The 111966-nt window shown below is 65.1% G+C and carries 107 protein-coding genes and 1 tRNA gene (2 of these 108 cut by a window edge); 43 read left to right on the top strand and 65 right to left on the bottom strand.

Going from position 1 to position 111966, the window contains the following annotated elements:
* From VA599_RS05560 to minC, 7 genes are all read right to left on the bottom strand, one after another.
* Window positions 1–1711, bottom strand: the 5' portion of a protein-coding gene (locus VA599_RS05560; RefSeq protein WP_346787893.1) for a M3 family metallopeptidase. 305 nt of this gene lie to the left of the window's left edge; 1711 of the gene's 2016 nt are visible here — the first part of the coding sequence; the start codon lies at window positions 1709–1711; the stop codon falls past the left edge of the window.
* Window positions 1712–1847: 136 nt separating this feature from the next.
* Complete coding sequence (locus VA599_RS05555) at window positions 1848–3872, bottom strand: M3 family metallopeptidase (protein WP_346787892.1); 2025 nt, start codon at window positions 3870–3872, stop codon at window positions 1848–1850.
* Between the two features lie 86 nt (window positions 3873–3958).
* Entirely contained in the window at window positions 3959–4324 is a 366-nt protein-coding gene (locus VA599_RS05550; RefSeq protein WP_346787891.1) for a VOC family protein, read from the bottom strand.
* A 75-nt stretch (window positions 4325–4399) separates the two neighbouring features.
* Window positions 4400–5338, bottom strand: coding sequence for a LysR substrate-binding domain-containing protein (locus tag VA599_RS05545; RefSeq protein WP_021478630.1), 939 nt, complete (start codon window positions 5336–5338; stop codon window positions 4400–4402).
* A 3-nt stretch (window positions 5339–5341) separates the two neighbouring features.
* Window positions 5342–5599 carry a cell division topological specificity factor MinE gene (gene minE, locus VA599_RS05540; protein WP_011136924.1) on the bottom strand — a complete coding sequence of 86 codons (258 nt, stop codon included), beginning with the start codon at window positions 5597–5599 and terminating at the stop codon, window positions 5342–5344.
* Window positions 5600–5601: 2 nt separating this feature from the next.
* Window positions 5602–6414, bottom strand: a complete 813-nt coding sequence (gene minD, locus VA599_RS05535; protein WP_104947792.1) for a septum site-determining protein MinD — start codon at window positions 6412–6414, stop codon at window positions 5602–5604.
* Between the two features lie 20 nt (window positions 6415–6434).
* Entirely contained in the window at window positions 6435–7157 is a 723-nt protein-coding gene (gene minC, locus VA599_RS05530) for a septum site-determining protein MinC (RefSeq protein ID WP_346787890.1), read from the bottom strand.
* Between the two features lie 410 nt (window positions 7158–7567).
* Between minC and VA599_RS05525 the strand changes: the two genes are divergently transcribed.
* Window positions 7568–8137, top strand: coding sequence for a phasin family protein (locus VA599_RS05525; protein ID WP_021478633.1), 570 nt, complete (start codon window positions 7568–7570; stop codon window positions 8135–8137).
* A 52-nt stretch (window positions 8138–8189) separates the two neighbouring features.
* On the opposite strand, the gene VA599_RS05520 is transcribed toward VA599_RS05525, so the two are convergent.
* Window positions 8190–8912, bottom strand: coding sequence for a hypothetical protein (locus tag VA599_RS05520; RefSeq protein ID WP_021478634.1), 723 nt, complete (start codon window positions 8910–8912; stop codon window positions 8190–8192).
* A gap of 165 nt (window positions 8913–9077) precedes the next feature.
* Window positions 9078–9605, bottom strand: a complete 528-nt coding sequence (gene ppa, locus VA599_RS05515; RefSeq protein ID WP_021478635.1) for an inorganic diphosphatase — start codon at window positions 9603–9605, stop codon at window positions 9078–9080.
* A 130-nt stretch (window positions 9606–9735) separates the two neighbouring features.
* Here ppa and coq7 point away from each other — a divergent pair, with 130 nt between their 5' ends.
* From coq7 to VA599_RS05475, 8 genes are all read left to right on the top strand, one after another.
* Window positions 9736–10356 carry a 2-polyprenyl-3-methyl-6-methoxy-1,4-benzoquinone monooxygenase gene (gene coq7 / locus VA599_RS05510; protein ID WP_021478636.1) on the top strand — a complete coding sequence of 207 codons (621 nt, stop codon included), beginning with the start codon at window positions 9736–9738 and terminating at the stop codon, window positions 10354–10356.
* Window positions 10357–10744: 388 nt separating this feature from the next.
* Window positions 10745–12073: an anaerobic C4-dicarboxylate transporter gene (locus tag VA599_RS05505; protein ID WP_021478637.1), complete on the top strand. Its 1329-nt coding sequence runs from the start codon at window positions 10745–10747 to the stop codon at window positions 12071–12073.
* A gap of 13 nt (window positions 12074–12086) precedes the next feature.
* Window positions 12087–13862, top strand: coding sequence for a fumarate reductase (quinol) flavoprotein subunit (gene frdA, locus VA599_RS05500; protein WP_104947787.1), 1776 nt, complete (start codon window positions 12087–12089; stop codon window positions 13860–13862).
* On the top strand, window positions 13859–14605 hold the full coding sequence (locus VA599_RS05495) for a succinate dehydrogenase/fumarate reductase iron-sulfur subunit (protein WP_021476403.1): 747 nt from the start codon (window positions 13859–13861) through the stop codon (window positions 14603–14605). Before frdA ends, VA599_RS05495 begins: the two co-directional genes overlap by 4 nt.
* A complete protein-coding gene (locus tag VA599_RS05490; protein WP_021476402.1) occupies window positions 14602–15000 on the top strand; it encodes a fumarate reductase subunit C in 399 nt (132 codons plus the stop codon). The genes VA599_RS05495 and VA599_RS05490 overlap by 4 nt, the downstream gene beginning before the upstream one ends.
* Window positions 14997–15359 carry a fumarate reductase subunit FrdD gene (gene frdD, locus VA599_RS05485; protein WP_346787889.1) on the top strand — a complete coding sequence of 121 codons (363 nt, stop codon included), beginning with the start codon at window positions 14997–14999 and terminating at the stop codon, window positions 15357–15359. Before VA599_RS05490 ends, frdD begins: the two co-directional genes overlap by 4 nt.
* 193 nt (window positions 15360–15552) lie before the next feature.
* Window positions 15553–16173, top strand: coding sequence for a hypothetical protein (locus VA599_RS05480; RefSeq protein WP_346787888.1), 621 nt, complete (start codon window positions 15553–15555; stop codon window positions 16171–16173).
* Between the two features lie 183 nt (window positions 16174–16356).
* Entirely contained in the window at window positions 16357–17040 is a 684-nt protein-coding gene (locus VA599_RS05475; protein ID WP_221663537.1) for a hypothetical protein, read from the top strand.
* 84 nt (window positions 17041–17124) lie between these two features.
* On the opposite strand, the gene VA599_RS05470 is transcribed toward VA599_RS05475, so the two are convergent.
* The 3 genes from VA599_RS05470 to VA599_RS05460 all read right to left on the bottom strand — a co-directional run bounded on the left by VA599_RS05470 (window position 17125) and on the right by VA599_RS05460 (window position 20263).
* Window positions 17125–18153, bottom strand: a complete 1029-nt coding sequence (locus VA599_RS05470) for a DUF475 domain-containing protein (RefSeq protein ID WP_346787887.1) — start codon at window positions 18151–18153, stop codon at window positions 17125–17127.
* Between the two features lie 110 nt (window positions 18154–18263).
* Window positions 18264–19472, bottom strand: a complete 1209-nt coding sequence (locus VA599_RS05465; RefSeq protein WP_346787886.1) for a DUF1615 domain-containing protein — start codon at window positions 19470–19472, stop codon at window positions 18264–18266.
* Between the two features lie 101 nt (window positions 19473–19573).
* Window positions 19574–20263, bottom strand: a complete 690-nt coding sequence (locus VA599_RS05460) for a LysM peptidoglycan-binding domain-containing M23 family metallopeptidase (RefSeq protein WP_031295324.1) — start codon at window positions 20261–20263, stop codon at window positions 19574–19576.
* A gap of 147 nt (window positions 20264–20410) precedes the next feature.
* Between VA599_RS05460 and VA599_RS05455 the strand changes: the two genes are divergently transcribed.
* Complete coding sequence (locus VA599_RS05455) at window positions 20411–21055, top strand: substrate-binding periplasmic protein (RefSeq protein ID WP_346787991.1); 645 nt, start codon at window positions 20411–20413, stop codon at window positions 21053–21055.
* 48 nt (window positions 21056–21103) lie between these two features.
* Here the strand turns inward: VA599_RS05455 and ettA are convergent, their stop codons facing one another.
* From ettA to gpmI, 9 genes are all read right to left on the bottom strand, one after another.
* Window positions 21104–22771 (bottom strand): energy-dependent translational throttle protein EttA, encoded by a 1668-nt coding sequence (ettA, locus tag VA599_RS05450; protein WP_346787885.1) that lies wholly within the window; start codon window positions 22769–22771, stop codon window positions 21104–21106.
* A 91-nt stretch (window positions 22772–22862) separates the two neighbouring features.
* Window positions 22863–23288, bottom strand: a complete 426-nt coding sequence (locus VA599_RS05445) for a BLUF domain-containing protein (RefSeq protein ID WP_021475086.1) — start codon at window positions 23286–23288, stop codon at window positions 22863–22865.
* A 109-nt stretch (window positions 23289–23397) separates the two neighbouring features.
* Window positions 23398–23877 carry a DUF456 domain-containing protein gene (locus VA599_RS05440; protein ID WP_346787883.1) on the bottom strand — a complete coding sequence of 160 codons (480 nt, stop codon included), beginning with the start codon at window positions 23875–23877 and terminating at the stop codon, window positions 23398–23400.
* 4 nt (window positions 23878–23881) lie between these two features.
* Complete coding sequence (gene ppk1, locus VA599_RS05435) at window positions 23882–25963, bottom strand: polyphosphate kinase 1 (RefSeq protein ID WP_346787882.1); 2082 nt, start codon at window positions 25961–25963, stop codon at window positions 23882–23884.
* Window positions 25964–26032: 69 nt separating this feature from the next.
* Window positions 26033–26305 (bottom strand): oxidative damage protection protein, encoded by a 273-nt coding sequence (locus VA599_RS05430; RefSeq protein WP_021475089.1) that lies wholly within the window; start codon window positions 26303–26305, stop codon window positions 26033–26035.
* Window positions 26306–26403: 98 nt separating this feature from the next.
* Entirely contained in the window at window positions 26404–27711 is a 1308-nt protein-coding gene (gene argA, locus VA599_RS05425; protein WP_021475090.1) for an amino-acid N-acetyltransferase, read from the bottom strand.
* 145 nt (window positions 27712–27856) lie between these two features.
* The gene (locus VA599_RS05420) at window positions 27857–29272 is read right to left on the bottom strand and encodes a S41 family peptidase (RefSeq protein WP_346787881.1); all 1416 of its coding nucleotides are present in this window, start codon (window positions 29270–29272) and stop codon (window positions 27857–27859) included.
* 43 nt (window positions 29273–29315) lie between these two features.
* Window positions 29316–30656 (bottom strand): murein hydrolase activator EnvC family protein, encoded by a 1341-nt coding sequence (locus VA599_RS05415; protein ID WP_104948163.1) that lies wholly within the window; start codon window positions 30654–30656, stop codon window positions 29316–29318.
* Window positions 30657–30728: 72 nt separating this feature from the next.
* On the bottom strand, window positions 30729–32252 hold the full coding sequence (gene gpmI, locus VA599_RS05410) for a 2,3-bisphosphoglycerate-independent phosphoglycerate mutase (protein WP_104947776.1): 1524 nt from the start codon (window positions 32250–32252) through the stop codon (window positions 30729–30731).
* Window positions 32253–32360: 108 nt separating this feature from the next.
* Here gpmI and VA599_RS05405 point away from each other — a divergent pair, with 108 nt between their 5' ends.
* Window positions 32361–32657, top strand: a complete 297-nt coding sequence (locus tag VA599_RS05405; RefSeq protein WP_021475094.1) for an ArsR/SmtB family transcription factor — start codon at window positions 32361–32363, stop codon at window positions 32655–32657.
* 66 nt (window positions 32658–32723) lie between these two features.
* On the opposite strand, the gene VA599_RS05400 is transcribed toward VA599_RS05405, so the two are convergent.
* On the bottom strand, window positions 32724–33182 hold the full coding sequence (locus VA599_RS05400; RefSeq protein WP_346787880.1) for a DUF4442 domain-containing protein: 459 nt from the start codon (window positions 33180–33182) through the stop codon (window positions 32724–32726).
* 277 nt (window positions 33183–33459) lie between these two features.
* Between VA599_RS05400 and VA599_RS05395 the strand changes: the two genes are divergently transcribed.
* The 7 genes from VA599_RS05395 (at window position 33460) to trhA (ending at window position 37945) form a co-directional block, all read left to right on the top strand.
* Entirely contained in the window at window positions 33460–34074 is a 615-nt protein-coding gene (locus VA599_RS05395; RefSeq protein WP_021475096.1) for a MotA/TolQ/ExbB proton channel family protein, read from the top strand.
* A gap of 2 nt (window positions 34075–34076) precedes the next feature.
* Complete coding sequence (locus VA599_RS05390) at window positions 34077–34493, top strand: ExbD/TolR family protein (protein WP_346787879.1); 417 nt, start codon at window positions 34077–34079, stop codon at window positions 34491–34493.
* A 13-nt stretch (window positions 34494–34506) separates the two neighbouring features.
* Window positions 34507–35526, top strand: a complete 1020-nt coding sequence (gene lpxK, locus VA599_RS05385; RefSeq protein ID WP_346787878.1) for a tetraacyldisaccharide 4'-kinase — start codon at window positions 34507–34509, stop codon at window positions 35524–35526.
* On the top strand, window positions 35516–35698 hold the full coding sequence (locus VA599_RS05380; RefSeq protein ID WP_021475099.1) for a Trm112 family protein: 183 nt from the start codon (window positions 35516–35518) through the stop codon (window positions 35696–35698). Before lpxK ends, VA599_RS05380 begins: the two co-directional genes overlap by 11 nt.
* Window positions 35695–36450 carry a 3-deoxy-manno-octulosonate cytidylyltransferase gene (gene kdsB / locus VA599_RS05375; protein WP_346787877.1) on the top strand — a complete coding sequence of 252 codons (756 nt, stop codon included), beginning with the start codon at window positions 35695–35697 and terminating at the stop codon, window positions 36448–36450. The genes VA599_RS05380 and kdsB overlap by 4 nt, the downstream gene beginning before the upstream one ends.
* 58 nt (window positions 36451–36508) lie before the next feature.
* Window positions 36509–37165, top strand: coding sequence for an adenylate kinase (adk, locus tag VA599_RS05370; RefSeq protein ID WP_166438007.1), 657 nt, complete (start codon window positions 36509–36511; stop codon window positions 37163–37165).
* 162 nt (window positions 37166–37327) lie between these two features.
* Window positions 37328–37945 carry a PAQR family membrane homeostasis protein TrhA gene (gene trhA, locus VA599_RS05365; RefSeq protein WP_021475102.1) on the top strand — a complete coding sequence of 206 codons (618 nt, stop codon included), beginning with the start codon at window positions 37328–37330 and terminating at the stop codon, window positions 37943–37945.
* Window positions 37946–38011: 66 nt separating this feature from the next.
* On the opposite strand, the gene VA599_RS05360 is transcribed toward trhA, so the two are convergent.
* The 15 genes from VA599_RS05360 to VA599_RS05290 all read right to left on the bottom strand — a co-directional run bounded on the left by VA599_RS05360 (window position 38012) and on the right by VA599_RS05290 (window position 51912).
* Complete coding sequence (locus VA599_RS05360; RefSeq protein WP_166438009.1) at window positions 38012–39604, bottom strand: DUF3369 domain-containing protein; 1593 nt, start codon at window positions 39602–39604, stop codon at window positions 38012–38014.
* Window positions 39601–41112, bottom strand: a complete 1512-nt coding sequence (locus VA599_RS05355) for a sensor histidine kinase (protein ID WP_346787876.1) — start codon at window positions 41110–41112, stop codon at window positions 39601–39603. The genes VA599_RS05360 and VA599_RS05355 overlap by 4 nt, the downstream gene beginning before the upstream one ends.
* 138 nt (window positions 41113–41250) lie before the next feature.
* The gene (locus VA599_RS05350) at window positions 41251–42174 is read right to left on the bottom strand and encodes a DMT family transporter (protein ID WP_021475105.1); all 924 of its coding nucleotides are present in this window, start codon (window positions 42172–42174) and stop codon (window positions 41251–41253) included.
* Between the two features lie 67 nt (window positions 42175–42241).
* Window positions 42242–43708, bottom strand: coding sequence for an NAD(P)H-hydrate dehydratase (locus VA599_RS05345; protein WP_346787875.1), 1467 nt, complete (start codon window positions 43706–43708; stop codon window positions 42242–42244).
* A 2-nt stretch (window positions 43709–43710) separates the two neighbouring features.
* On the bottom strand, window positions 43711–44316 hold the full coding sequence (locus VA599_RS05340) for a flavin prenyltransferase UbiX (protein ID WP_021476577.1): 606 nt from the start codon (window positions 44314–44316) through the stop codon (window positions 43711–43713).
* Window positions 44317–44370: 54 nt separating this feature from the next.
* Window positions 44371–45213 carry an RNase adapter RapZ gene (gene rapZ, locus VA599_RS05335; protein WP_031296203.1) on the bottom strand — a complete coding sequence of 281 codons (843 nt, stop codon included), beginning with the start codon at window positions 45211–45213 and terminating at the stop codon, window positions 44371–44373.
* Entirely contained in the window at window positions 45194–46150 is a 957-nt protein-coding gene (hprK, locus tag VA599_RS05330; protein ID WP_021476575.1) for an HPr(Ser) kinase/phosphatase, read from the bottom strand. The genes rapZ and hprK overlap by 20 nt, the downstream gene beginning before the upstream one ends.
* Entirely contained in the window at window positions 46143–46604 is a 462-nt protein-coding gene (ptsN, locus tag VA599_RS05325; RefSeq protein ID WP_021476574.1) for a PTS IIA-like nitrogen regulatory protein PtsN, read from the bottom strand. Before ptsN ends, hprK begins: the two co-directional genes overlap by 8 nt.
* 124 nt (window positions 46605–46728) lie before the next feature.
* Entirely contained in the window at window positions 46729–47061 is a 333-nt protein-coding gene (gene hpf / locus VA599_RS05320; protein WP_021476573.1) for a ribosome hibernation-promoting factor, HPF/YfiA family, read from the bottom strand.
* Between the two features lie 66 nt (window positions 47062–47127).
* A complete protein-coding gene (locus tag VA599_RS05315; RefSeq protein ID WP_346787874.1) occupies window positions 47128–48522 on the bottom strand; it encodes an RNA polymerase factor sigma-54 in 1395 nt (464 codons plus the stop codon).
* 3 nt (window positions 48523–48525) lie between these two features.
* Window positions 48526–49254, bottom strand: coding sequence for an LPS export ABC transporter ATP-binding protein (lptB, locus tag VA599_RS05310; RefSeq protein WP_021476571.1), 729 nt, complete (start codon window positions 49252–49254; stop codon window positions 48526–48528).
* Window positions 49251–49808, bottom strand: a complete 558-nt coding sequence (gene lptA, locus VA599_RS05305) for a lipopolysaccharide transport periplasmic protein LptA (RefSeq protein ID WP_021476570.1) — start codon at window positions 49806–49808, stop codon at window positions 49251–49253. The genes lptB and lptA overlap by 4 nt, the downstream gene beginning before the upstream one ends.
* Window positions 49798–50367 (bottom strand): LPS export ABC transporter periplasmic protein LptC, encoded by a 570-nt coding sequence (gene lptC, locus VA599_RS05300; protein WP_021476569.1) that lies wholly within the window; start codon window positions 50365–50367, stop codon window positions 49798–49800. Before lptC ends, lptA begins: the two co-directional genes overlap by 11 nt.
* Window positions 50364–50888, bottom strand: a complete 525-nt coding sequence (locus VA599_RS05295) for a KdsC family phosphatase (RefSeq protein WP_021476568.1) — start codon at window positions 50886–50888, stop codon at window positions 50364–50366. Before VA599_RS05295 ends, lptC begins: the two co-directional genes overlap by 4 nt.
* 46 nt (window positions 50889–50934) lie before the next feature.
* Entirely contained in the window at window positions 50935–51912 is a 978-nt protein-coding gene (locus VA599_RS05290) for a KpsF/GutQ family sugar-phosphate isomerase (protein WP_346787873.1), read from the bottom strand.
* Between the two features lie 110 nt (window positions 51913–52022).
* Between VA599_RS05290 and VA599_RS05285 the strand changes: the two genes are divergently transcribed.
* Window positions 52023–53993, top strand: a complete 1971-nt coding sequence (locus VA599_RS05285; RefSeq protein ID WP_021476566.1) for a cation:proton antiporter — start codon at window positions 52023–52025, stop codon at window positions 53991–53993.
* A 101-nt stretch (window positions 53994–54094) separates the two neighbouring features.
* Here the strand turns inward: VA599_RS05285 and VA599_RS05280 are convergent, their stop codons facing one another.
* From VA599_RS05280 to VA599_RS05260, 5 genes are all read right to left on the bottom strand, one after another.
* Window positions 54095–56245 carry an AsmA family protein gene (locus VA599_RS05280; RefSeq protein ID WP_021476565.1) on the bottom strand — a complete coding sequence of 717 codons (2151 nt, stop codon included), beginning with the start codon at window positions 56243–56245 and terminating at the stop codon, window positions 54095–54097.
* Between the two features lie 55 nt (window positions 56246–56300).
* Window positions 56301–56374 (bottom strand) — tRNA-Gly (locus VA599_RS05275).
* A 207-nt stretch (window positions 56375–56581) separates the two neighbouring features.
* Window positions 56582–57481: an amino acid ABC transporter substrate-binding protein gene (locus tag VA599_RS05270; RefSeq protein ID WP_346787872.1), complete on the bottom strand. Its 900-nt coding sequence runs from the start codon at window positions 57479–57481 to the stop codon at window positions 56582–56584.
* Between the two features lie 71 nt (window positions 57482–57552).
* On the bottom strand, window positions 57553–59400 hold the full coding sequence (locus tag VA599_RS05265) for a methyl-accepting chemotaxis protein (RefSeq protein WP_081666008.1): 1848 nt from the start codon (window positions 59398–59400) through the stop codon (window positions 57553–57555).
* Window positions 59401–59407: 7 nt separating this feature from the next.
* Window positions 59408–61393, bottom strand: coding sequence for a methyl-accepting chemotaxis protein (locus tag VA599_RS05260; protein ID WP_021476562.1), 1986 nt, complete (start codon window positions 61391–61393; stop codon window positions 59408–59410).
* 586 nt (window positions 61394–61979) lie between these two features.
* Here VA599_RS05260 and VA599_RS05255 point away from each other — a divergent pair.
* A complete protein-coding gene (locus tag VA599_RS05255) occupies window positions 61980–62552 on the top strand; it encodes a hypothetical protein (RefSeq protein WP_346787871.1) in 573 nt (190 codons plus the stop codon).
* Window positions 62553–62573: 21 nt separating this feature from the next.
* Here VA599_RS05255 and sgrR read toward each other — a convergent pair whose 3' ends face one another.
* Window positions 62574–64259 carry an HTH-type transcriptional regulator SgrR gene (sgrR, locus tag VA599_RS05250; protein WP_346787870.1) on the bottom strand — a complete coding sequence of 562 codons (1686 nt, stop codon included), beginning with the start codon at window positions 64257–64259 and terminating at the stop codon, window positions 62574–62576.
* 86 nt (window positions 64260–64345) lie between these two features.
* On the opposite strand from sgrR, the gene VA599_RS05245 reads away from it, so the two are divergent.
* On the top strand, window positions 64346–64564 hold the full coding sequence (locus VA599_RS05245) for a hypothetical protein (RefSeq protein ID WP_346787869.1): 219 nt from the start codon (window positions 64346–64348) through the stop codon (window positions 64562–64564).
* Here the strand turns inward: VA599_RS05245 and VA599_RS05240 are convergent.
* The 5 genes from VA599_RS05240 to hflK all read right to left on the bottom strand — a co-directional run bounded on the left by VA599_RS05240 (window position 64552) and on the right by hflK (window position 71549).
* Window positions 64552–66930, bottom strand: a complete 2379-nt coding sequence (locus VA599_RS05240; protein WP_346787868.1) for a glycosyl hydrolase family 18 protein — start codon at window positions 66928–66930, stop codon at window positions 64552–64554. The two genes, VA599_RS05245 and VA599_RS05240, sit on opposite strands and share 13 nt — an antisense overlap.
* A gap of 382 nt (window positions 66931–67312) precedes the next feature.
* Window positions 67313–68371, bottom strand: coding sequence for a YjbE family putative metal transport protein (locus tag VA599_RS05235; RefSeq protein ID WP_346787867.1), 1059 nt, complete (start codon window positions 68369–68371; stop codon window positions 67313–67315).
* A gap of 24 nt (window positions 68372–68395) precedes the next feature.
* Window positions 68396–69649 (bottom strand): NRAMP family divalent metal transporter, encoded by a 1254-nt coding sequence (locus VA599_RS05230; protein ID WP_346787866.1) that lies wholly within the window; start codon window positions 69647–69649, stop codon window positions 68396–68398.
* A complete protein-coding gene (hflC, locus tag VA599_RS05225; protein ID WP_346787865.1) occupies window positions 69646–70524 on the bottom strand; it encodes a protease modulator HflC in 879 nt (292 codons plus the stop codon). The genes VA599_RS05230 and hflC overlap by 4 nt, the downstream gene beginning before the upstream one ends.
* Window positions 70524–71549 (bottom strand): FtsH protease activity modulator HflK, encoded by a 1026-nt coding sequence (gene hflK, locus VA599_RS05220; RefSeq protein WP_346787864.1) that lies wholly within the window; start codon window positions 71547–71549, stop codon window positions 70524–70526. Before hflK ends, hflC begins: the two co-directional genes overlap by 1 nt.
* Window positions 71550–71740: 191 nt before the next feature.
* Here hflK and VA599_RS05215 point away from each other — a divergent pair, with 191 nt between their 5' ends.
* Together VA599_RS05215 and VA599_RS05210 are read left to right on the top strand one after the other, a co-directional pair.
* The gene (locus VA599_RS05215) at window positions 71741–71956 is read left to right on the top strand and encodes an HP1242/YdcH family protein (RefSeq protein WP_021476553.1); all 216 of its coding nucleotides are present in this window, start codon (window positions 71741–71743) and stop codon (window positions 71954–71956) included.
* A gap of 124 nt (window positions 71957–72080) precedes the next feature.
* Window positions 72081–72362: a hypothetical protein gene (locus VA599_RS05210; RefSeq protein WP_346787863.1), complete on the top strand. Its 282-nt coding sequence runs from the start codon at window positions 72081–72083 to the stop codon at window positions 72360–72362.
* Window positions 72363–72424: 62 nt separating this feature from the next.
* Here the strand turns inward: VA599_RS05210 and VA599_RS05205 are convergent, their stop codons facing one another.
* Window positions 72425–73159, bottom strand: coding sequence for a substrate-binding periplasmic protein (locus VA599_RS05205; protein WP_031296199.1), 735 nt, complete (start codon window positions 73157–73159; stop codon window positions 72425–72427).
* A gap of 143 nt (window positions 73160–73302) precedes the next feature.
* Entirely contained in the window at window positions 73303–74070 is a 768-nt protein-coding gene (locus tag VA599_RS05200) for a 2OG-Fe dioxygenase family protein (protein ID WP_021476550.1), read from the bottom strand.
* A 159-nt stretch (window positions 74071–74229) separates the two neighbouring features.
* Here VA599_RS05200 and VA599_RS05195 point away from each other — a divergent pair, with 159 nt between their 5' ends.
* Window positions 74230–74907 carry a DUF1345 domain-containing protein gene (locus VA599_RS05195; protein WP_346787862.1) on the top strand — a complete coding sequence of 226 codons (678 nt, stop codon included), beginning with the start codon at window positions 74230–74232 and terminating at the stop codon, window positions 74905–74907.
* A 59-nt stretch (window positions 74908–74966) separates the two neighbouring features.
* On the opposite strand, the gene VA599_RS05190 is transcribed toward VA599_RS05195, so the two are convergent.
* The 3 genes from VA599_RS05190 to aceB form a co-directional block, all read right to left on the bottom strand.
* Window positions 74967–75578, bottom strand: a complete 612-nt coding sequence (locus VA599_RS05190; protein ID WP_104947750.1) for a glutathione S-transferase — start codon at window positions 75576–75578, stop codon at window positions 74967–74969.
* Between the two features lie 101 nt (window positions 75579–75679).
* A complete protein-coding gene (locus tag VA599_RS05185; protein WP_346787861.1) occupies window positions 75680–76375 on the bottom strand; it encodes an SIMPL domain-containing protein in 696 nt (231 codons plus the stop codon).
* A gap of 145 nt (window positions 76376–76520) precedes the next feature.
* A complete protein-coding gene (aceB, locus tag VA599_RS05180; RefSeq protein WP_346787860.1) occupies window positions 76521–78116 on the bottom strand; it encodes a malate synthase A in 1596 nt (531 codons plus the stop codon).
* Window positions 78117–78241: 125 nt separating this feature from the next.
* Between aceB and VA599_RS05175 the strand changes: the two genes are divergently transcribed.
* Together VA599_RS05175 and treR are read left to right on the top strand one after the other, a co-directional pair.
* Complete coding sequence (locus VA599_RS05175) at window positions 78242–79138, top strand: LysR family transcriptional regulator (protein WP_346787859.1); 897 nt, start codon at window positions 78242–78244, stop codon at window positions 79136–79138.
* A gap of 93 nt (window positions 79139–79231) precedes the next feature.
* On the top strand, window positions 79232–79936 hold the full coding sequence (treR, locus tag VA599_RS05170; protein ID WP_104947746.1) for a trehalose operon repressor: 705 nt from the start codon (window positions 79232–79234) through the stop codon (window positions 79934–79936).
* 238 nt (window positions 79937–80174) lie between these two features.
* Here treR and VA599_RS24130 read toward each other — a convergent pair whose 3' ends face one another.
* Entirely contained in the window at window positions 80175–80591 is a 417-nt protein-coding gene (locus VA599_RS24130; RefSeq protein ID WP_429838548.1) for a WapI family immunity protein, read from the bottom strand.
* Window positions 80592–81149: 558 nt separating this feature from the next.
* Here VA599_RS24130 and treP point away from each other — a divergent pair.
* The 5 genes from treP (at window position 81150) to bcaP (ending at window position 87851) form a co-directional block, all read left to right on the top strand.
* The gene (gene treP, locus VA599_RS05165) at window positions 81150–82604 is read left to right on the top strand and encodes a PTS system trehalose-specific EIIBC component (RefSeq protein ID WP_346787858.1); all 1455 of its coding nucleotides are present in this window, start codon (window positions 81150–81152) and stop codon (window positions 82602–82604) included.
* Window positions 82597–84246, top strand: a complete 1650-nt coding sequence (gene treC / locus VA599_RS05160) for an alpha,alpha-phosphotrehalase (RefSeq protein WP_346787857.1) — start codon at window positions 82597–82599, stop codon at window positions 84244–84246. The genes treP and treC overlap by 8 nt, the downstream gene beginning before the upstream one ends.
* 105 nt (window positions 84247–84351) lie before the next feature.
* Entirely contained in the window at window positions 84352–85620 is a 1269-nt protein-coding gene (locus VA599_RS05155; RefSeq protein ID WP_346787856.1) for a carbohydrate porin, read from the top strand.
* 112 nt (window positions 85621–85732) lie between these two features.
* Entirely contained in the window at window positions 85733–86179 is a 447-nt protein-coding gene (locus tag VA599_RS05150) for a hypothetical protein (RefSeq protein ID WP_021476538.1), read from the top strand.
* A 274-nt stretch (window positions 86180–86453) separates the two neighbouring features.
* Window positions 86454–87851, top strand: coding sequence for a branched-chain amino acid transporter BcaP (gene bcaP, locus VA599_RS05145; RefSeq protein WP_021476537.1), 1398 nt, complete (start codon window positions 86454–86456; stop codon window positions 87849–87851).
* A 55-nt stretch (window positions 87852–87906) separates the two neighbouring features.
* Here bcaP and VA599_RS05140 read toward each other — a convergent pair whose 3' ends face one another.
* From VA599_RS05140 to VA599_RS05120, 5 genes are all read right to left on the bottom strand, one after another.
* The gene (locus VA599_RS05140) at window positions 87907–88566 is read right to left on the bottom strand and encodes a dihydrofolate reductase family protein (protein WP_346787855.1); all 660 of its coding nucleotides are present in this window, start codon (window positions 88564–88566) and stop codon (window positions 87907–87909) included.
* 107 nt (window positions 88567–88673) lie between these two features.
* Window positions 88674–90137 (bottom strand): DegQ family serine endoprotease, encoded by a 1464-nt coding sequence (locus tag VA599_RS05135; protein ID WP_021476535.1) that lies wholly within the window; start codon window positions 90135–90137, stop codon window positions 88674–88676.
* A 128-nt stretch (window positions 90138–90265) separates the two neighbouring features.
* The gene (gene nth / locus VA599_RS05130) at window positions 90266–90898 is read right to left on the bottom strand and encodes an endonuclease III (protein ID WP_104947739.1); all 633 of its coding nucleotides are present in this window, start codon (window positions 90896–90898) and stop codon (window positions 90266–90268) included.
* On the bottom strand, window positions 90895–91671 hold the full coding sequence (gene rsxB / locus VA599_RS05125; RefSeq protein ID WP_346787854.1) for an electron transport complex subunit RsxB: 777 nt from the start codon (window positions 91669–91671) through the stop codon (window positions 90895–90897). The genes nth and rsxB overlap by 4 nt, the downstream gene beginning before the upstream one ends.
* A gap of 25 nt (window positions 91672–91696) precedes the next feature.
* Entirely contained in the window at window positions 91697–92593 is an 897-nt protein-coding gene (locus VA599_RS05120) for a LysR substrate-binding domain-containing protein (protein ID WP_346787853.1), read from the bottom strand.
* A gap of 105 nt (window positions 92594–92698) precedes the next feature.
* Here VA599_RS05120 and VA599_RS05115 point away from each other — a divergent pair, with 105 nt between their 5' ends.
* The 4 genes from VA599_RS05115 (at window position 92699) to VA599_RS05100 (ending at window position 95974) form a co-directional block, all read left to right on the top strand.
* A complete protein-coding gene (locus VA599_RS05115) occupies window positions 92699–93013 on the top strand; it encodes a carboxymuconolactone decarboxylase family protein (protein ID WP_346787852.1) in 315 nt (104 codons plus the stop codon).
* A 10-nt stretch (window positions 93014–93023) separates the two neighbouring features.
* Window positions 93024–93428 (top strand): tautomerase family protein, encoded by a 405-nt coding sequence (locus VA599_RS05110; RefSeq protein ID WP_346787850.1) that lies wholly within the window; start codon window positions 93024–93026, stop codon window positions 93426–93428.
* Window positions 93425–93982 (top strand): DUF4865 family protein, encoded by a 558-nt coding sequence (locus tag VA599_RS05105; protein ID WP_346787849.1) that lies wholly within the window; start codon window positions 93425–93427, stop codon window positions 93980–93982. Before VA599_RS05110 ends, VA599_RS05105 begins: the two co-directional genes overlap by 4 nt.
* Window positions 93983–94084: 102 nt before the next feature.
* Window positions 94085–95974 (top strand): methyl-accepting chemotaxis protein, encoded by a 1890-nt coding sequence (locus tag VA599_RS05100; protein ID WP_346787848.1) that lies wholly within the window; start codon window positions 94085–94087, stop codon window positions 95972–95974.
* Between the two features lie 54 nt (window positions 95975–96028).
* Here VA599_RS05100 and VA599_RS05095 read toward each other — a convergent pair whose 3' ends face one another.
* From VA599_RS05095 to VA599_RS05075, 5 genes are all read right to left on the bottom strand, one after another.
* Window positions 96029–96739, bottom strand: a complete 711-nt coding sequence (locus VA599_RS05095; RefSeq protein WP_346787847.1) for a class I SAM-dependent methyltransferase — start codon at window positions 96737–96739, stop codon at window positions 96029–96031.
* A gap of 208 nt (window positions 96740–96947) precedes the next feature.
* Window positions 96948–97910, bottom strand: a complete 963-nt coding sequence (locus VA599_RS05090) for a SphA family protein (protein WP_346787846.1) — start codon at window positions 97908–97910, stop codon at window positions 96948–96950.
* Window positions 97911–98044: 134 nt separating this feature from the next.
* Complete coding sequence (acs, locus tag VA599_RS05085) at window positions 98045–100009, bottom strand: acetate--CoA ligase (RefSeq protein WP_104947730.1); 1965 nt, start codon at window positions 100007–100009, stop codon at window positions 98045–98047.
* Window positions 100010–100083: 74 nt separating this feature from the next.
* On the bottom strand, window positions 100084–101763 hold the full coding sequence (locus VA599_RS05080) for a cation acetate symporter (protein ID WP_429838546.1): 1680 nt from the start codon (window positions 101761–101763) through the stop codon (window positions 100084–100086).
* Window positions 101763–102071, bottom strand: coding sequence for a DUF485 domain-containing protein (locus VA599_RS05075; RefSeq protein ID WP_104947729.1), 309 nt, complete (start codon window positions 102069–102071; stop codon window positions 101763–101765). The genes VA599_RS05080 and VA599_RS05075 overlap by 1 nt, the downstream gene beginning before the upstream one ends.
* Before the next feature lie 261 nt (window positions 102072–102332).
* Between VA599_RS05075 and VA599_RS05070 the strand changes: the two genes are divergently transcribed.
* On the top strand, window positions 102333–103088 hold the full coding sequence (locus VA599_RS05070; RefSeq protein WP_346787844.1) for a class I SAM-dependent methyltransferase: 756 nt from the start codon (window positions 102333–102335) through the stop codon (window positions 103086–103088).
* Here VA599_RS05070 and VA599_RS05065 read toward each other — a convergent pair.
* On the bottom strand, window positions 103070–103261 hold the full coding sequence (locus VA599_RS05065; protein ID WP_081665819.1) for a hypothetical protein: 192 nt from the start codon (window positions 103259–103261) through the stop codon (window positions 103070–103072). The genes VA599_RS05070 and VA599_RS05065 overlap by 19 nt on opposite strands.
* Window positions 103262–103592: 331 nt before the next feature.
* Between VA599_RS05065 and VA599_RS05060 the strand changes: the two genes are divergently transcribed.
* The 7 genes from VA599_RS05060 to vioC all read left to right on the top strand — a co-directional run.
* On the top strand, window positions 103593–104135 hold the full coding sequence (locus VA599_RS05060; protein ID WP_021475463.1) for a cytochrome b: 543 nt from the start codon (window positions 103593–103595) through the stop codon (window positions 104133–104135).
* Between the two features lie 19 nt (window positions 104136–104154).
* Window positions 104155–104724 carry a YceI family protein gene (locus VA599_RS05055; protein ID WP_021475464.1) on the top strand — a complete coding sequence of 190 codons (570 nt, stop codon included), beginning with the start codon at window positions 104155–104157 and terminating at the stop codon, window positions 104722–104724.
* A gap of 31 nt (window positions 104725–104755) precedes the next feature.
* On the top strand, window positions 104756–105334 hold the full coding sequence (locus tag VA599_RS05050; protein WP_346787843.1) for a YceI family protein: 579 nt from the start codon (window positions 104756–104758) through the stop codon (window positions 105332–105334).
* A gap of 231 nt (window positions 105335–105565) precedes the next feature.
* Window positions 105566–107095 carry a sphingomyelin phosphodiesterase gene (sph, locus tag VA599_RS05045; protein WP_346787842.1) on the top strand — a complete coding sequence of 510 codons (1530 nt, stop codon included), beginning with the start codon at window positions 105566–105568 and terminating at the stop codon, window positions 107093–107095.
* Window positions 107096–107404: 309 nt separating this feature from the next.
* Entirely contained in the window at window positions 107405–108661 is a 1257-nt protein-coding gene (gene vioA, locus VA599_RS05040) for a flavin-dependent violacein biosynthesis tryptophan-2 monooxygenase VioA (protein WP_346787841.1), read from the top strand.
* An 83-nt stretch (window positions 108662–108744) separates the two neighbouring features.
* Entirely contained in the window at window positions 108745–111741 is a 2997-nt protein-coding gene (gene vioB / locus VA599_RS05035; RefSeq protein ID WP_346787840.1) for an iminophenyl-pyruvate dimer synthase VioB, read from the top strand.
* Between the two features lies 1 nt (window position 111742).
* Window positions 111743–111966, top strand: the beginning of a protein-coding gene (vioC, locus tag VA599_RS05030; protein ID WP_346787839.1) for an NADP-dependent violacein biosynthesis oxygenase VioC. Its footprint extends 1066 nt past the window's final position; 224 of the gene's 1290 nt are visible here — the first part of the coding sequence; it begins with the start codon at window positions 111743–111745; its stop codon lies off the right edge, out of view.

Raw genomic sequence — 111966 nt, 5'->3', positions numbered from 1 at the left:
ATAGCTCGGCTTCGAAGGCGGAGGGATCGTCGACGCCGTCCGCTTCCTGGTGCAGCGCCAGGTCCAGCAAGGCCGATATCGTGTAGCGAACGGTGGCGTAGCCCTGCTGGAAGTTTTGCGCGGCCAATATTTTGGCCACCAGCGCCGGCGGGATGGCCGCGCCGGTTTCCACGTGGCGGGCGTGTCTGTCCAATATCTCCGGCACCAGCGCCCAGTTCTCCATCAGCTGCGACGGCAACTCCACGTAGTCGCGCGGCACCCTCGTGCCGGCCAGGCGTTGGTAGCGCACGTTGGACAATAGGCAGTGCAGGCCATGGCCGAATTCATGGAACAGCGTGCGCACGTCGTCGAAGCTCAGCAGCGTCGGCTCGCCCTTGGCGAAATTGGTGTTGTTGACGACGATGGGCAGCGATGTGCCGCCATGCAGGCCCTGGGCGCGGTAAATGCTGTTCCAGGCGCCGCCTTTCTTGCCGGGGCGGGCGAAATTGTCGCTGAGGAAAATGCCGATCAACTGGCCGTGGCGGCGCACTTCCCAACTGCGGACATCGGCGTGGTAGCGAGGCAGGTCATGTCGTTCTTCGAAGCTGAGGCCAAACAAGCGGCCCGCTACATCGAACATGGCGGCCAGCATGTTTTCCAGGGTGAAATATGGCTTCACTTCCGCATCGTCCAGCGCGTAGCGCTGCAGCCGGACCTTCTCCGCCAGATAGCGCCAGTCCCAAGGCGCGATGTCTTCAGGCAGGCCTTCGCGTCTGGCGGTTTCCTGCAGCAGCGCCTTTTCCCGCGCGAACTGGCCGAGCGCGGCTTCCCAGGTCGGCTCCAGCAGCCGGTACACCGCTTGCGCCGAGCCGGCCATGCGGTCGCTCAGCGCGTAATCGGCGTAGTTGGCGTAGCCGAGCAGGCGGGCTTGTCGCTGTCGCAGCGTCAGGATGCGGCGGAGAATTGGGCGGTTATCCCGCGCAGGCTGCGAGCCGCGACTGACTTTGGCGCGCCAAATGGCGGCGCGAAGATCGGAGCGGCTGGAGTGAGTGAGGAAGGCGGTGGCGGAAGAGTGGGCCAGCGTTGCGGCATAGCCTTCCAGGCCGCGCTGGCGCGCGGCTTCCGCCATCGTTTCGCGCAGCGCCGCCGGCAGGCCGGCCAGCTCGGCTTCGTCGCGCAGCTGCAGCGCGTACTCGGCTTCGTCGGTCAGGATGTTTTGGCCGAATTCGGTGGATAGTCGAGCCAGCTCGGCGACGCAATCAGCGAATTCGCTTCGAGCTTTGTCTCGCAGGCAGGCGCCGGCCATCGTGAAGTCGAGATGCAGGCGTTGCAGCAGGCGGCGAGCCTCAGCGTCCAGCTCCAGGTCCACGGCCTGCTTGGCAACGGCGTCCAGGCGGGCGAACAGTTTCTCATTCAGATAGATGGCGCTGTGATGAGCTGCCAGTTTGGGCGCTAATTCGCGCTCGGCCGCTCTCAACTCGGGCGACGAGTGAGACACGCACAGGTTATGGAAAACCAGCGAAACCCGATTCAGCGGCACGGCAGCCGTTTCCAGCGCTTCCAGCGTGTTGGCGAAATCGGCTGGCTCGGCCTGATTGGCGATATCCTCCACCGCCTGGCGGTGCTCCGTCATCAGCAGTTCCAGCGCCGGCGCGAAATGCTCGGCGCGGATGAGATCGAACGGCGGCAGTTGGTGCGGTGTGCGCCAGTCTTGCAGCAGCGGGTTGCTCATGATGGTTTCTCTGTTGTTTTTGTCGGCTGGACGCGCTCGCGGCGCCTGGGATGTTTTGGGGTCAGGCGCTGGTTTGCCGTCGGCGCGGCGAGGCGGTTTGGCTGAGGCCGCCGGGCGGGGCCGGCGGCCTGTGGGCTTACAACAGCCCGCGGTTCTTCAGCATCGCTTCCGCGCGCGGATCGCGGCCGCGGAAGGCGCGGAAAGCCGCGCGCTGCTCGCGGGCGTCGCCGGCGCTGTAGATGTGGCGGTAGAGCTTGTCCGCCAATTGCGGATCGAACGGGTCGCCGGCCTCTTCGAACGCGGCGAAGGCTTCGGCCTCCAGCACTTCCGCCCACATGTAGACGTAGTAGCCGGCGGCGTAGGCGTCGTCGGAGAAGATGTGGCCGAAGTGCGGCGGGCGGTGGTTCATGCCGGCCGCCGGCGGGATGCCGAGGCGCTCGCGCTCGGCGGCCTCGAAGGCGGCAATGTCGATGCCTTCGGCGTCGTCCCGCTCATGCAGCGCCAGGTCGATCAGCGTGGACGCCGCGTAGCGTACCGTCTCGAAGCCCTGGTTGAAGTGGCGGGCCGCCTTGATCTTGGCGACCAGTTCGGCCGGGATGGCCGCGCCGGTTTCCGCGTGGCGGGCGTGCTTTTCCAGCACCTCAGGCACCAGCGCCCAGTTTTCCATCAGCTGCGACGGCAGTTCGACGTAGTCCCACGGGCAGTTGGGGCTGGCCAGCAAGCGGTATTCGACGTCGGACAGCATGCCGTGCAGACCATGGCCGAATTCGTGGAACAGCGTGCGCACGTCGTCGAAGCTCAGCAGCGTCTGGCCGTGGCCGGCTTTGGCGAAGTTATTGTTGTTGACGACGATGGGCTGCGCCTCACCGCCGTTGCGGGCCTGGTAGCGGTAGACGCTCATCCAGGCGCCGCCGCGCTTGCTCTGGCGGGCGTAGTTGTCGCCGAGGAACAGGCCGATCACCTTGCCGCCGCGGCTGACGTCCCAGGCGCGCACGTCCGGGTGGTAGAGCTTGAGGTCATGGCGTTCGCTGAAGCCCAGGCCGAACAGGCGGCCGGCGACGTCGAACATCGCGGCGATCATATTGTCCAGGCCGAAATAGGGTTTGATCTCGGCGTCGTCCAACGCGTAGCGGGCGATGCGCACCTTCTCCGCCAGGTGGAACCAGTCCCAGGGCTGGATGTCGGCCGGCTCGCCGAGCTTGGCGGCCTCTTCGCGCAGCATCGCTTTTTCCGATTCGAAGCGGGCCTTGGCCGGCTCCCACACCTGGTCCATCAGCGCGTGCACCGCGGCCGGCGTGCCGGCCATGCGGTTGGCGATCGCGTAGTCGGCGAAGTTGGCATAGCCCAGCAGCTTGGCCTGCTCGACGCGCAAGGCCAGGATCTGCTTGGCCATCGGGCGGTTGTCGCGCTCGGCGTGCTCGCCGCGGCCGGTCCAGGCGCGCCAGGCGGTTTCGCGCAGCTCGCGGCGGGTGGAGAAGGTGAGGAAGGGCACGATGGACGAGCGCGACAGCGTGATTGCCCAGCCTGGCAGTTTGCGCGCTTCGGCCGCGGCGCGGGCGGCGTCCAGCAGGAAGGGCGGCAGGCCGGCGAGATCCGCCTCGCCCAGTTGCAGCGCGTACTCGCTTTCGTCGGCCAGCACGTTCTGGCTGAAGGCGGTGGTCAGCTCGGCCAGGCGGGACACGATCTCGGCGTAACGCTGGCGATCATCCCCCTGCAGCTTGGCGCCGGCGCGGACGAAATTGCGGTGGATCAGGTCCAGCAGCTGGCCTTGCTCCTCGCTGAGGCCCAGGCTGTCGCGCTGGGCGTGAACTTGGTCCAGCCGGGCGAAAAAGCCCTCGTGCATGTAGATGCGGCTGTGGTGGTCGGCCAGCTTGGGCGCCATGCGGCGCTCCACTTCCTGCAATTCGGGCGAGGTTTCCGACGAAGTCTGGTTGTCCAGCAGCAGATGGGCGCGCTCCAGCTTCAGGCCGCTGCGGTCGAAGGCGGCGGCGGTGTTGGCGAAGCTTGCCGGCTCGGTCAGCGCGGCCAACGCGTCGATCTGGGACAGGTGTTCGGCGAACAGCGCGTCGAAGGCCGGCTCGAAGTGTTCGGGGCAGATCTGTTCGAACGGGGGCAACTGGTGCGGGGTGGTCCAGTCTTGCAGCAGGGGATTGGCGTTCATGGCGCTCTTCTCGCTTGGGTTGGCGTTGAGCTCATGACTTTAGCATTGTTTCTGATCGAAACAAACCAATCCATGCCGTCGGAATGTCACAGATTCTGCGCGATGCGCCACAGCACGCCGGAAGGATCGGCCAGCGTGAAGTCCAGCATGCGCCATGGCTGCTGCGTCAGGTCGCCGATTGCCACTTGGTATTGCTCGGCGATGCCGCGCCGCCGCAGCTCCGCATGCCAGGTGGCGGCGTCTTCTACCAGCAGATGCATCATGCAGTTGGCGGCGAATTCCGGATGGTAGTAGTCCTGCAGCAGGAAGCTGCAATCGCCGTGGGCGAAATAGGCGATGCCGTCGCCGACGAATTTCCGCTCAAAGCCGACATCCTGGTAAAAGGCCTGGGACAGGGCGAAGTCGCGGCTGGGGATGAAGGCTTTCAGTTCGACGGTTTTCAGATTCGGCACGGCGATTCTCCTTTAGGATATGAAAAACCCGCCTCGGCGGACCGGGCGGGTCATCGGACTAAGGCAATGGCGGCTTCATGCCAGCTTCGGCTCGCCTTCCAGCATGACGACGTCGGGCAGGCCGGAGCGGAACACCGCCTGCCGCAGCGTTTCTATCGCCTTCTTGCGGAAGAACTGCTTGCGGGTCACCAGCAGCACGCGGCGTTGCGGGGCGGGCGCGTCGAAGGGGACGATGGACAGCAGCGACTCGTCGCCGGCGCCGACCGAGGTGGCCGGCATCACGGTGACGCCCATGCCGCTGGCCACCATGTGGCGTATGGTGTTCAGCGAGCTGCCTTGCAGCGCGCTGGCCAGGTTGTTGCCGTGGTTCTGCCGGCTGGACAGCTCGCTGCAGGTTTGCAGCACCTGGTCGCGGAAGCAGTTGCCCTGGGTCAGCAGCAACACGCTTTCCTCGGCCAGCTGACAGGGGTCGATGACCTGCTGCTTTTCCCAGGGATGGCCCTTGGGCGTGGCGACGACGAAAGGCTCGTCGTACAGCGGCCAGGCTTCGATGCCGGTTTCCTCGAAAGGGTCGGCGACGATGATGGCGTCGACCTCGCCGCGCTTGAGCATTTCCGCCAGCCGGGAGGTGTAGTTCTCCTCCAGGATCAGCGGCATGTCGGGCGCCAGGATGCGCAGCGCCGGAATCAGCTTGGGCAGCAGATAGGGGCTGATCGTGAAGATCACGCCCAGCTTCAGCGGCCCGGCCAGCTCGTTCTGGTGCTCGCCAGCCAGGCGCTTGACCGCCTCGGCCTCTTCCAGCACGCGCTGGGATTGCTCGATGATGCGTTCGCCTATCTCCGTGACCGCCACCTCCTGGCCGCCGCGTTCAAACAGGGTGATGCCCAGCTCGTCTTCCAGCTTTTTGATGGCGATCGACAGCGTCGGCTGGCTGACGAAGCAGCTCTGGGCCGCGCGGCCGAAGTGGCGCTCGCGCGCCACCGCCACGATATAGCGCAGTTCGGTCAGCGTCATGGCTTAGCGTTGGTGTTCCGGCAGCACGATGTTGACCTCCAGGACTTCGTAGTCGTCCTGGCGCTCGACCTGCACCTTGATGTCTTCCAGGTTGACGGACACGTACTTGGAGATCACTTCCATCAGCTCGCGCTGCAGCGCGGGCAGGTAGTCGGGCGCGTGGCGGCCGTTGCGCTCATGCGCGAGGATGATCTGCAGGCGTTCGCGGGCAATGGCGGCGGATTTCTGGCGCTTGCCGAAAATCATATCGATCAATGACATACTTAACCTCCGAACAGGCGCTTGAGGATGCTCACCTTGGGTGCTTCCAGGAAGCGCATCGGGCGCTCTTCGCCGAGGAAGCGCGAGATCACGTCGCCATAGGCGTCGGCGACGTCGCTGCCCTTCAGGTGGATGGCGGGGGTGCCGGAGTTGGAGGCCTGCAGCACGCTTTGCGATTCGGGAATGACGCCGATCAGCGGCACGCGCAGGATTTCCTTCACGTCATCTACAGACAGCATTTCGCCCTTGTCGACGCGGCCCGGGGAGTAGCGGGTGATCAGCAAGTGCTCCTTGACCGGCTCGCGGCCTTCCTCGGCGCGTTTGGACTTGGACGACAGGATGCCCAGGATGCGGTCGGAGTCGCGCACCGACGACACTTCCGGGTTGGTGACGATCAGCGCTTCGTCGGCGAAGTAGAGCGACATCAGCGCGCCCTTCTCGATGCCGGCGGGGGAGTCGCAGACGATGTAGTCGAAGCCGGCTTCTTCCAGCTCCTTCAGCACCTTTTCCACGCCCTCCAGCGTCAGCGCGTCCTTGTCGCGGGTTTGCGAGGCCGGGAGGATGTAGAGGTTGTCGCAGTGCTTGTCCTTGATCAGGGTCTGGTTCAGGGTGGACTCGCCATTGACCACGTTGATCAGGTCGTACACCACGCGGCGTTCGCAACCCATGATCAGGTCCAGGTTGCGCAGGCCGACGTCGAAGTCGATCACGGCAGTCTTGTGGCCGCGCAGTGCCAGGCCGGAGGCGAAGCTCGCGCTGGTGGTGGTTTTGCCTACGCCACCCTTGCCGGATGTCACAACGATGATTTTTGCCACGGGGCTTTCCTTTGAAAGTGTTACTCGCCGAGCGCGGTCATCACCAGGCGCTCGTTCTCAAGATAGATTTGGGTGGGCTTGCCCAGAATGCTGTCCGGCAAGGCCTGTTCGATGGTGCGGTACACGCCGGCGATGGACACCAGTTCGGCCTCCATGCTGCGGGCGAAGATGCGGGCAGCGTGGTTGCCGCGCGCGCCTGCCAGCGCGCGACCGCGCAAGGGCGCATAAACGTGGATGTTGCCGTCCGCGATGACTTCGGCGCCGGCGCTGACCATCGCCAGCACCACCAGATCTCCGCCTTTGGCGTAGATCTGCTGGCCGGCGCGTACCGGGCGGTCGACGATCATGGTCGGGGCGGCGGCAGGAGATGCAACCGTTTCGACGGCCGGTTTGGCCGCGGGTTCCGCGGCGGCCTGCGCCGAGCGCGGCTGGGCGGCGCTGTTGGCGAAGGCGAGGCCATAACGGCTGGCGACGGCGGCCAGCGCGTTGTCCGGATGGCGCAGCGCCACCGCGCGGATGCCGCGGCGGCTGAGCAGCGGCAGCAGGCGGCCCAGGTCCAGCTCGGCCGGATTGGGCAGCGCCTCCACGTCGAGCACGAAGGCTTCGGCCGGGGCGTCGCTGGTGTCGCCGAAACGCGCGTCCAGCGCCTGGCTCAGTTCGTCCAGGTTGTCGGTGCGCAGCAAGAGCGCCAGCAAGTCCAGGCTGGCGGATTTAATGTCGAAGGCGTTGGCCACGGGGCTCATTGGGCTAGCTTTAATTTTGGTAGATAGATTTCTTCTATGGCGCGAGTGTACTGGCTTGGGCGCGGCCTTTCAATGGCGGCGATCCGTTGGCGGGACATGTCGTGGCGGAGGTCAGACATCGGCGGGCCGGCGCTTGGCCCGGGATGCGGTCATGGTTGTTGCGGCGCGAAAACTACGCGGTGGGATCTTGCCTCGGCGGACAGGTGTGGCGTTGTCATGATTATGGAATAATCGCATGATAAAACCGTGGCGAAATAGCCATTTAGTGCATTGTGCGTTGCGTCAAATTCTTGACTGGGCGAGTTGTCCGGCGTTAAAGTGGAATTGTTGCAATGCAGCATTCGCGGAACAGCGGTGTTGTCGCTGCCGTACCGAGTCGTTGTCTATCCGACATACTAGGAGCCGATCACATGTTTACCACTACCCAGGAACTCTCCGCCCTCGGCCAGTCGCAGTTCGACAAGGCCGTTCGTTTGTCTTCCATCGTCCTGGCCGGCGCCGAGCGTTTCGCCAGCCTGCAGCTGGACCTGTCCCGCAAGCTGCTGAACGACAATGCCGAGACCTTCAAGGCGCTGAGCGAAGTGAAGGACGCCAAGACGCTGGGCGAATTGCAGACCAGCCTGGCGCAGCCGGCGCTGGACCAGGCCTTCTCGGCCGCCCGCAACGTTTACGACGCCGCGCTGACCACCCAGAACGAGCTGAGCAGCTTCGTCGAAGAGCAGATCGCCGAGAACAGCAAGGCGCTGCAATCCGGCCTGGACCGCCTGTCCAAGAACGCGCCGGCCGGCTCCGACGTCGCCGTAGCCGCGTTGAAGACGCTGTTGAACACCTCCACCGCCGCGTTTGAAAGCGTGTCCAAGACCGCGAAGAAAGTGGGCGCCGAAATCGCCGAAGCCGGCGTGGAAGCCGCCACCAACTCCGCGAAGGCCGCCAGCGCCGCCGTTTCCCGCAGCAAGAAGACCACCACTAGCGCCGCCTGATCCCACGCTCTGGTCAAGCCACTCCCGCCGACGGCATGCCGCGGCGGGTTTTTCATTTCCGGGCGTCGTCCCGGCTTTGCAGATAGGCGGCCAGTTCGTTTTGCAGCGCGGCCCAGTCGCGGCTATCCGGCAGCGCGAGCATGATGGTCCTGGCCAGATTGGCGGCGTAATGGACTGCGGTTTCGGGTAGAGGGGCGGAGTAGGGCGGGAGCAGGCCGACGCGCTCGGTCAGATAGGCTTCCGCCAATTGGCGCAGCTTGCCGGCAAGCATCCACTGTTTCTGCAGTATCGCTTCCCACTCCAGCGCGCGCGGCTGGCTGTCGGGTTCGGGCATAGCCGCGCGTCCGGCATGCATCAGAGCATCGAACGCGCGTTGGCAGAAGCGCGCGCTGTGGATGGGGCCGCTGTGCAGCCAGCAGCCGGGCTGGGGCGCCAGTGCGTCGAGCGCCAGACGGGCGGGCGCGCCGGGCGGCGGCGGGTCGCCCACCAGCAGGATGAAGCCGAATTCGGCGCCTGGCGGCGCCCAGCCGCCGGCCAGCTCCACGAAGGAAAGTCCGGCGTCGCGGCAGCGGGCGGCGCGCTCCGCCAGCGCCTGGTCGCCATCGCGGCCCAGATCCAGCCAGCAGTCGGCGAATTCCAGGCCCGCCCAGTCGGCGGGCAGCCGGCCGGGCTGGTCGCCTTCCGGCGCAGCCGCCAGTCCTTGCGCGGCGAGGCGGCGCAAGAACCAGGGAAGGTGGGGGGCTTGTCCCCCGATGCGGTAGGAAACGACCATCATTCGGATACCACGGACCACCATGAAGCGAGGTTGCATGGGAAGCGTGGCAGATAACGCCGGCCACGGCAAACCATTATCCCGTGGAAGATGAGTGTTGTGCAATGCAGCATGCGCCTGGCGATAAAAAAACCGGCCATGAGGCCGGTTTGTTTCGCGGGGAACGGCTTACTTGCCGAAGCGCTCGATGCCTTCGACCAGTTCGGTCTTGGCGTCTTCCAGCGTGCCCCAGCCCTGGATCTTGACCCATTTGCCTTTTTCCAGATCCTTGTAGTGCTCGAAGAAGTGCACCATCTGCGCGCGCAGCAGCTCCGGCAGATCTTCCAGCTTCTGGATGGACTTGTACATCGGGCACAGCTTTTCGACCGGAACGGCGACCAGCTTGGCGTCCACGCCGCCGTCGTCTTCCATCTTGATCAGGCCCAGCGCGCGACAGCGCACCACCACGCCCGGCGGCAGCGGGAACGGGGTCACCACCAGCACGTCGACCGGATCGCCGTCGCCGGCCAGGGTTTGCGGCACGAAGCCGTAGTTGGCCGGGTACATCATGGAGGTGCCCATGAAGCGGTCAACCACCAGCGTGTTCCATTCCTTGTCGAATTCGTACTTGATCGGAGCGGCGTTGGCGGAGATTTCGATGACGACGTTGAAGTCGCCCGGCATGTCTTTGCCCGGGCCGATGCTTGCGAGGTTCATTGCGCGCAATCCTTCGTGTATTGAGTAATTAAACGGGTTTAACCGGCCGATTATATCAGCTGCTGCCTGCGCTGTGCCCGCAAGGTATAATCGGCCGTTTGACGCCATTCACGCGAGGAAAAACGCGCCGATGCTGGACAAGCTGATCACCGAACTGGACAAGGGCCTGCGCACATTGTGCGCGCCGGCGCACAGCGCCCGCGCGCATCCGGACCAGGGCGTCGACGAGGCCGATCTCTCCGCGGCCGAGAAGCGCCACGCGCTGGGGCTGATGCGAGTCAACCACTGCGGGGAAGTGTGCGCGCAGGCCTTGTATCAAGGCCAGGCGCTGACCGCGCGCGATCCGTCCGCGCGCGAAGCCCTGAGGCAGGCGGCGCAGGAGGAGGTGGAGCACCTGGCCTGGACCGAGCGCCGCATCCGCGAGCTGGGCGGCCGCCCCAGCTTGCTCAACCCGCTGTGGTACACCGGCTCGCTGGCGCTGGGCGTCGCGGCCGGCGTGCTGGGCGACAAGTGGAACCTGGGCTTTCTGCAGGAAACCGAGCGCCAGGTCGGCGCGCATCTGGACAGCCATCTGAGCGCGCTGCCCGAGGGCGACGCCAGGAGCCGCGCCATCGTCAGCCAGATGCGCGACGACGAGCTGCAGCATGCCGAGATGGCGCATGAGCTCGGCGCGGCGGAACTGCCCGCGCCCTTGAAGGCGGCGATGAAGCTGTCGGCCAAGGTGATGACCGGCAGCAGCTACCGTCTCTAAGAACCTGTTCAAAGTCTGCTGCGCTTCGGCGATACGGCGTTGAAAACAAGCTCAAAATGCTCATGTACCACTTGTACATTCCGCTTTTTCGCTCGTTTTCGCCTTGTCTCGCTCTTGCCCGCGAGACTTTGAACAGTTTCTAAGCGCGCGTTCCAAGCGGACGCAGCATCCTGTCAGCCGGCCTTGCGCCGGCTTTTTGTTTGTTCTGCCTCAAACTTGTTTCGGATTCGCGATGCTGGATTCATATCCTGTCAACGCGCCTTCCGCTTGCTTGATCAAGGTCTACCAGCCGTCTCCGCGCTTGCCCTATAAACAATCCCAATAGCAAGCGGCCGCGTCTTCGGCCCGGCTCGTACGGAGCCGGCGTGGCGGCCGCGGGGAGTGGGATATGTGGACTTTCTGGGTTGAATTCGCGCTGCTGTTGACGGCGATACTGATCGGCATCCGGCGCGGCGGCGTGGCGTTGGGAATGATAGGCGGGCTAGGCGTGGCCGTGCTGGCCTTCGTATTCCGGGTGGCGCCGGCCGAGCCGCCGATCACTGTGATGCTGATCATCCTGGCGGTGGTGACGGCCTCGGCCACGCTGCAAGTGGCGGGCGGGCTGGATTTCCTGGTGCAGCAGGCGGAAAAAGTCATGCGCAAGCATCCGCAGCAGATCACCTTCCTCGCTCCCTTGTCCACCTTTCTGCTGACGATGTGCGTCGGCACCGGGCATGCGGTGTATTCGCTGCTGCCGGTGATCGCCGATGTGTCCTTGAAAACCAAGATCCGGCCGGAGCGGCCGATGGCCATGGCCAGCGTCGCCTCGCAGATGGGCATCACCGCCAGCCCGGCGGCGGCTGCCGTGACGTCCTTGCTGGCGATGACGGCAAAAAGCAGCCAGCCGCTGACGCTGTGGCAAATCGTGATGGTTACGATTCCGGCCGGTTTGATCGGCGTGCTGGCCGCGGCCTTCTGGAGCCTGAAGCGCGGCGCCGAGCTGGATCAGGACCCGGAATACCAGGCGCGGCTGCAGGACCCGGATTTCCGCGCCTCGATAGAAAAATCCGTCACCACCTTGGACAAGACCTTGCCCGCCCACGCCAAGCCGGCGGTGATCCTGTTCTTCTCCGGCATCCTGCTGGTGGTGTTGCTGGCCTTGTTCCCGCACTGGCTGCCGGCGGACGGCAAGGGCAAGACGGTGCCGATGACGACAGCGGTGCAGTTCGTGATGCTGGCCTTCGGCGCTTTCATCCTGTTTCTGTCCAAGGCCAAGGCCGCCGCGATCGCCCGCTCCGAGGTATTCACCGCCGGCATGATCGCCGTGGTGTCCATTTTCGGCATCGCCTGGATGAGCGACACCTTCGTCAAAGCCAATGAAGCCTTTCTTGTCGACAACATCAAGGTGATGGTGGCCTACGCGCCGTGGACTTTCGCGCTGGCGATGTTCGCGGTGTCCGCCTTCGTCAAGAGCCAGGCCGCCACCTTGACCATCATGGTGCCGTTCGGTTTGGCGCTGGGCCTGACGCCGCACCAACTGCTGGCCATCATGCCGTCCTGCTACGCCTATTTCTTTTTCGCCTTTTATCCCAGCGATTTGGCGGCCATCAATATGGACCGCAGCGGCACCACCCGCATCGGACGTTACCTGCTCAACCACAGCTTCATGATGCCGGGGTTGATTGGCGTGGGGGTATCGACGGTGGCGGCTTATGCATTGACGCATTTTTATTTCTGACGAGGGGGAGTCCGTGAAGACTTACCAAGCAGATGTAGTGATAGTCGGCGCCGGCGGCGCCGGATTGCGGGCGGCCATCGCCGCCGCCCAGTTGGATCCCAAGCTCAAGATCGCGCTGGTGTCCAAGGTGTATCCGATGCGCAGCCACACCGTGGCGGCCGAAGGCGGCTCGGCGGCGGTCAAGCAGGATCACGACAGCTTCGATGCCCACTTCCACGACACCGTCGCAGGCGGCGACTGGCTGTGCGAGCAGGACGTGGTGGAGTATTTCGTCCGCCAATGCCCGGAGGAAATGGTGCAGCTGGAGCATTGGGGCTGTCCGTGGAGCCGCAAGGACGACGGCAGCGTCAACGTGCGCGCCTTCGGCGGCATGAAGATTGAGCGGACCTGGTTCGCCGCCGACAAGACCGGCTTCCACATGCTGCACACCTTATTCCAGACATCGATCCAATTCCCGAACATCCAGCGCTTCGACGAATACTTCTGCGCCGACCTGATCGTCGATGACGGCCAGGCGCGCGGCGTGCTGGCCATCGAGATCGCCAGCGGCGAAAGCCTGCTGATCGAAGCCGGCGCAGTGGTGATGGCCACCGGCGGGGCGGGGCGGGTATTCCGAGAGAACACCAACGGCGGCATCGTCACCGGCGACGGCATGGCGCTGGCCTACCGCCACGGCGTGCCGCTCAGGGACATGGAGTTCGTCCAGTACCACCCCACTTGCATGCCGCGCACCGGCCTGTTGTTTACCGAGGCCTGCCGCGGCGAGGGCGGTTTGCTGATCAACAAGGACGGCTACCGCTATTTGCAGGACTACGGCCTGGGGCCGGCCGAGGACAAGCCACGCAACAAGTTCATGGAACTCGGCCCGCGCGACCGCTTGAGCCAAGCCTTCTGGTACGAGCAGCAGAAGGGCCGCACCGTGGAAGGCCCATGGGGCTCGGCGGTGTATCTGGACCTGCGCCATCTGGGCCACGCCAAGCTGCGCGAGCGCTTGCCGCAAATCTGCGAGCTGGCCGAGGAATTCCTCGGCATCGATCCGGCCAAGGAACCTATCCCGGTGCGCCCGGCGGTGCACTACACCATGGGCGGCATCCTGGTGGATGGCCATTGCGCCGCGCCCATGCCCGGCCTGTACGCGGCGGGAGAGTGTTCCAGCGTCGGCATTCACGGCGCCAACCGGCTGGGCTCCAATTCGCTGGCCGAGTTGTCGGTGTTCGGCAAGGTGGCCGGCATCGAGGCCGCGCGCTTCGCCCGCGACAGCAAGCCCGCCAGACGCGAGCGGCTGCTGAAACAGGCTGAAGCAGCGGAGGCCCGCCTGCATGCGTTGCGGGCCAAGGACGGCACGGAACGCATCGCAGATTTACGGCGCGAGATGGCGGAAACGATGGAGGCCGGCTGCGGCATCTATCGGATGGAAGACAGCATGCGCGCTACTTGCGACAAGCTGGCCGAGCTGAAGCAGCGCTTTAACAACGTTAAGGTGGAAGACAAGTCCAGCGTGTGGAATAGCGACTGGCTGCTGGCCATCGAGCTGGGTTACCAGCTGGACGTGGCCGAGGCGATGGCGCACTCGGCGCTGCAACGCCGCGAATCGCGCGGCGCCCACCAGCGACTGGATGGCTATGAGCGACGCGACGATGCCAACTTCCTCAAACACAGCCTCGCCATCCATCAGGCAGGCGCCGCGCCGCGAATAGCCTACGGCGCGGTGAGGATCACCACCTCCCAGCCTGGCGTGCGGGCGTACGGCGCGGCGGGCGAAGCCGCGGAAAAAGGAGAGCGGGCATGACGGACCAGACGATCAAGATCGAGGTGCTGCGTTACCGGCCGGAGCAGGACAAGGAACCATGGCTGCAAGGCTTCGATGTGCCGTATAGCGACGACATGTCGGTGCTGCAGGGCCTGCAGTACATCCGCGATTATCTCGATGGCACCTTGGCCTTCCGCTGGTCCTGCCGCCAGGCCATCTGCGGCAGTTGCGGCATGATGGTGGACGGCGTGCCCAAGCTCGCCTGCAAGACCTTCCTGCGCGACCACCCCGGCAAGGTGCGCATCGAGCCCTTGAACCACTTTCCGATAGAGCGCGATCTGGTGGTGGTGCTAGACGATTTCATGGACAAGCTGGAAAGCATCACGCCCTATATCGTGCCCAAGGAAGACAAGCCCTTGTCCGAGGGCGAGTACAAGCAGACGCCGGCACAGATGGACTGGTATGCCCAGTTCAGCGGCTGCATCAACTGCCTGCTGTGCTACGCCGCCTGTCCGCAGTATGGGCTCAACTCTGACTTCCTCGGCCCCGGCGCCATCGCGCTCTTGCACCGCTACAACCAGGACAGCCGCGACGGCGCGTCCGAGCTGCGGATGGAGCTGCTGGCGGCGCAGGAGGGCGTGTTCAACTGCACGGCTGTCGGCTACTGCTCGGAAGTCTGCCCCAAGGCGGTGGACCCGGCCAATGCGGTGAACCTGAACAAGACGGCGGTGGCCAAGGATTATTTCCTGCGATTCGCCAGGCCGAAGGGAGCATGCAAATGAGCAAGCGCAAGCCTTATGTCCGGCCCATGGACGGCTGGTGGAAGAAGAACCCTTATTTCATCGAGTACATGATCCACGAGGGCACGGCGTTGTTCGTCGCCGCCTACGCTTTCGTGCTGCTGTGCGGCCTGTGGCGGCTGAGCCAGGGCGAGGCGGCGTGGAATGGTTTCATGGCGGCGCTGCAGAGTCCGCCGGCGCTGCTGTTTCACCTGATCCTGTTGTTGATGATCGGATACCACGGCTACACCTGGTTCAAGATCATGCCGCGCACCTTGCCGCCGGTGATCATAGGCGGCAGGCGCGTTTCCGCCGCCGCGATCACCGCCGGCGGCTTCGCCGCCACCTTGCTGGCCAGCCTGGCGCTGCTGGGCATCGTCTGGGGGATCTCGCAATGAACAAGCGACAATTGAAGCGTTCCCATGCGCCCATCTTTTGGGGGCTGTTCGGCGCCGGCGGCATGCTGGCGGCGCTGTTCGGGCCGATGCTGGTTTTACTCACCGGCTTTGCCGCGCCGCTGGGCTGGCTGCCGGTCAAGGCCGCCAGTTACCAGGGCATGCTGGCGCTGGCGCAGAGTCTGATCGGCAAGGCGGTTTTGTGGATATTGATCAGCCTGCTGCTGTGGCATGCGGCGCACCGCATCTACCACAGCCTGCACGATGTCGGCGTCCATGGCGGGCCGTTGGCCAAGGCGCTGACCTACGGCGTGGCGGCGGCGGGCACGCTGGCGGCGCTTGGGCTGCTGGCGCGGATTTGATTAGGGCGCAAGCGGCTAAGTAGCAATACTTAACCTATGGGGTTGAGGCGGCCTGCCTACCATCCTGTGCTTATAGTGAAGCAATGTATATGTATTTATCATTTAAAATATACTGGTGCTTCCTATTTCCGGATGGCGGCTCGGGTTTTGCTGGCTGGAACGCGGACGTGGCACTGGTTGAGAGGAGAGTGCCATGTCCATCAGCGCCATCAGCAACCCCTTCTCGTCCATTGGCTACGCGCCTGCGATCAATCCGCTTTCACCTCCGCTGGCCCAGAATGGCGCTGATGCGTCGCAGACCGTTGGCGCTCCTTCTGGCGGCCAATCTGCCGGCGGCTTCGGCCAAAGCGTCGTGCTGGCTTTGCAGCTGAGCGGGATCAATGTGTCGGCCTCGAGCGCGGCGGGGGAGTCCGGGCCTGGCGCGGTCGGCGGGGCATCCGGCGAGACCCAGGCCGGCGCGGCCCAGCAGGCGCTTCATACCTTTGTCCATGCGGTATACCAGGCAGTGCAGGCCGAGAGTTTCTCCAGCGGCGATTCCGGCGGGGGCTTGGGCTCGCCATCCGATGGGTATGGCGCGTTTCAGGACAATCTGCAGAAGCTGCTGAAGGATGTCGGCAACGGCGTGCAGAGCAGCGCCACGCAGAACCTGGCTTCGGCCTTCCGCGATCTGCAGCATTCGCTGGGCGGCTCGGCCGCCGCCTCCATGTCGCGGCAGGGCTCATTGCATGATTTTCTGCAAAATCTGGTCACCCTGCAAAACAGCCCGCTGAACTCGTCGGGGGCTCTGGGCTCTCTGGTCAACACTTCCGCCTGAGTTTGATTGGTGGCCAGGATGGGCCGATGCTGATCAACCTTGCGTAATGGCCATTTTGATGTTTTCCTTGAATTAACAAAGATTTGCATTTTGTTGCTGTGCTTCGCAGTCTGGGTGCCGATATACCGATATCAGCGCAGGCTGGGCGTGGGCCATTCGGTTCTTCCTTGGAAGGAGAGCGTCATGTCAGTTAGTTCTCTCGGCAATAGCTCCATTTCTTTGCAGTACACGCAAGTGGACATACAGGAAAGCTTCTCTTCGGATTCGGGACAGTCGGCGGGCAGCGGCGCCGTCCAGGGCGGCGGCGGCCATCACCACCGGGGAGGCGGCGGCCAGTTCGCGCAGAGCGTGTTGCAGGCCTTGCAGCAATCAGGCTTGCTGCAGCAGGCTTCGTCCGGCTCCTCCAGCGACGGCAGCGGGGCATCCGACAGCGGCAGCGACGGCGCCGTAGGCGCGGCCGGCAGCAGCCAGCAGGCGATACACACCTTCATGCATTCGCTGTTCCAGGCCTTGCAGCAGGAGGGCGCGTCTTCCTCCGGCGCCTCGGCTTCGGCCTCCGACAATGACGGCGATGTCGACACCGGAGGACGGGATCAGGATGGCGGCGCGGCGGTCGGCGGCTACAGCGGTTTGCAGAACAATCTGCAGCAACTGCTGCAAGACCTTGCCAATGGCACGCAAAACAATGCCACCTCGGGCATCCAGTCCGCGTTCCAGAGCCTGCAGCAGGCGCTGGGGCTGACCTCGGGACAGTCTGGGCAGTCTTCTTCGTTGCAGGCGTTCCTGCAGAATCTGGCCAAGGATCTGCAGCAGAACCAGCCCGGCGCCAATGCCGGCGTCGGCGCTTTGCTGAGCACTTCCGCCTGACCAGGTTGCCCCGCGCGGGGCGCCGGGTCGGGATGGAAAAAGGCCGGGGGAAACCCCGGCCTTTTTCCTGTCCGGGGCAGCGGCTCAGCGCTTGTTGCGCGAGGGCAGGCTGGTCAGCACGCCCAGGCCGATGATGGCGACGCTGATCAGGCCGGTGGTCACTTCGCCCAACTCAACGTGCAGGGCGGCGGCGAACATGATGGCCACCAGCGCGGCGATCGCCCAGAACGCCGAAACTTCCAGGTATTTGAACTGGCCCATCACATCGCGCTCCACCAGGTAGAGGGTCAGCGAGCGCACGAACATCGCGCCTATCCCCAGGCCGGCGGCGATCAGCCAGAAATCGTTGGTGATGGCGAAGGCGGCGATCACGCCGTCCATCGAGAAGCTGGCGTCCAGCACCTCCAGATAGACGAAGCCGATCAGGCCGTTTTTGGCCGCGGCGGTCTGGATGTCCACGCCGCCGAACAGCTGCTTGAACATGTGCAGCACCATGAACGCCACATAGCCCCAGAAGCAGCTGCTGATGAAAGCCATTCGTTGGCCGGCCGGCAGCAGCGCGGCGATGGCGGCGACGACGACAATGGTGACCAGCGATTGCGCGTTTTCCACGCTGCCCAGCTTGGCCAGCAGCGGCTCGATGCCGGGCAGCCAGTGTTCATCCTTCTCGTGCTTGACGAAATATTCAATCACCACCATCAGCAGGAAGGTGGCGCCGAAGCCCATGATCATCAGGTGGCTGTCGTGCATGATCTGCTGGTAGCGCTCCGGCTGCTTGGTGGCCACCGCGAAGGCCTCGGCCAGCGACACGCCGCCGGCGGTAGAGACGATCAACAGCGGGAACAACACGCGCATGCCGAACACGGCCACCGCGATGCCGACGGTCATGAAGATCTGCCGCCAGCGATGGCTCATCGCCTTGAGCACGGTGGCGTTGACCACCGCGTTGTCGAAGGAGACGCTGGTTTCCAGCACCGCCAGCACCGCGGCGGTCAGCAGGAAGGCGCCGGCCAGCTCGACGCCGCCGCGCGCATGGCCGTACCAGGCGACGGCGGCCAGCACGACGATGCCGAACAGCAGCGAGCCGCGAAAATAGGAAAATGTGGAACGCATGGGATTAACCTGAGCAAGTGCGGCGTCGCCGCTGTTTTTTTTGAATGCATGAACGGCCGGAAGACCGGCCGTCGCGCGGGCAATTATATGACGCCGTCAGCGCTTGCGCATCAGCGCGCGCCTGCCGCGCGGGCCAGGCACTGGCGGTAGCGGCCGTCCACCCGCTTGGCGAACCACTCGGTGGTCAGCTTGCGGCTGATCTTGGGGCTTTTCAGGTCGATCTGCGGCATCCGTTCGCGCGGCAGCGCGCGGCCGGCCTGCCTGTCCGCCAGCGCGAACACCTGGCGGTAGAGCGGGGTCTGGCCGAAGGCGGCGTTCTTTTCCAGCCGCAGGTCGCGCTGGATGGCGGCGGCGCCCATGCCCAGCCGACCGGACAGCGACAGCGCCGCCTGCTGGCTGCCGGAGGCGGCATTGCCCTGGTAGTTCAACAAGTCGCCGTCCAGCGCCAGCTTGCGGCCGGAGAGCCGGGACAGCGCGGCCTGGAAGGCGGCGTTGCGGCTGCTGTAGCGGCCGGCGTTGAAGTCGGCGAAACGGTACAGCATGTCCTGGTACGGGGCGGGATACTGCAGCAGGATGGCCGCGCCGAAATAGACGCCGCCGCGGCGGCTGAACACCTCGTGGCGGATGCTGCCCTGCACCGGATAGGGGTAGGGCCAGACTCTGGCGTGGCCTTCGGCGAATTCGACGCTGACCTGCATCGGGCCGCCGGTGCGTATCGGATTCTTCATGTCCAGCGGCAGGCCCAGCTTCTGCGCTTCGCGCGACATGTCCTCGTACAACAGGTTCATCTCGCGCTCGGTGCGTAGATTGTCTATCCGCGTCTTGTAGCTTTGGCCATTGGGCGAGGTTTTCAGCAGCGCGCCTTTCACCACAGTCAGCGGCACCAGGTAGCGGTGGGCGCGCTCTTCTATCTTGCCCCAGACGATCTTGGGCAGGCCAGGCACCGCCGGGTCAGCCTGCCAGCTGGATTCCTGCTCGATCACCGCCGCCAGCGCGCAGGCGTTGTCGGCGGTGGCGGGAATCTGCAGATGGCGGAAGGCTCCGTCGATGTCGGCGATCCAGCCCTGGCGGTCGCGCGCATTGCCCGGCACGGCTGCGGCGATGAAGGCGCGCGAGGCCGGCGGCGGCTTGGGCGGGCTGACGGGCGGCGTTGCGGGAGCGGCGGGCGGCGGCTCGACGATAGCGGGCTGCTGGGGCAGCGGTTCCGCCGGCGGCGGCGCGGCTTCGGGCAGGAGCGCCGGCGCGGAAGACGGCAGGGGGCGGGTGCCGGCGCAAGCGGCCAGCAGCGCGCATAACAGCATCAGGCTGATTGTTCTCATTGTATCTGGAGCGAGGGTGCGACAGCGGCGAGCTTAGGCCAAGCCGCCGCCGCGGGCAAGCGGAGCCTGGCGGGCCATTCGCGCTCGGCCCGCGCGGGCGGTCAGCGCGGCGGCAGGTAGGCGGCCGGATCCACCACCCGGGTGCCCAGCCGCAGCTCGAAGTGCAGCATCACCCGGTTGGCGCCGGAGTCGCCCATGGTGGCGATCTGTTGGCCGGCGCTCACTTGCTGGCCTTCCTGCACCAACAGCTTCTGATTGTGGGCGTAGACGGTCAGCGTGTTTTCATTGTGCTTGACGATCAGCAGATTGCCGTAGGCGCGTATGCCTTTGCTGGCGTATATCACCTTGCCGGCGGCGGCGGCGCGCACCGGGTCGCCGGCCTTGCCGGCCAGATCGAGCCCCTTGTTGCGGTTGCCGTCGAAGCCGGAAATCAGCGCGCCGTCGGCCGGCCATTGCAGTTTGATGTCCAGCTTCGCCGGCGGCGGGGCCGGCCTGGTCTCCGCCGGCTTCGACGCCGCAGGCTTGCCGGCGCCGGATGGAGCGGGCTTGGCCGCGCCGCTTGGCGGCTGAACCCGCAGCAACTGGCCGGCCTGGATGCTGGAGCGGTCGGCCAACTGGTTCCAGCGCGCCAGGTTGGCGACGCTCTGCTTGTTCTGGCGGGCGATGCGGTACAGCGTGTCGCCCGGCTGCACGCGGTAATAACCCGCCGGCGCAGGCGCGCTCGGCGAGGACGGGGTGGCGCAGGCAGCCAGCAATAAGCTGCTACAAAGAATAAGGGTACGCAAGGACATGGTTTGGGATTCTATCACCGTCCGCTGTCCGGGCTGCTGTCCGGGCGCGGGGAGGAACGGGGCTTCGCGATGAGGAAATGGTTTTGGCTTGGCTTGTGCTGCATAGGTTCCCTTTGTCGGGCGGAGCCATCAATCAACTTGTATACCGTGGATTACCCGCCCTTCGTGATCCGCGAAGGCGCCGACCGTCCCCCCCATGGCATCGCCGTAGAGTTGCTGGCGCAGGCGTTGGCGCGCAGCGGAGTGCGCGCGCAATATGTCGATCTGCCCTGGAAGCGGGCGCAGATGCAGGTGCAGGCTGAGGGAAGCGGCTGCCTGCTGCCGCTGACCCGTTCGCCCAAGCGCGAAGATACCTACCGCTGGGTGGGGCTGATAGACGAGAGCAGCCAATCGCTGTTCGTGGCCGCCGGCAGCAAGCTGCAGCTTCGCGGCGTGGCGGATCTGAAGGGCTTGCGCGTGGTGACGCTGCTCGGCTCGTCGATGGCGGACTGGCTGCGGCAGCATCAGGTGGCGTTTTCCGAGCTGCCGACTACCGAGGACGCCTACCGCGAGCTCAGCAGCGGCGTGGCCGAGGCTTGGGCGGTGCATAGTCCGGTGGCGCGCTACATGGTGAAGAAGCAGGGCAGCGGCGGCGTGCCGATACGCGAGGCCCTGAAATTGCAGAGCACCGGCATCTACCTGGCCTGCAGCCGGAATATGCCGGAAGACGTGGCGCAAAAACTGGGCGTCGCGCTCAAGCAGCTGCGCGACGACGGTACCAGTGCTCGCATCGTGGCGCGCTATCTGGACTGAGGGCGGCAAAAAGCCCCCGCGGGCGGGGGCTTGGCGATGCGCAGCGGATCAGCGGCTGATCGGCTTGTAGCGGATGCGCTTGGGCTTGGCGCCTTCCTCGCCCAGGCGCTTCTTCTTGTCGGCCTCGTATTCCTGATAGTTGCCGTCGAAGAAGGTCCACTGCGAATCGCCTTCCGCCGCCAGGATGTGGGTGGCGATGCGGTCCAGGAACCAGCGGTCGTGAGAGATCACGAACACGGTGCCGGCGTATTCCAAGAGCGCGTCTTCCAGCGCGCGCAGGGTTTCCACGTCGAGGTCGTTGGACGGTTCGTCAAGCAAGAGCACGTTGCCGCCCTTGAGCAGGGTCTTGGCCAGGTGCAGGCGGCCGCGTTCGCCGCCGGACAGCATGCCCACCTTCTTCTGCTGGTCGGCGCCCTTGAAGTTGAAACGGCCGAGGTAAGCGCGGCTGGACATCTCGAAGCGGCCGACGGTCAGGAGGTCGGCGCCGGCGGCCACGTCCTCGAACACGGTCTTGTCGCCGTCCAGGCCTTCGCGGCTCTGTTCGACGAAGGCCATCTGCACGGTCTGGCCGATCTTCACCTCGCCGCTGTCCGGCTGTTCCTTGCCGGCGATCATCTTGAACAGCGTCGATTTGCCGGCGCCGTTGGGGCCGATGATGCCGACGATGGCGCCCGGCGGAGCCTTGAAGCTCAGATTGTCGATCAGCAGGCGGTCGCCGAAGCCCTTGGACACGCCGTCGAACTCGATTACCTCGTTGCCCAGGCGCTCGGCCACCGGGATGAAGATTTCCTGGGTCTCGTTGCGTTTCTGGGTTTCGAAGCTGGACAGTTCCTCGAAGCGGGCGATACGCGCCTTGGACTTGGCCTGGCGGCCCTTGGGGTTCTGGCGTACCCATTCCAGCTCCTGCTTCATCGCCTTCATGCGGGCGCCTTCGCTCTTGGCTTCCTGCGCCAGGCGCTCTTCCTTCTGCTCTAGCCAGGACGAGTAGTTGCCCTTCCACGGGATGCCTTCGCCGCGGTCCAGCTCCAGGATCCATTCGGCGGCGTTGTCGAGGAAGTAGCGGTCGTGGGTGACGGCCACCACGGTGCCGGGGAAGCGCACCAGGAACTGCTCCAGCCACTCCACCGATTCGGCGTCCAGGTGGTTGGTCGGCTCGTCAAGGAGCAGCATGTCCGGCTTGGACAGCAACAGCTTGCACAGCGCCACGCGGCGCTTCTCGCCGCCGGACAGCGGGCCGATCTTGGCGTCCCATGGCGGCAGGCGCAGCGCGTCGGCGGCCAGTTCCAGCTGCAGCGCCACATTGTCGCCGGCGCCGGCGGAGATGATGGCTTCCAGCTTGGCTTGCTCTTCGGCCAGCGCGTCGAAGTCGGCGTCCGGTTCGGCGTAGGCGGCGTACACTTCCTCCAGGCGCTTTTGCGCGCCCATCACGTCGCCCATGCCGCTTTCCACTTCTTCGCGCACGGTCTTGTCATTGTCCAGCTTCGGCTCCTGTTCCAGGTAGCCGATCTTGACGCCGGCCAGGTGCTGCACCTCGCCGTCGTATTCCTTGTCCACGTTGGCCATGATGCGCAGCACGGTGGATTTGCCCGCGCCGTTCAGGCCCAAGAGGCCGATCTTGGCGCCGGGGAAGAAACTGAGGGAAATATCCTTGATGATTTGCCGCTTGGGCGGGACGATCTTGCTCACGCGGAGCATCGACATCACGTATTGGGCCATGAGTGCGTTCACATTGGTTGGATGGGGCTAATCGGCGATTATAACGAAATCCGCGCGGGTCCAGCGCTCCGGATGAGCGCCGGTGCGGCGGTCAGCGGCAATTTTCGCGGAAGCTCAGCAGCATGTTCATCGCCAGAGTCGGCCGCTCCGCCAGCCGCGTGGGCTGGAAGTCAGGGCCGTAGACGTCGACGAAGCCAGGCTGTCTGCGGATGGCTTCATCGTCCAGCCGAGTGAAGCCCATGCGCCAGTTGGCGAAACTGCGCCGTTCGATGTCCTCGAGCAGGATTTCTATCAGATGGTGGTGGCGGGGGTCGTCCAGAATGCGCTGGTAGGTTTCGGCGACTGCTTCGGCTTCGCCTTCCAGCACCTGGATGAAGTTGCCGGGGCCATATAGCAGCACGCCGCTGATGTCGTTCTGCAGGTTGTGGCGCACGCAGGACTCAAGCAAGGTTTCCAGTTCCGCGTTGCTCAGCTCCCGTCGGGCGGTGCTGACGTAGATCAGGTGCTGCAGTGCCATGGCGAATGTCCTCGGCTGAAGGGGCGGACGCTATCGATCGCAGCAGCATAGCAAAATCTTCGCGCCTGGTGCGGGATGGCCGCGCCGTCCATCCGCATGGCCAGGGGGGTTACAGCGCCAGCGCCAGCGCGGCGGTGGCCAGCATCGCGAATGCGCAGGCCACCTTGGCCACCGCGCCGACGATGAAGCCGATGAAGGTGCCGACGCCGACCTTGCCGGCTTGGAACGCATCCTTGCGGGCGATGAATTCGCCGACGACGGCGCCGAGAAGCGGGCCGAGAATGACGCCGGCGATGCCGAAGAACATGCCGACCAGGCTGCCGATGAAGGCGCCCCACAGCGCCTGGCGGCTGGCGCCGGTGGCCTTGGCTCCCAGCAGGCCGGCGACGAAATCTATCAGCAGGCCCAGCGCGGCCAGCACCGCGAGCACGGTCAGGCTGACGGCGCCGAGGTGGTTGAAGCCGTCCAGCCAGGACGCCAGCAGCAAGCCGCCGAACATCAGCGGCAGGCCGGGAATGGCGGGCAGGATGGTGCCGGCGAGGCCGGCCAGCACCATCAGCGCGGCCGCGATATAGCCGAGTATTTCCATGCGTTTACTCCGCCTCGGGGTTGCCGGTGTAGGAGGCCAGCAGCTCGCGCTGCGCGCAATGCGGCTTGCCGCGGCTGGAGCGGCGCTTGTAGCCGCCGTCGGACAGCATCTCCCAGCTGTTGACGTTGTCTTCCAGGTACAGGCGCAGTGCCTCCTTGATGATGCGGCGCTTCAGCTTGCTGTCCAGGATCGGCGCGCAGGTTTCGATGCGGCGGAAGAAGTTGCGGCTCATCCAGTCGGCGCTGGACATCAGCAGGTCTTCCTTGTGGTCGTTGTAGAAATAGAAGATGCGGGGATGTTCGAGGAAGCGGCCAACGATGGAGCGCACCGAGATGTTGTCCGACAGGCCCGGCACGCCGGGGCGCAGCGCGCACACGCCGCGGACGATCAACTGTACCTTCACGCCGGCCTGGCTGGCGCGGTACAGCGCGTGGATCACCTGCGGCTCTAGCAGCGAGTTCATCTTGGCGATGATCTGCGCCGGCTTGCCGGCCTGCGCGTGCTCGGTCTCGCGCTGTATCGCCTCCATGATCATGCTGTGCAGCGTGAACGGGCTCTGGTACAGCCGTTTCAGGCTGCCGGCGCGGCCCAGGCCGGTCAGCTGGATGAAGATGTCGTTGACGTCGCTGGCGATTTCCTCGTTGCAGGTCAACAGGCCGAAGTCGGTGTACAGCCGCGCGGTGCGCGGGTGGTAGTTGCCGGTGCCCAGATGCACGTAACGGTGCAGGCCGGGGTCTTCGCGGCGCACCACCATCAGCATCTTGGCGTGCACCTTGTAGCCGATGACGCCGTACACGACGTGGGCGCCGGCGTCTTCCAGCCGGCTTGCCCAACCGATGTTGGCTTCTTCGTCGAAGCGGGCCATCAGCTCCACCACCACCGTCACCTGCTTGCCGGCGCGGGCGGCGGCGATCAGCGACTCCATCAGCACCGAGTCGGTGCCGGTGCGGTACACCGTCATCTTGATCGCCACCACGTGCGGATCGGTCGCCGCCTGGGTCAGGAAGTCGATCACCGGCTGGAAGCTCTGGTACGGGTGGTGCAGCAGGATGTCGCCCTTGCGTATCGTTTCGAACAGCGGCGACGACTTCGATTTTTTCTGCAGCGGCAGCGGCAGCGTGGGGGTGAACGGCGCGAACTTGAGGTCGGCGCGGTCCACCAGATCGGGCACCTGCATCAGCCGCACCAGGTTCACCGGGCCGTTGACGCGGTAGACGTCGCGCGGCTGCAGATTGAACTGGGTCAGCAGGAAGGATTCCATGTGCTGCGGGCAGGTGTCGGCGATTTCCAGCCGCACCGCGTCGCCGAACTGGCGTTGGCGCAATTCGCCCTGCAGCGCGGTGCGCAGGTTCTTGAAATCGTCGTCGTCGACCGACAGCTCGCTGTCGCGGGTCACCCGGAACTGGTAGCAGCCCTTGACCGTCATGCCGGGGAACAGCTCATGCACGTGCGAGTGCAGTATCGACGACAGGAACACGAAGCAGTGCGGGCGGCCGTCGCAGACGTCGGCCGGCAGCTTGATCACCCGCGGCAGGATGCGCGGCGCCTGCACGATGGCGGTGCCGGAGGCGCGTCCGAAAGCGTCGCGGCCTTCCAGCTCCACTGCGAAGTTCAGCGACTTGTTCAGCACCTTGGGGAAGGGGTGGGATGGATCGAGACCGATCGGGGTCAGGATGGGCATCAGCTCGCGGAAGAAATAGTTTTTCACCCATTCCTGCTGTTGCTCGGTCCACTCGCTGCGGCGCAGGAAGACGATGCCTTGCTCGCGCAGCGCCGGGAACAGCACTTCGCTCATCACCGCGTATTGATCGCGCACCAACTGGTGGCTGGCGCGGGCCACCTTGACCAGCGCCTGCTCCGGCGTGGAGCCGTCGGCCAGGATGCGGTCCGGCGTGGCGTGGGACGCATCCTGCAGCCAGGCGACGCGGACCTCGAAGAATTCGTCGAGATTGGAGGAGACAATGCAGAGGAACTTCAGGCGTTCCAGCAGCGGCAGGTCCGGGTCCTCCGCCTGGGCCAGGACCCGGCGGTTGAATTCTATCAGTCCCAGTTCACGGTTCAGCAGCAGGTCTTGCGGTTGTGACATACGGTAGCGAGCCAAAATGACGGTGATCGGAAACAATAAAGCCCTCGCTTGGAGGGCTTGTTCACAGCTTTAGTTCTGCGGCGGCGTATAGCCTGCCGGCGCGTCGGCGCCCTGGCCGAAGAAGTAGGCGTCCAGCTGGCTGGCCAGATACTGGCGAGCGCGGGCGTCGGCCAGGCTGAGACGGTTCTCGTTGATCAGCATGGTCTGGTAGCGCAGCCAGCCTTGCCAGGCTTCCTTGGACACGCTTTCGTAAACGCGCTTGCCCAGTTCGCCCGGCAGCGGAGGAAAGTCGAGGCCCTCGGCTTCGCGGCCCAGCTTGATGCAGTTAACGGTTCGGCTCATCGCTTGAAATCCTTGCTTGAAATCGGATTGAAACAACAGGCTATTGTGTCACAGAGCCCGCGCCGTTCCAACCGTGGCGGCATCATCGCCGTTAATTGTTACAGCTTCTTTACGAATACCTTGGAACGGCGCTGGTAATTGTAAAACTGCTGGCGGGCCAGCGGCAGCGAGCTCTTGTCGGCCTCGGCGAAGCCGCGCTCGACGAACCAGTGCGAGGTCTGGGTGGTCAGCACGAACAGCGACTGCAGGCCGCGGGTGCGCGCCTGGTATTCGACGTGCTTGAGCAGCATTTCGCCGAAGCCGCCGTCGCGCTTCTCCTGCGACACGGCGAGGCAGGCCAGCTCGGCGGTTTCCGCCTCCGGGAACGGGTGCATCGCCACGCAGCCGTAGATCTTGCCGTCGTGCTCCAGCACCGAGTATTCGCCGATCTCCACTTCCAGCCGCTCGCGGCTGCGCCGCACCAGGATGCCTTGTTCTTCCAGCGGGCGGATCAGGCCCAGAATGTCGCCGACGTCCTCGATGCTGGCGTTGCGCACCTTGACCAGCGGGTCGCGGGCGATCATGGTGCCGTTGCCGCCGCGGGTGAAGTGCTCCAGCAGCAGCGCGCCGTCCTGATGGCGGCTGACCAAGTGGGCGCGCGGGATGCCGTCGCGGGTGGCGCGGATGCAGTAGGGCAGGTAGGTGGCCACGTCGTCGGGCAGGCTGCCCGATTGCAGCATCTCTTCAGCCTGATGGGAGGTCAGCGAACTGACCAACTGGCCGTCGTGCTCGACGACGCCGCGGCCCTCGACCACGTAGATCAGCTTCTCCGCCTTCAGCGCGATGGCGGCATGGGCGGCCAGTTCCTCCATGGTCAGGTTGAAGCTTTCGCCGGTCAGCGAATAGCCAACCGGGGTCAGCAGCACCAGCTCGCCGGCGTCCAGCCGCTGGCGGATGGCGGCGGCGTCCACCCGGCGCACCTGGCCGGTGTACTGCATGTCCATGCCGTCCAGCACGCCCAGCGGCTGCGCGGTGACGAAATTGCCGCCGGCCACATGCAGGTGGGAGCCGTGCATCGGCGAGTGCGGCATGCCCATCGACAGCCGCGCTTCCACATCGTGGCGGGTGGCGCCGGCGGCCTGTTTGACGATGTCCATGGTGGCGGCGTCGGTGACGCGTCGGCCTTGGTGGAACTGGGGGGCGATGCCCTGGCGCTGCAGCAGGGTTTCGATCTGCGGCCGGATGCCGTGGACCAGCACGATGCGCACCCCCAGGCTGACCAGCAGGTTGATGTCCTGCGCCATGCTGGAGAAGTCGCCGTCGAGCAGGCTTTCGCCGCCCATGGCCAGCACGAAGGTCTTGCCGCGGTAGGCGTTGATGTAGGGCGCGGCTTCGCGGAAGGTGTGGACGAACTCGCGGGTCAGCATGCGGCGGGCTCCGGCCGGTGGAAGGGATGGATAACCATCAAGAATATCAGGATTGCCGCGGCATTGTGTTTCGGAAAGTAAGCGCGGCGGCATGAAAAATGCCGCCCGGGGGGACCGGGCGGCACGATGTCGGGAACCGGAAGGCTCAGTTCTCGTTTTTCTGCAGGATCTGCTGCACCTTGAGCACGTTCAGCGCTTGCGACAGCTGGTAGTCGTTCTTCGGATTCGGCATCCGCTGCCCGCCTTGGGCTTCCGGCGCGGTCGGTTCCTTGTCCTTGCTCTCCGGCGCGGGAGCGGGCGGCTGCACTGGCTTGGCGGCAGGCTTGGCCGTCTTGGCCGGCTTGTCGTCGCCGTTGGGGTTGGCCAGATGGTTTTCCAGGTCGGCTTCGCGCACGCGCAGCGCTTGGTCGGCGGCGGTGAGCGTCGCGTCCTCGGCCACCACGTCCGGCGTGATGCCCTTGGCCTGGATCGAACGGCCGCTAGGCGTGAAGTAGCGGGCGGTGGTCAGCTTGATGCCGCCCTGGCTGCCCAGCGGCAGAATGGATTGCACCGAGCCCTTGCCGAAAGTCTGCGTGCCCACCAGCACCGCGCGCTTGTGGTCCTGCAGCGCGCCGGCGACGATTTCCGACGCCGAGGCGGAGCCGCCGTTGACCAGCACGGCCAGCGGCACGCTGCGAACCGCCACCGGCAGCTTGGCCAGCGGGTCGCTGCCGTTCTGGCGGGCGTAGTTCTGCAGCGTGGCGGTCAGGCGCATCTTGGCGTCCGGCGTGCGGCCTTCGGTGTAGACCACCAGCTTGTCCTTGGGCAGGAAGGCGGCGGCGACGCCGACGGCGCCGTTCAGCAGGCCGCCCGGGTCGTCGCGCAGGTCCAGCACTAGGCCCTTCAGCGGCTGCTTGTTCTCCTGGTAGAGCTTTTGCAGGCCGGCGGCCAGGTCTTCCGCGGTATGCTCCTGGAACTGGGCGATGCGCACGTAGCCGTAGCCCGATTCCAGCATCTTGTACTTGACGCTCTTGGTCTTGATCACGGCGCGCGCCAGCGTGAAGACCAGCGGCTTGGCTTCGTTCTTGCGGGCGATGGTCAGCGTGACCTTGCTGCCCGGCTTGCCGCGCATCTTCTTCACCGCGTCGTTCAGCGACAGGCCGCGGACCGGGGTGTCGTCGATCTTGATGATCAGGTCGCCGCTCTTGATGCCGGCCTTCTGCGCCGGCGTGTCCTCGATCGGGGACACCACCTTGACCAGGCCGTCCTCGGCGCCGATCTCGATGCCCAGGCCGCCGAATTCGCCCTGCGTGCCTTCGCGCAGTTCCTTGAATTCTTCGGCGTCCATGTAGTCGGAATGCGGATCCAGGCCGGTCAGCATGCCTTTGATGGCTTCGTCGATCAGTTTTTTGTCCGTCACCGGCTCGACGTAGCTTTGCTTGATCACGCTGAACACCTCGGCGAAGGTGCGCAGTTCGTTCAGCGGCAGCGGCGAGGCTTCCTTGTCGGCCAGGGCCTGCATGCTGAGGGTCAGTACGCCACCGGCCATGGCGCCTGCCACCAACCATGCGATTTTCTTCATTTTTTGGCTGCTCATGCTTTGCTGATTCTCCGTGTCCGGCACCTTAGCGTGTCCAGGCTTGCGGGTTGAGGGTGCGGCCCAGGTGCCGGATTTCAAAGTACAATCCGGATTCACCGTTGTCCAGCGATCCAGTGTTGCCGAGTGTTTCCCCGGCCTTGACGCTGCCGCCGGACGATTTGGCGATGGCGGACAGATTGGTGTACACCGTCATGTAATTGCCGCCATGGTCTATGATCACCGCCTTGCCGAATCCGCGCAACTCATCGGCATAGACGACGGTGCCGTCGGCCACGCTGCGTACCGGCTGGCCGGCGGCGGCGCGGATGAACACGCCCTTCCAGGTGGTGCCTTCCTTGCGCGGCTTGCCGTAGGCGCCGCCGATCTGGCCGGCCACCGGCATCTTCATCTTGCCCTGCAGGCTGGCGAAGGCGCGGCCGGAGGCGCTGTCGTCGGCGACCTCGTCCACCTTCTGAGCCTGCTCTTCCTTGACGATCACCGGCTTCTTCGCTTCTTCCGGCACCGGCTTGCCCTGTTTCTTGGCTTGCTCGGCCAGCTTGCGGCGGCGCTCGTTTTCCTTGCGCGCGGCTTCGCGGGCGGCGGCCAGCTTGGCTTTGCGCGCCTCGGCGGCCTTGCGCGCGGCTTCCGCCTTGCGGCGCTGGATTTCGCGGTTGATCTGGGCGATCACGTTGGCCAGATGCTTCTCATCCTCTTGCAGCTGGGTCAGCTTGCTCTGGCCCTGCTTGATCTCGCCGGCCACCTTGTTCAGCTGCTGCACCTGCTGGGTCTTGTCCTTTTCCAGATCGCTCTTCTCTTGCGACTTGCGATCGGACAAATTGTTCAGCCGCGCGAGCTCCTGTTCCAGCTGCGCGGACAGCGTCTCCAGCTGCCGCTGCTGGGCGACCAGCTGCTGGACCAGTTGCTGTTCGGCGCGGGCGATGTGCTGGTAGTAGGCGAGGTCGCGGGCGCTCTGGTTCGGGTCGTCGGCGTTCAGCATCAGCTTCATCGCGTCATGCCGGCCATTCTTGTACTGGCGCACCAGCATCTGGCCGACGCGCTGGCGGGTGCCGGCCAGCTTGGCGCGGGTTTGCTCGATCTTGCCGCGCAGTTCGGCCAATTGCTGTTCCGAGCGGCTCTGGCGCTGCTCCAGCGTGGCCAACGCCTGCTTGGTCTGGGTGATCGCCTGCTCAGACTCCTGGATCGCGGACTGCGCCTCTTTCTGGACCGTCTGTTTCTGCGCCAGGTCCTTCCTCAGGCTGTCGATTTCCTTGCGCACGTTTTTCAGGTCCTGCTGGTGCGGCGTGGCGGACAGGCTGGTGGAGGAGGCGTTGGTGTTGGCCGCATGGGCGGCGCCGGCCAGCAAGGCCAGCAGCAGGTAAGGTTTCATGCCCTTGATGTTCTTTCGCTTGAGGCAATAACGGCGGCCATGCCGGAGCATGGCCGCCGCTCCGTGAGGCGATTATTGGAAGTCGATCAGCGATTGACCGGTCATCTCCGCCGGTTGTTCCAGTCCCATCATTTTCAGCAGCGACGGCGAGATGTCGCGCAGCGAGCCGCCGGCGCGAATCTTGGCCGGGCGGCCGATATACAGGAAGGGCACCTGGTTGGTGGTGTGCTGGGTGTGCGGCTGGTGGTGCTGGCCGTCGTACATCTGCTCGCAGTTGCCGTGGTCGGCGGTGATCAGGACCTCGCCGCCGGCGGCCAGCATCGCTTCCACGCAGCGTTCGATGCAGCCGTCCAGCGCTTCCACCGCCTTGACCGCGGCGTCGAACACGCCGCTGTGGCCGACCATGTCGCCGTTGGCGTAGTTGCAGAAGATGGCCTGGTATTGGCCGGACTGGATCGCCGCGACGATCTTGTCGGTGACTTCGCCGGCGCTCATTTCCGGCTGCAGATCATAGGTGGCCACCTTGGGCGACGGCACCAGGATGCGATCCTCGCCCGGGTAGACCTGTTCCTCGCCGCCATTGAAGAAGTAGGTGACGTGCGGGTATTTCTCGGTTTCGGCGATCCGCAGCTGCTTCAGGCCCTGCGAGGACAGGTATTCGCCCATGCCGTTGCGGATCTTTTGCGGCGCGTAGGCGGTGGGCAGCGCGGCATAAGCTTCGCCGTAGCTGGTGAGGGTGGCGTAGCAGCCGAACTTGGGCTGGCGGGCCTTGAAGCCGTCGAAGGCCGGGTCGGTCAGCGCTGTGGTCAGCTGGCGGGCGCGGTCGGCGCGGAAGTTCATGAAGATCAGCGCGTCGCCGTCCTGCATCTTCACCGGCGCGCCGATGCCGGTGGCCTTGACGAACTCGTCGTTCTCGTCGCGGGCGTAGGCGGCGGCCAGCGCCTCCAGGCCGGTTTCGGCGTGGAACAGGCCCTCGCCATCCACCAGCAGGCGATAGGCGGGCTCGACGCGCTCCCAGCGCTTGTCGCGGTCCATCGCCCAGTAGCGGCCGGTCACGGAAACCAGGCGCGCGTTCGGGCACTCGGCCAGCGCCGCGTCCAGGCGCTTCAGATAGGTTTCGGCGCTGCGCGGCGGCGTGTCGCGGCCGTCGAGGAAGGCGTGGACGTAAATCTTGGGCACGCCTGCGGCCTGGGCGGCGCGGATCAGCGCGTGGATGTGGTTCTCGTGGCTGTGAACGCCGCCATCGGACAGCAGACCCAGGATATGCAGGGCCGAGCCTTGAGCTTTGCTCATGGCTTGCCGCAGCGTGTCATTGTTTGCGAAATGCCCGTCCTCGATGTCGCAGTCGATGCGGCTGATGTCCTGCTGGACGATGCGGCCGGCGCCGATGTTCAGGTGGCCGACCTCGGAGTTGCCGAACTGGCCGGAGGGCAGGCCGACGAAGTTTTCCGAGGCGTTGATCGTTCCGTACGCGTACTGTTCGCGCAGGCGGTTCCATACCGGCATTCTGGCGTGCAGGATGGCATTGTCATCGCCTTCCGTGCGGTGGCCGAAACCGTCGAGGATCAATAACAGCACTGGCTTGATGGATTTCATGGCATTCGCATTCAGAATATTAGAAAACCTTGATAGTATCTGGTTTTGTGGATACTATTGTACCGCAGTCAAATCAAAAAAATGTCAGGCTACATTAGGAGAAAAGCTTTGCTGTTCAACGACGACCAGATCGAACAGACATCGCGGGCGATGAAGGCCATGTCGCATCCGCTGCGTCTGAAGATCATATCGGTGCTGGAAGACAGGGAGGTGAGCGTGCAAGACATCGTCGAGCAGGTTGGCACTTCCCAGAGCAATATTTCCCAGCACTTGGCCATTATGCGGGACAAGGGCGTTTTGCGCACGCGCAAGGACGCCAACCGGGTCTACTACCGGGTAGGCGACATCCGCACGCTGGACGTGCTCAGGATGATGCGCGAAGTGTTCTGTGGTTTCGGGGAGTAAGCGCTTCCCGGAACCCATGTAGAAAAAGCCGCACAGAGCGGCTTTTTCTACATGGGTTCCATGCGCTCAGCGCCGGTCTGGCTTCTTGCGCACGTACAGCGTCTTGTGCACCAAGGCCACCAGCTCGTCGTCGGCGTCGCGGATCTCCACCGTCATTTCCGGCAGATGCTTCTCGCCGTCGGCGGTGCGCTCGCGGATGTCGGCCAGTTGTTGGTCGGAGAGGTCGAACAGTGCGCGCACGGTTCCGCGACCGGGTTTCAGATAATCGATGCTGCCGGTCTTGTCCCATACGTAGTAATCGCCGCCCAGCTGGCGCAGCAGCATCAGCATGTAGAATGGGTCCGCCATCGCGTACAGGCTGCCGCCGAAATGGGTGCCGACGTAGTTGCGGTTGCCCAGACCCAGCTTGAGCCTGACCTCGGCCTGGCGGAAGTCGGGAGACAGTTTGTGCACGCGGATGCCGGCGCCGAGGAAGGGCGGCCACAGATTGAACAGCAGCTTGATCAGCCAGATGGGCAGGTTCATATTCATTCAAACGATTGTTTGGATGATTCATCGTCGACAATGCTTTGAGCGATGTCAATGCCATCGCCGGGAAAACCGTCCATGCGCTTGTCGATTTATCCACAGCAATCGCGGAATAACCTTGTGGATAAGTTGCGCGGCAAGCTGGTGGCAACGGCTTTTGACAGTGCTTGCCCAAAAAAGTGGCAAGAGGCGTGAAATTTATTCCCGCAAGGTTGCCTGAACCCGGCTGTAGGGAATAAAGTCTGGCGTTTGTATCGATGACGGAGAATGCTTCGTGTGGGCTATCGTTGAAGCGGCCGGCTGGCCGATCTGGACCATCATCGCCGCGTCGGTGGTGTCGCTGGCCATCATTCTGGAACGCCTGTATACGCTGCGGCGCGGCGCGGTGGTGCCGCAGGGGCTGCTGGCGCAGACCTTGCAGGAATACCGGCGCATCGGCGACAAGGATGAGCTGCTGCAGCGCCTGCAGGGCCATTCGCCGCTGGGCCGCCTGTTCGCCGCCGGCCTGCGCAATGTGCACGGCAGCCGCGAGGTGATGAAGGAAGCGATCGAGGACGAGGGCCGTCAGGTCGCCTATCTGCTGGAGCGCCTGCTGACCACGCTGGGCACCATCGCCGCGATGGCGCCGCTGCTGGGCCTGCTGGGCACGGTGATCGGCATGATCGAGATCTTCGGCTCGCAGAACGCCAGCGGCGCCAACCCGCAGCAACTGGCGCACGGCATTTCCGTCGCGCTGTACAACACCGCCTTCGGCCTGATCGTCGCGATTCCCAGTATGATGTTCTACCGCTACTTCCGCTCCAAGGTGGACGGCCTGCTGGTGGAGATGGAGGCGCAGGCGGTCAAGCTGGTGGAAGTGGCGCACGGCGAGCGCAAGAACGGGAGCTGAGCATGGATTTTCGTCGCGGCAGGGCCCGGGAAGAGCCGGAGATCAATTTCATCCCGTTGATCGACGTGCTGCTGGTGATCCTGATCTTCCTGATGGTCACCACCACGTATTCGCATTTTTCCGAACTGAAGATCAATCTGCCGACCGCGCAGGGCGAGCAGCAGCAGAGCAAGACCGTCGAGATCAAGGTGGCGGTGGCCGCCGACGGCGCGATGGCGGTGAACGACGCCAAGCTGCCCGGCGGCGACAGGGCCGCGCTGCTGGCCAGCCTGAAGGCCGCCGCGGCCGGCAAGCGCGACGTGGTGGTGGTGGTCAACGCCGACGCCAGGTCCACCCACCAGTCGGTGATCGCCGTGATGGAGGCGGCCCGCGAGGCTGGTCTGTCGCAACTGACTTTCGCCACCCAGAACCTGAAGTGAAGCCGAAGGCTGCATGCGTTTGATAGAACAACACTGGTACCGGCCGCGAGGCTGGTTGACGGCCCTTCTGGCTCCGCTGGAAGGGCTTTTTGCGCTGCTGGCCGCTTTGCGCCGGCAAGCGTTCCGCCGCGGCTGGAAAACGAGCGAAAAGCTCGCGGTTCCAGTGGCGGTGATCGGCAACATCAATGTCGGCGGGGTCGGCAAGACGCCGTTGACGCTGGCGCTGCTGCGCGATTTCGCCGCGCGCGGCGTCAAGGCCGGGGTGATCAGCCGCGGCTATGGCGGCGAGGCGGCGACGCCGACCGAGGTCAAGCCGGATAGCGATCCGGCCGTGGTCGGCGACGAGCCGCTGCTGCTGGCGGCTTCCGGCGCGCCGGTGGTGGTGGGGCGTGATCGGGTCGCCGCCGGCCGCCATCTGCTGGCGCTGCATCCGGACGTCGAACTGATCCTCAGCGACGACGGCCTGCAGCACTATCGACTGGCGCGGGACCTGGAGATCGCGGTGCTGGACGGCAAGCGGGGCCTGGGCAATGGCAGGCTGCTGCCCAACGGCCCGCTGCGCGAGCCGCCGTCGCGGCTGGAGACTGTGGACGCCGCCGTGGTCAACGGCGGGGACGGAGCGCTGGCTTTGCCGGCCGGCCTGCCGCGCTTCGAGATGACGCTGCGTCCCAGCGCCTGCCATGCGCTCGATGACGCGTCGCGGACGCGGGACGCGGCCGGCTTTGCCGGCTTGAACGTGGTCGTGTTGGCCGGCATCGGCCATCCGGAACGCTTTTTCGACACGCTGGCGGGGCAGGGCATCGCAGTCGATCGGCGGCTGTCCTTTCCCGATCATCACGCGTTCGTCCCCGGCGACATTCCCGCCGACGCCGACGCGGTGATCGTCACCAGCAAGGACGCGGTCAAGCTCGCGCGCGCGCTTCATGACGCGGCGCAGCGTGCTAGACTATGGGTTTTGCCGGTTCAGGCCACGCTGGCGCCTGATCTGTGCGAATGGATACTAGCCCGCTTGAAGACGAAACATGGACGCTAAATTTCTGGAAATCCTGGTGTGCCCGCTGTGCAAGGGTCCGCTGGTGTTCGACAAGAGCAAGGAAGAATTGGTCTGCAAGGGCGACCGCCTGGCGTTCCCGATCAAGGACGGCATTCCGATGATGCTGGAGAGCGAGGCGCGCGAGCTGCCGCCGGAAGAAGAAGTCAAATGAACGGTTTCGTCGTGGTGATTCCGGCGCGGATGGCGTCCAGCCGCCTGCCGGGCAAGCCGCTGGCCGACATCGCAGGCAAGCCGATGGTGGTGCGCGTGGCCGAGCAGGCGGCGAAGAGCCGCGCTTCCCGCGTCGTCGTCGCCACCGACCACGCCGACATCCTGGCCGCCTGCGCCGCGCATGGCGTCGAGGCGGTATTGACGCGCGAAGACCACGCCAGCGGCACCGACCGCCTGGCCGAGGTGGCTGCCCAACTGGCGCTGCCGAGCGACGCGCTGGTGATCAATGTGCAGGGCGACGAGCCGCTGATCCAGCCTGAGCTGATCGACCGGCTGGCCGAGCTGCTGGCCGCCGGCGACGCGCCGGTGGCGACGTTGGCGCACGCGCTGCACGACGCGGCCGACCATTTCAATCCCAATGTGGTGAAAGTGGCGCTGGACAAGCATGGCCGCGCGCTCTATTTCAGCCGCGCGCCGATTCCCTACGCCCGCGACGCCTACGCCGCAGACCGCTCGGCGCTGCCGGCAGGATTGCCGGTCTACCGCCACATCGGCATGTACGGCTACCGCGCCGGCTTCCTGGCCGCTTACGCCGGCTTGGAGCCGGGACCGTTGGAGCAATACGAGGCGCTGGAACAATTGCGCGTGCTCTGGCATGGTTACAGCATCGCGGTGGCATTGGCGGACGAGGCGCCGGCCGCCGGGGTGGACACGCTGGAAGACCTGGAACGGGTGCGACGGCTGTTCGCTTGAGAGGGGCTGTAGGCGCTCCACAAAGAATTCATAAATCAAACAGACTGGAGTCACATAAATGCGATTGATCCTGTTGGGCGCTCCGGGCGCCGGCAAAGGCACCCAGGCCAACTACATCCGCGAGAAGTTCGGCATCCCGCAAATCTCCACCGGCGACATGCTGCGCGCCGCGGTCAAGGCCGGCACCCCGCTGGGCCTGGAAGCCAAGGCCATCATGGATGCCGGCGGCCTGGTCCGCGACGACATCATCATCGGTCTGGTCAAGGAGCGCATCGCCCAGGACGACTGTGGCAACGGCTTCCTGTTCGACGGCTTCCCGCGCACCATTCCGCAGGCCGAGGCGATGATCGCCGCCGGCGTGGACATCGACTACGTGGTTGAGATCGACGTGCCGGACGCCGCCATCGTCGAGCGCATGGCCGGCCGCCGCGTGCACCTGGCCTCGGGCCGCACCTACCATATCGCCTTCAACCCGCCGAAAGCGGCCGGCAAGGACGATGTGACCGGCGAGGAGCTGGTTCAGCGCGACGACGACAAGGAAGAAACCGTCAAGAAGCGCCTGTCCGTTTACCACGAACAGACCGCCGTGCTGGTGGGCTTCTACGGCAAGCTGGCCGAGAGCGGCAGCGCCAAGGCGCCGAAGTATGTGAAGATCGACGGCACCCGCGCGGTGGAAACCGTGCGCGACGAGGTGCTGAAGGCGCTGGGCGCCTGATTCCGGCGGTTGTCGGGAAACAAGCGGGCTTCGGCCCGCTTTTTGTTTGCGCAAACCGCTGGTCTTGAACCGTCGGACGGAGGACAATGGAACCCTTGGGAGCGTGTCAGGCTCCAATGGTTTCAAACGCCGGCCGGATGCCGGCCTCGAGGAAAAACAATTATGTATCGCGGCGAACGCTTCAACGGCTATTCGCATCTTGCCGGCACCCTGCTGGCGATAGCCGGTCTGGTGGTGCTGGTGGTCGAGGCGGCCATGCAGCGCGATCCGTGGAAAATCGTCAGTTTTAGCCTGTACGGCGGCACGCTGGTGACGCTGTACCTGATCTCGACGCTGTACCACAGCTTCAGGGGGCGGGCCAAGGCCATCCTGCAGAAGTGCGACCATTCGGCGATCTACTTGCTGATCGCGGGCAGCTACACGCCGTTCGCGCTGGTGACGCTGCGCGGCGCCTGGGGCTGGACCCTGTTCGGCGTCAGCTGGGGGCTGGCGCTGTTCGGCATCATCCAGGAGCTGACGCTGGGGCGGCGCACCCGCATCCTGTCCATGATCCTGTACGTGGCGATGGGCTGGCTGGTGCTGATCGCGATCAAGCCGCTGATCGAGGCGCTGGAGCCCGGCGGCCTGTTCTGGCTGGCGCTGGGCGGCCTGCTGTACAGCGCGGGCATCTACTGGTTCCTGAACGATGAGAAGATACGCCACGGCCACGGCATCTGGCACTTGTTCGTGCTGGGCGGCAGCATCTGCCAGTATCTTTGCGTGTTGAACTACGTGGCCTGAGCGCATTTCGCGGGAACGAAAAACGGCAGCCGAGCGCTGCCGTTTTCATTTGCTGGGCAAGCCGATCTAGTCGCCGAACTGCACCGGCAGCCTGTCCTCGCCCACTAGCCGGCTCAGCGCCGCGACCACATGCGGATCGAACTGAGTGCCGGAGCGGCCATTGATGTATTTCATCGTGTCCTCCATGCTCCACGGCTCTTTGTAGGGGCGCTTGTTGAGCAAGGCGTCGAACACGTCCACCACCGCGACGATGCGGGCGGACAGGGGAATGTCCTGTCCCTTCAGCTTGTTGGGATAACCGTTGCCGTCGAAGTGTTCGTGATGGCCGCCGGCGATCTCCGAGCCCAGAGACAGATAGCTGGCGCCCTCCACCAATTGGGCGGACTTGGCCAGGATTTGCGCGCCTATTGTCGCGTGCTGCTCCATGATGGCGCGCTCGTCCGGATCCAGCTTGCCGGGTTTCAATAGGATGTTGTCGGGCGTCGCCACCTTGCCGATGTCGTGCAGGATGCTAGCCATGCCCACCATGTCCATGAACTCCCGGGTCATCAGCTCGGGGTAATGGTTGTCGCCGGCCATTTCCTCGGCGATGGCGTCGGTCAGCTTCTGCACCCGCAGCACGTGGTCGCCGGTGTCTGTGTCGCGGAACTCCGCCAGGTCGGCCAGCGCCACCACGGTGGCTTCTTGCGCGCTGCGCAGCTGGTTGTACAGGTAGAGGTTGTCGTAGGCGGCCGAGATGCGCTGGCAGAACACGTCCAGCAAGTCGCGCTCCACGGCGTCCAGCGGCCATTGCGGCATGAAGTGGACGGCGAATTCGCGGCGGTTGCGCGAGGAGATGTACAGCACGTCGTAGGGATGCTGGTAAATGCTGCGCTTTTCCTTGAATACCTGCTGGAACACCGCTTCCAGGTGCGGCTCGTTGGACAGGTCGCCGGATTCGGCCAGATATTCGTAGGCGCCGGACACCGCCAGGATTTCCAGTTCGGGCCGGCCGACCATATTGTCGTTGCGCACGCACAGGATGCCGTCGGTGCCTATGTCCAGCAGCGCGCTGATCTGGCGCAGCACGCCGGATGCGAATTCCCGCAGCGAGTGCAGCTGGTACAGATCGGACGCGCTCTCCAGAATCTTGGCCAGGCCCTGGCGGTTCTTTTCCAGCGACACCAGGTTTTCGTAGGCGCGCAGCGAGGCGATGGTGGTGGTGAACAGCTTCTGGGTGGTGAGTTCGGTCTTGGTCTTGTAGTCGTTGATGTCGTAATTGAGGATGACCTCCTGCTCCGGCGCCTGCCCGGGCTGGCCGGTGCGCAGCACGATGCGCACCACGCCGTTGTCGAGCTCCTCGCGGATGCGGTGCACCAGCCTCAGGCCCGCGTCCTCGCTTTCCATCACCACATCCAGCATGATCAGCGCGATGTCCTGATGTTGCTGCAGCATCTGGAAGGCCTCGGCGCCGCTGTAGGCGCTCAGCAGCTCCAACGGGCGCTCCTTGTAGCTGATGCCGCGCAGCGCGATGCGGGTGGCGGTGTGCACGTCCTTCTCGTCGTCGACGATCAGCACTTTCCAGGGCTTGCGCACTTCGGACGGACGGGGCGTTTCTTCGCCGTCGTTGTCGTCCAGCAGCCAGTTGTCGTCGTCTGGAAGGGATGCTTGTTGGCTCATGCCACATTCTCCTTATGCTGGACGGTGGGGGCGATGCAAGGCATGTCCAGCGTGAATCGGGTGCCCTGTCCAACCTCGCTGTGAACCTCGATGTTGCCGCCCAGTCGCTGCCGCACGATGTTGTAGACGATGTTGAGGCCGAGGCCGCTGCCGCCGGTGCCGCGGCGGGTGGTGAAGAAGGGTTCGAATACCCGGCTCAGGTTTTCCTGCGTGATGCCTTGGCCGCTGTCGCTGATGGTCATCGATACGTGCTGGGCGGCATTGCGGTGGGCCTCTATGACGATGGCGCCGGCGATCTCGCCGCCTTCGTAGCCGTGTATCAGCGCGTTGACCACCAGATTGGTCAGCACCTGGGCCAGCGCGCCGGGGTAACTGTCCAGCAGGATGTCCTCTTCGCACTGGATGTCTATCGAGACCTTGGTGTGCTTGAAGCGGGGTTTCAGGCTGGTGATCACCTCGTTCAGGTAATCGTGCAGGTGGAAGCTGCGCCTGGCCTCGCTGGTCTGGTCCACCGCCACCTGCTTGAAGCTGTGGATCAGGTTGGCGGCGCGTTCGGAGTTGGCCAGGATCAGCTCGCAGCATTCCTGCGCCGTCTCCAGATAGCTCTGGAAGTCGCTCTTCTTGATGTTGCCGCTGTCCAGCTTGCCGGTGATGTGCGAGGTGGCTGTGCCAAGGTGCGAGGCGGCGGTCAGCGTGATGCCGACCGGGGTGTTGATTTCGTGGGCGACGCCGGCCACCAGGCTGCCGAGCGACGCCATCTTTTCCGCCTCCACCAGCGTCTCCTGCGTCGCCATCAGCTGGCTATAGGCCTGCTGCGCCTTCTCTTTTTCCTCGCGGGCGATCGCCTCGGCCGCGGTCCGTTTCACCAGGTCGGCGGCGGTGCGGGCGACGATGCGGTTGAAACCGTTGACGATGCCGCCGATCTCGTCGTCGGCCAGGTGGGTGATCTGGGCGCCGCTGGCATCCGGCGCGCGAATTGCGGTATTCAGCGCCTGCTGCAGCTTGGTCAGTGGCTGGAAGATGAAGCGCTGCAGATTGAACGACATGATGAAGAAGATCAGTCCGTCCAGCAGCACGATCTGGGCGACGATGGTGATCAGATGCTGGTCTTCGCGCGCGCGAAGCGCGTCGTGCGACAGGTAGACGGTGGCGGTCCCCAGGTGTTCCTTGCCCTGATAGATGATGGGAATGCTGAGGGTGTCGTCGACTTTGGGCTGCTCGTTGGGCAGCATGTCGCGGAGATTGCCGTTGGCGTCGCGGGTGCGGCCCAGGTTGAGGCCGCTTTCTCCCTTGACGTTGATGGCGATCACCGAGGGCCAGCTCAGTTCGCTGTCCAGCGCCAGACGCACGTTCTCGTCGTCGAGCTGCCAGATGCCGTGCGGCAGGGACAGGGAGAGCCGCGACTGAACGGCGGCGCGCTGGGTCTGGAAGTCATTCTGGTCGATATTGTAGTCATGGATGTAGAAATACAGTCCGGTCGTCCCCAGAATGGTGGTGATCCATGCCATCAGCCATAACATTAACCTTGTCTTGATGCTTTTCATGGTGCCTGTTTACCCGTGCCCTCAGAATGAATCGTAGGCAGAGGGCGAGGGAATTGCCATGCCGGATCGAGAACGGCGCCTTGCCAGCGAGCGGGCCTCAGGTCAGGACGGCGGCGCGGCCAGCGGCTGCGTTTGCGCGCGGCGCAGCGGCAGTTTCTGCGCCAGCAGGCCGCCCAGGATCAGCGCCAGGCCCAGCAGCGTCGACGGCAGGATGGCCTCGCCGACGATCAGGTGGATCAGCAGCAGCGACGCCATCGGCGCCAGGAAGATAAGGTTGGCGATGCTGGCGGTGCTGCGCGTCAGCTTCATCGCCGACAGCCACAGTACGAAGGTGAAGCCCATTTCCAGCGCGCCGACATAGGCGGCGCCGGCCAGTCCTTGCCAGGCGGGGAGCGCCAGCTGGCCGTGCCAGGCGCACCAGGCCAGGCTCAGCGGCAGGCTGCAGGCGAAATTCAGCGTCAGGCCCAGCACCGGCTCGCGCGTGTCGCGGGTGTTGAAGATCCAGTAGCCGGCCCACAGCAGCGTCGAAACGAGCGCCAGCAATACGCCCAGCTGGTTGGAGAAGTGCAGCTCCAGCAAGCGCCCCCGGGTGCCGATCACCAGCACCCCCAGATAGCAGATCAGCGCGGCGGCGGCGTCCTGGGCGCGCAGCTTCTGCTTCAGCAGCGGCACGGCCAGCAGGGTCATCGTCAGCGCCCAGGTGTAGTTGATCGCCTGCGCTTCCTGCGCCGGCAGCAGCGAGTAGGCCTGGAACAGCACCAGATAGTAGATGAAGGGATTGACCGCGCCGAACAGCAGCGAGCTTTTCCAGTGGAGGCGGAAGGCGGCGGCCAGTTCGGGCAGGCGGCGCTGCCAGGCCAGGATGGACAGCAGCGACAGCAGGGAGGCGGCGCTGGCGTACAGCACCAGTTGCATCGGACTCAGGTGCTGCAGGCTGAGCTTGAAGGCGCTGGCGACGGTGGACCAGGCCAGCACGGCGCCGAGGCCGAAGGCGTAGGCTTTTTTCTGATTATGGGCGGACGACAAGACGACTCTCCGATGTGGGACTTGCCGCTTGATCTTAACCACAAACCGTCGTCATCGGCAAAACGCTTCAGTTTCCGGCCAGCAGGCAGTTGAGCGCGCGGCTGAGGCCAGGGATAGTCGCGGAGGCGGAGAGGCCGATCGGGCCGCCGTTTTCGGCGCGGTAGCCGTCGCCGGCCAGTCCGTGCAGCCGGACCGCCAGCGAGGCGGCGTCGAAGGCGTCCAGGCCCTGGGCCAGCAGCGCGGCGATGAGGCCGGTCAAGACATCGCCCTGTCCGGCGACGGCCAGCTCCGGTCCGCCGCTGTCGTTGACGCGGTAGTAGCCGTCGGGCCGCGCGATCAGGCTGCCGGCGCCTTTCAGCACGACGACGCTGTTCAGGCCGGCGGCCAGCCGGCGGGCATGGGTCACCCGATCGGCCTGGATCTCTTGGGCGCCCAGCCGCAGCAGCCGGGCGGCTTCGGCGGGGTGGGGCGTCAGCACGGTAGGCGCCCGGCGCTCGGCGACGAGGGCGGCCAGATCGCGGCGGACCGCCAGCAGATTGAGCGCGTCGGCGTCCAGCACCAGCGGGACGGCGCGGGCGATGGCCTGCTCCAGCAGCCGCTCGGCCAGTTCCTGCCGGCCCAGGCCGGGGCCGACGGCCAGCACGTCGGCGACGGGCAGGTCCGCGGCCTCGTCCGCTGGGCGCACCATCAGTTCCGGTGCGGCCGGGTCGACCGGCAGCCTGTCGTCCAGCGGGCACAGATAGACCTTGCCGGCGCCGCCGGCAAGCGCGGCGCGGCCGGCGAGCAATGCCGCGCCCAGCATGCCCGGCGCGCCGCCGATGACCGACACGGAGCCGTAGCTGCCCTTGTGGCTGTCCCGGTTGCGGGCGAGCGCCGCGGCCGGCGGGCGGTTGAGCTCGCCTTCGGCTTGCGGATACAGGCTGGCGGGGCAGTCCAGCATGGCCAGCTCCACCTGGCCGGCGAGGTCGGCGCCTGGCCCGCCGAATAGCCCCGGCTTGTGGCAGAGGAAGGTCAAGGTGTGGTCGGCGCGAATGGCCGCGCCTTGGGGCTGTCCGGTATAGGCGTCCAGCCCGCTGGGACAGTCCAACGCCAGTCTGGGGCAGTCGAGGCGATTCAGCCGATTGATCAGGTCTTGCCAGGCGGGGTCCAGTGGACGGGACAGGCCGATGCCGAACAGGCCGTCTATCAGCAGCGCCGGACGCTGCGTGCCGCCGGGCAATTCGGCGAGGATGGCGATGCCGGCTTTTTCCGCCTGCCGGCGCGCGGTCCGGCATTCGTCACTGGTCGGCGCGACGGGTTGCAGGATGGTCAGCGGATGGCCGCGCTTGCGCAGCGCCAGCGCCGCGTGCAGCGCGTCGCCGCCGTTGTTGCCGGGGCCGGCGCAGACCAGCAGTGGCGACGCGGGCGGGCAATGGCGGGTGACCCAGTCCGCGGTGGCCAGCGCGGCGCGGCGCATCAGGTTCAGTCCATGGCCGGCGGCGGCCTGTTCCAGCCGGCGCAGCGCTTCCAGGCTCAGGATCGGGCCGCCGTCCATGCTCACTCTCCCCAGCGCGGTGTCAGCGTTTGCTCGACGCCCAGTTGATCGAGGATGCGGGAGACGACGAAGTCCACCATGTCGTCCACGCTCTTGGGATGGGTGTAGAAGCCGGGGGCGGGGGGCAGGATCACCACCCCCAGGCGCGCCAAATCCAGCATGTTTTCCAGGTGGATGGCGGACAGCGGCGTCTCACGCGGCACCAGCACCAGCTTGCGCTGCTCCTTGATGCAGACGTCGGCCGCGCGTTCGATCAGATTGTCGCTCATGCCGTGGCGGATGGCCGCCAGCGTGCCCATCGAACACGGGCAGACCACCATCGCGTCCGGCGGATTGGAGCCGGACGCCGCCGGCGCGAACCATTCCTCGCGGCCGTACACTTCCAGCTGGCCGTCGCCGGCGGGATAGCGGGCCTGCAGCCAGGCTTTCATTTCGGCCGGGCGCGAGGGCAGGGTCAGTTGCATTTCCTGCTTGGCCACCACCTGGGCGGCTTGGGAATACAGCACCCACACCCGCGCGCCAGCGGCGAGCAGGGCCTCGATCAGGCGCAGGCCGTAAGGCAGGCCCGAGGCGCCGGTGAGGGCGACGGTGACGGTCTTGCGGGTCATCGGCTTCTTTCTCCAGCCGGGCTGGACGGGCAGGGCGGCGGGCCCTGCCGATGGTCAGTGTTCGCGGTACAGCTGGCGGTGGCGGACCAATACCTGGCGGTCGGGGAAGGCGCGCGCCAGATTCTCGATGATGTACACCGAGCGGTGCTGGCCGCCGGTGCAGCCGACGGCCACCGTCAGGTAGCTGCGGTTTTCCTTGCCGTAGCAGGGCAGCCACTTGGCGATCATCGCCTGGATGTCGGCTATCATCTCGGCCACTTCCTGGTGGCCGGCGAAGAAGTCGATGATGGGTTGGTCGCGGCCGGTGAACGGGCGCAGCTGCGGATCGTAATAGGGATTGGGCAGGCAGCGGGCGTCAAAGACGAAATCGGCGTCCTGCGGCACGCCATGCTTGAAGCCGAACGATTCGAAGATCAGCGTCAGCTGGCTGCTGTCAGCGTCGACCAGTTCGCGCACCCAGCTTCTGAGGGCGTTGGCGGACAGTTCGCTGGTGTCGATGCGGGTGCCCAGCTCCAGCACCTCGGCCAGCATCTCCTGTTCCAGCAATATGCTTTCCTCCACCGTGATGCCGGTGTCGGACAGCGGGTGGCGGCGGCGGGTTTCGGAGAAGCGCTTGACCAGCGTTTCCGGCTTGGCTTCTAGGAACAGCAGGCGCACATCGATGCCCTGGGACTTCAGGGATTCCACCACCTTGGGCAGCGCGCCCAGCGTGGGGCCGGAGCGGGTGTCCACGCTGATGGCGATGTCCTTGTAGCCGAAGTCGGCGTACATCGCCATCGCTTCCGGCAGCATGGTGGCCGGCAGATTGTCCACGCAGTAGAAACCGGAATCCTCCAGCGCGCGCAGCGCCACCGACTTGCCGGAACCGGACAGGCCGCTAATCAATATCAGGCGCATTTTCCTGGTCTCGCAAGAAATTGGTGTGGCGTTCGATGAATTCGCGGGTGCTGTCGATGCCGCGCAGCTGCAGGATGTAGTTGCGCACGGCGGCCTCCACCAGCACCGCCAGGTTGCGGCCGGCGGCCACGGGCAGCACCACCTTGCGCACGGTGACGCCGATGATGTCCTGGGTTTCGGACTGGATGTTGAGCCGGTCCAGCGCCTGCATCGCCTGGTCGTTGGCCTTGACCAGATGGATGATCAGTTTCAGCACCTTCTTGGGGCGGACCGCGGTCTCGCCGAAGATGGTGCGGATGTTGAGGATGCCGAGGCCGCGCACTTCCAGAAAGTCGCGCAGCAGCGGCGGGCAGCGGCCTTCCAGCGTGTCCGGGCCGATGCGGTACAGCTCGACGGCGTCGTCGGCCACCATGCCGTGGCCGCGGGAGATCAACTCCAGCGCCAGCTCGCTCTTGCCCATCGCGGAATCGCCCATGATCAGCACGCCGATCTCGAATACGTCGAGGAACACGCCGTGCAGCACGGTGGACACCGCCAGCGCGCGGGCCAGGTAGATCCGCAGCACGTCCATCAGGTACGGGCTTTCCAGCGTGCTGCACATCAGGGGCACGTTGTGGCTGTGGCAGTAGTCGCGCAGCAGCCGGGGCACCGGCTGGTTGTTGGTGACCATCACCACCGACATGCTCTTGTGGAACAGCTGGTCCAGTGCGGTCTTGGCCGCCGACTGCTCCAGCTTGTTAAGGTAGTCGACCTCGGCGAGGCCCAGTACCTGCACCCGGTTGGGGTGGATGAAGTTCAGGTGGCCGACCAGGGCCAGCGTCGGGCGCTGGTCGTCGTTGCCGATCACGTTGTCGGAGCCGCCGGTGCCGGCGACCCAAGTCAGATTCAGCTTCTGCTGGTTTTCCTGATACAGCCGGCGCACGGTGATGCTAGGCATGGGGCGTCCATTCGCAAAGCAGCTTGTACAGTTCGTCGCGCGCGCCGGTGCCCAGCATCTGCTCGCGCATCTGGCGGCTGGAGAACAGCTGCGCCAGCTCCGACAGCACCTGCAGGTGCAGGTCGGTGGCGTGCTCGGGGACCAGCAGCACGAACAGGCATTGCACCGGCTTGCCGTCCGGCGCGTCGAAGGGAATGGGCGCCTTCAGGCGGATGAACACGCCGGTGGCTTCCTTGAGGCCGCGCGCGCGGCCGTGGGGAATGGCCACGCCCTGGCCGAGTCCGGTGGAGCCCAGTTTTTCACGGCTGAACAGGCTGTCGAAAACCTCGCTGCGGGCGATGCCGCGGGTGTTTTCCACGAGCAGCCCCACTTGTTCGAACACCCGCTTCTTGCTGGCGACGTCCAGATCCAGCAGGATATGGTCCGGGGTCAGGATCTTGCCGATGAGAGTCATGTTGGAGTATGCATGCGGCTCTTGGGGTGAAACTGTGAATTCTACGTTGCCTTGATAGTACTGAAAACCGGCAAGCGCAAAGAAAAACGGGAACCGTCAGGCTCCCGTTGTCTTCAGTCAGGCCTTACAGCGAGGCCTGGGTCTGAGACGCTTCGCCCGAGCCCACCGCGCGGTGCTCGGTCAGCTTTTCCTTGTACTTCAGGACTTGGCGGTCCAGCTTGTCCATCAGGACGTCGATGGCGGCGTAGAGGTCGGCCTCGGAAGCTTCGATGTGGATGTCCTTGCCGGACAGGTGCACATTGACTTCAGCCTTCTGGACCAGCTTGTCCACCGATAGGGTGACGGAGATATCGATCACGTGGTCGACATGGCGGGTAATGCGCTCGAGCTTGTTCTCGATGTATTCGCGCAGCGACGGGGTGACTTCCAGGTGCAGGCCAGTTACTTTGAGGTTCATACCCTAGCTCCTTCTGGTGTTGACCACCCGGTCGGGTTGCCGGGCGGCATTGTATGCTTGAGGCGCCTACAGTGCCTTGCGCAGATTCACCGCCGGAATCTGCATGGCTTCACGATACTTGGCTACGGTGCGTCTGGCAACCTGTATTCCCTGCTTGTCCAGCGCGTCGGCGATGGCGCTGTCGGACAGCGGCTTCGCGCGGTCCTCGGCGTCTATCATGCCGCGGATGTGGGCCTTGATCGCCGTGGCGGAGCACTCTCCGCCGCTTTCAGTTTCCAGCGAACTGCCGAAGAAATACTTGAGTTCGAACAAGCCCCGCGAACAAAGCAGATATTTCTGGCTGGTGGATCGGGAAACGGTGGATTCGTGCAGGCCCAGTTCTTCCGCGATGTCCCGCAGGATCAGCGGGCGCATCGCCACTTCGCCGTGCTCAAAGAACGATTGCTGGCGCTCAACGATAGCTTCCGCCACTTTGAGTATGGTGTCAAACCGTTGCTGGATGTTCTTGACCAGCCAGCGCGCCTCCTGCAAACGGCCGGACATTTCGCCTCCGGCGCGCTGGTCGGCCAGCATGCGCTCGTATAGCCGATTGACGCGCAGGCGGGGCATCGCCGCGCGGTTGAGCTCGGCCGCCCAGCGGCCGCGCAGCTTGCGCACGCTGATGTCGGGAATCACGTAATGGATGTCGCCGTGGCCGAAGCCGGTGGCCGGGTGCGGGTTGAGGCGGGCGATCAGCGCCTGCGCGCCGCGCAGCGCCGCGTCGTCGCAGCGCAGCAGCTTTTTCAGCCGGGCGTAGTCGCGGCCGCCCAGCAGGGCCAGGTGCTCGCGGACGATGGCCAGCGCCAGCGCGTACTCAGGCTCGCCGCCCTGCAGGCGCTGCAGCTGCAGCGTCAGCGACTCGGCCAGCGAGCGCGCGCCCACGCCTGCGGGGTCGAACTGCTGCAGCAGCCTGAGGCCCACCGCCAGCTCGTCGACTTCCAGCTCCAGTTCCAGCGGCAGGTTGCCGGCCAGCTCGTCCAGCTCCAGCGGCAGGTAGCCGTCGTCGTCCAGCTCCTCGATCAGCAGGCGCATCACCGCGCGGTCGCGGTCGGAGAGGGCGATCTCGCCCAGCTGCGTCAGCAGGTGCTCGCGCAGGCTGACCGGGCAGGGCACGTTGAGCATGGGGTCGAAGTCATTGTCGTCTCCCTTGCGGCTGCCGGCTCCCCAGTCCAGCAGTTCGCCGGCGCCGTCGTCGCGGCTGTCGGCGTCCTGGGCCGGGCTTTCCTGCTGTTCCGAGCTGTCGGGAGCGGCTTCGCCGTCGCGGGGCTCGTCGCCGCGTTCCAGCAGCGGATTGTCCAGCAGGAAGCGCTCCACCTCCGTTTGCAGGTCCAGCGTGGACAGTTGCAGCAGCTTGATCGATTGCTGCAGCTGCGGCGTCAGCGTCAGTTGCTGGGATACCTTGAGCTGAAGGGCCTGTTTCATCGTTTACAGATGGAAGTGCTCGCCGAGGTAGACCTCGCGCACTCTCTCGTTGTTGACTAGTTCTTCCGGCTCGCCGGAGGCCAGGACCGAGCCGTCGCTGATGATGTAGGCGCGGTCGCAGATGCGCAGCGTCTCGCGCACGTTGTGGTCGGTGATCAGCACGCCGATGCCGCGTTCCTTCAGGAAGGAGATGATCTTCTGGATGTCGATCACCGCGATCGGGTCCACGCCGGCGAAAGGCTCGTCCAGCAGGATGAAGCGGGGACGGGTGGCCAGCACGCGGGCGATCTCCACCCGGCGGCGCTCGCCGCCGGACAGCGACAGCGCGTTGCTGTCGCGCAGATGGCCGATGTTGAGGTCGTCCAGTAGCAGGTCCAGCTCTTTTTCCAGTTCCTTGCCCTTGAGGCCGGAGATTTCCAGGATGGCGGCGATGTTCTCTTCCACCGTCATGCGACGGAAGATGGAGGCCTCCTGCGGCAGGTAGCCGAGGCCGAGCTGGGCGCGTTGATGGATCGGGTAGTGGGTGATGGACGCGTCGTCCAGGCGGATGTCGCCGTCGTCGGCGCCGATCAGGCCGACGATCATGTAGAAGCTGGTGGTCTTGCCGGCGCCGTTGGGGCCGAGCAGGCCGACGACTTCGCCGCTCTCGATGCTGAGCGACACGTCCTTGACCACGGTGCGCTTCTTGAAGCGCTTTTTCAGATTGGTGACGGTGAGGGTGCTGTGCTTCATTGCGCGGCGGCTCCGGCGGCGGGCTTGGCGGCCGCCGGTTGCGACGCGGTGTTCTTCGGCTGCAGGATCACGGTGGTGCGCCCGCCCTTGCCGGCGTTGGCGCCGCCGCCCATCACCTGGTAGACCTCGCTCTGGGTGTCGTAGGTGATCACGTTGCCGATCACGAGGTCGCCGTTGCGCTTGACGCGGGCGTTGCCGGTCAGCACCGCGAAGTGCTTGGCGCTGTCGTAGTCCAGCTTGCTGGACTGGCCTTCGATCCAGCCGCTGTTGTTGTCCAGCTTCTGGCGGAAGGTGACGATGCGGCCGGTGGCCTGCAGCGTCTGGTTGCCTTGCGGGTCCTGGGTGGCGACCACCTTGTCGGCGTTCAGGCGCAGCGTGCCCTGGATCACCACCACGTTGCCGGTGCAGGTGGAGACGCCCTTGGTCTGCTCCATGGTGCAGCCGTTGTCGCTGGTGATCTCGATGGGCTTGGTTTTGTCTGCCTGTTCGGCGTGAGCCAGCGCGGAGGCGGACAGCAGCAGGCCGGCCAGCAGGATGCGGGAGTTATTTGGCATAGACGATCTTGGTCTTGGAATACAGATTGAGCAGGCCCTGCGACTCCAGATAGCTGAAGCCGATGGAGTTGGCGACCGAGTTGCCTTGGTAGATCACCGACGGCGCCTTGGAGCTGGCGAAGCGCTTGCCGGTATCGACGAACATCGCGCTGCTGACCAGCCGGGTTTCGGGCTGCTTGCTGTCTGCGGGTTTGATCAAAACGACTTTCTTGTCGAAGTAGGCCTGCTGGCTCTTGTTGTTGTAGCGGCCGGTTTCGCCGGTCACATGGTATTGCAGCACGCCCTGCTGGTACTGGTACAGGTCGGGGTTCTCGAAATAGGCGTCGGGCTTGCCAGGGTACTGCCACATGCGGGTGGCGATCAGCCGGTCCATCAGCTTGCCTTGCTTGTCGTAGCGGGTGGCGATCATGTTTTCCGCCACGTACTCGGGCTTGTCCGGGTCGAGTTCGCGGCGGTGGCTGTCCCAGCGCGAAATCTGGTCCAGCCATATCGTCAGCAGCGCGGTCAGTCCGACCAGCAGCACCGGGAACAGGCGATGGGAGCGCAGCAGCTTGATCATGCCAGATACCGGGCGAGCACGCCTTCGAACGTGCCCTGGGCCTGCATGATCAGCTCGGCCAGCTCGCGCACCGCGCCGTGGCCGCCGGAATTGCCGGTCACGTAGTGGCAATGCTGACGCACCTGCGGCGGAGCCTCGGGCACCGCGACCGCCAGGCCGACCCGGGTCAGGATGGGCAGGTCGATCAGGTCGTCGCCGATGAACGCGCATTGCTCGGCGGACAGGCCGGTCTTGTCCAGCAGCTCGGCCAGCGCGACTTTCTTGTCGTGGACGCCGCCATAGTAGTGGTCGATCTTCAGCGCCTGGGCGCGGTGCTCGACGCAGCGGTCGGCGCGGCCGGAAATGATGGCCAGCTGCACGCCTGTGCCTTGCAGCAGGCGCAGGCCGAGGCCGTCCTGCACGTAGAACGACTTGCTCTCTTCGCCGCGGGCGTCGTAGTAGATGCGGCCGTCGGTCATCACGCCGTCCACATCCATGATCAGCAGTTTCACCTTGCGGGCCTGCTCGGAAATCATACGCATTGCTTGATCCTTGCCGCCGCCAGTCGCTGGGACTGGCCGGCTGGTTTTAAAACACGCCGGCGCGCAGCAGGTCGTGCATGTGCAGCACGCCGGCCAGCTTGCCCTGGGCGTCGACGACCACCAGGCTGGTGATCTGGTGTTGTTTCATCAGGAAGCCGGCTTCCGCCGCCAGCTTGTCCGGCTGGATGGACCGCGGCTTGCGGCCCATCACCTCATCTATCTTCAGGCGGTAGACGTCCACGCCCTTTTCCAGCGTGCGGCGCAGGTCGCCGTCGGTGTAGATGCCGTGGAGCGTGCCGTCGGCTTCGCTGACCGTGACCATGCCCAGCCGCTTCTGCGACATTTCCAGCAGCGCGTCCTTCAGCAGCGTGCCCGGCGCCACCCGCGGCAGATCGCCGCCGGCGTGCATCAGGTCCTTCACGTGCACCAGCAGGCGTCGGCCCAGGCTGCCGCCCGGGTGGGACAGCGCGAAATCGCTCTGGCCGAAGCCGCGCGCCTCCATCAGCGTGACGGCCAGCGCGTCGCCCAGCGCCATCTGCGCGGTGGTGCTGGTGGTCGGGGCCAGGTTCAGCGGACACGCTTCGCGCTCGACATGCGTGTGCAGCAGGATGTCCGCGGCCTGGGACAGCGTGGACTCGGACCGGCCGGTCACCGCGATCAGCTTGCCGCCCTTCAGCTTCAGCGCCGGCAGCAGCGACACCACTTCGGCTGATTCGCCGGAGTTGGACAGCGCGATCACCACGTCGTCCCCGGTGATCATGCCCAGGTCGCCGTGGGCGGCCTCGGCCGGATGCACGAAGAAGGCCGGCGTTCCGGTGCTGGCCAGCGTGGCGGCGATCTTGCGCCCCACGTGGCCGGACTTGCCCATGCCGGTGACGATCACGCGGCCCTCGCAGGACAGGATGATCTCCACAGCCTCCAGGAAGTCGCCGTTCAGGCGTTCGGCCAGAGTGTTCAGCGCGGCCGCTTCTTCATGCAGCACTTCGCGCGCCGCTTCCAGCCGGCTGGTGTGATTTTTTTCCATAAGGCAAAAGTATATCAAAGGTTATAATCGATTGACGCGGGTGCTGGTGCAAGTTTTGCTTGGCGGTCGTGTTTTCCGTTGCCAATCGTATCCTGGAGCCCCGATCGCCGATGCATTCCATGGCCCCCATCGTCCTTGTCCTGTTGGCCGCCGTGCTGGTGGTCACCTTGTGCCGAAGCCTGAAGGTGCCGGCCATGCTCGGCTATCTGGTGGTGGGCTTCCTGACCGGTCCAGGGGTGATGAACCTGATCCCGCAGGGCAAGGAAACCGCCTTTCTCGGCGAAATCGGCATCGTGTTCATGATGTTCAGCATCGGCCTGGAGTTTTCCCTGCCCAGGCTGAGGGCGATGCGGCAACTGGTGTTCGGCGTGGGCTTCGCCCAGGTGGCGCTCACCATGCTGCTGGTGGCGATGGCCATCGCTTATCTGACCGGTAGCCCGCTGACTGGTTTCGCCGTCGGCGGCGCCTTGGCGATGTCGTCCACCGCCATCGTCAGCAAGCTGCTGGCGGAAAGACTGGAGCTGAACCAGCCGCACGGCCAACTGGCGATAGGCGTGCTGCTGTTCCAGGACATCGCCGTGGTGCCGCTGCTGATCATGCTGCCGGCCTTCGCCGGCGGCAGCGATACGCTGTGGCTGGACCTGGCCAAGGCCGGCGGCAAGGTGCTGGTGGTGCTGGCGCTGCTGCTGTTTTTCGGCCAGCGCCTGGTGCGGCCGTGGTTCCACCTGGTGGCGCGCCAGCGTTCCGGCGAGCTGTTCATGATCAACGTGCTGCTGGTGACGCTGGGCATCGCCTGGATGACCGAGCTCTCTGGCCTCAGTCTGGCGCTGGGGGCTTTCGTCGCCGGCATGCTGATCTCGGAAACCGAGTACCGCTACCAGGTGGAAGAGGACATCAAGCCCTTCCGCGACATCCTGCTGGGCTTCTTCTTCATCACCGTGGGCATGAAGCTGGAATTGTCGGTGCTGTTCGGCCGCTTCGGCGATGTGCTGCTGTTGCTGGTATTGTTGCTGCCGCTGAAGCTGGCGGTGGTGTTCGGTCTGGGCCGGCTATTCGGCCATCGTTCCAATGATGCGATGCGTGCGGCGCTGGCGCTGGCGCAGGGCGGTGAGTTCGGCTTCGTGTTGTTGTCGCTGGCGCTGAGCCTGAATCTGGTGGCCGCGCCCATGGCCCAGGCGGCCATAGCCGCCATCCTGATCTCGATGCTGGTGGCGCCTTTCCTGATCATGCACGGCGAGCGCATCACCCGCAGGTTGATCAAGCAGGACTGGATGCTGCAGTCGCTGGATCTGCACCAGATGCTGGTGGCTGGCATGAGCAAGGACGAGCACGTGCTGATCTGCGGCTACGGCCGTAGCGGCCAGGCTTTGGCCCGGCTGCTGGAAACCGAGAAGATCAATACCTTTGCGCTGGACATGGATCCGGAGCGGGTGCGCGAGGCGGGTGAGGCTGGCGACCAGGTGGTGTTCGGCGACGCCGGCAAGAAGGAGGTGCTGCTTGCCGCCGGCCTGATGCGGGCCAAGGTGGTGGTGGTGACCTTCGCCGACACCCACGCCGCGCTGCGCATTTTGCACACGGTGCGGGAAGTGCGGCCGGAATTGCCGGTGATCGTGCGCACGATAGACGAGAGCGAGCTGGACGTGTTGCGCCAGGCCGGCGCCGACGAGGTGGTGGCCGAGGTGATGGAGGGCAGCCTGATGCTGGCCTCGCAGGCGCTGCTGGAGGCGGGCGTGCCGCCCAGCCGCGTGCTGCGGCGCATCCGCGCGGTGCGGGAGGAGCGCTACGACCTGTTCCGCGGCTTTTTCCGCGGCAGCAGCGACGAGACGGAGAGCCTGGAAGAGTCGCTGGTGCCCCGTTTGCTGAGCGTGCAGGTGTGCGGCGGCGCGGCGGCCATCGGCCAGCCGCTGGGCGCGCTGGGCCTGGCCGGCCTGGGCGTGGAGCTGAAGGCGATCCGTCGCAACCGCGTGCGCCGCACCGATTTCGACGATAGTTTCGAAATCTCACCGGACGACGTGATGGTGCTGCTGGGCACGCCGGAACAGCTGGCGCTGGCGGAGTCCCGGATCCTGCAGGGCGATTGAGCTCGGTCAGATTAAGAGAAGACCTGATTTCGCGCGGCGCGCAGGACGCGCCGGCAACAAAAAGCCCCGGGAAGCCGGGGCTTTTTGTTTGAGCCTGGGGTTCAGGGCAGGATGGTGGTGATCTGCTTCTGCAATTGCTGTTTCAGCGCTTGCTGCTTTTCGCCCTCGGTCTTCTTGCCCTTGACCAGCGCGTTGAAGTCCAGCGCGTACACCGGCGCATTGAGCGGGCCGGTGATCTTCAGCGGCACGTTGACGCCTTTCAGCCGGACGAACTCCTGTGGATTGGCCTGCACGTCCATCGTGTAGTCGACGATGCTCTGCTTCAGGTCCACCTTGCCGCCGCCGTTGACGTTGACCAGCTGCGAGGCCAGCTTCAGGTCCTGGCTGCGCGCCACGCCGCTGTCCAGCTTGAAGCTGGTGGACAGCGTGGAGAAGGTGGTCTTCTGGTCGTTTTGCGCGGCGCCGTTCCATTCTTTCAGCTCGGCCGGCAGGTTCTTCAGCGCGGCCACCAGGTCGATGCCGGTCAGCGCGCCGTTGTTGAGGCTGAAGGAGGCGTCGCCGTTGAGCGTGCTGCGCAGCTCGGCGAAGGACTTGCCGTCGGCGTTGATGTCGATCTTGCCGTTGCCTTTGCCGTCCAGGCGGTTGAAGTTGAACAGGTCCGCCAGCAACGGGCGGATCTTCATGCCCTGCAGCGTCTGCTTCACTTGCAGGTGCGGCACGTCGCGCCGGCTCAGCGAGGCGTCGCCTTGCAGGCGGCCGTCGTAGATGTCGGCGGACATCTGGTCCAGCTCCAGCGCGCGCGGGTTGATGCGCACATTGCTGGTGATGTGGTTGATGCGGAAGCGGCCCATCGCCAACTCGCCGACTTCCACCTTGCCGTTCAGGTCGAAGAAGTCCAGCCAGTCCAGCGGGATTTCGTTGGTGTTCTGGAAGATGGCCACCGGATCGCCCTGGGTTTCGGGCAGGTAGCGGTTCAGGTCCAGCTTGCCGATGGACAGCATCGCTTCGTGGCGCGGCTTGATCAGGCCGTACTGGCTCAGCGTGGCCGACACGTCGGAGCCGTCCAGCTTGCCGGCGACGCGCAGATTGAAGCGCGGCTCGTCGATGTCGCCGTCCAGCGCGCCTTCCATGCTGGCCACCAGGCGGCCGCGCGGCAGTGCCGGCGTGGTGATGGTGCTGGTCAGCTTCAGCGGCTGCATCAGCAGCTGGTTCATGCCGGCCAGCGACAGCGGCGCGTTCAGCTTGACGTTGACCTTGCTGGAGCCGGCCAGCCAGTTGAACTCGCCGTCCAGCTTGTCGGCGTAGAGGCCGCTCTCGCTCAGCTTCAGATTGTCCAGCGCCGCCTGCAACTGGTACTGGCTGCGGGCGTAGCTGAGCTTGGCGCTGAGGGTGCCGGACGGCATGGTCAGTTCGCGCAGGCTGGCGTTGATTTGCGGCAGGGTCAGCTTGACCTCGCTGCTGGGACGCTCGCTGGTGAAGCTGACGGTGACGTCGCTGCCGGTGGCTTGCAGCGACGCGAAGTTGAGCTTGTACTGGCCGGCGACGGTCAATTTGGTTTCGCCCAGGCCCGGAATGGTGCTGATCGCCACCGCCTCCAGTTCGGGCAGGCTGACTTGGTCGTCCTGTATCGCCAGCGGGGTGGTCAGCGCCAGGCGCACCGGACGCTTGTCGTCGTCCAGGATGGCGCCGAAGCTGACGTCGGCGGTGCCGCGCAGGTTGTCGGCGTCCAGGCTGATGCTGGCCAGGCGTTTGTCGGTGTGGGTGAGCTGGTCGGACAGCAGCAGCGTGCCTTCGCGCATGGTCAGCCGGTCCAGCTTGAGGATGTAGCTGTCCTGGCGGCGGCGCTGGAACAGGTCGGCGATGTTCAGTTGTCCGTCCAGGCCGCGGCTGACGCCGGCGCTGGGGCCGTACAGATCCAGCGCCTTGACTTCGCGGTTGCCCAGCAGCAGCGGCAGCCAGGCCAGCGACACGCGCAGCATTTCCACGCGAGCGAAAGCGTCGGGCTTGCCGGGCTCGCTGATGCTGAGTTTTTCTATTTCAATGCCGGGATAGGGGAAAACCTGGGGCGTGATGCGGCCGTCGATGCGGACGCTGCGCCCGGTGTCTTGCAGGGCATGGGTCAGGCTGCCGCGCACGGCGGCTTCGTCGAATTGCCAGTAGATCAGCGCTCGGATCAATACCAGCAGCAGGACCACGGCCAGGGTGCCGTAGGTCGCGATTCTTAGCCACAGCCGGCCGGAGTTCAATTTCATCGGGATCGCTCGGAGAGGCCATGCATGGAGTTGTCTGGGAGATGCGGGAAGCCTGTGGAGCGGGTGAAGGGAATCGAACCCTCGTCGTAAGCTTGGGAAGCTTCTGCTCTACCATTGAGCTACACCCGCGCGCTTCTAGAGCCGACGAATTTAGCGGGTTTCGCCAGGATTGGCAAGATTTTGCGGCGCAGCAAAATCACCATTCGGGTTCGATTTCGCCAGGTGTGTGCGTTTTGTTTTTCTAAGCATTTGATGCAAAAGGGTTTGCTAGGGGCGGGACGGGCTCCGCGCGGGAGGGGTGGCAAAGCTGCCGCGGCCGGGGCGGGACCCTCGTTGTCAGCGGCCTGGCCGGTACCATAGCCTGGCGTCGTCCAGCGGGGTGTCTTTCGGCAGCATCGGATTTTCCAGCCGGATCAGCGTCCGGTTGTCCAGCTCGGCGCGCCGTATCGCCGCGCCGTAATGCTGCAGGAAAAATCGGTCGTAGGAGCCGTCCTTCAGCATCAGGCGCATGCCTTCCTCCACCCGTTTCGCCAGTTCGGCTCCGCGTTCGCGGTTGAAGAAAAAGTAATATGGCCACGGGTAGTAGAGCAGCAGGGTCTTGTCCACGGCCAGGCCGGGGTAGCTTGGCGAACGGCTGTCGAATTCGGAAAAAATCTCGCCGATGCCGCGTGGAAACAGGTCGAAGCGCTTCTTGTCCAGCATGGAGAACAGCAGTTCGTAGCCGGCTTCGGTCACCTTGATGCCGTTGTAGCGGTAGAGCGGGATGTCTCCCCAGCCCAGCCCCTGGCCGACGCGCAGCCGACGCAGGCCTGCCAGGTCGCGCACGTCGGCGACGGCTGCCTGGCGGTCGGCCGGGATCAGCGCGATCCGGTAGCCGAGCAAGCCCTTGTCCAGCGGGATGCGCACGGCCAGCATCTGCCGCTCTCGCTCTTCAGTGGTGGAGCTCCAGATCACGTCGAGATTGCCCTGCTGCAACTCCTGCAGGTAGCGGGACTCGTTCATGATCCGGGAGGAGGGCTGGAGCGCGGCGGGGCCGTATTTGGCGTTGGTGTGCTCGACGGCTTCGCGCAGCAAGTCGAGGTAGGGCTGGAAGCGGGTCTCGGATCCCTGTGGAAAGGCCGGATAGCGGATGAGCGCAGGCTCTCCCGCCGCCATCGCCGTCGCTGTCCATGCCGCGCATAGCAAGGCCGCCAGCCGCCGGCGGCCCGGGGTGGCGGGGCGCGTTCGGCGTTTCATTGAATCGTCGGTCGGGAGCGGCTTCATCGCGGCGAGGAGGGCTGGCATATCGTTAAGAGGCTGTTCGGGGTTCAGTTCCGCGTCGGTTGCTGGAAATACTCCATTTGCCGGCGCAGGCTGTCGGCGCGCTGGGCCGTTTCGTGCGCGGCAGCCGACAGCTCTTCGCTGGTGGCGGCGTTGTCCTGGGACAGATGGCTCAGGCCTTGCATCACCGAGGTGATGTTGCCGACCTGGCGGGCCTGGGTCGATGCGTCCCGGGAGATGCCTTCCACCAACTCCCGGGTTTCGCGGCTGGAGGCGACGATGGCGTCCAGGCTGGCGCCGGCGCTTTCCGCCAGTTGCACGCTGCGGGCGGCCACCTGGCCGATTTCCTTGGCGGCATCCTGGCTGCGTATCGCCAGCTTGCGCACTTCGTCGGCCACCACGGCGAAGCCTTTTCCCACCTCGCCGGCGCGCGCGGCCTCGATGGCGGCGTTGAGAGCCAGCAGATTGGTCTGGTAGGCGATGTCGTCGATGATGTCGGTGCGCTGGGCGATGCGGCGCATCGCCTGTATCGCCTCGCCGACCACGCGGTTGCCGGCGTCGGCCTGGTTGGCGGCTTCGTTGGCGATGTCGCCGGTATGGCTGGCCTGGTCGGCCATGTCGAACATCTGGCGGCTGATGTCGTTCACCGTCACGCAGGTCTGCTCGATGCTGGCCGAGGTGTCGCTGGCGCTGGCGGCCAGGCTTTGCGATGCGTTGTTCAGCTGCAGCGAGGCGTTGGCCACTGCGTCGGCGTCGGCCCGCACCTGCAGGATCACGGCCGACAGCTTCTCGCCCATCTTGCGGATGTGGGCGGCCAGGCTGCGCGTGTCGCGCCTGGCCAGCGGCAGTGTGAAATCCAGCTTGCCGTCGGCCAGCTCGCGCATGCCTTGCGCGACGTCGTCCGGCTCCGCGCCCAGCGTGCGGATGACATCGCGGGCCAGCAGGATGGACGCGCCGATCGGCAACAGCAAGGCCAGCAGGCCGGTCAGCGCCAGCCAGCCCTGGCGGCGGGCGCGTTCGGCCTGATCGGACGCGCGCTGGCGGATGTCTCCCAACAGTTGCCGTTGCAAGCTGTACAAGGCGTCGAGCCGCGCGCTGGCCGCCTGGAACCAGATGGCTGGACTAAGCCGCGGCTCCAGCGCGCCGGGTTCGCGCTCCAGCAGCGAGTCGCGCATGGCTTCGAAGTCGCGGGTGGACTGCAAGGCCTGGGCCAGCATGGAAGGATTGCCGCCATGCTGCAGATACAGCTGCTCGCACAGGGCTTCCTGCGACGTCACGCCGCTGACCCGGCGGACGTCGGCCACCGTCATCCGGCCCGAGGACAGCACGCCGTTGACCAGTCCCCGGGTCCGGCCGGTGTATTCGCTTTGGCACTGCAGCGCCGACCATTGCTGCACGCTGGCCCGGATGTCTTCGCTCTGCGCGTCGAACAGCGCGACCACGCCCGACAGCTGTTCTATCATCGCCGAATAAGCGGCGAACATCTCCAGTGGCGCGATGCGGTGGATATTGACGCTTGCCCGCAGGCGCTCAAGCTGGTCCGCGGCCGGCGCATTGCTGTCGATGAAGGCGCGCAGCCGGGGCTTCAGACCATCGCCCGGCTGCCGCCGCAGCTGGTCCAGCAGCGCGGAGGCTTCCGCGCGGCGCTGGCGCAGCGTGTCCGGCATCGGCGCGGAGGCGTTCAGATAGCCGTTGCTGAGGCCGCGCTCGCTTTGCAGCGCATGGATCAATCCGCCGATCAGCGCCGCGTTGTCCGCCAGCTTCACGTCCTGTTGCAACTGGTCCGCGGCATGCCGCCTATCCAGGGTGTAGGCGGCTGCGCCCGCCAGCAGCAACAGGGCCAGCGGCGCGGTGAGCAGCACCAGCTTGTGGACCAACTTCAAACGATGTGGCATGGCCGGGTCATTCCGCGAGATGCTTGAAACGGTCCACCAGGCGCACCAGTTCTCCGGCCGACGCGTTCAGCCGATCAGACAGCTTGGCCACCTCCTGCACCAGCGAGGCGTTGTCTTCGGCCAGTGAGGCGATCACGCTGATATTGGTGGCGACTTCGTTGCTGGCCGAGGTCTGTTCGGCCATCGCGGTGGCGGTGTCCTGGCTCTTGTCGGCGGCGTGGCCGGCTTCGGCGTGTATCTGCTCCAGATCGTCGACGGTGCGGCTGACCAGTTGCAGGCCGGATTCCATCCTGTCCTGCGCCTCCTGCATGTGATGGGCCGCGGTTTGCGTCTCGCCGCGGATGTCTTCGATCAGCGCGGTGATGTCCAGCGTTTCCTTGCCGGTGCGCTCGGCCAGCTTGCGCACCTCGTCGGCCACCACCGCGAAGCCGCGGCCCATCTCCCCGGCCCGCGCCGCCTCGATCGCCGCGTTCAGCGCCAGCAGATTGGTCTGGTCGGCGATCTCGCGGATGGCGGTGATGATGGAGCGGATGTCTTCGGACTTCCGCTGCAGCGACTCGATGCGGTTGCCGGCGTCGCCGAGCACCGACGAGGTCTGGTGCATGGCCGAGGTGGTGTCGCCCATGCGTTCGCGGCCGTCGTGGACGCTGCGCTGCATCTGCTGTGCCAGTGTCAGCGATTGCTGGGTGTTGTTGGTGACCGATTCTATGCCGGCGGACATTTGCTCGACGGCGGCGGCGATTTCGGTCGCCGACTGGCTTTGCGTTTCCGAGGCCTTGGCCGCCCGCTCCGCGATGTCCAGCATGCTGTTGGCGGCGTCCACCAGGGTGTGGGCGTTGCGGTTGACCTCGTTCAGCGTGTGCGCGAAGGCGTCCACCAGGTGGTCGAAGGCGTGCCCCATGCGGGCGATTTCGTCGTGGCCCTGGATCGTCGCCCGCGGGCGCAGATCGAAATCCTGGCTCATCGACGTCATCAGCACTTCCAGCCGCTGCACCGGCACGTGGATGCCGCGGTAGATGCCGAAACCCAGGCTGCACAGCAGCAGGATCACCAGCGCCGATCCGCCCAGCGTCAGCGCCAGGTCCGAGCGCGCCCGCGCCACCTTGACCGCCACCATCTGCGCCATTTGCCGCAGCAGCTGGTCCTGCCCGCCCTTCAGCGCGTCGATGCGCTTAGTGGTGGCCTGGAACCAAGCGGCCGGCGCTACGCCCACTGGTTGGCCCAGGACCTGGCCCATCACCTTGGCGCGCAGCGCCTGCACCGCGAGGCTTTCGTCGCCGCCGTCCAGCGCTTCCTTCTGGGCGCGGAGGGCATCGTCCGCTATCAGCTTGAACTGGCTGGCGCAGGCGTCCTGCTTGGCGATCAGGCTGGCGGCTTGCGCGTGGCTTTGCTGGTTGAGCACGCCTCCTTGCAGCAGGCCGTTGATGTAGCCGCGCTCCCGTCCAGCGAATTCCTTCTCGCATTGCAGATTGAGCAGGGCCATGGTACTGCGCAGCAGGTCGCCGTCGTTGTTGGCTTGCGCCAGCCGGGCGATAAGTCCGATCAAGCCATCGATGTCCTTGGAGTAGGCGGCGAAGGCATCCGGCGCCGCGATGCCGCGCTTTTCAATGTCCGCGCGCAACTGGGCCAGGCCTTGCAGCTGGCTGTTCAGCGCGCCCAGCGTCTCTTTCAGCCGGCTGTCGCCCAGCTCGCCGCTGGCGGAAGCGAAGCTGGCCAGCGATTTGTCGCCATTGGCGCGAGCCGCCTGCAAGGGAGGCGGCGGCGCGGCGGCTTGTCCGCTGAGGAAGCCGTTGCTGAGGCCGCGCTCGGTCTGGAGGTCGTGTATCAACTGGCTGGAGTCGCCGGCGATGGCGATCAGCCGGTCCGAGCGTTGCAACTCGTTCAGGGTTTGCAGGCGGTCGAGCGAGAGAATGCCGGCGAGGCCTACCAAGGCCAGGGAAAAGGGCAGCAGCAGCAATAACAGCTTGCTGGCGATCGATAGCCTGGACAACATGAGTTTCTCCCTTTGGGGGGGACGGCGGAATCCGGACGCGGCGGATGCGGGCATCGGATTTCACTATAGGCAAAGTTGCCGTTGCGGCTTTTGGTAGATGGAAATCCGCTTGAATCATTTGCGGCGCGATCGAGCGGAGTGGCACCGGGGCGTGGCGGTCTGATCCGGGAGGGAAGAAGGCGTTCCGGCATCCATGCGCCGTCATCGACCGGCCTGGTCCGGTCTTTGGGGGATGGCGAAAGCTGGGAGCGCAAGCCGCGCCGGAGGGGATCTTGCCGCCGGTCCGCGCAGGCTCTGGCGAGGCTGTTTTCAGGCCAGGCCGGCCGGCCAATGCCAAGCGGCTGGTTTGTAAATTCTTGGTGACATAAAGTTGCCTTGGGAATATGCTGAAAGGTTGTTTGCTGTTTTTTGGCATGACGAACGTCCTGGGGAGGGCGTTGGCGCGAAGTCGAATATGGGAAGAGGCGCTTGCCTGTTTCCGGGGAACATAAAGAGGGTGGGCCGGGCGGGGTATATGGGGGTCTCGGGACGCGTTGCGAATGTTGCGGACCGGGCGGCGCATGTATTCTGTTTAGGTGGTGGGCAAATGCACAAGATATTGCAAATACTGTCGTGGCTGCCGTTGGCGGCCTGTCTGGGCATGCCGGCATTCGCCGCGGAGGCGGTGAGGCCGTATCAGGGGCCGCTCAAGTGCGCGGCGTCGGAAATGGCTGACATGTGGCTGGACCAGCGCCTGGGCTGCCTGAAGTCCGGCAGCCGGTTCATCGTCAACGCCGCTGGGGCCGAGGGCGCGGTGCAGGACATGGCCTACGTGGTCAACGAAGCCATCTATGACAAGGACTTCTATCTGATCAACAACCGCAAGGTTCGTTATTTCCAGTCCTTCTTGTGCGTGCGCAACCATCCCCAGGGCGTGCGCTCGCTGTTTCTGTCCGGCGATCTGGCCAATGCGCTGGAACTGAACAACCTGGGCCGCAAGCCGGCCGGCGTCGGGCCGACTTCGGTGAACATCTCGGGAGGCGACAGGGCGGGCGGCGTGGCGACCACCTGCGATCCGGCCAAGCATCCGCTGATCGTCAATTACAGCAGCGGCAAGGTGGAGTCGGTCAATCCGCTGGCCCTGCAGACGCTGCACGTGTACGAGCTGCCGTACAACTGAGCTGGCCGTCTTTTGCGCGGCCTAAGCTTCTCCAGGGCGCAGCCAGACCGATTTGAAGTCGAACCAGCCCATGCTGTTGAGGCGGAAGTCTTCGATCTGGCCCGGTCCCTTCAAGCGCAGCCAATTGTGGAACAGCGGCAGCATCCAGTGCCGCCTCACTGTCTGGGCGGCAAGGCTGTGCGCCTGCTCCTCGCCGCGGCGCCAGCCGCGCAGCCATTGCTCCAGCGGCAGCGCCGGTTCCAGGCAATGGCGCAGCAGCGGCGTGCCCAGCAGCCAGGCCGGCACCGCGTAGTCTATGTCGCAGCTGAAGTTGACTGTGCCCAACCACATATCCGCTTCTCTTTCTCCGCATTCCCAATCCTGATAGCTGCAGGTCTGGTGCTGAACGGCGATGCCGTGCGGCGCCAGGCATTCGGCAATGGCGGCGGCGATCTGCCGGTATTCGGGGTGTTGCTCGTAATAGGCCAGCCGCAGCGCCGGGAGGCGCGGCGCCGGCGAGGGCGTCTCCGGCCGGCTGTGGTGCCAGCGAGGCAACAGGCCTGCCGCCGCCACCCAGAACTGGCGGGCGGCGGGCGGCGTTTGCTGCATGATGGCCAGCGGCGTCAGCGCCTGGGCCAGCCATCGCCGAACGGCGTCGTCCCGCATCAGGGGCGAGCGGCCGTCGCACAGCAGGAAATAGACGCCGGTTTCCAGCGACATTTCGGTTTGTTCCTGCGCCGGCCGCGGATTGATTTCCACGGTCAGATCGCAAATGCCTTGAACGTCCAGCTGCAGCTGGTCTCCCAGCTTGGGCACCATCCAGATGTCCACCTGGTCCAGCAGCGCGCGGTGGCCGAAGTAGTCGTCGAAGGCTTGCAGCGACAGCCGATGCGCATCGTTGATCGCTACCCGGTAGGGGCCGGTGCCGACGGGATGCGAGGCGAAGCCGGGGCGGTCGCCGTGATCGGCCGGCAGGGCCAGCGCGGCTGGGTCGGCCAAAAGCCGCGGCAACCGGGGGTCTGGCTCGGAAAGCTGGATGGCGATGCTGCGCGGCGATAGCCGGCGCATGCCCGCCAGGTGGGAAAACAGCGGTTGCGTGCGCAAGCGCTCCAAGGTGGCGGCGATATCGTCCAGGCTCAGCTCGCGGCCATCGTGCCAGCGTACCCGCGGCCGCAGGTGGAAATGCCACTCGCGCTCCGAATGTTGTTCCCAGTGGTGGGCGAGATCGCCTTCTATTTCCCCTTTTTCCTCGTTTAGCCGAGTCAGTCCGTTGAAGATCTGGGACACCAGATGGCGTTCGGAGCGCCTGAGCGGCGTGCCGGGCATCAAATTGGGCATCGGTCGGTAATAGGGCACGCCCAGCACCTGGCGCTCCTGGCTCCAGCGGTGGCCCAGACGAGACAGCAGCAGCGGCGCCAGTTGCCTGGGGTCATCGTCCAGCAGCGCCACCGCTTGTTCCACTTTCCCTTGTTCCAGCAGCTGTTCCGCTTGCTGGCGTTGAAGCTCGGCGATGCCGCGCAGGAAGCGCAGGCCGGAACGGCTGCCGCGTCCGGCGCGGGCATTCCATTCCAGCCAGCCCAGCCCTTGCATCTGGATCAGCAGGCTGCGCATGTGGCGGCGAGTGCAGCACAGCAGGTCGGCCAACTGCTGCAGCGAGGCTTCGCCATCCTGGCCGGAGAAGCCCTGGCGCAGGCGGCTGTATTGTTGCAACAGGCGGTTATGGCTCATAAAGGGGAAATTTGTAGGAAAAAGTCAGCAATTTTTTGTTCATGTTATCAGGGCGACAATACGGCATCCAGTATGAGGAGTTCAAGATGGAGCACGATGAGCTGTCGCGTTTTTTGCAGGACTATCTGGGCCGCCAGCCCCGCTTGTTCGGCATCGATCCCCAGGAGGCCTTGAGCCGCCTGAACGAGGTGATGCAATGGGACGACGAAAAAAAGACGGCCGGGATGAGCCGGCCGCAAGCGGAGGAACAAGGGATTGATCCCGGCCCGCGGCTGGCGCGGGCCGGGAGCGCTCAGCGCAGATAAGGCAGGTAGGGCGCTTCGTCGCGGATGGCGTAGGTTTTGCCGTTCAGACCCACCGTGTAGTGGCTGGGGCCGGAGATCGGCAGGTAATACACCACGTCCAGCGTCACGCTTTGTCCGGCGCCCAGGCTCTGCCAGCTGGGCAGCTTCACCGATACGCGGTTGAAGTCGCCCTTCAAGCCGCCGACGTTGCTGCCGCTGTGGCCGGCGCTGATCACCTTGAGCCCGAAGCCGGATTGGTCGGCGATAGTGGCCGGCGCCGAGGTCGGCACGTCGAACTGGAACTCGGTGCCGCCGGGCAGCGCGGTTTGCGAGCGGTTGACGATGGTCAGCTTGGGGTTGATCGGATAGTTCTGATCGCCCAGCTTGAAGCCGCCCAGGCTGAAGCCCACGTCTATCGCCGCGGTCGGCGCCGGCGCGGCGTCGGCGCGGCGGGCGCTGACCTTGGCCGGCTGGCTGAAGGTGTTGTACAGCAGCGAGGTCAGCGTGGTGCCGATGAAGTACTCGCCCTGGCCGTTGTAGCGCTGGGCTTTCCAGTCATAGTCGCCGGCCAGTTCCCAGAACATCACGCCGCCGACATTGTTGGCGTCTATCCAGGCGGCCTTCTGCGCGATCGACTGCTCGTCCTCGGTCGACAGGAACACCTTCTTGCCGGCGTTCCACAGCCACGGCGCGGCCAACGCGCTGTTGTAGCTGCGCTGATAGCTGCCGGTGAGCTGGTTGATCGGCAGCGTCGGGTCGATGCCGTAGGAGGCGAGGTAGCTGCCGGCCAGGCCTTTCTCCAGGTTCTTGGCGTGCCACATCGGGTTGGAGCCGCCCGGGATCTCTTTGCCGCTGTCGTCCAGGTCGTGCCAGATGTTGTCGATGCCCACCGCGCCGTCGCCGCATTCTGTCAGGCCGGTCGGGCAGTTGCTGCCCACCGAGCTGCCCCACAGGCCGTTGCTGCCGCCGGTGACGTTCTTCCAGCCGCGGGTGTAGTAGGGCACGCCCATATTGACGCGCGAGGCTGGCAGGCTGCCGCGGTAGTAGTGGTAGGCCCAGTCGGTGTTCAGGTAGCCGATATTGCCGTACTGCGGCGTGCTGTACACGTTCCAGAACGCCAGTTCGGCATCCTTGCCGTCATCGTACAGCGCGGCGTTGGGGCCGACGAAGCGGTTCCACGCGCCGTGCAGGTCGTAGGACATCACGTTGACGAAGTCGAGATACTTCAGGCCCTGGAAGGTCTCCATGCCGCGCAGCAGGTAGCCGGAAGCCGGCACCGCGGCGGTGATTTGATAGTAACGGCCGTCCTGGGCGGCGGCGCGGTCCAGCCGGTCGCGCAGCGTCTGCAGCAGCGCCACATAGCCCTTGGTCAGCGAGCCCAGCCGGGCATTGGAGAAACTCCAGTCCAGCGGGTTGCCGGCGTTGTTCATCGAGGTCGGGTATTCGAAGTCGATGTCGACGCCGTCGAAGCCGTACTTGCGCAGGAAGGCGACGGCGGAGTCGGAGAAGGCGTTGATGCCGGCCTGGTTGACGGTGCCGTCGGCGTTGACGGTCATGCTGTAGAAGCCGCCGCTGGCCACGCGCTTGCCGCTGGCGTCGAAGTAGCCGCCGGTTTCGGCCCAGCCGCCCACCGAGATCAGCGTTTTCACGCCCGGGTATTTGCGCTTGTACTGGGTCAGCAGGTTGAAGTGGCCCTTGTACGGCAGGCTGGCGTCCATCTCGGCGCCGGCCACGCCCGGCCAGGTCATGTCGGTGGCCGGATTGCCCGGCGCGGCGTCGTTGACCGACAGCTTGTTGTCGCCATCCACGTGGGCGAAGGCGTAGTTGATGTGGGTGAGCTTGTTCCAGGGGATGTCGCTGGCCAGGTAGGACGGGCTGCCGTCCTTGCCGGTGCGCCAGCTGGTGAAGTAGCCGATGATGCGGCGGCGGCTGCCGTTGGCCAGCTGTTCCGCGCCGCCCTGCTTGTAAACCGCGCAGTAGGGGACGTCCACGCCCTGGGTTTGCGCCAGCGCCTCGGGCCGGCACAGCGCGTTGCCGGTGGGCGCGGGCACCTGCACCAGCGGCGGATCTACCGGCGGCGGGTTGCCGCCGCCGCATTGGCCGATCAGCTGCCAGGGGCTGGCGTCGCCGGCTGACGGCGTATTGCCCTGGGTCCACCACTTGGCCTGCCAGGTCTGGTTCTGGTAGCTGACGCGCTGGCCGCCGGTGTAGACGGCGGTGGCGTTCCAGGCAGGGTCGGCGCAGCTGCTGTCTGCGGTCTTGAGCAGATAGGAGGAATGCGCCGCGGGGAACGGGGCGCCGGACGGCACGGTGCCGGCCACCAGCGCGACGCTGCCTATGGCGCCGGCCGCCAGGCCGCTTTTCACAAGCATCAGGGTCTTGCTCACTCGGTATCTCCCTATTGTGATTGGGTGCGAAACAAGCGTTGTGAGTTGTATTGAAGTGGTATTGCAAATTGGAATGTAGCGACTAGGATGAAAAATGACTCTGTACTTTTTTACAGGTCAATCTTGTAATTAATAACTTTCAGATTGAATTGGCTTTATTAATCAATCTTGATTGTTAGAGAAAAAGCACTAAATGACATTGTCTTTAATTGGGATGAATAAAGGCTTGCGGGGCGAGATTTTGCAAGCCTTGAGGCGCTGCCGGGGATAGGAAAGGGGGGGAGGCCGGGCGTGTTGGCGCCGGCCTTGGTTTCAAGGCCGGCTGGTCATCAGGTCAGTGAGTCTGTCCTGAAACTGTTGCATACCAGATACATACCAGATATCAGGGATGGGGAGATGGCGCGCGATGGTGAGGCGCGGGCAGCAGGCCCTGGCTGAGCAGATGCCAGGCCAGCCACAGCAGCACCAGCGCGCCTAGCGCCGCGGCGAGGCCGACCAGCAGCTTGAGCGCGAGGCTGAGGCGGGCGTCGTTCCGTTCGCCGTTTTGTAGCGGCTCGGCCGGACCAGGGATCGGGGGCGAAAGCGTTTCAGCCGCGATGGCGGTTTCTGCGGACGCGGCAAAGGTGCGGGCGGCCAGCGTCTCGACAGGTGCCGAAGCCGGAGCGGCGCGTGCGCCGGCATCGCCCAGGCTGGCCAGCTTGCGGGCCAGGGGAGCGAACAGCGGCAGGGGAGGCGGCGCGGCGGGCAGCTTGGCCCGCTGTTCGCGGACGATGCGGCTTTGCAGCAGCACGAAACCCGCGCCCATAAGCGGCGCCACGACCAGCAGGGCCGGCGCCTGGCTGGCCACCCAGTCGCCCCACAGCGCGTCGCTGGCGGCCAGGCCGCCGGCCAGCCAGCCCAGCACGGCGGCGCCGGCCGGGATCAGCAGCGGGTAGTCGTCCATCAGCTTGGAGAGCAGCAGGCTGCCGTACATCAGCAAGGGCACGCTGAGCGCCAGGCCCAGCAGCAGGAACATCACGCTGCCCTGGGCGGCGGCGGCCAGCGCCACCACATTGTCCAGGCTCAGCGCCAGATCGGCCCCCACCACCAGCATCACCGCGTTCCACAGTTGCTGGCTGTGGCCGGCGCGTTCAGCCAGCGCTTCGCCGCCGCCGTCTTCATCGCCGCCCAGCAGCAGCTGGATGGCGATGGCCAGCAGGATGGCGGCGCCGATCAGCTTCAGCATCGGCACCCGCAGCAGCGCGCCGGCGGCGGCCGCCAGCAGCAGGCGCAGGACGATGGCGAAGCCGGTGCCCCACAGCACGGCGCGGCGGCGCAATGCTTCCGGCAGCGAGCGGCAGGCCAGCGCGATCACCAGCGCGTTGTCGCCGCTGAGGATCAGGTCCAGGAAGGAGACCTGGAAGGTCAGGCTCAGCGAGTGGGCGAGGCTGTCGGGTTCCATACCGTATTCCTTGAGGAGCGGGCCTCAGCCCAGGCTGCCGACGATGCCGGCGTAGAGGCTGAAGCCGGCGAGCAGCAGCAACAGCGGCGCCAGCGCCATCCGGTAGCGGCGGCTGGGCGCCAGCGGCGCGGGCAGCTCGCGGCAGGCCAGCCAGTACAGCCCGGCGAGCATCACGGGCAGCAGCAGCGCGTTGGCCACCGAGGTGACGATGGACAGCTTGATCAGGTTGACACCGGAGGCCACCAGCGCGCCGGCGCCGGCCAGCATCGCGGCGAAACCGCCGTAGAACCAGGGCGCGTCCAGCGGATGTTTTTCCAGCGAATCGCGGCGTCCGGCCAGCTCGCCCAGCGTCCAGGCGCTGGTCAGGCAGACCACGATGGCGGCCACCAGCGCGCCGCCGCCCAGCGCCAGCGCGAACAGCAGGCGGCCGCCGGTGGGGCCGAGCAGGCGGGTGAAGCCGCCGGCGATGTCGGGAATGCTGTCCAGGCTTTGTCCGCCCGCGCCGTCGCCGAAGGCCGCGGCGGCGGCGATCAGGATGCCGGCGGTGATGATCTGGCACAGCACGGCGCCCAGCATCGTGTCCATCCGCGCCGGCTTCAGGTCGTCCAGCGTCAGCCCCTTGTCCAGCATCGCCGATTGCTGGTAGCTGAGCGTCCACGGCATCACGCAGGTGCCGATGTTGGCTGCGGCCAGCAGCAGGAAGTCGTGGTTGTCCAGCGGCAGGCTGGACAGCTGCGCCGCCATCTGGCCCGGATCGGGGTGGGCCAGCCAGGCTTCGGCCAGGAAGGCCAGTTCGAATACGCCGAGGCAGATGGCGATGCGCTCCACCGAGCGGTAGCTGCCGGTGCAGACCATGATCAGAACCAGCGAGCACAGCAGGGTTATCGTCTGCCAGGCGGGAATGCCGAACAGCTGGCCAATGCCGGCCAGACCCGCCAGCTGGGTCGCCAGCGCGCCCAGGCAGCTCAGCAGCAGCACGGCGGCGGAGGCCAGCTCGGCGCGGCGGCCCCAGCGCCGGCGCACCAGCTCGCCATAGCTCAGCCCGGTGCCCAGCGCCAGCCGTATCGTCAGCTCCTGCGCCAGGTACAGGAAGGGGATGAGCACGAACAGCAGCGGCAGCATGCGGTAGCCCCAGTGCGCGCCGCTCTGGGCGGCGGCGATCACGCTGCCGGTTTCGGTGTCGGCCAGCATCACCACCAGGCCGGGGCCGAGCGCGGCCAGCAGATGGCGCAGCCGGCGCAGCGTGGAGGCTTGCAGCGGCATGTCTGCCCCGTTCATGGCTTGCCGCCCGCGGGGCCGGTTTTCAGGTCATGCAGCAGCGCGGAGTCGGGCGACAGCACCAGGGTCGGCGCGGAGTCGGCCAGCGACTGGCGGTAGGTCTGCAGCGAGCGGTAGAACTTGTAGAACTTCGGGTCCTTGCTGAAGGCCTGGGCCAGGGTGCGGCCGGCGTCGGCGTCGGCCTCGCCGTGGATGATGGCGCTTTGCCGCTGCGCCTCGGACAGGATCACGGTGCGGTCGCGCTCGGCCTTGGCCTGGATCTGCTGCGCCCATTCCGCGCCTTGCGCGCGCAATTCCTTGGCCTCCTGCTGGCGGGCCGACTTCATCCGGTCGTAGATGGCCTGGCTGGTCTCCAGCGGCAGGTCGGCGCGGTGCAGCTGCACCTCGGTCACTTCCAGCCCCAGCGGGCGGGCGCGTTCCGCCACCTCCTGCTGGATGCGGGCGACGATGGCGCGGCGGCCCGGCGACAGCAGGTCGGTCAACGGCGCCTTGCCCAGCTCGCGCCGCAGCGAGGTGCTGACCAGTTGCGTCAGCTGGGCGCGGGCCTGTTCCTCGGTGCGCAGCGCCTGATAAAAGCGCAGCGTGTCGGCGATGCGGTAGCGGGTGTAGGTTTCCACCTCCAGCCGCTTCTCGTCACCCAGAATCACCTGCTCCGGCGGCGGCGCCAGCATCTGCAGCCGGGTGTCGTAGTACTGCACGCTGTCCACCAGCGGCAGTTTGAATTTCAGCCCCGGCTCGCCGTCCACGTTGACCGGCGCGCCCAGCCGCACCACCAGCGCCTTCTGCCCCTCGTTCAGCGTGTATTGCGCCGACAGCGCCAACCAGACGACAGCCAGGCCCGCGGCCCAGCCGATTCCGCGCCACTGCTTGTCCATCAACGGTTCTCCTTGCCGGCCTTGGGTTTGTCCTGCAGCTGCAATAGCGGCAATACGCCGGCGCCGCTCTTGCCTGAGCCGTCTATCACCACCTTGCTCGCCTTCTTCAGCATGTCGTCCATGCTTTCCAGGTACAGCCGCCAGGCGGTGACATCCTTGGCCTGGGCGTAGGTCTGGTACACCGAATCGAAGCGCTTGGCCTCGCCCTGCGCCAGATTGACCACCTGGCTGCGGTAGGCCTCGGCCTCCTGGCGGATGCGTTCGGCCTCGCCGCGCGCCTTGGGCAGGATGTCGTTGCTGTAGGCCTGGGCCTCGTTGCGGGCGCGCTCCTGGTCGGCGCGGGCGCGCTGCACGTCGTTGAAGGCGTCGATCACCGCCGCCGGCGGATCGACGCGCTGCAGCTGCACCTGGGTGATCAGGATGCCGGCCTGCTGCGCGTCCAGCCGCTGCTGGATCAGGCCGCGGGCCTCTTCGGCCACCTGCTGGCGGCGGTTGGACATCGCCGCCTGGATGGGCGTGCGTGAGATCACTTCGCGCAGCGCGCCTTCGGCGGTGATGCGCAGCGCCTCTTCCGGCTTGTTGGCGCGGAACAGGAACTGGCCGGCGTCCTTGATGCGCCAGAACACCGCGCAGTCGGCCTCGACGATGTTCTCGTCGCCGGTCAGCATCTGTTTTTCGCGCGGGTCGGCGGCGTCGGGCGGGCCGCTTTCATACAGATTGGCCAGTTTCAGCTGCTTGATCTGGGTGACCTTGGGCAGCTGGATGGTTTCCATCGGCCAGGGCAGATGGTAGTGCAGGCCGGCGGAGGTGGTGTCGGTCCAACGGCCGAAGCGTTGCACCACGCCCTGTTCGTCTGGTTCCACGCGGTAGACGCCGGACGCCAGCCAAAGAATGGCGACGATGCCGGCGAGCAGCGCCAAGCCCTTGCCGCGCATGCCCAGCAGTTCCAGCGTGTAGTCCAGCCGCTGCCGCAGCGCGGCCAGCGTGGGGGGGAGAGGCGGTGTCGGGAGACGGGTATCGGGCATGTCGGGCTTGTCCTGATTTTAACCATGCTTGCTGTCGGGTTTAACGCGGCAAATGCCGGAAGGATGACAAGGAGCGCAGATTTAGCGATGCGGCAATGGCTGAGACAGATCAAATGAAGCCGGGCGCACGGGCGTTAGCATGAAGTCATGGCCGGCGGCGCCGGCCCCACCCACCGCGAAGGAGATGGCCGATGTTTCCCGAATACCGCGAACTGATCACCCGCCTGAAAACCGAGGACACGCATTTCGCCCGCCTGTTCGACAAGCATAATCAGCTGGATCAGCAGATCAAGAACATGGAAGAGCGCATCCTGTCGGCGACGCATGAAGAGATCGAAACGCTGAAGAAGGAAAAACTGAAGCTGAAGGACGAGCTTTACACGTTGCTGAAGGCCCGCGCCTCCTGATTCGCAGGCGAGGCGGAGATCCGAAAGCCGGCCGTTTGCGCCGGCTTTGCGATTTCCAGCCTGCAAATCGGCAGAGTTGAGACTAATACTAATAAAACAACTCTATGCCCCGGGGAAGGTTTCCATGCATTTCGATGAGATCCAAAGCAAGCATTTCGTTACCCTCAGCCGCACGCCGCTGCCGCATACGCTGATCGAGCAGGCGCTGGTCGCGATGGGAGGAGGCGGGAACGATGGCATGAATTTCCGCAAGCAGGCGCTGGCCGCCGCCGGCTGGAACCATGACGGTCTGGTGCCGTTCGCCAAGCATCCTGAAAAAGCCGCCGAGGCGTTCAACCGCCTGCGGGAGGCGATGGCGGGGGCGGAGTCGCCAGATGCGCTGTTGAAGGCGCTGGGCGCCGAGTAAGTCCTGCTGCGTGATAGCAACGCCCCGAGCGGATGGCCGCCGGGGCGTTTTGCTTTGGAAGCTCAGTCGTCGCGATAGCGGCGGCGGATGGCTTGCAGCCGTCCATCGGCGCGCACCCGCTCCAGCGCGGCCTGCAGCCGGGCCGTCTGTTCCGGCGGCGTCTGCGGATTCAGCGCGAACCAGTATTGCAGCTTGCCGTCCAGCAGCCACACGGGGGAGACGTTCTTTTCCGGCAGCCGCTGCTGGCGCATCTGCCAGGCCATCGCCCAATCCAGCATGGCCACCAGGTCCACTCGCTTCAATAGCAGTTTTTTCAGATTGACGGCGTCGCTCTGGCCCAGGTCCAGGTTCTGGCCGCTCTGCAGTCCCAGCGCTTGCAGCTGGTTGGCGGAGGCCGAGCCCGCCAGCACGCCGTTGCGGTAGCGGGTCAGATCGCTGGCGGCGTCGACGCGGATGTCGCCGCGTTTGTCCAGGCGGTACATATAGATGCGGCGCGAGCCGATGGGGCCCACCCACTGGAACTGGGCCTCGCGCTCCGGCGTGCGCACCACGGTGTAGAGCAGGCCGCCCGCCGTATCCCTGGCCTTGGCGTAGGCGCGCAGCCAGGGCAGCACCTCTATCGTCAGGTTCAGCCCCGCCTCGCGCGCCACCAGCTGCAGCACCTCGGTGGAGTAACCCTTCACGTTGCCATTGTCCAGGTAGTTCAGCGGCGGAACGTCTTCGGTATAGGCGTGGAGCTCCGCGGCCGGCGCGCAGCCGAACCAGCAGGCCGCCATCAGCGCCAGCATGCTTCTCATCACGGTCCACTCCATCCGGCTTGTCGTCGCCATTGTTTACATCAGCATAGGCCAAGAAGATTACCATTTGGCGTGGCCGGCGCATGTCCCGATGCCGCGCCGGCGCGCCTGGCCTCCGGCGGGAACTGGATGGCCGGAGAGGGTCAGCGGCGGCGGAAGCTGATCAGCAGCACGTCGCGGTTGCCGTCGCGGGACGGATCCAGCTGGCTGACCGGAGTGACGCCGTGCAGCACGCGCTCGTCGTTGACCAGCGCGATGTCCAGCGGATCGGTCAGCGTGAACGAGGCGAGCGGCTGCTTTTCCAGATTGAACAGCTCGGTGGCGCCGCTCACCAGATTGTGGCGCTTGACCATCATCATCATCAGGAAGTGCACGCCGTCGCGGTGGACGCCTTCCGGCGTGGGCCAGCCGGGCTGGCGGTTCCGCGTTTCGATGCGGAATTGGTGCGCTTCGATGTGCCACGGCGTGTACGGCGATAATTGGCCGAAGATGGCGCAACCCAGGCTCAGCGCGGCCTGCATGGTGGCGCCGTGCAGGATTTCGTTGCGTATCGGCTCGAAATGGCGCGGCACGCCGCCATTGAGCGGGTTGTACAGTTTGCTCTGATAATGCGGGCGGTGGGCTTCGGCGCGCGCCTGGCGCGCGGACGGTTCGGCGCTGAGCGTCGCGTGCAGCCGCTTGCGGTAGCGCCCGCCGTCCGCCATGAACTTGTCCTGCTGCAGATGATTCCAACTGTCCTGAAAGGCCGCCCAGTCAGCCAATGCGCCTGGGAAGCGTTGCAGTAGGGAACGGCTTTGCTCCGCCGGCAGCAGGCAGAAGTCGTGCAGCGCCAGGCGTTGGCAGATCTGCTCCAGCTGCGGTTCGAGGTGGGGCTGGGTGTGAGGGTGGTGGGCGGCGAGTGCCGAGCTCATGATCTCTCCAATGGTTCTTGTGCTTGTAATCTGAATTCTGCTGTAACTGAATCGAAAAGAGAAATATTTTATGCAATGTGAATTTAATCTGCGGCGATGCCCGCCCAATAGTCTGGGGGGCGCGTGTTGCGCGCATTCGACACGGGAGGATATTCATTGATGACGAGCTTGCTTCGCCGTTTCATTCTGGCGCGCATGGTGCTGGCGCGGCCCAGGCTGGCCTGGTCGGCGCTGTTCGGCTTGCTGGCGATCGCGGCCTTGCCGCATGTGGTGGCGATGCACGACGTCACGCGCTACATCATCGGCTGGAACGCGGGCGCCTGGCTGTACCTGGCGCTGGTCGGCTGGATGATGTTCGGGAGCGGGCGCAAGCCGATACGGCACTGGGCCAGGGTGGAGGACGAGGGGCAATGGCTGGTGCTGCTGCTGGTGTGCCTGGCGGCGGCGGCCAGCCTGTCGGCCATCGTGATGGAGCTGGCCGTGGTGAAGGACATGCATGGCTGGCCGCGCGCAGCCCATATCGCGCTGGCGGTGCTGACGCTGCTGTCCTCGTGGGCGTTTACCCATGTTATGTTCGCGCTGCATTACGCGCGCGGCTTTTACGCCAGGGAGGCGCATGGCTTGCCGGGCGGGCTGGAGTTTCCCGGCACCCGGCAGCCGGATTATGAGGATTTCCTGTATTTCGCCTTCATCATCGGCACCTCGGGCCAGACCGCCGACGTCAGCTTCACCGACGGCAGCCAGCGCCGCACTGGCACCGTGCACTGCGTGCTGGCCTTTTTCTTCAACGCCACCGTGCTGGCCTTGATGATCAACATCGCCGCCGGCTTGATCTGAGCGGCCGACAATGCGAAACGCCACCGCGAGCGGTGGCGTTTTTTATTCGAAGGCGAGGCTCAGGCTGCCGGCGGCTCGGTGTCCTGGAAGGACTGGCGGGTATGCAGGCGCTGCAGCAGCGCGTCCAGATTGGGATGGGCGGCGCGCCAGTCGATTTCCGGCGCGCGGAAATCCAGGTAGCCCAGGCAGCAGCCGACGGCGATGTCGGCCAAGCTATAGCCGTGGCTGGTGCACCATGGCTTTTCGCCCAGATCCTCCGACAGCGTGGCCAGGCCGCGCAGGATCTTGCCGCGCTGGCGTTCCACCACTTCCTCCATCTGCTTCTCCGGCGGGCGGCGGCGCTCCAGCACGATGGCCACCATCGCGTCGATGATGCCGTCGGCCAGCGCTTCCCAGCGGCGGGCGCCGATCAGCTGGCGGTTGTCCTGCGGCAGCAGGCGCGATACCGGCGAGCTGTTTTCCAGGTATTCGACGATCACGCGGGAGTCGTACAAGGTGGAGCCGTCGTCCAGCTCAAGCACCGGCACCTTGCCCAGCGGGTTGTACTCGGCGACGCGGGTGTCCGCGTTCCAGGGCACGTCTTCCTCCAGCGGGCAGTCGATTTTCTTTTCAGCCAGCACGATGCGCACCTTGCGGGCATAGGGGCTGGTCAAAGAGGCGATCAGTTTCATGTTAGGAGCGATGGCGAGGGATCGGAAGATGACGCCGGCCCCGAGACGGGGCCGGCGAGCGCAGTGCTTACTTTAGCGCAAGCGGGCGGGGGCTGAAAGCCTTACTTGAGTTCAACCTTGCCGCTGACTTGCAGTTGCAGCTGGGTCTGGCCCGGCTGCAGGTCGGGCTGGCTGACGCTGGCCTCGGTCCCGGCCATCGCCGCCTTCATCATCATGACAGGCGGCCGGAAGCCGTGGTTTTGCTGGCCGATGTCCAGCTGCTGGATGTTGACCGTGTTCTTGCCCAGCGCGCGCGCGGCCACTTCCGCCTGATTCTTCAGATTGGCGATGGCCTCGGGAATCATGCTTTGCTCGGCCTTGCGGCGGGACTCGTCGGACACGCCGAATTGCACGCCTTCCAGCAGCATGGTTTGCTGCAGCTTGGAGATCAGCTCGGCGGCCTGGGCGAAGTCCTTGCTCTTCAGCTGGATCTCGGAACGGCCTTGCCAGCCGGTGATCTTGCCGTTCTTGTCGTAGCTGGGCCAGGTGCTGTAGCTGCCGCTGGACAGCTGCACGTCCTTGTAGCCGCGGCCGATGGCCATGCCGTTGGCGGTGGCCTTGTTCAGCCTATCGGCCAGCACCGCGGCCTGGTTGTTGCTTTGTTGCACATACAGGGTGGCGCTGATCTGGTCGTTGGCCACGTCGCGCTGGGCGCTGGCCGACAGATTGAGCTGCACGCCGTCGGCGGCGGCAGCCAGCGGGGCCGCGCCGGCCAGCATGAAACACAACAGCATGGGCTTGATTCGGTTTTTTCTCATTTCGGCTCCTGGGCTGAATGTGAGGGAAGTAGACTCCGCTTCGATCGGCTTGGCAAGCGCGGGTTCCGTGCCGGCGGACGCCGCAGGCGTGGGAAAAAATGCCAAACGGCCCCGATAGGGGCCGCTCGGATGGCAGAGACGCCGATCAGGCGATGTACTCGTAACCCGGCAGCGTCAGGAATTCGACGAAGTCGTCAGAGGTGGTCAAGAGGTCGAACATCTTGGCCGCGTCTTCGTACTGGCGGGTCCAGCGGGCGCCGTATTCGGCTTGCAGCTTGGCCACTTCGCGGGCCTGCAGCTCGCGGAACAGCTCAACCGTCACCTTACGGCCGTCGTCCAGCACGCCCTTGGGCGAGCGTATCCACTGCCAGATCTGCGAGCGCGAGATTTCGGCGGTGGCGGCGTCTTCCATCAGATTGTGGATGGGCACGCAGCCATTGCCGGAAATCCAGGAACCCAGATACTGGATGCCGACGTTGATGTTCATCGACAAGCCGGCTTCGGTGATCGGCGCTTCCGGCTGGAAGTTCAACAGGTCGGCGGCGGAAACCTGCACGTCCGGGCGCTGCTTGGCGATCTGGTTCGGCCTGTCTCCCAGCGCGGCGGTGAAGGCGGCGTCGGCGATCGGCACCAGGCCCGGGTGGGCCACCCAGCCGCCGTCGTAGCCGTCGGTGGCGTCGCGGTCCTTGTCCGCCTTGACGCCGGCCAGCGCCTTCTCGTTGGCTGCCGCGTCGTTCTTGATCGGAATCAGCGCCGCCATGCCGCCGATGGCCGGCGCGTCGCGGTGGTGGCAGGTTTTCAGCAGCAGCAGCGCGTAGGCGCGCATGAAGGGCACGGTCATCGTGATCAGCGCGCGGTTGGCCAGGCAGAAGTCGCGGTTCTGCTTGAACTTCTTGATGCAGCTGAAGATATAGTCCCAGCGGCCGGCGTTGAGGCCGGCGGAGTGGTCGCGCAGCTCGTAGAGGATTTCGTCCATCTCGAAGGCGGCCAGAATGGTCTCGATCAGCACGGTGGCCTTGATCGTGCCCTGAGGGACGCTCAACTCGTTCTGGGCGAACACGAAGACGTCGTTCCACAGCCGCGCTTCCAGATGGCTTTCCATCTTCGGCAGGTAGTAATAGGTGGCGCTGCCGTTTTCGCGCAGATAGCGGATGTTGTGGAAGAACGACAGGCCGAAGTCGAACAGGCTGCCGGATACGATCTCGCCGTCCACCTTGACGTGCTTTTCCATCAGGTGCCAGCCGCGCGGGCGCAGCAGCAGGGTGGCGATGGTGTCGTTCAGTTTGTACTGCTTGCCCTCGGGGCTCGCGTAGGAAATGGTTTTGCGGTAGGCGTCGCGGACGTTGATCTGACCGGCGATCTGGTTATCCCAGCTTGGGCAGTTGGAATCCTCGAAGTCGGCCATGAAGCTTTTGGCGCCGGAGTTCAGCGCGTTGATCATCATCTTGCGTTCCACCGGGCCGGTGATCTCCACGCGGCGGTCGAGCAGATCCTGCGGCAGCGGCGCGATCTTCCAGCCGCCGGCGCGCACGGCGGCTGTTTCCGGCAGGAAGTCCGGCAGCTTGCCGGCGTCCAGCTCGGCCTGGCGCGCGGCGCGGGCGGCGATGCGCTCGCGCCGCGTCGGCTCGAAGCGGCGGTGCAGCTTGGCGACGAAGGCCAGCGCCTCGGGGGTGAGGATTTCGGCGTAGGCCGGGGTGATGTCGGCGAGGATTTCCACGCCCTGCGGAAGGGTGACTGCCATGCGCGCGCTCCTGTGTAGAGAAGATGACATGATGATGCTGCAATGCAATGTTTGACAGTCTATTCGCCATCCAAGTAAAAAGAAATGGCATGAATTGCACAACATTTTTTACTTTTAGGTAGCTAATGAGCGAGCTGAAGCAGCTGGAGACCTTTGTCGCCGTAGTGGGCCTGGGCAGCTTGTCGGCCGCGGCGCGGCAATTGGGCGTGGTGCCGGCGATGGTGGGGCGGCGTCTGGACGCGCTGGAAGAGCGGCTGGGCGTGCGCCTGCTGGTGCGGACCACCCGCAGCGTCGCGCTGACGCAGGAGGGCGAAGCGTTTTATGAAGACTGCCAGCGGATACTGGCCGATCTGACAGAGGCGGAGGCCGCGGCGGCGTCCGGCAGCGGCAAGGCCCGCGGCCATCTGCGCTTGTCCGCGCCCGCCGGTTTCGGCCGCCGCCACGTGGCGCCCCACCTTGCCGCCTTTCAGCGCCTGCATCCGGAAGTGAAGGTGACGCTGGACCTGTCCGACCGGCTGGTGGATCTGCAGCGCGACCGCATCGACTGCGCGATTCGCATCTCGGACCTGTCCGATTCCGGCCTGGTGGCTATCCGGCTGGCGGAAAACCATCGGGTGGTGGTGGCGTCGCCGGCCTATCTGGCAGCTCAAGGCGCGCCGCGCACGCTGGAGGATCTGCAGCATCACCAGTGCCTGTCGCTGGGCGAAAGCCAGAGCCGCGGCTGGAGCTTCGTGGTGGACGGCAAGCCGGTGAACCTGAAGGTGTCCGGCGCGCTGGAGTGCAACGACGGCGCGGTGCTGCACGACTGGGCGCTGCAGGGCCTGGGCCTGGCCTGGCGCTCCTTGTGGGAGGTGAAGGGCGACCTGTCCGAAGGCCGGCTGACGACGGTGCTGGACGATTTTTCGTCGCCGGACTACCCGGTGTACGCGGTGGTGGCGCAGCGGCGGCTGCTCCCCGCCAGGGTGAGGCATTTCATCGACTATCTGCGCGCCGCCTATGCCGCGCCCGGCTACTGGGATTAAGCGCGGATGCCGGGCGGTTTGCCGCGCCGGCGCCGTCTTGCTAAGGTAGGGCCTCGCCGCGGGAGGGGCCGCGCGCATAAGAAGACGAACAACGTGAACAAATACCATCAGATCTATTCCGACATCGTCGCCGACATCGACAACCGGCGCTACGCCCAGGGCGAGCGCATCCCATCCGAATCCGAGCTGATGCACAGCTACGACGCCAGCCGCGGCACCGTGCGCAAGGCGGTGGACATGCTGCAAGAGCGCGGTTACGTGCAGAAAATCCACGGCAAGGGCGTGTTCGTGCTCAAGCCGGGCAATATCGAATTCCAGCTCAGCGGCATCGTCAGCTTCCAGGAAATGAACGAGCGCATGGGACGCAAGGTGGTGTCGCAAGTGGCCGAGCTGGCGGAGCAGCCGGCCGACGCGTCGCTGGCCCAGGCGACTGGCCTGGCCGAGGGCGCCGCCATCGTCAAGATCAAGCGGGTGCGCAATATCGACGGCGAAAACGTGATTCTGGACATCAACCATTTCGTCGCCGAACTGGTTCCCGGCCTGAATGAGGACATCGCCGTCGGCTCGATCTACCGCTACATCGAGCAGGAGCTGGGGCTGACCATCAGCTACGCCCAGCGCATCATCGAGGCGCAGCCCTGCAACGACGACGACCGCCGCTACCTGGACCTGAACGGCATGGACCACGTGATCGTGGTCAAGAACCTGACCCACCTCTACGACGGCCGGCTGTTTGAATACACGGAGTCGCGCCATCGCTTGGACAAGTTCTATTTCACGGATATTGCGCGGCGCTAGCATTTTCCCTCGGTGCGAGGGTGTGCAGAGTTTGTGTAACCAGACTTTGGGCAGGGAAAGGGGAGGCAGGCCACGGTTAATTTAATCTGGCTGAGTTGATGGAAATCGTGGTCTGTTCCTTGGAGGAGTGCGATGTTTGAAGAAGTTAAACAGTACATAAGTCCGTCAGAGGATGAACTAAGTGGCCCAGCGGCTGAGTTAAGCCGACCGGCGGCGCCGGTTCGGCTTGAATGAATTGTTAGCCCTCAACCCGTATCCACCGTGCCGAGAGCGCTCTTGTGAGTTGCTGAGGCTCAAACGAAAAGCCAAACGACACGGAATGCCAAAAAGAGCCCTCTTGGTCTTGGGACCAGTATCCCGTGCTGCCCTCTACCGCCAAGTGCCCGCGACTATTCACGGAAAAGATGCGTAGCTTAAGCTCATCGGGCGACATGGATTCTAGTGTGGCCTCACCATTGAGCGAGTGCTCTAGTGAAATGAGAGCAGTGCAAAAGGCAGAGAACTCTCCATCAAAGACCCAAAGATCGTTGTGCCCCCTAAAACCACCTGACAGTACGTCAATCGTGATGTATACGTCGCCGCGGTTCTGAGTGGCCGGATCGTCCTCAATGGCAATAGACATCTCGAAATGGGAACCAGAATTTTCAAATCTCATGACGCTCATGTGAGTGCTAACTTTCAAGCTGAGCCGCGAGCGGTGGCTGGGCATGGAAGGCCTAGGATGAAATGGCGGGCCTGTAGTGCCCAGCCGTTGCGAGTCGGCTTGAGCGCAGGGTTAGAGCGCTATTCATTGCCGCGCCCTGCCCATAGGAATGCGGCAAATACCACGTACCCCGGATACTGCCATGATTTCTGGGCCTCTGCGACTCTGCCACTCGGCGGAACTCCCGGTTAAACCGGGATTCCGCCCTACGGGAGACGATATTTGTAGGATGGATGCCCCGAAGGGCGATCCACCGCTGATAGCGGAACAGATCCAATTCGACAGGCCCGGCGCGGAGTGATCCGCCCGGGCCTTCTCTTTTCCCTCTGTTGCGAAATGGCGGCAGTCGGTTTGACTTTTCGCAAACTCGTACATACGAGTGTTGACCATCTTGTATGTACGAGTTAATTTGCCCTTGATTGTCATGCAGACAATCGCCACGAACAGGCGGATTTCCGGCATTGTGCCGGGAGCGAATCCACCGCCGCGACAAGGGACAGGGGAGAGACGATGAGTCACGACTACCAAGCGATCGCCGCGCAGATACTGGAAAGCATCGGCGGCGCGGCCAATATCCGCCAGGCGGCGCACTGCCTCACCCGGCTGCGCATTTCATTGCTCGACGAATCCAAGGTGAACGGGGACGCGCTGCGCCAGGTGGCGCTGGTGAAGGGCCATTTCAGCAATGCCGGAGTGTTCCAGATCGTCATCGGCGCCGGCGACGTGGACCGCGTCTACGCCGAGATGGTGAAGCAGGGCGGCGTGGCCCGCGCCACCATCGCCGACGTCAAGGCCAGCGGCGACGCCAAGCAGAACCGGCTGCAGCAGCTGGTCAAGGTGTTTTCGGACGTGTTCATGCCGATATTGCCGGCCATCGTCATCGCCGGCCTGCTGATGGGCGCCAACAATCTGTTGGGCGCTAAGGGCATGTTCATCGCGGACAAGAGCCTGCTGGACGCTTACCCGGGCCTGTCCGGGCTGTGGGGCCTGATCAATATGATGGCCAATACCTCCTTCGTGTTCCTGCCGGCGCTGGTGGGCTGGTCGGCGGCCAAGCGCTTCGGTGGAAGCGAGATTCTCGGCATCGTGCTGGGCCTGCTGCTGGTGCATCCGGACTTGCTCAACGCCTGGAACTACGGCAAGGCGGCCGCCGGGCTGGACGGCGCGTCGGTGCCGTACTTCGACCTGTTCGGCCTGCGTATCGAGAAGGTGGGCTACCAGGGCCAGATTCTGCCCATCCTGGCCGCCGCCTGGGTGATGTGCCGCGTCGAGCTGTGGCTAAAGCCGCGGGTGCCCAACGCGGTGCAGCTCTTGGTGGTGCCCATCATCACCATCGCGGTCAGCGGCTTTCTGGCGCTGGCGGTGATCGGCCCGCTGGCCCGCCACCTGGGCATCGCCGTCACCGACGCGCTGGTCTACGTGTTCAACCTGGCGCCGTGGCTGGGCGCAGCGCTGTTCGGCGCGCTGTACGCGCCGCTGGTGCTGACCGGCATGCACCATATGTTCATCGCGGTAGATCTGCAGCTGATTGCCAGCCAGGGCGGTACCTTCATCTGGCCGATGATCGCGCTGTCCAATATCGCTCAGGGCAGCGCCGCGCTGGCGATGTTCTGGCTGGCCAGGAACGCCAACGACAAGAATATGGCGTCCACCTCGGCGGTGTCGGCCTTCTTCGGTATCACCGAGCCGGCGATGTTCGGCGTCAATCTGCGCCACAAGCTGCCGTTCTACGCGGCGCTGGCCGGCTCCGCCTCGGCGGCGGTGCTGATCAGCCTGGGCCACGTCAAGGCATCGGCCATCGGCGTCGGCGGCCTGCCGGCCTTCATCTCCATCATTCCGCAGTACATCCCGCTGTTCCTTGTGGGCACGCTGGTGGCCTTGATCCTGCCTTTCGGCTTGACCTGGCTGCTGGCGCGCCGCCAGCTGGCCGCGGTTTCTCAAGACGAGGCCGCGCAGCATGCTTAAGGACATGAAACAGGCGGTGGTGTACCAGATCTACCCCAAGAGCTTCAGCAGCCATCGCAACCAAGCCACCGGCGACCTGCTGGGCGTAGTGGACCGGCTGGATTACCTGGCCTGGCTGGGGGTGGACTATTTGTGGCTGACGCCGTTCTACCGCTCGCCGCAGCACGACAACGGCTACGACGTCAGCGACTATTACAGCATCGATCCAGCCTACGGCAGCATGGCGGATTTCGAGCTGCTGCTGGCCGAGGCCAAGCGGCGCGGCATCGGCGTGATGCTGGACATCGTGGTCAACCACACTTCCATCGAACACGCCTGGTTCCAGCAGGCCTTGCAGGGCAGGGACAACCCCTACCGCGATTTCTACATCTGGCGCGACGTGCCCAACAACTGGCAGTCCAAATTCGGCGGCAATGCTTGGGAGAAGGACGAGGCCAGCGGCCAGTATTACCTGCATCTGTTCGACAAGACCCAGGCTGACCTCAACTGGGAAAACCCGGCGCTGCGCCAGGCGGTGTTCGAGATGATGCGCTTCTGGCGCGACAAGGGCGTGGCCGGTTTCCGGTTGGACGTGATCAATCTGATCTCCAAGGACCCGGCCTTCTCCGAGGACGACAGCGATGGCCGCCATTTCTACACCGACGGTCCGCGCGTGCACGAATACCTGCAGCAGATGCACCGCGAGGTGTTCGCCGGCCACGACTTGCTGACCGTGGGCGAGATGTCGTCCACCTCGCTGGAGCACTGCATCGCCTACAGCCGGCCGGAGCGGGGCGAGCTGAGCATGACCTTCAACTTCCACCATCTGAAGGTGGACTACCCGGACGGCGAGAAGTGGCGGGCGGGGGAGGTGGATTTCATCGCGCTCAAGCGCATCCTGTCCGACTGGCAAAGCGGCATGCACGCCGGCGGCGGCTGGAACGCGCTGTTTTGGTGCAATCACGACCAGCCGCGCGCCTTGTCCCGCTTCGGCGACGACGGCCGCTACCGGACCGAGTCCGCCAAGATGCTGGCCACCGCGCTGCATGGGCTGCAGGGCACGCCCTATATCTACCAGGGCGAGGAAATCGCCATGGCCGATCCGGGCTTCGGCGACATCAGCCAACTGCGCGACGTGGAAAGCCTGAACGCCTATCGGCAGTTGCTGGAAGAGGGGTTTCTCGAGGCTGATGCGATGGCGGTGATACGCCAGCGCTCGCGCGACAACGCCCGCACGCCGATGCAGTGGGACGACGGTCCGCATGCCGGCTTCAGCGCGGCCGAGCCGTGGATAGGCGTGGCGGCGGATGCCGCCGAGATCAATGTGGCAGCCGCCATCGGCGACAAACAGTCCACGCTGCACCACTACCGGCGCTTGATCCAGCTGCGAAAGCAGTACCGGGTGTTCGCCGACGGCGACTACCGCTGCCTGACGCCGGACCACCCGAGCCTGTGGGCCTACACCCGCCGCAGCGGCGATGAAATGTTGCTGGTCATCAACCACTTTGGCGGCGACAACATCCATTACCAGCCGCCGCCGGACGCCGTGCCGGAGGGTTGGACGCTGGAGCTGCTGCTGTCAAACCATCCGCCGCATGCCGACGGCCAGTTGAGGCCCTGGCATTCGCTGCTGTACCGGGCCGCGCCGCCAAGCGCTTCTTAACCGCCCCCGCACCCGAATACCGCTTTCATGCCGGCCGCCAGGCCGACAGGGCGGAGCTTTGCCCGCGCCTGGCGCGCGACCATCTACAATGATAAGGAGACAAGAATGAGGACGAAAACGATAAGCTGGCTGTGCGTGCTGCTGCCGCTGGGGCATGGCCTGCCGGCCTGGGCGGATGATGCGCCCGCCGCCGCGCCGGCGCCGCAGATCAGCGCCGAGCAACTGAGCGGCGCGGTGAAGAAGGCGTTGGACGATATGGGTTTCCAGTTTGACGGCTATCTGCGCAGCGGCTTTTACGGCAGCGTGGGCGACAATCAGCCCAAGGGCCAGTACCAGCTGGGCGGCGATCTGCAGCATTTCCGCTTGGGCAACGAGGGCGATACTTATATAGAGTTCGGCGTCGGCAAGAAATGGGCGCTGGGCAATGGCGTCAGCTGGGGCGCTTACGTGATGCCCACCATCTACAACGGCAAGACCAGCGCCTCGCAGGTCTATGGCTACATCAGCGGGCTGGAATTCGCGCCCAATCTGACGCTGTGGGCCGGCCAGCGCTACCACCGCATCCAGGACATCCACATCCTGGACAACTGGCTGATGCAGGACGGCGATAACTACGGCGCCGGCGTGGACGGCATCGCCGTCGGCAAGGCCAAGTTGAACCTGTCGGTGTCCTCGTCCGGCAGCTACGCCAACGACAATGCCACCCCCAACAACGCGCGCCGCGCCAACTTCCAGCTGACCGGCATTGAAACCAACCCCGGCGGCAAGCTGACCTTGACTGGCGCGGCGATAGGAGGCGATTTCGCCATCGGCAAGCCCGGCGCGGCGCTGGGCCTGCTGCACAATCAAAAGGATTTCCTGGCTCAGGGCGTCAATAATTCGCTGTTTCTGCAAACGTCCACCGGCCACGCGTCGCTGTCCGGCCAGTTCTACAATCTGGACAGCAATGGAGCGTCGCAAGCCGGCGCGAGGCAGAATCGCGTCGCCGACGTGATGGATTGGCAGCGCGGACGCTTCGGCGGCCAGGCGGTGCTGGGCTGGCAGACGACAGCGCCGGACAACGCCGCCAAATACCGCGATTCGACCTTGGGCGGCCGGTTGTCCTACGGTGTGGCGGCCAACGTCAAGCTGCTGACCGAAATCGGTCTGACCAGCCGAGATACGGACAACCAGCCGCTGCAGCGGCTGAACAAGGCGACGCTGGCGGTGGCGTTCTCGCCGAACACCGATTTCTGGACCCGGCCGGAGCTGCGGGTGTACGCCAGCCATTACAACTGGAACAACGCGGCGGCGCAGGCCAATCTGACCACCTTCGCCGCCAATGGCCGCACCCACGCCAACACCTTCGGCGTGCAGCTGGAGGCGTGGTGGTAAGCGCGGCTTGAGCGGTTTTGCAAACGATTGTTTACGGTGCCGCGGCGGGAGTCGCGGCACTTTGTCGTTTGGGGGTAGTCTGTCTGGCGTGGCGAAATATCGGGAGAGGGCGATGAGTGGTTTGCTGACAGGCGGCTTGGCCGCCTTGCTGCTGGTTTCCGGCCTGGCCTGGGCGGATATCGGCGATTCCGCGGCATCGGCGCCCCGCGTCCGGCTGGAGTGCCTGCCCGACAGCGACGGCGCCGACTGGCATGGCTGGCTGTCCGCCAGGCTGGCGCTGCGAGGGCTGGAGGAGGGGCCGCCGCCGGGCTGGCGGCTGTGCTTCGCCGAGGAGCAGCGGCAGCAGTGGGTGGATCAACCCATGGATTGGCGTTACGACGGTTACTGGCGGCAACCGCCGTACCGGCTGGAGCAGTGGGCCGAGCTCAGCCTGACAGTGAAGGGCGAAGATGGCGCGGTATTGTGGAGCGGCCGGGAGCGGCTGGGCGATGGCGACAACCGCCGCGCCAAGCTGGAGCAGGCCGCCCGCAGGCTGGTGGACAGGATGCCGCTGCCGTGATTGGTTTTTATTATGACTATTGATTATTTTCTTGTAAGCTATTGGTGTTTTCCCGTATTGTGACCGCAGCCTCCTGCGGTAGTATCGATGGCCTCCGCGAGCATGGCCTGCACATGGCAGACAAGACAGGGCAGCCGCAGAGGGACAAATCAGATCACAACAGCCGAATCCGAGTATGAGGCGCCCGCCTGGACCGCGGGCGTCTTGTCGTTTCAGCGCCGCCGCCATGTACGGCGGCGCGGATCGGTGCGGGCAAGATACGGGATAGTAGACAATGAGTTTGATGCGCAAGAAGAGCGTGCAAGGCATGTTGGCCGCCGCTCAGACTTCGCGCGGATTGAGAAAAGAGCTCTCCGCGTTCGACCTTACCATGCTGGGCATCGGCGCCATCATCGGCACCGGGATTTTCGTGCTCACCGGCACCGGCGCCACCATCGCCGGCCCCGGCCTGGTGCTTTCCTTCGTCATCAGCGCCTTCGCCTGCGGCTTCGCGGCGATGTGCTATGCCGAATTCGCCTCCATGCTGCCGATTTCCGGCTCCACCTACACCTACGCTTACGCCACGCTGGGCGAGCTGATCGCCTGGATCATAGGCTGGGACCTGCTGCTGGAATACCTGCTGGCCTCGTCGGCGGTGTCGGTCGGCTGGTCCGGCTACTTCCAGAGCCTGTTGTCCGGTTTTGGCGTCACGCTGCCGCAGGCGCTCACCGCCGCGGCCGGCTCGGTGCCGGGCAAGGAAACCTTGTTCAATCTGCCGGCTTTCTGCATCGCGATGATCATCACCGCGCTGCTGGCCTTCGGCATCAAGGAATCCAAGCGCGTCAACAACATCGTGGTGCTGATCAAGGTGGCGGTGGTGGTGCTGTTCATCGCCATCGGCGTGTGGCACGTGAAGCCGGCCAACTGGGAACCGGCGCTGCCGTTCGGCTTCTCCGGCGTGTTCCACGGCGCGGCCATCGTGTTCTTCAGCTTCATCGGCTTCGACGCGGTCACCTGCGCGGCCGAGGAAGTGAAGAATCCGGCCAAGGACATCCCGCGCGGCGTGATCTGGTCGCTGGCGGTGTGCTCCATCCTGTACGTGGTGGTGGCCGCCATCATGACCGGCATCGTGCCCTACATGCAGTTTGCCGGCGTGGACCACCCGGTGTCGCTGGCGCTGCAAGTGGCCAAGCTGGACTGGTTCGCCGGCTTCGTCGATCTGGGCGCCATCTTGGGCATGATGACGGTGATCCTGGTGATGACCTACGGCCAGACCCGCATCCTGTTCGCGATGAGCCGCGACGGCCTGCTGCCCAAGATCTTCTCCGAGGTGAACCCGAAATACGGCACGCCGTACAAGGCCACTTGGCTGATCGGCACCATCATCGCGCTGCTGGCCGGTTTCGTGCCGCTGCACACGCTGGCCGAGCTGGTGAACATCGGCACGCTGGCGGCTTTCGCGCTGATCGCGCTGTCGGTGATCGTGCTGCGCAAGCGCGAGCCGGACCTGCCGCGCAAGTTCGTCTGCCCGGCGGTGCCCACCATCCCGGCGCTGGCCATCCTGTGCTGCGGTTTCCTGATGACCCAGCTGTCGCTGCTGACCTGGACCTGCTTCGCCGCCTGGCTGATCATCGGCCTGGTGGTGTACTTCGGCTACTCGCGGCGCAATTCGCTGCTGCACAATCCGGCCTGATCCGGGCCGTGTTCGGATAAAGCGGAGCCCATGGGCTCCGTTTTTTGTTTCCGTCTCAGGCGGGCATGCCGGGTCTGAGCAATAGCAGATGGCAGGCCCGCTCGCCCGGCACCAGCTCCTCGCACTGGTAGCCGAGCGCGGGAAGATCCAGCCCGGCGAACAAGGCTTCGCCGCTTCCCAGCAACGTCGGCGCGATGGCGAGGTGCAGCTCGTCGATCAGGCTGGCGCGCAGGTATTGCCGCACCGCGTCGACGCCGCCGCCCAGCCTCACATCCCGGCCGCCGGCCGCTTCGCGAGCCCGCTCCAGGGCCGAGAGGACGCCATCGGATACGAAGTGGAAAGTCGTTCCGCCCTTCATGGCGAGAGTGGGGCGGGGGTGATGGGTCAGCACGAACACTTGCGTGCGGTAGGGCGGCTCTTCTCCCCACCATCCCTTCCATTCCAGATCCGGCCAGGGGCCGCGCAGCGGGCCGAACATATTGCGCCCCAATATCCAGGCGCCGACGTTGTCGAAGCCCCGTTCGATGAAACCGTTGTCCACCCCGGTTTCACCGCCGATGCCGCCGCCGTGCAGGCGCTGGAAGGCGGCGGTGGCGAACGCCCACTGGTGCAGCGCCATGCCGCCGATGCCCAGCGGGTGGTCGAGGCTCTGCGCCGGTCCCGCGCCGAAGCCGTCTATGGACAGGGAAAAGCAGGCTACGCGCAGCTTGCCCATCGCGTTCTCCATTGGTGGGAAATTGTGTCATGTCCGATTTATAGACGCGGAAGCGGGATGAAAAAACGCCGCCCATTGGGCGGCGTTTTTTATCGGAGCGGATGAGCTTAGTCGGTGCGCAACGCGATGTAGAGCACCGCTTCGCCGCGCCTCACCAGCAGCGCGGCGTGGCCGCCGGCGCCGGCCAGCGCTTTTTCGAAGGCGTTGATGCTGGTGATGTCGTTCTGGTTCAGCCCCAGGATGATGTCGCCCGGCATCAGGCCGGAGCGCGCGGCCGGGCCTTGCGATTTCTGGATCAGCAGGCCGCCTCGGATGCCGAGGTCGGCGCGCTGGTCGGTCGTCAGCTCGCTCAGCGTCAGGCCCAGCTTGCCGAACTGGTAGCCCTGCGGCGAGTTGTCGCTGGCCGGCTTCGTGGTGTTGCCCGGCTCCGGCGCCTGTTCCACCAGCGTGGCTTCCATCGTCTTCTCGAAGCCCTTGCGCCACACCACCAGCTTGATCTTGGTGCCGGGGCCCAGCGAGCCCACCAGCATCGGCAGGTCCTTGGAGCTGTCGATGGACTGGTTGTTGAGCTTCAGGATGATGTCGCCGGCTTGCAGGCCGGCCTTGGCGGCAGGACCCTTGGGATCGACGCGCACCACCAGCGCGCCGGACGGGCGCTGCAGGCCGAACGATTGCGCCAGCTCCTGGGTCACTTCCTGAATGTTGACGCCCAACTGGCCGCGGCTGACCTTGCCCTTGGTCTTCAGCTGGTCGGCCACCTGCATCGCCAGATCGATGGGAATGGCGAAGGAAATGCCCATGAAGCCGCCGGAGCGGCTGTAGATCTGCGAGTTGATGCCGACCACTTCGCCGCGCAGGTTGAACAGCGGGCCGCCGGAGTTGCCGGGGTTGATCGCCACGTCGGTCTGGATGAAGGGCACCAGGGTCTCGTCCGGCAGGCTGCGGCCCTTGGCGGAGACGATGCCGGCGGTGACGGTGTTGTCGAAGCCGAACGGCGCGCCGATGGCGGCCACCCATTCGCCTACCTTGAGATCGGCCGGATTGCCTATCTTGGCCACCGGCAGGTCAGCCGCGGCCACCTTCAGCAGCGCCACGTCGCTGCGCTTGTCCAGGCCCATCAGCTTGGCGCGCAGTTCGCGCTTGTCGGTCAGCGTGACGCGAATCTGGCCGCCGTCGGCCACCACGTGGGCATTGGTCAGGATGAAGCCGTCGCTGCTGATGATGAAGCCGGAGCCGTAGGATACGCTTTCCTCCGGTCCTTGCTCCTGCTGGGGCGGCTGATTGGGCATGAAGCGGCGGAAGAAGTCGTACAGCGGGTCGTCTTCCGGCACCGGGAAGGGCATGTTGCCGCTTTGCTGCGGCGCGGCCGAGCCTTCGCGGGTGGCCTGGATATTGACCACGGCCGGGCCGTCGCGGCTGACCAGCTGGGTGAAGTCGGGCAGCAGCATGGCTACGCGGCCATCCTGCTGGGCGGGAATGGCGACGGGGGCGGGCTGGTTGCTGCCTTTGACAAGCTGCTCGATTCTGTCGCAGCCGGACAGTAACGACGCCGCGAGCAGGGCGCCGGCCATGATGCGAAGACTCGTTGTCACTGGCAATCCTCTTGTTAGCTGGCTGATTCGAAAAGGTAAATGGGGGCGAACAGTGGAATATACAATCCGTCTTCTGTCATCGATATCGAATTTCGACTCTATTTTTATCATAACGGTTTTGCCGGATATTCGCAGAGGTCCGCGATCACGCAGCGCTGGCATTCGGGTTTTCTGGCCTTGCACACGTAGCGGCCGAGCAGGATCAGCCAGTGGTGCGCGTCCAGCTTGAATTCAGCTGGCACGAACTTGATCAGCTTGTCCTCCACTTCGCGCACGTCCTTGCCCGGCGCGATGCGGGTGCGGTTGGCGACGCGGAATATATGAGTGTCCACCGCGATGGTGGGCTGGCCGAAGGCGGTGTTGAGCACCACGTTGGCGGTCTTGCGGCCGACCCCGGGCAGGGCCTCCAGCGCCTCGCGCGTCTGCGGCACCTCGCCGCCGTGTTTTTCCAGCAGCAGCCTGCAGGTGGCGATCACGTTTCTGGCCTTGGTCTTGTACAGGCCTATGGTCTTGATGTATTCGGTCAGGCTTTCCTCGCCCAGCGCCAGCATCGCGGTGGGAGTGTTGGCCACCGGGTACAGCCGGCGCGTCGCCTTGTTGACGCCCACGTCGGTCGCCTGGGCCGACAGCAGCACCGAGATCAGCAGCTCGAACGGCGTCGTATATTCCAGTTCGGTGGTCGGGTGCGGGTTGTCGTCGCGCAGGCGGCGGAAGATTTCTTGGCGTGTGGCGGCGTTCACTCTTTGTCCTTGTCTGCTTCTTGCTGGGCGGCCTTCATGGCGGCGGCGCGCTCCATCGCGGCGCGTATCACCGCCATTTTGTCGGAGGATGCGGTGGCGGCTGCCGGCGCCTGCTGCTTGGCGCGCTCCATCGCCTTGCGGATCAGCTCGTTCTTGTCGGCGGCGCTTACCGTCGGGGAAGGCTCGGCGCTTGGAGCGAAGGGCGTGGTTGACTGAGGCTGCGCCGCTACGGCCGCGCGATCGGCCAGCCGTTTGGCCTTGTCGGCGGCGTCGCGGTCCTTGCGCGCCTGGCGGGCGTCGTAGCGCTTGCGAGCCAGCACGGCGCGCGCCATCACCCGTTCGCGTTCGCCGTCGGCCGGATCGGCCACCGGGACGAGGTCGATGCAATCGACCGGACAGGGCGCCAGGCACAGTTCGCAGCCGGTGCATTCGTCGGCGATCACGGTGTGCATCTGCTTGGCCGCGCCGACGATGGCGTCCACCGGACAGGCCTGGATGCACAGCGTACAGCCTATGCAGCTGTCTTCGCGGATCACGGCCAGCGCGCGCGGCTTGGGCTGAGGGCCGGCGGGATCGAAGGGGATGGCCGGCTTGCCCAGCAGTTCCGCCAGCGCCCGGATGCCGTCCTCGCCGCCCGGCGGGCAGCGGTTGATCGGGTCGCGGCCTTCCGCCAACGCTTCCGCGTACGGGCGGCAGCCGGCGTGGCTGCATTGTCCGCACTGGGTCTGGGGCAGCAGGGCGTCGATCCGTTCGACGAGGCTGATCACGGGCATGCTTCGAATTCCGCTTCAAAAACCGTTAATTATCGATGTTAAGCGCCTCCGCTTCAACACCCGGGGCGGTCAATTGCGCCAGCAGAATGTCGTGCAGCCGCTGCGCCGGGGCTGCGGGACGGGATTCGGCGCGGCACAGCAGCAGGTCGATGGCGGGCAGAGGCGGCAGGCCGTGCAGGGCCGGGTCCAGTATCCGCAGGCCGGATGGCAGCTGGATGGCGGTGCGGGCGCTGACGCCCAGCCCGGCGCGCACCGCCGACCACAGCCCAGCCAGGCTGCTGCCGCTGGCCGCCATGCGCCAGGGGCGGCCAGCCCGGTCCAGGGCGCCGCATGCCTGGGCGCGGATGACGCAGGGCGGGTCGAACAGCGCCAGCGGCAGCGGGCCGGGCGCGAGCTGGCCGCTGGCTGGGCCGATCCAGTGCACGGCGTAGCGGCCGATGGCCGCGCTGTGCGGCGCGCGCGGACCTGAATCCCAGGCCAGCGCCAGATCCAGTTCTCCGGCCATCACCAGCTGCTGCAATTCCTGGCTGCGGGCCACCCGCATTTCCACCCGGACGTCGGGACAGGCGCGGGCGAAACGTCCCAGCGCCAGCGGCAGCACGCCTTCGCCGAAGTCCTCGGCCAGGCCCAGGCGCACGCAGCCGGCCAGCGAGGCGCCGCGCGTCGCTTCCACCGCCTCGTCGTTCAGTTCTAGCAGCCGGCGGGCGTAGGACAGCAGCACTTCGCCGGCCGGCGTCAGCTCCAGGCCGCGGCCGCTCTTGCGCAGAATGGCCACGCCGGCCTGCTCCTCCAGTTTTTTCATCTGGGCGCTGACGGCTGAGGTGGAGCGGCCCAGCCTGTCGGCGGCGCGGGCGAAGCTGCCCAGCTCCACGCCGCTGGCCAGGCTGGCCAGCACGTCCAGATCCAATAAAGTTCGTCTCATGATAACTATCCTGAAATTTGGAACTATTTGTAAAAATATATCTGATTTTAAGGATTGTTTGATTGGTTTACAGTGCAATGGCCATCCCAACCCAAGGAGCCAGGAGTGTTCTCCCACGCAGATGCCATGCCCCGGCTGGCCCCCAAGCTGGCGGAATTGACCAGCCAGGTTTTGTTCGACGATGTCTGGCGGCGGCCGGGTTTGAGTCCGCGCGAACGCAGCCTGGCCACCATTGCCGCCCTGATCGGCCAGGCCCGGCCCCATGCGCTGGACTTTCACCTGCGCCGCGGCTTGGAGAACGGCTTGAGCGCTGAAGAACTGGGCGAGCTGCTGACCCACCTGGCCTTTTATGTCGGCTGGCCATCCGCCACCGCCGCGCTCGAGCAATTGGACGCGGTTTTGACCTCGCAAGCTGAATAAGGAGAACGCCATGCCCTATGCCCGCATTTCCCTGCGCAAAGGCAAGCCACCGCAATACCTGCGCGCGCTGGCCGACGGCATTCATCAAGCCATGGTGGAGTGCATCGCAGTGCCGCCCAAGGATCGTTTCCAAGTGATCCATCAGCATGAGGCCGAAGAGATGATCATCGATCCGGATTACGGTGGCGGCCCGCGGTCCGACGACTTCGTGCTGGTGACGCTGCATCTGGGGCGGCCGCGGACTACAGAAGCCAAGGCGGCGCTTTACGCCAGGATGGCCGAACGCTTGAGCGCGTCGCCGGGCCTGGCGCCCGCCGATCTGATGGTGGTGTTGATCGATGGCGAGATGGACAACTGGTCGTTCAGCCATGGCCGGCAGGCCTCGGCGTTGAGCGCCGAGGAGCTGCGGCCATGATAGCCATGCGCTACCGGATCGCGCTGCCGGCCGATTATCCGATGGAGATCATCGAGCGCCGCATCGCTGAGCGCGGCCATCTGACCGACGGCCTGCCTGGGCTGGGCCTCAAAGCCTATTTGTACAGCCGCGCGGGCGAGGATGGCGCGGTGGCGAACGCTTACGCACCGTTCTATCTATGGCGGACTTCGGAGGGCATGCGCGATTTTTTGTCCGGACCGGGCTTCGCCGCGCTGTGCGGATCGTTCGGCAGGCCGGTGGTGGAAAGCGCCGTAGCCTGGTTCGGCGAGTGGAAGAACGATGTGGCCGAGGCTCGTTACGCTGCGGTGGAGAGGCTGCTCTTGCCGGCAGGGGAGGGAGTGGATGCTTGGAGGGCGGTGCAGGAGGGCTGGCGAGAGAGCTTGTGGAATGGCGACGGCGAGCTGGCCGTGGCGGCGACCTTCGATCCCGCGAGCTGGACCTTGGTCCGCTTGCGACTGTCGCGACACCCTTTCGAGTCCGATGGAGGCGGCGCGCGCGAGCTTTACCGGGTGGGCAGGGTGTCGCTTGGCTAGCAGGGTTGGTCGGGCGGTTTTTGTAAAAAAATGAACAAGATGGCTTGGCCGTATGTACAGGTGCGCTATGGTGAAAATACTCACTTTTCCGGGCAGCCTGTCATGAAAATCGCTCACAAAGCCGGCCTGATTTCCGCGCTGGTGCTGGCCGCCACCTTGTCCACGCTGTCGTGGCTGCAATACCTGAGCGTCGCCGACAGCATCCGCAGCGGCAAGGAGCAGGAGGTGGTTCAGACCAGCCAGGTGCTGGCCGAGCAGATCGCCAACTGGCTGAACGGCAAGCTGGCGCAAATCCAGCTGATGTCGGAAACCATAGATTCCAATTTCAGCGGCGAGCGCATCTTGGAAGTGTTCCAGCGCCCGATGCTGAAGAAGGAGTTCAAGCTGATCTTCGGCGGGCTGGACACCGACGGCAAAAAAATCTCCAACGATTCGTCGTGGAATCCGCCGCCGACCTGGGATGCCCGCAAGCGGCCGTGGTACCCGGTGGCCAAGGCCGCCGCCGGGGTCGGCCTGACCGATCCCTATCCTGACGCCGCGTCCGGCGAGATCCTGATTTCGGTGGTGGCCAAGCTGACCGACAAGGGCGCATTCAAAGGCGCCTTCGGCGGCGACTTGAGCCTGAAGTCGGTTTCGGACGCGCTGAATACCGCCACGTTCAACGGCGCGGGCTACGCCTTCCTGCTGTCGTCCGACGGCAAGATCATCAGCCATCCCGACGCCAAGCTGAATGGCAAGACCGTCGCCGAGCTGTTCGGCGGCACCACTCCCGCGCTGGGCGACAAGGTGCAGGAGCTCCAGGTCGGGGGCCAGCGGCTGATGGTGGCCTTCCACCCGCTGGACCGCCTGCAACCGGCCAAGTGGCTGGTGGGGGTGGTGCTGGACGAGGACAAGGTGATGGCCGAGGCCAGGCAGATAGGCTGGCGCGGCTTCTGGGGCGCGGTGATCGGCGTGGTGCTGAGCATGGCGATATTGAGCACGCTGATGCAGCAGATCCTGCGCCGTCCGTTGCAGCAGTTGAAGCTGTCGCTGGCCGAGCTCAACAGCGGCAACGGCGATCTGACCCGCCGTGTCGACGAATCGTCCAATGACGAATTCGGCGAAGTGGCGCGGGAGCTGAACCGCTTCATCGCCTACCTGCAGCGGCTGATCGGCGATATCCGCCAGATTTCGACGCGGGTGTCGCAGGGCGCGGAACAGAGCGCCGGCGAGGCGAGGCAGAGCAGCGGCGAGGCCAGCCGGCTGCAGCAGGAGCTGGAGCAATTGGTGGCGGCCATCCGCCAGATGGCCGAAGCTGCCGGCGAGATGACGTCCAGCGCCGGCGCGGTGGCCGAGTCGGCGCGGCTGGCGCATGAGGAGACCGGCAGCCGGGTGTCGCTGGTGACGCAATCCAGCCAGTCGATACGCCGCCTGGCCGACACGCTGGACGAAACCTCCCGCTCGATGAACGAACTGGCCGAGTTCAGCAAGAACATCGAATCCATCGTCCGGGTGATCACCGGCGTGGCCGAGCAAACCAATCTGCTGGCCTTGAACGCGGCGATCGAGGCGGCGCGGGCCGGCGAGATGGGGCGCGGCTTCGCGGTGGTGGCGGACGAGGTGCGCAAGCTGGCGTCGCAGACTCAGCAGGCGACGCAGGAGATCCGAACCATGATAGAGCAGTTGCAGCGCGGGGTCGGGGAGGCGAGGCAGAAGATGGACGAAAGCCGCGAGCGCGCCAGCAGCACGGTCAAGGACGCCGAGCAGATCAGCGAGATGCTGCTGCGCATCCAGGACGTGATTTCCGACATCAACGCCAAGAACGGCGAGATCGCCGGCGCGGTCGACCGCCAGAGCCGGATGACGCAGGAAATCAACGACAGCGCCGGCAATATCCAGCACATAGGCCAACGCGTCAGCGACGCGGCCCAGGTGCAGCTGCAGCACTGCAACGACACCGCAGCCGACGTGGCCGAGCAGGACAAGATGATAGGGCGGTTCCGGCTGGAGTGAGCCGGAGCATAGTTGCAAACAGAGGCGGAAGCCCGATATCGCCGGGCTTCCGCCCTATTTTTTGCGCGCCAGCATCGTCATCAGAAAGTCCTTGCCGAACAGCTGGCTGGATGCGGGCATCTCCCGCATCGGAGCGATGGCCTCTATTTCCAGCCATGGCGACCATAACTCGCGCAAGCGCCGTTCGTCGTACCCCAGCCCGCCGCCCAGGCTGTTTTTCTCGTATACCTCGGCGTCGCTGAATCCGCTGCCGCCTGACGGCGCGAAGCACACCAGGCCGAAATGACCGCCCGGTCTCAGCATGCGGGCGACGCGCGCCATGTATTGATGGCGGCGATGCGGAGCGAGGTGATGGAAGCAGCCGCCGTCGTAGACCAGATCGGCCGAACCTTCCTCGAATGGAAACTCGAATACCGAGGCCTGGATGATTTCGACGCGCTGTCCGCTGGCGGCGACGCGCTCGCGGGCCCAGCCGATGGCGGATTCGGAGAAGTCCACGGCCCGAACGCGAAATCCCTTGCCGGCCAGGTGCAAGGCGTTGCGGCCGTGGCCGCAGCCCAGATCTATGGCCAGTCCCGGCGCAATGCGTCCAGCGTCCAGCCAGCCTGCGAGGTTTTCGTCGGGCGCGTCGACGAAGAAGGGGCAGGGGCGTTGCCGATTCGCGTAGAACGACGGCCATTTCTCATTAGCGCTGGCGAGGAGAGCGTCAAGGCGAGCCAGTTCTGCTTCATTCAGGGTAGTGAAGTCTGGCGGGGCAGGCGTCATCGGCTACAGGCTTTCATTTGGAGGTTGCAGGCTTTCGCCATGCGTTTGCCAGAGGGACGCAAGTCTGCGGGCGGAACTGGCATTCCGAGGGCTTGGGCCAACATTGGCGGAAAGCCTGGAAAGCCATTTTTCCCCATGCGGGGGCCTGCGGAATGAAGACGGGAACGTGATAGCCCGACAGGCTCGCGCTTGCCCATGCTGTGGGAAATCACATTGGCACGAACAGCGACAGCCAGGCGTTCCAGCCGGCGGTGCGGTTCTTGGCGTCGAACTCGTCGTAGGCTTTCAGATTGGCGTACCACTTGTTCTTGCCCACCTTGAAGAAGTAGCCGGCTTGCGGTCCCAGGGCTGCCACTTGCGATTTCAGGTTCTTGTTGCCGATGCCGGGTGCGGAATCGTTGCTGAGCTGGTGGTAGGCGTAGCCGACCAGGCCGATGTGGAAATCCTCGTTAAGGAACTGCGACAGCGACACGTCCAGATGCGCGTCGGCGCCGTTGCGGTAGTCGGTGTCCGGATTCTTCTGGTTGACGGTGAGGCCGAGCACGGCGGAGAACTCGGTGCCGCTGTTCTCGTTGAGATAGGTGTAGCCGCCGCCGGCGTCGTACGACCAGTGGTTGAGGCCGAGGTTGGCTGCGCGGTTGACGTCGTAGTCGCCCGCCGGCACGCCTATCGTCGCGTAAGCCAGGTAGTTGTGGCTGCCCAGCTTCCATTTCAGCGTGGCCATCGGGTACAGGTCGCCGATGCCTGAGCGGCTGTCGTCGCTGCTGGCGGAGCGGGTCCGGCCGCGGGCCGTGGTGGTGGATTCGTTGTCGTAGACGTCGGTGCGGCCGTACAGGCCAGTCAGCGAGAATGCCGCCTGTGCGCCGGCCACCGGGGTGGCGAAGGTGTAGGCGGGCGTGATGAACAAGGTGTCGCTGGGCGTGCTCAGCGCGCTGTCCCGCACCCGCCCGTTTTTGTTCTGCTTGCGGGTCTCGGAATTGGCGTAGGCGTGGTAGCCGCTGAAGGTCCATGACCAGCCTGGATCGTTCCGCACGGCGGCGAAGGTGCCGATTTGGCCGGGCAGCCAGAAACTCAGGCCGCCTTCGTCGGCGTGGGCGGAGGCGATGAACAGGCATCCCGCCGCCAGGAAAAGCGAGGAGAGGCGGACGAGGTGGGGGATCTTGTTCTTCATGGCGGAAGCTCTTGCGGTATGGCCGGGGTGAATGCCATTTGAGTTTCGCACAATATCATGACGGGGAATAGCGGAGCGGCCGCAAATGAAAAAGCCGGAGCCGCGATGCGGCTCCGGCTCGGCGGTCCGGAGATTTACAGCGGCTGTTGCAGTTGCGCCAGGATTTGCGGATTCTCCAGCGTGGACACGTCCTGAGTGATTTCCTCGCCCTTGGCGATGGAGCGCAGCAGGCGGCGCATGATCTTGCCGGAACGGGTCTTGGGCAGGTTTTCGCCGAAGCGGATGTCGTCCGGCTGCGCGATCTTGCCGATCTCGTGCGCCACCCAGTTTTTCAGCTCGGCCGCCACCGCCTTGGCGGCGTCGCCCTGAGGACGCTCGCCCTTCAGCACCACGAAGGCCACCACCGCCTCGCCCTTGACCTCGTGCGGCTTGCCGACCACGGCGGCTTCGGCGACCAGCGGGTTGGCCACCAGCGCCGATTCGATCTCCATCGTGCCCAGGCGGTGGCCGGACACGTTCAATACGTCGTCGATGCGGCCCATGATCCAGAAGTAGCCATTTTCGTCGCGGTGGGCGGAGTCGCCGGCCAGGTAGTACTTGCCGTCGAACTCGTCGGGGAAATAGGTTTTCTTGAAGCGCTCCGGGTCGTTCCAGATGGTGCGCACCAGGCTGGGGAACGGTTTCTTGATCACCAGGAAACCGCCGCGGCCCGGCTCCACCTGGGCGCCGGACTCGTCGACGATGTCGGCGATCACGCCCGGCAACGGCAGCGTGCACGAACCCGGCTTGGTGGCGACGGCGCCCGGCAGCGGGGCGATCATCGCCGAGCCGGTTTCCGTCTGCCACCAGGTGTCGACGATGGGGCAACGGCCGCCGCCGACGGTTTCGTGGTACCAGATCCAGGCTTCCGGATTGATCGGCTCGCCGACGGTACCCAGCACGCGCAAGGACGACAGGTCGTACTGCTTGGGCAGGTCCGCGCCCAGCTTGATCAGCGAGCGGATCGCGGTGGGGGCGGTGTAGAAAATGGACACCTTGTGCTGCTCTATCATGCGCCAGAAGCGGCCGGCATCCGGATAAGTGGGCACGCCCTCGAAGATCACCTGGGTGGCGCCGTTGGCCAGCGGGCCGTAGCAGACATAGCTGTGGCCGGTGATCCAGCCGACGTCGGCGGTGCACCAGAAGACATCGTTGGGCTTGTAGTCGAACACCCAGCGGAAGCTGTTGAGCGCGCCCAGCAGGTAGCCGGCGGTGCTGTGCTGGATGCCTTTGGGCTTGCCGGTGGAGCCGGAGGTATAGAGGATGAACAGCGGGTCTTCGGCGCCCATCCATTCCGGCTCGCAGGCCTCGCTCTGGCCTTCGATCAGCTTGTGCCACCAGACGTCGCGGCCGTCGGTCCAGTCGGCGCCGCCGTTGGTGCGCTGGTAGACCACCACGTTCTTCACCGATTCCGCGCCTTCCAGCTTCAGCGCCTCGTCGACGGTGGCCTTCAGCGGCACGCTCTTGCCGCCGCGCACGCTTTCGTTGGCGGTGACAACCAGGGTGGCGCCGGCATCCTGGATGCGGTCGCGCACCGCGCCGGCGGAGAAGCCGCCGAACACCACCGAGTGGATGGCGCCGATGCGGGCGCAGGCCTGCATCGTCACCACCGCTTCGATGCCCATCGGCATGTACACCACCACGCGGTCGCCTTTTTTGACGCCCAGGCTTTTCAGGCCGTTGGCGAACTGGCAGACGCGGCGGTGCAGTTCGGAGTAGGTGACGCGGGTGACTTCGCCGTCGTCGGCCTCGAAGATGATGGCGATCTTGTTGGCGTTGCTGGCCAGGTGGCGGTCCAGGCAGTTGTAGGATGCGTTCAGCACGCCGTCGTCGAACCACTTGAAGAAGGGCGCCTGGCTGTCGTCCAGCACGCGGGAGAACGGTTTTTTCCAGGTGATCAGTTCGCGCGCCAGATCCCCCCAGAACGACAGGTAATGATCGTCCGCCTGCTCGCACAGCGCGTGGTAGGCCTCGATGCCGCTGATGGATGCCTTGCGGCGAAACTCTTCCGATGGGGCGAAGCTGCGGGTTTCCTTGAGGATGGAATCTAGCGTGGACATGCGTTTCTCCAAAGTCTTTGGTGTTATCGCCGCGCGCCGTCATCCGGCGCGCGGCATGTCAATGATGATGACATTTAATGCTTGCTGGCGCCACTGGCCCCGATGCCGGTCATCGCCCGCACGTACTGCGCGTCGAACTTGGCTTTTTCTTCCTCAGCCTGGGCGGAGGTGTCCAGTACGGAGACCAGCCAGGTGACGACGAAAGCCAAGGTCATCGAGAAGATGGCCGGGTTCTTGTACGGGAATACGGCGTGCTCGTGCTTCAGCACTTCCACCCACACCGCCGGGCCCAGCACGATCAGCACCACCGCGGTCAGCAGGCCCACCAGTCCGCCGATGACTGCGCCGCGGGTGGTCAGGCCCTTCCAGAACATCGACAGGAACAGCACCGGGAAGTTTGCCGAGGCGGCGATGGAGAAGGCGAGGCCCACCATGAAGGCGATGTTCTGCTTTTCGAACACCAGGCCCAGCACGATGGCCACCACGCCCAGCACCACGGTGGTGATCTTGGAGACGCGGATCTCGTCGGCCTCGTTGGCCTTGCCGTGCTTGATCACGCTGGCGTACAGATCATGGGACACCGCCGACGCGCCGGACAGCGCCAGGCCGGCCACCACCGCCAGGATGGTGGCGAAGGCCACCGCGGAGATGAAGCCCAGGAAGATGTCGCCGCCGACAGCGTCTGCCAGGTGGATGGCCGCCATATTGCTGCCGCCGACCAGTTGGGTGACCGATTTGCCGTTCTTGACCACGGTCTCCATCATGCCCGGCTGGTTCAGCACCAGCATGATGGCGCCGAAGCCGATGATGAAGGTCAGGATGTAGAAGTAGCCGATGAAGCCGGTGGCGAAGAACACCGATTTGCGGGCCTCCTTGGCGTCCGCCACGGTGAAGAAGCGCATCAGGATGTGCGGCAGGCCGGCGGTGCCGAACATCAGCGCCAGACCCAGCGAGATGGAGTCGATCGGGTCGGCCTTGCCCGGCGCCATGATGGCGGCGCCCTTGCCGTGCGCGGCCACGGCTTTTTCGAACATCACTTCCGGACTGAAGCCGACGGTGGACAGCACCATGATGGCCATGAAGGTGGCGCCGGACAGCAGCAGCACCGCCTTGATGATCTGCACCCAGGTGGTGGCCAGCATGCCGCCGAACAGCACGTAACAGACCATCAGCACGCCGACCAGCAGCACCGCCGAGCTGTAGCTCATGCCGAACAACAGCTGGATCAGCTTGCCGGCGCCGACCATCTGCGCGATCAGGTAGATCGCCACCACCACCAGTGTCGACAGCGCGGCGAAGCTGCGCACCGGCGTCTGGCCCAGCCGGTAGGAGGCCACGTCGGCGAAGGTGTACTTGCCGAGGTTGCGCAGCCGCTCGGCCACCAGGAACAGGATGATGGGCCAGCCCACCAGGAAGCCCATCGAGTAGATCAGGCCGTCATAGCCCTTGTCGAACACCAAGGCGGAAATGCCGAGGAAAGACGCCGCCGACATGTAGTCGCCGGCGATCGCCAGTCCGTTCTGGAAACCGGTGATGCCGCCGCCGGCTGCGTAGAAGTCGCTGGCCGACTTGGTGCGGCGCGCCGCCCAGTAGGTGATGCCCAGCGTGAAGGCCACGAACAGGAAGAACATGATGATGGCGTGCCAGTTGGTGGCCTGCTGCTTGACATCGCCTTCAATCGCGCCGGCCGCGCAGGCGAGCGCGGGCAGCAACGCCGCCGCGCCGGCGGCGAGTTTCAGTTTGGTTTGCCGCATCATTTGGCCTCCTCGACGATCTGCTGGGTCAACGGGTCGAACTCCTGGTTGGCGCGGCGCACGTAAATGCCGGTCAGCACGAAGGCGGACAGGATGATGAACACGCCGACCGGGATGCCCACGGTCATGGTGGCGCCCTGGTATAGCGGCGTGCCCAGCCAGGACGGGGCGAAAGCCAGGACCAGGATGAAGCCGTAGTAAATGACCAGCATGACGATGGCCAGCGTCCAGCCGAGGCTGGTTTTCTTGTGGACCAGTTCCAGATACTTCGGATTGGACTGGATCTTCTTCAGAGTCTCCTCATTCATGACATCCTCCTTTGGGGGTGCTGCGCTCGTGTGGCGCTGCTGAAAAAATAAAAGAGGAAGCCGGAGGGATGCTAATCGTATTTTCTGATGCTTTGAATTAGTCAGACCGATGATTGCCTGTAAAACAATACAAAAATCAATAGTTTGCGGTGGAATGTTTGCTCGATATTCGCTGGCGGGCACGCGATTTTCCGTCCGCGGCGCTTTCGATTCTGACAGAATCGATTTGCCGAGGCATTATGACGCTGGAAAGGTATTTGCATGAGCGAGTCATTGTACGGAGAGCCTTTGCTGGCCGAGGTCTATGACCTGTTCAACGCCTGGGGCGAGGACAACGATTTTTATCTGGGCCTGTGCTCGCCGGCGGTGGGAAGCGCGCTGGATCTGGGCTGCGGCACTGGCCTGCTGGCGGCGAAGATGGCTGAGCAGGCCGAGGTGGTCGGCCTGGATCCGGCGTCGGCGATGCTGGACATCGCCCGGGCCAGGTCCGGCGGCGAACAGGTTGCATGGCGGTTGGCCGATGCGCGTGATTTTGAATTGAGCCAGCGTTTCGACCTGATTTATTGCGCCGGCCACGCTTTTCAGTCATTTCTGACCGAAACCGACAGGCGCGCGGTATTCCGCCAGGTTCGGCGTCATCTGGCGCGGGGCGGCCGTTTCGCGTTCGAGACGCGCAATCCGGCCGCCCGGGCCTGGCTACGCTGGGAGAATGCCGCGCCGCGCCGGGCGGCGCATCCGCGCTGGGGCGAGGTGGAGCTCAGCCAGAGCTTGTTGTCGGAACGGGACGGCTTGGTGTCTTACCGCAGCCGCTACCGTTTCATCGATCAGGACAGGGCGCTGGAGGCGGATGCCCGGCTGCGCTTTTGCGGTTTGGCGGCGCTGCGCGCCGAGCTGGAGTCGGAAGGGCTGCGCGTGCTGGCGCTGCATGGCGACTGGAGGGGCGGCGAGTGGCGCGAGGACAGCGAGGAGATCATCCTGACGCTGATCCGGGACGGCGATCAGCCGGTCTTGGGCTGAAAACGCATGCACGGCTGGCCTGAGGCCTCCCGCACGTCCAGGCAGGGCGCGCGCTTGCTGGAGAAGCCCATCGCCCGGCAACCGTAAGGGAAGCGAGGGTCGTGGGTGACGAAGTAATGGCGGCAGCGTCGGCAAAGCGGGGCGCCGCGTCGCTCGGCGGGGTTCGGGTGCATGGCGGAGGAGAAAGCGTCGATACCGTCCAGCTTAGCAGCGGGGCCAGGGACGCGGTAGCTGCCTGGCCTGCGGGATGTTTGCCGCGAGGGGGCATGATCTGCGATGCTGTCGGTATTTTTCAGCCTGGGGCAGGCAAGGGCGGAGCGAGCGGAAGGAAAATGGTTCCCGTCGATTGTTTCCTGACAGGAAATGATGAATTTGCCTGCGCCGTCTATTTCGCGCAATGAAAAGCGCTTAGAGTTTTAAGCAAGCGGCATCTCCCGCGTCACGGCAAGACCGTGGCTGAATGGGGGAGGCCTGCTTTTCGTTGAATTCACCAAGAGGCTGTCCATGTCGCAAACGCGTTACACCTCTACCGCCATCCTGCTGCACTGGCTGATGGCGGTCATGCTCGTCTGTCTGTTCGGGGTGGGCTTCTACATGCACGGCCTGCCGTTTTCGCCGTTGAAGCTGAAGATCTACTCCTGGCACAAATGGGCTGGCGTCACCGTGTTCCTGCTGGTGTGGCTGAGGCTGGTCTGGCGCTTCGGCCATCGGCCGCCGGCGCTGCCGTCTGGCATGGGCAAGCCGATGCGGGCGATGGCCCACGCGGGCCACCTGATGCTGTATCTGCTGATGGCCGCCATTCCGCTGTCCGGCTGGCTGATGAGCTCGGCCAAGGGCGTGCAGACCGTCTACTTCGGCGTGCTGCCGCTGCCGGACCTGATCGCGCCGGACCAGGCGCTGGGCGAAAACCTGCAGCGTCTGCATGGCCTGCTCAATTATCTGCTGGCCGCGGTGGTGGCGGGGCACGTCGCCGCCGCGCTCAAGCATCACCTGATCGATAGGGACGATGTGCTGACCCGCATGCTGCCCTGGCGCATCAAATCCTGACCCCTCCGGAGACCTCACCATGGATATCAAACGCATCGCCATGCCGCTGCTGCTGGGCGGCCTGCTGGCCGCGCCGCTGGCGGCGCAGGCCGTGGAATACACCGCGATCCAGCAGGACAAGAGCAATATCGCCTTCGGCTACAAGCAGATGGGCGTCGGCATGCAGGGCCACTTCAAGAAGTTTTCCGCCCAGCTGAGTTTCGACCCGGCCAAGCCGGCAGCCGCCAAGGCGCAGCTGGACGTCAATCTGGCCAGCATCGACACCGGCTCGGCCGAGGCCAACGAGCAGGTGGCGGACAAGGATTGGTTCAACACCAAGCAGTATCCGAACGCCCGTTTCGTTTCCAGCGCCATCAAGCCGCTGGGCGGCAACCGCTTCCAGGTGGACGGCAAGCTGACCATCAAGGGCCGAACCCAGCCGGTCAGCGCGGTGGCCACGATGACGCCGCAGGGCAATGCCGCGACTTTCGACGGCGCGTTCGCCATCAAGCGCGCCGACTTCGCCATCGGCGAAGGCGATTGGAAGGATTTCGGCACCGTCGCCAATGAAATCCAGATCAAGTTCCATCTGCTGGCGCGCGCCAAGTAAGCGCCGCCCAAACCAAACCGAGGAAGAAGCCATGAACAAACTGACCCGCCTGACCCTGGCTGCCGTGGCCGTCGCCGGCTTCAGCAGCACCGCGCTGGCCAAGCCGGAAACTTATGTGATCGACGGCACCCATACCTTCCCGCGCTTCTCGTACAGCCACCTGGGCTTCTCTACCCAGCTGAGCCGCTTCGACAAGACCAGCGGCAAGATTGTGCTGGACAAGGAAGCCAAGACCGGCTCCGTCGACGTCACCATCGACATGAAGTCGGTGGATACCGGCTACCCGGTATTCAACGGCCACATCCAGGGCGCCGATTTCTTCGATACCGCCAAGTTCCCGACCGCCACCTTCAAGTCCACCAAGGTGCTGTTCGACGGCGACAAGCCGACCGCGGTGGAAGGCAATCTGACCATCAAGGGCGTGACCAAGCCGGTGACGCTGTCCTTGTCCAGCTTCACCAATAAAGAGCACCCGATGCTGAAGAAAGACGCCATCGGCGCCAATGCCAGCGTCAAGGTCAAGCGCACCGAATTCAACGCCGGCAAGTACGCGCCCTATGTGGGCGACGATGTCACCATCGACATCGCCGTGGAAGCCATCCACGAGTAAGCCGCGCCGCTTGCATCGGCAATGAAGCCGCCGTCCTTAGGGATGGCGGCTTTTTTCATTCCGCAGCACGGGTAGCGTGGCGGCAGCCGCGGCAGCGGATTCATGAGCGGGGCTGACGAGGCGAGCATGTATTGAAAATGTAAATGGAATATTAATTTTAGAGTAATTAACCATAGTGAAAGAAAACTGATCCAGCCTTTGCCGCTTCCTTCACCCACTAAAGGATGTCCGATGAAAGCCTGGCGTTTTCTGCTATGCGCGGCGCTGCTGCCCGCCGCTTCCCATGCCGCCTATCCCGACGACCTGAAGCTCGCTACCTGGAACGCGATGCTGCTGCCGCAGGCGCTATATCCCAATTACGGCCAGATGCGGCGCGTCGAGCTGATGGCGGCTTCGCCCATTCTCCAGTCGCAGGACGTGCTGGTGTTTCAGGAATTGCAGGACAACGCCGCGTCGGAGCGGCTGCAGGCTTTGCTCAAGCCGCGCTTTCCCTATCAGACGCCGGTGATCGGCCGAACGCAACAGGGCTGGGACGGGACCGAAGGCTGGAACGGCATGAAGCCGGAGGACGGCGGTGTGGCCATCGCCAGCCGCTGGCCCATCGTCGAGAAGCGGCAGTATTTGTTCCAGACGCCCGGCTGCAGCTGGGACGGGCAGGCGCTGAAGGGCTTCGCCTATGCCAGGATCGCCGTCAACGGCAAGTTCTATCATGTGATCGGCACCCATCTGCAATCGGAAGACAGCGGCTGCGCCAACCATGCCGACATCGGCGTGCGCCAGGCCCAGCTGCGCGAGATCGCGGCCTGGGTGCAATCGCGCCATCTGCCTGCCGACGAAATGGTGATCGTCGCCGGCGACATGAACACCGACCGCTACAAGACCGCCGAATACCGGGCGATGCTGGACATCCTGCAGGCCAGCGAGCCGCGCTACGCCGGCATGCCGCACAGCTTCGACACCGCCGGCAACGGCATCGCGCTGGAGCGCTACGGCGCGCGCGGCGGCGACGCGCCGGAATACCTGGATTACATCCTGACGCTGAAAGGCCATCGCCAGCCCTCGGCCTGGCACAACCAGGCGCTGGATGCGCCGTCGCCGCAGTGGACGGCGCGATCGGCGGTGGCGAAGCAGACCTACGCCTATACCGATTTCAGCGATCACTACCCGGTCCAGGCCTTCGCCTGGGCCGACGCCGCCACGCCGACCCGCTCGCTGACCGCGCAGCCGGGCGCCTATCGCCAGATATCCCTGAAGAACCTGGCCAACGGCCGTTATGTCCAGGCCGGAGACGCCAACGACGGCTGGCTGAAGACCGACGCGGCAGCGGCGGGCGCGCGGGCGCGTTTCAATCTGTCCAACAACTTCTCCATGCGCGACAACGGCTGCATCCGTTCCGGCGAATACGTGCGTCTGGAGCGGGCTGATCGGCCTGGCTGGTTCTGGACCTGGTGGGGAACGGTCGGCGGCAATCAGTACGCCTACTACACCGCCCAGGGACCGTTGAACCGCTCCGCCGAACTACGGCTGATCAATCACAGCCGGCCGGACGGCTGCCTGCAGGACGGCGACGAAGTGTCGCTCAAGGATTGGGCGCGCGCCGCCGACTATTACCTGACCGCCTGGACCGGCGGCGGCCATGCCGACCAGCTCTACCTGTGGCAGCCGACCGCGGGGAACGGCGAGCGCTTCAGGGTGGGGATGGGCGCGGCGCCCCAGTACCTGGACTGGCGCGGACAATTGTCGTACGCCAAACGCCGTTGATCCCAGGCAGCCTTTTGTCTCTGTTTCTCCACGTCACGTCCTGACCCTTGGAACAGGATGAACCGTCTTGTTAGACAATATGCTTGATGAATGAGTCCGGTTGAACTACCGTGGCTGAAAATTACAAAGGCATTTAATTTTAAAAATATAAATGCCTTATAAATTTCATGCTGGGAAACCGGTCATGACGAGGATACAAGAGGCTGCATCCCGATTTCGAGGCGAGAGTGCCAAGCATTTACGTCGTCCATGCCCGTCCGCCGTTGCCGCGGAGAGGGCGTGAGTTGAACAGTCAAAGGGACATTCGCGATGAAGCATTCTTCCGATATCTGCATTGTCGGCGCCGGCATCAGCGGCCTGACTTGCGCCAGCAATTTGCTCGACTCGCCAGCCTGTCGCGGCTTGTCTCTGCGCATTTTCGACATGCAGCAGGAAGCGGGAGGCCGCATACGCTCGAAAAAGCTGGACGGCAAGGCTGCGATCGAGCTGGGCGCCGGGCGGTATTCGCCGCAGTTGCATCCGCATTTCCAGAGCGCGATGCAGCATTACAGCCAAAAGAGCGAAATCTACCCGTTCACCCAGCTGAAATTCAAAAACCATACCCAGCAAAAGCTGAAGCGGGCGATGAGCGAGCTGTCCCCCAGGCTGGAGGAGCATGGCAAAGAGTCCTTTCTCCAGTTCGTCAGCCGCTATCAGGGCAAGGAGAGCGCGGTCGGCATGATCCGCTCGATGGGCTATGACGCCTTGTTCCTGCCGGACATCTCGGCCGAGATGGCTTACGACATCGTCGGCAAGCATCCGGAAATCCAGAGCGTGACCGACAACGACGCCAATCAGTGGTTTTCGGCGGAGCAGGGCTTCGACGGCCTGATCCAGCAGATCAAGACCAAGGTCAAGGCCGCCGGCGCCCGCTTCAGCCTGGGCTATCGCCTGGTTTCGGTCGAGGCCGACGGCGATGGTTACCGGCTGCAACTGGCCGGTGACGACGGCTGGAAGCTGGAGCACCGCGCCCGCCACTTGATCCTGGCGGTCCCGCCGTCGGCGATGGCTGGGCTCAACGTCAATTTTCCCGAGGCGTGGAGCGGCGCGCGCTACGGCTCGCTGCCGCTGTTCAAGGGTTTCCTGACCTATAGCGAGCCCTGGTGGCTGGATTACAAGCTGGACGACCAGGTGCTGATCGTCGACAACCCGCTGCGCAAGATCTACTTCAAGGGCGACAAATACCTGTTCTTCTACACCGACAGCGAAATGGCCGATTACTGGCGCGGCTGCGTGGCGGAAGGCGAGGACGGCTATCTGGAGCAGATCCGAACCCATCTGGCCAGCGCGCTGGGCATCGCCCGCGAGCGCATTCCCCAGCCTCGCGTCCACGTGCACAAGTACTGGGCGCACGGCGTCGAATTCTGCCGGGACAGCGGCATCGACCACCCGTCCGCGCTGAGCCACCGCGACAGCGGCATCATCGCCTGCTCGGATGCCTACACCACGCACTGCGGCTGGATGGAGGGCGGCCTGCTCAGCGCTCGCGAGGCCAGCAGGCTGCTGTTGCAGCGCCTCTCCGCTTGAACGTGGCGGCGGCTGGGCCGCCGTCCCGCGTCGCCGCCCGATGTCCGGGCGGCGGTCGCCAGCCATGACCGCTCGGGAGACACATGAGCATTCTGGATTTTCCACGCATCCATTTCCGCGGTTGGGCGCGGGTCAACGCGCCCACCGCCAACCGCGATCCGCACGGCCAGATCGACATGGCCCGCAACGCGGTTTCGGTCAATGGCGAGCCGTTCGACCTGGCGCGCCATCCGATCGAGTTCCACCGCCACCTGCAATCGCTGCAGCCGCGTTTCGGCCTGGACGGCCGGCCTGATCCGGAGGGGCCGTTCGGCCTGGCGGAAGGCTATAACGCGGCCGGCAACAACCATTTCTCCTGGGAGAACGTCACCGTCAGCCACGTGCAGCTGGACGGCGGCGAGCCGGACCATGGCGACGGCCTGGTCGGCGCCAGGCTGGCGCTGTGGGGGCATTACAACGACTACCTGCGCACCACCTTCAACCGCGCGCGCTGGGTGGACAACGATCCCACCCGCCGCGACGCGGTGCAGATCTACGCCGGCCAGTTCACCATCAGCCCGGCCGGCGCCGGGCCGGGCACGCCCTGGTTGTTTACCGCCGACATCGACGACAGCCACGGCGCGCGCTGGACGCGCGGCGGCCACGTGGCCGAGCGCGGCGGCCATTTCCTGGACGAGGAGTTCGGAACGGCGCGGCTGTTCCAGTTTTCCGTGCCCAAGAGCCATCCGCATTTCCTGTTCCATCCCAGGCAGTTCGATTCCGAGGCCTGGCGCAGGCTGCAGCTGGCGCTGGAGGACGACGACGTGCTCGGCCTGACGGTGCAGTACGCGCTGTTCAATATGTCGACGCCGCCGCAACCCAATTCGCCGGTATTCCACGACATGGTCGGCGTGGTTGGCCTGTGGCAGCGCGGCGAGCTGGCCAGCTATCCGGCCGGCCGGTTGCTGAGGCCGCGCCAACCCGGGCTGGGCGATCTGACGCTGCGCGTGGGCGGCGGCCGCGCGGCGCTGAATCTTGCCTGCGCGATCCCGTTTTCCACCCGCGCGGCGCTGCCGTCCGCGCCAGACAGGCCCACGCCCGATCTGGGCGCCAAGCTGCCGCTGGGCGACCTGCTGCTGCGCGACGAGGACGGCGCGCTGTTGGCGCGGGTGCCGCAGGCGCTGTACCAGGATTACTGGACGAACCACGGCATCGTCGACCTGCCGCTGCTGCGCGAGCCCAAGGGCTCGCTGACGCTGTCCAGCGAATTGGCAGAGTGGCGCGAGCAGGACTGGGTCACGCAGTCAGACACCGCCAATCTTTATCTGGAGGCGCCGGACCGCCGCCATGGCCGTTTCTTTCCGGAAAACATCGCGCTGCGCAGCTATTTCCGCGGCGAGGCCCGCGAGCGGGCGGCCATTCCCTACCGGATCGAGGGCATCGGCCTGGCCGGCGTGGAGGCGCGCCAGGACGGTATCGCCGCCGAGTGGCGGCTGACCGGCCTGCGGCCCGGCCCGGCCCGGATCGTGCTCGGCGATGGCGAAGAGGCGATCCAGTTGCGGGTGCTGCCGGACGACTGGGAACTGGACGACGCGACGGTGGACGAGGTCGATTACGCCTTCCTGTACCGGCACGTGATGGCCTACTACGAGCTGATCTACCCGTTCATGTCCGACAAGGTGTTCAGTCTGGCCGACCGCTGCAAGTGCGAGACCTACGCCAGACTGATGTGGCAGATGTGCGATCCGCAGAACCGCGGCAAGAGTTATTACATGCCCAGCACCCGCGAGCTGTCCGCGCCCAAGGCCAGGCTGTTCCTCAAATATCTGGCCCATGTCGAGGGCGAGGCCAGGCTGCAGGCGCCGCCGCCGGCCGGACCGGCGCGCATCGAGAGCAAGGTGGAGCTGGCGGCCGAGCTGCGCAAGGCGGTGGATCTGGAGCTGTCGGTGATGCTGCAGTATTTGTACGCCGCCTATTCCATTCCCAATTACGCCCAAGGCCAGCAGCGCGTCGCTGACGGCGCATGGACGCCGGAGCAGCTGCTGTTGGCCTGCGGAAGCGGAGACCGGCGCCGCGACGGCGGCATCCGCGCCGTGCTGCTGGAGATCGCCCACGAGGAGATGATCCACTACCTGGTGGTGAACAATCTGCTGATGGCGCTGGGCGAGCCGTTTTACGCCGGCGTGCCGCTGATGGGCGAGGCGGCGCGGCAGGCGTTCGGCCTGGACACCGAGTTCGCGCTGGAGCCGTTTTCGGAGTCGGCGCTGGCGCGCTTCGTCCGGCTGGAATGGCCGCATTTCATCCCGGCGCCGGGCAAGTCCATCGCCGATTTCTACGCCGCGATCCGCCAGGCCTTCCTCGATCTGCCCGACCTGTTCGACGGCGAGGCGGGCAAGCGCGGCGGCGAACACCATCTTTTCCTCAACGAACTGACCAACCGCGCGAATCCCGGCTATCAGTTGGAGGTGTTCGACCGCGACAGCGCGCTATTCGGCATCTCCTTCGTCACCGACCAGGGCGAGGGCGGGGCGCTGGACTCGCCGCACTACGAGCATTCCCATTTCCAGCGGCTGCGCGAGTTGGCGGCCCGGATCATGGCGCAGCCCGCGCCGTTCGAACCGGCGCTGCCGGCGCTGCGCAATCCGGTGCTGGATGAGGAGCCGGGCTGCCAGCGCGTCGAAGACGAGCGGGCGCGGGCGCTGATGGGCTTGTACCAGGGCGTGTACGAGCTGATGTTCGCGATGATGGCGCAGCACTTCGCGGTGAAGCCGCTGGGCAGTCTCAGACGTTCGCGGCTGATGAACGCCGCCATCGATCTGATGACCGGCCTGCTTCGGCCGCTGTCCTGCGCGCTGATGAATCTGCCGTCGGGCAGCGCCGGACGCACCGCCGGCCCGCCGTTGCCCGGTCCGGTGGACACCCGCAGCTACGACGACTACGAGCTGGGCTGCCGGATGCTGGCGCGGCGCTGCGAGCGGCTGCAGGAGACGGCGTCGGCGCTGGCGCCGGGCTGGCTGTCCGACGCGCAATTGGAGCTGCTGGATTTCTACCGCCGGCAGATGCTGGACTTGGCTTGTGGAAAGCTTTCTAGAGAGGCCTGAAATGAAAAAAGCAATCATAGTCGGAGGCGGGCTCGCCGGCGGTTTGACCGCCATCTACCTGGCGAAGCGCGGCTACGAGGTCCACGTGGTGGAAAAGCGCGGCGACCCGCTGCAGGACCTGTCGTCCTACGTCGACGTGGTCAGCTCGCGGGCGATAGGCGTCAGCATGACGGTGCGCGGCATCAAGTCGGTGCTGGCCGCCGGCATTCCGCGCGCGGAGCTGGA

The organism is Chromobacterium indicum (genome assembly GCF_039708975.1).
Classification (GTDB): domain Bacteria; phylum Pseudomonadota; class Gammaproteobacteria; order Burkholderiales; family Chromobacteriaceae; genus Chromobacterium; species Chromobacterium piscinae.
This window is presented reverse-complemented; position numbering and strand designations above follow the sequence as displayed.

Excerpts from the sequence above, each read along its gene's own strand:
- VA599_RS05555 (WP_346787892.1), bottom strand. The coding sequence starts at position 3,872 with ATGAACGCCAATCCCCTGCTGCAAGACTGGACCACCCCGCACCAGTTG.
- VA599_RS05545 (WP_021478630.1), bottom strand. The coding sequence starts at position 5,338 with ATGACGCTGACCGAACTGCGCTATATCGTGGCGGTGGCGCGCGAGCGC.
- minE (WP_011136924.1), bottom strand. The coding sequence starts at position 5,599 with ATGTCATTGATCGATATGATTTTCGGCAAGCGCCAGAAATCCGCCGCC.
- minC (WP_346787890.1), bottom strand. The coding sequence starts at position 7,157 with ATGAGCCCCGTGGCCAACGCCTTCGACATTAAATCCGCCAGCCTGGAC.
- VA599_RS05525 (WP_021478633.1), top strand. The coding sequence starts at position 7,568 with ATGTTTACCACTACCCAGGAACTCTCCGCCCTCGGCCAGTCGCAGTTC.
- VA599_RS05520 (WP_021478634.1), bottom strand. The coding sequence starts at position 8,912 with ATGATGGTCGTTTCCTACCGCATCGGGGGACAAGCCCCCCACCTTCCC.
- ppa (WP_021478635.1), bottom strand. The coding sequence starts at position 9,605 with ATGAACCTCGCAAGCATCGGCCCGGGCAAAGACATGCCGGGCGACTTC.
- coq7 (WP_021478636.1), top strand. The coding sequence starts at position 9,736 with ATGCTGGACAAGCTGATCACCGAACTGGACAAGGGCCTGCGCACATTG.
- VA599_RS05505 (WP_021478637.1), top strand. The coding sequence starts at position 10,745 with ATGTGGACTTTCTGGGTTGAATTCGCGCTGCTGTTGACGGCGATACTG.
- VA599_RS05495 (WP_021476403.1), top strand. The coding sequence starts at position 13,859 with ATGACGGACCAGACGATCAAGATCGAGGTGCTGCGTTACCGGCCGGAG.
- VA599_RS05490 (WP_021476402.1), top strand. The coding sequence starts at position 14,602 with ATGAGCAAGCGCAAGCCTTATGTCCGGCCCATGGACGGCTGGTGGAAG.
- frdD (WP_346787889.1), top strand. The coding sequence starts at position 14,997 with ATGAACAAGCGACAATTGAAGCGTTCCCATGCGCCCATCTTTTGGGGG.
- VA599_RS05480 (WP_346787888.1), top strand. The coding sequence starts at position 15,553 with ATGTCCATCAGCGCCATCAGCAACCCCTTCTCGTCCATTGGCTACGCG.
- VA599_RS05475 (WP_221663537.1), top strand. The coding sequence starts at position 16,357 with ATGTCAGTTAGTTCTCTCGGCAATAGCTCCATTTCTTTGCAGTACACG.
- VA599_RS05470 (WP_346787887.1), bottom strand. The coding sequence starts at position 18,153 with ATGCGTTCCACATTTTCCTATTTTCGCGGCTCGCTGCTGTTCGGCATC.
- VA599_RS05465 (WP_346787886.1), bottom strand. The coding sequence starts at position 19,472 with ATGAGAACAATCAGCCTGATGCTGTTATGCGCGCTGCTGGCCGCTTGC.
- VA599_RS05460 (WP_031295324.1), bottom strand. The coding sequence starts at position 20,263 with ATGTCCTTGCGTACCCTTATTCTTTGTAGCAGCTTATTGCTGGCTGCC.
- ettA (WP_346787885.1), bottom strand. The coding sequence starts at position 22,771 with ATGGCCCAATACGTGATGTCGATGCTCCGCGTGAGCAAGATCGTCCCG.
- VA599_RS05445 (WP_021475086.1), bottom strand. The coding sequence starts at position 23,288 with ATGGCACTGCAGCACCTGATCTACGTCAGCACCGCCCGACGGGAGCTG.
- VA599_RS05440 (WP_346787883.1), bottom strand. The coding sequence starts at position 23,877 with ATGGAAATACTCGGCTATATCGCGGCCGCGCTGATGGTGCTGGCCGGC.
- ppk1 (WP_346787882.1), bottom strand. The coding sequence starts at position 25,963 with ATGTCACAACCGCAAGACCTGCTGCTGAACCGTGAACTGGGACTGATA.
- VA599_RS05430 (WP_021475089.1), bottom strand. The coding sequence starts at position 26,305 with ATGAGCCGAACCGTTAACTGCATCAAGCTGGGCCGCGAAGCCGAGGGC.
- argA (WP_021475090.1), bottom strand. The coding sequence starts at position 27,711 with ATGCTGACCCGCGAGTTCGTCCACACCTTCCGCGAAGCCGCGCCCTAC.
- VA599_RS05420 (WP_346787881.1), bottom strand. The coding sequence starts at position 29,272 with ATGAAGAAAATCGCATGGTTGGTGGCAGGCGCCATGGCCGGTGGCGTA.
- VA599_RS05415 (WP_104948163.1), bottom strand. The coding sequence starts at position 30,656 with ATGAAACCTTACCTGCTGCTGGCCTTGCTGGCCGGCGCCGCCCATGCG.
- gpmI (WP_104947776.1), bottom strand. The coding sequence starts at position 32,252 with ATGAAATCCATCAAGCCAGTGCTGTTATTGATCCTCGACGGTTTCGGC.
- VA599_RS05400 (WP_346787880.1), bottom strand. The coding sequence starts at position 33,182 with ATGAACCTGCCCATCTGGCTGATCAAGCTGCTGTTCAATCTGTGGCCG.
- VA599_RS05390 (WP_346787879.1), top strand. The coding sequence starts at position 34,077 with ATGGATTTTCGTCGCGGCAGGGCCCGGGAAGAGCCGGAGATCAATTTC.
- lpxK (WP_346787878.1), top strand. The coding sequence starts at position 34,507 with ATGCGTTTGATAGAACAACACTGGTACCGGCCGCGAGGCTGGTTGACG.
- VA599_RS05380 (WP_021475099.1), top strand. The coding sequence starts at position 35,516 with ATGGACGCTAAATTTCTGGAAATCCTGGTGTGCCCGCTGTGCAAGGGT.
- kdsB (WP_346787877.1), top strand. The coding sequence starts at position 35,695 with ATGAACGGTTTCGTCGTGGTGATTCCGGCGCGGATGGCGTCCAGCCGC.
- adk (WP_166438007.1), top strand. The coding sequence starts at position 36,509 with ATGCGATTGATCCTGTTGGGCGCTCCGGGCGCCGGCAAAGGCACCCAG.
- trhA (WP_021475102.1), top strand. The coding sequence starts at position 37,328 with ATGTATCGCGGCGAACGCTTCAACGGCTATTCGCATCTTGCCGGCACC.
- VA599_RS05360 (WP_166438009.1), bottom strand. The coding sequence starts at position 39,604 with ATGAGCCAACAAGCATCCCTTCCAGACGACGACAACTGGCTGCTGGAC.
- VA599_RS05355 (WP_346787876.1), bottom strand. The coding sequence starts at position 41,112 with ATGGCATGGATCACCACCATTCTGGGGACGACCGGACTGTATTTCTAC.
- VA599_RS05345 (WP_346787875.1), bottom strand. The coding sequence starts at position 43,708 with ATGGACGGCGGCCCGATCCTGAGCCTGGAAGCGCTGCGCCGGCTGGAA.
- VA599_RS05340 (WP_021476577.1), bottom strand. The coding sequence starts at position 44,316 with ATGACCCGCAAGACCGTCACCGTCGCCCTCACCGGCGCCTCGGGCCTG.
- rapZ (WP_031296203.1), bottom strand. The coding sequence starts at position 45,213 with ATGCGCCTGATATTGATTAGCGGCCTGTCCGGTTCCGGCAAGTCGGTG.
- hprK (WP_021476575.1), bottom strand. The coding sequence starts at position 46,150 with ATGCCTAGCATCACCGTGCGCCGGCTGTATCAGGAAAACCAGCAGAAG.
- ptsN (WP_021476574.1), bottom strand. The coding sequence starts at position 46,604 with ATGACTCTCATCGGCAAGATCCTGACCCCGGACCATATCCTGCTGGAT.
- hpf (WP_021476573.1), bottom strand. The coding sequence starts at position 47,061 with ATGAACCTCAAAGTAACTGGCCTGCACCTGGAAGTCACCCCGTCGCTG.
- VA599_RS05315 (WP_346787874.1), bottom strand. The coding sequence starts at position 48,522 with ATGAAACAGGCCCTTCAGCTCAAGGTATCCCAGCAACTGACGCTGACG.
- lptB (WP_021476571.1), bottom strand. The coding sequence starts at position 49,254 with ATGAAGCACAGCACCCTCACCGTCACCAATCTGAAAAAGCGCTTCAAG.
- lptA (WP_021476570.1), bottom strand. The coding sequence starts at position 49,808 with ATGCCAAATAACTCCCGCATCCTGCTGGCCGGCCTGCTGCTGTCCGCC.
- lptC (WP_021476569.1), bottom strand. The coding sequence starts at position 50,367 with ATGATCAAGCTGCTGCGCTCCCATCGCCTGTTCCCGGTGCTGCTGGTC.
- VA599_RS05295 (WP_021476568.1), bottom strand. The coding sequence starts at position 50,888 with ATGCGTATGATTTCCGAGCAGGCCCGCAAGGTGAAACTGCTGATCATG.
- VA599_RS05290 (WP_346787873.1), bottom strand. The coding sequence starts at position 51,912 with ATGGAAAAAAATCACACCAGCCGGCTGGAAGCGGCGCGCGAAGTGCTG.
- VA599_RS05285 (WP_021476566.1), top strand. The coding sequence starts at position 52,023 with ATGCATTCCATGGCCCCCATCGTCCTTGTCCTGTTGGCCGCCGTGCTG.
- VA599_RS05280 (WP_021476565.1), bottom strand. The coding sequence starts at position 56,245 with ATGAAATTGAACTCCGGCCGGCTGTGGCTAAGAATCGCGACCTACGGC.
- VA599_RS05270 (WP_346787872.1), bottom strand. The coding sequence starts at position 57,481 with ATGAAACGCCGAACGCGCCCCGCCACCCCGGGCCGCCGGCGGCTGGCG.
- VA599_RS05265 (WP_081666008.1), bottom strand. The coding sequence starts at position 59,400 with ATGCCACATCGTTTGAAGTTGGTCCACAAGCTGGTGCTGCTCACCGCG.
- VA599_RS05260 (WP_021476562.1), bottom strand. The coding sequence starts at position 61,393 with ATGTTGTCCAGGCTATCGATCGCCAGCAAGCTGTTATTGCTGCTGCTG.
- VA599_RS05255 (WP_346787871.1), top strand. The coding sequence starts at position 61,980 with ATGCACAAGATATTGCAAATACTGTCGTGGCTGCCGTTGGCGGCCTGT.
- sgrR (WP_346787870.1), bottom strand. The coding sequence starts at position 64,259 with ATGAGCCATAACCGCCTGTTGCAACAATACAGCCGCCTGCGCCAGGGC.
- VA599_RS05245 (WP_346787869.1), top strand. The coding sequence starts at position 64,346 with ATGGAGCACGATGAGCTGTCGCGTTTTTTGCAGGACTATCTGGGCCGC.
- VA599_RS05235 (WP_346787867.1), bottom strand. The coding sequence starts at position 68,371 with ATGGAACCCGACAGCCTCGCCCACTCGCTGAGCCTGACCTTCCAGGTC.
- VA599_RS05230 (WP_346787866.1), bottom strand. The coding sequence starts at position 69,649 with ATGAACGGGGCAGACATGCCGCTGCAAGCCTCCACGCTGCGCCGGCTG.
- hflC (WP_346787865.1), bottom strand. The coding sequence starts at position 70,524 with ATGGACAAGCAGTGGCGCGGAATCGGCTGGGCCGCGGGCCTGGCTGTC.
- hflK (WP_346787864.1), bottom strand. The coding sequence starts at position 71,549 with ATGCCCGATACCCGTCTCCCGACACCGCCTCTCCCCCCCACGCTGGCC.
- VA599_RS05215 (WP_021476553.1), top strand. The coding sequence starts at position 71,741 with ATGTTTCCCGAATACCGCGAACTGATCACCCGCCTGAAAACCGAGGAC.
- VA599_RS05210 (WP_346787863.1), top strand. The coding sequence starts at position 72,081 with ATGCATTTCGATGAGATCCAAAGCAAGCATTTCGTTACCCTCAGCCGC.
- VA599_RS05205 (WP_031296199.1), bottom strand. The coding sequence starts at position 73,159 with ATGAGAAGCATGCTGGCGCTGATGGCGGCCTGCTGGTTCGGCTGCGCG.
- VA599_RS05200 (WP_021476550.1), bottom strand. The coding sequence starts at position 74,070 with ATGAGCTCGGCACTCGCCGCCCACCACCCTCACACCCAGCCCCACCTC.
- VA599_RS05195 (WP_346787862.1), top strand. The coding sequence starts at position 74,230 with ATGACGAGCTTGCTTCGCCGTTTCATTCTGGCGCGCATGGTGCTGGCG.
- VA599_RS05190 (WP_104947750.1), bottom strand. The coding sequence starts at position 75,578 with ATGAAACTGATCGCCTCTTTGACCAGCCCCTATGCCCGCAAGGTGCGC.
- VA599_RS05185 (WP_346787861.1), bottom strand. The coding sequence starts at position 76,375 with ATGAGAAAAAACCGAATCAAGCCCATGCTGTTGTGTTTCATGCTGGCC.
- aceB (WP_346787860.1), bottom strand. The coding sequence starts at position 78,116 with ATGGCAGTCACCCTTCCGCAGGGCGTGGAAATCCTCGCCGACATCACC.
- VA599_RS05175 (WP_346787859.1), top strand. The coding sequence starts at position 78,242 with ATGAGCGAGCTGAAGCAGCTGGAGACCTTTGTCGCCGTAGTGGGCCTG.
- VA599_RS24130 (WP_429838548.1), bottom strand. The coding sequence starts at position 80,591 with ATGAGATTTGAAAATTCTGGTTCCCATTTCGAGATGTCTATTGCCATT.
- treP (WP_346787858.1), top strand. The coding sequence starts at position 81,150 with ATGAGTCACGACTACCAAGCGATCGCCGCGCAGATACTGGAAAGCATC.
- treC (WP_346787857.1), top strand. The coding sequence starts at position 82,597 with ATGCTTAAGGACATGAAACAGGCGGTGGTGTACCAGATCTACCCCAAG.
- VA599_RS05155 (WP_346787856.1), top strand. The coding sequence starts at position 84,352 with ATGAGGACGAAAACGATAAGCTGGCTGTGCGTGCTGCTGCCGCTGGGG.
- VA599_RS05150 (WP_021476538.1), top strand. The coding sequence starts at position 85,733 with ATGAGTGGTTTGCTGACAGGCGGCTTGGCCGCCTTGCTGCTGGTTTCC.
- bcaP (WP_021476537.1), top strand. The coding sequence starts at position 86,454 with ATGAGTTTGATGCGCAAGAAGAGCGTGCAAGGCATGTTGGCCGCCGCT.
- VA599_RS05140 (WP_346787855.1), bottom strand. The coding sequence starts at position 88,566 with ATGGGCAAGCTGCGCGTAGCCTGCTTTTCCCTGTCCATAGACGGCTTC.
- VA599_RS05135 (WP_021476535.1), bottom strand. The coding sequence starts at position 90,137 with ATGGCCGGCGCCCTGCTCGCGGCGTCGTTACTGTCCGGCTGCGACAGA.
- rsxB (WP_346787854.1), bottom strand. The coding sequence starts at position 91,671 with ATGCCCGTGATCAGCCTCGTCGAACGGATCGACGCCCTGCTGCCCCAG.
- VA599_RS05120 (WP_346787853.1), bottom strand. The coding sequence starts at position 92,593 with ATGAGACGAACTTTATTGGATCTGGACGTGCTGGCCAGCCTGGCCAGC.
- VA599_RS05110 (WP_346787850.1), top strand. The coding sequence starts at position 93,024 with ATGCCCTATGCCCGCATTTCCCTGCGCAAAGGCAAGCCACCGCAATAC.
- VA599_RS05105 (WP_346787849.1), top strand. The coding sequence starts at position 93,425 with ATGATAGCCATGCGCTACCGGATCGCGCTGCCGGCCGATTATCCGATG.
- VA599_RS05100 (WP_346787848.1), top strand. The coding sequence starts at position 94,085 with ATGAAAATCGCTCACAAAGCCGGCCTGATTTCCGCGCTGGTGCTGGCC.
- VA599_RS05095 (WP_346787847.1), bottom strand. The coding sequence starts at position 96,739 with ATGACGCCTGCCCCGCCAGACTTCACTACCCTGAATGAAGCAGAACTG.
- VA599_RS05090 (WP_346787846.1), bottom strand. The coding sequence starts at position 97,910 with ATGAAGAACAAGATCCCCCACCTCGTCCGCCTCTCCTCGCTTTTCCTG.
- acs (WP_104947730.1), bottom strand. The coding sequence starts at position 100,009 with ATGTCCACGCTAGATTCCATCCTCAAGGAAACCCGCAGCTTCGCCCCA.
- VA599_RS05080 (WP_429838546.1), bottom strand. The coding sequence starts at position 101,763 with ATGCGGCAAACCAAACTGAAACTCGCCGCCGGCGCGGCGGCGTTGCTG.
- VA599_RS05075 (WP_104947729.1), bottom strand. The coding sequence starts at position 102,071 with ATGAATGAGGAGACTCTGAAGAAGATCCAGTCCAATCCGAAGTATCTG.
- VA599_RS05070 (WP_346787844.1), top strand. The coding sequence starts at position 102,333 with ATGAGCGAGTCATTGTACGGAGAGCCTTTGCTGGCCGAGGTCTATGAC.
- VA599_RS05065 (WP_081665819.1), bottom strand. The coding sequence starts at position 103,261 with ATGCACCCGAACCCCGCCGAGCGACGCGGCGCCCCGCTTTGCCGACGC.
- VA599_RS05060 (WP_021475463.1), top strand. The coding sequence starts at position 103,593 with ATGTCGCAAACGCGTTACACCTCTACCGCCATCCTGCTGCACTGGCTG.
- VA599_RS05055 (WP_021475464.1), top strand. The coding sequence starts at position 104,155 with ATGGATATCAAACGCATCGCCATGCCGCTGCTGCTGGGCGGCCTGCTG.
- VA599_RS05050 (WP_346787843.1), top strand. The coding sequence starts at position 104,756 with ATGAACAAACTGACCCGCCTGACCCTGGCTGCCGTGGCCGTCGCCGGC.
- sph (WP_346787842.1), top strand. The coding sequence starts at position 105,566 with ATGAAAGCCTGGCGTTTTCTGCTATGCGCGGCGCTGCTGCCCGCCGCT.
- vioA (WP_346787841.1), top strand. The coding sequence starts at position 107,405 with ATGAAGCATTCTTCCGATATCTGCATTGTCGGCGCCGGCATCAGCGGC.
- vioB (WP_346787840.1), top strand. The coding sequence starts at position 108,745 with ATGAGCATTCTGGATTTTCCACGCATCCATTTCCGCGGTTGGGCGCGG.